At 68.7% G+C, this 113,874-nt stretch carries 101 protein-coding genes (2 of these 101 running past the window's edge); 63 read left to right on the plus strand and 38 right to left on the minus strand.

Annotated elements, in window-relative coordinates; translation table 11 throughout:
- The 11 genes from MYL53_RS11495 to MYL53_RS11545 all read left to right on the plus strand — a co-directional run.
- Positions 1-245, plus strand: partial view of a heme ABC transporter permease gene (locus tag MYL53_RS11495; protein WP_247854096.1) — the final stretch only. 496 nt of this gene lie to the left of the window's left edge; only the last 245 of its 741 coding nucleotides appear in the window; its start codon lies beyond the left edge, outside the window; the stop codon is at positions 243-245.
- The gene (ccmD, locus tag MYL53_RS11500) at positions 245-463 is read left to right on the plus strand and encodes a heme exporter protein CcmD (protein WP_247854097.1); all 219 of its coding nucleotides are present in this window, start codon (positions 245-247) and stop codon (positions 461-463) included. The genes MYL53_RS11495 and ccmD overlap by 1 nt, the downstream gene beginning before the upstream one ends.
- Complete coding sequence (gene ccmE, locus MYL53_RS11505; protein ID WP_247854098.1) at positions 460-948, plus strand: cytochrome c maturation protein CcmE; 489 nt, start codon at positions 460-462, stop codon at positions 946-948. Before ccmD ends, ccmE begins: the two co-directional genes overlap by 4 nt.
- Positions 949-960: 12 nt before the next feature.
- A complete protein-coding gene (locus MYL53_RS11510) occupies positions 961-2,952 on the plus strand; it encodes a heme lyase CcmF/NrfE family subunit (protein WP_282103514.1) in 1,992 nt (663 codons plus the stop codon).
- On the plus strand, positions 2,949-3,479 hold the full coding sequence (locus MYL53_RS11515; protein WP_247854099.1) for a DsbE family thiol:disulfide interchange protein: 531 nt from the start codon (positions 2,949-2,951) through the stop codon (positions 3,477-3,479). Before MYL53_RS11510 ends, MYL53_RS11515 begins: the two co-directional genes overlap by 4 nt.
- Positions 3,467-3,934, plus strand: coding sequence for a cytochrome c-type biogenesis protein (locus MYL53_RS11520; protein ID WP_247854100.1), 468 nt, complete (start codon positions 3,467-3,469; stop codon positions 3,932-3,934). Before MYL53_RS11515 ends, MYL53_RS11520 begins: the two co-directional genes overlap by 13 nt.
- Entirely contained in the window at positions 3,931-5,160 is a 1,230-nt protein-coding gene (gene ccmI / locus MYL53_RS11525) for a c-type cytochrome biogenesis protein CcmI (RefSeq protein WP_247854101.1), read from the plus strand. Before MYL53_RS11520 ends, ccmI begins: the two co-directional genes overlap by 4 nt.
- Before the next feature lie 3 nt (positions 5,161-5,163).
- Positions 5,164-8,658 (plus strand): chromosome segregation protein SMC, encoded by a 3,495-nt coding sequence (smc, locus tag MYL53_RS11530; protein WP_247854102.1) that lies wholly within the window; start codon positions 5,164-5,166, stop codon positions 8,656-8,658.
- A gap of 226 nt (positions 8,659-8,884) precedes the next feature.
- Positions 8,885-10,279 carry a cell division protein ZipA gene (gene zipA / locus MYL53_RS11535; RefSeq protein WP_247854103.1) on the plus strand — a complete coding sequence of 465 codons (1,395 nt, stop codon included), beginning with the start codon at positions 8,885-8,887 and terminating at the stop codon, positions 10,277-10,279.
- Between the two features lie 152 nt (positions 10,280-10,431).
- Positions 10,432-12,510, plus strand: coding sequence for an NAD-dependent DNA ligase LigA (gene ligA, locus MYL53_RS11540; RefSeq protein ID WP_247854104.1), 2,079 nt, complete (start codon positions 10,432-10,434; stop codon positions 12,508-12,510).
- Positions 12,507-12,779 carry a YheU family protein gene (locus tag MYL53_RS11545; RefSeq protein WP_247854105.1) on the plus strand — a complete coding sequence of 91 codons (273 nt, stop codon included), beginning with the start codon at positions 12,507-12,509 and terminating at the stop codon, positions 12,777-12,779. The genes ligA and MYL53_RS11545 overlap by 4 nt, the downstream gene beginning before the upstream one ends.
- Positions 12,780-12,850: 71 nt before the next feature.
- Here the strand turns inward: MYL53_RS11545 and MYL53_RS11550 are convergent, their stop codons facing one another.
- Positions 12,851-14,164 carry a 2-hydroxycarboxylate transporter family protein gene (locus MYL53_RS11550; RefSeq protein ID WP_247854106.1) on the minus strand — a complete coding sequence of 438 codons (1,314 nt, stop codon included), beginning with the start codon at positions 14,162-14,164 and terminating at the stop codon, positions 12,851-12,853.
- Positions 14,165-14,438: 274 nt separating this feature from the next.
- Here MYL53_RS11550 and dcuS point away from each other — a divergent pair, with 274 nt between their 5' ends.
- Entirely contained in the window at positions 14,439-16,073 is a 1,635-nt protein-coding gene (dcuS, locus tag MYL53_RS11555) for a DcuS/MalK family sensor histidine kinase (protein ID WP_247854107.1), read from the plus strand.
- 28 nt (positions 16,074-16,101) lie between these two features.
- Entirely contained in the window at positions 16,102-16,818 is a 717-nt protein-coding gene (locus MYL53_RS11560) for a response regulator (RefSeq protein ID WP_247854108.1), read from the plus strand.
- A gap of 4 nt (positions 16,819-16,822) precedes the next feature.
- Here MYL53_RS11560 and MYL53_RS11565 read toward each other — a convergent pair whose 3' ends face one another.
- Positions 16,823-17,461, minus strand: coding sequence for a TetR/AcrR family transcriptional regulator (locus MYL53_RS11565; RefSeq protein WP_247854109.1), 639 nt, complete (start codon positions 17,459-17,461; stop codon positions 16,823-16,825).
- Between the two features lie 125 nt (positions 17,462-17,586).
- On the opposite strand from MYL53_RS11565, the gene MYL53_RS11570 reads away from it, so the two are divergent.
- Both MYL53_RS11570 and MYL53_RS11575 read left to right on the plus strand, forming a co-directional pair.
- The gene (locus MYL53_RS11570; RefSeq protein ID WP_247854110.1) at positions 17,587-18,759 is read left to right on the plus strand and encodes an HlyD family secretion protein; all 1,173 of its coding nucleotides are present in this window, start codon (positions 17,587-17,589) and stop codon (positions 18,757-18,759) included.
- A complete protein-coding gene (locus MYL53_RS11575; protein WP_247854111.1) occupies positions 18,756-20,309 on the plus strand; it encodes a DHA2 family efflux MFS transporter permease subunit in 1,554 nt (517 codons plus the stop codon). Before MYL53_RS11570 ends, MYL53_RS11575 begins: the two co-directional genes overlap by 4 nt.
- On the opposite strand, the gene MYL53_RS11580 is transcribed toward MYL53_RS11575, so the two are convergent.
- The 5 genes from MYL53_RS11580 to MYL53_RS11600 all read right to left on the minus strand — a co-directional run bounded on the left by MYL53_RS11580 (position 20,306) and on the right by MYL53_RS11600 (position 26,014).
- Entirely contained in the window at positions 20,306-21,397 is a 1,092-nt protein-coding gene (locus tag MYL53_RS11580) for an ABC transporter permease (protein WP_247854112.1), read from the minus strand. The genes MYL53_RS11575 and MYL53_RS11580 overlap by 4 nt on opposite strands.
- A complete protein-coding gene (locus tag MYL53_RS11585) occupies positions 21,394-22,338 on the minus strand; it encodes an ABC transporter ATP-binding protein (RefSeq protein ID WP_247854113.1) in 945 nt (314 codons plus the stop codon). The genes MYL53_RS11580 and MYL53_RS11585 overlap by 4 nt, the downstream gene beginning before the upstream one ends.
- Positions 22,322-23,323, minus strand: a complete 1,002-nt coding sequence (locus tag MYL53_RS11590; RefSeq protein WP_247854114.1) for an HlyD family secretion protein — start codon at positions 23,321-23,323, stop codon at positions 22,322-22,324. The genes MYL53_RS11585 and MYL53_RS11590 overlap by 17 nt, the downstream gene beginning before the upstream one ends.
- Before the next feature lie 104 nt (positions 23,324-23,427).
- Positions 23,428-25,488 carry a bifunctional tRNA (5-methylaminomethyl-2-thiouridine)(34)-methyltransferase MnmC2/FAD-dependent 5-carboxymethylaminomethyl-2-thiouridine(34) oxidoreductase MnmC1 gene (gene mnmC, locus MYL53_RS11595; RefSeq protein ID WP_247854115.1) on the minus strand — a complete coding sequence of 687 codons (2,061 nt, stop codon included), beginning with the start codon at positions 25,486-25,488 and terminating at the stop codon, positions 23,428-23,430.
- 226 nt (positions 25,489-25,714) lie between these two features.
- Positions 25,715-26,014: a YciI family protein gene (locus MYL53_RS11600; protein WP_247854116.1), complete on the minus strand. Its 300-nt coding sequence runs from the start codon at positions 26,012-26,014 to the stop codon at positions 25,715-25,717.
- A 115-nt stretch (positions 26,015-26,129) separates the two neighbouring features.
- Here MYL53_RS11600 and MYL53_RS11605 point away from each other — a divergent pair, with 115 nt between their 5' ends.
- The 3 genes from MYL53_RS11605 (at position 26,130) to MYL53_RS11615 (ending at position 28,724) form a co-directional block, all read left to right on the plus strand.
- On the plus strand, positions 26,130-27,041 hold the full coding sequence (locus MYL53_RS11605; RefSeq protein ID WP_247854117.1) for a PHP domain-containing protein: 912 nt from the start codon (positions 26,130-26,132) through the stop codon (positions 27,039-27,041).
- Between the two features lie 50 nt (positions 27,042-27,091).
- Positions 27,092-27,715 carry an L-threonylcarbamoyladenylate synthase gene (locus MYL53_RS11610; RefSeq protein ID WP_247854118.1) on the plus strand — a complete coding sequence of 208 codons (624 nt, stop codon included), beginning with the start codon at positions 27,092-27,094 and terminating at the stop codon, positions 27,713-27,715.
- A gap of 232 nt (positions 27,716-27,947) precedes the next feature.
- Positions 27,948-28,724 (plus strand): 5'-nucleotidase, lipoprotein e(P4) family, encoded by a 777-nt coding sequence (locus tag MYL53_RS11615; RefSeq protein WP_247854119.1) that lies wholly within the window; start codon positions 27,948-27,950, stop codon positions 28,722-28,724.
- A 40-nt stretch (positions 28,725-28,764) separates the two neighbouring features.
- Here the strand turns inward: MYL53_RS11615 and MYL53_RS11620 are convergent, their stop codons facing one another.
- Both MYL53_RS11620 and MYL53_RS11625 read right to left on the minus strand, forming a co-directional pair.
- Positions 28,765-29,679 carry an ion transporter gene (locus tag MYL53_RS11620; protein ID WP_247854120.1) on the minus strand — a complete coding sequence of 305 codons (915 nt, stop codon included), beginning with the start codon at positions 29,677-29,679 and terminating at the stop codon, positions 28,765-28,767.
- A 53-nt stretch (positions 29,680-29,732) separates the two neighbouring features.
- A complete protein-coding gene (locus tag MYL53_RS11625) occupies positions 29,733-30,608 on the minus strand; it encodes a CYTH domain-containing protein (RefSeq protein WP_247854121.1) in 876 nt (291 codons plus the stop codon).
- A gap of 110 nt (positions 30,609-30,718) precedes the next feature.
- Here MYL53_RS11625 and MYL53_RS11630 point away from each other — a divergent pair, with 110 nt between their 5' ends.
- The 6 genes from MYL53_RS11630 (at position 30,719) to glrR (ending at position 38,471) form a co-directional block, all read left to right on the plus strand.
- Complete coding sequence (locus MYL53_RS11630) at positions 30,719-31,399, plus strand: TIGR00153 family protein (RefSeq protein ID WP_247854122.1); 681 nt, start codon at positions 30,719-30,721, stop codon at positions 31,397-31,399.
- A gap of 58 nt (positions 31,400-31,457) precedes the next feature.
- Positions 31,458-32,723 carry an inorganic phosphate transporter gene (locus MYL53_RS11635; protein WP_247854123.1) on the plus strand — a complete coding sequence of 422 codons (1,266 nt, stop codon included), beginning with the start codon at positions 31,458-31,460 and terminating at the stop codon, positions 32,721-32,723.
- A gap of 205 nt (positions 32,724-32,928) precedes the next feature.
- Positions 32,929-34,242, plus strand: a complete 1,314-nt coding sequence (argA, locus tag MYL53_RS11640) for an amino-acid N-acetyltransferase (RefSeq protein WP_247854124.1) — start codon at positions 32,929-32,931, stop codon at positions 34,240-34,242.
- 789 nt (positions 34,243-35,031) lie between these two features.
- Positions 35,032-36,522 (plus strand): ATP-binding protein, encoded by a 1,491-nt coding sequence (locus MYL53_RS11645; protein ID WP_247854125.1) that lies wholly within the window; start codon positions 35,032-35,034, stop codon positions 36,520-36,522.
- Positions 36,519-37,061: a hypothetical protein gene (locus MYL53_RS11650; protein WP_247854126.1), complete on the plus strand. Its 543-nt coding sequence runs from the start codon at positions 36,519-36,521 to the stop codon at positions 37,059-37,061. The genes MYL53_RS11645 and MYL53_RS11650 overlap by 4 nt, the downstream gene beginning before the upstream one ends.
- Before the next feature lie 15 nt (positions 37,062-37,076).
- Positions 37,077-38,471 (plus strand): two-component system response regulator GlrR, encoded by a 1,395-nt coding sequence (glrR, locus tag MYL53_RS11655; RefSeq protein ID WP_247854127.1) that lies wholly within the window; start codon positions 37,077-37,079, stop codon positions 38,469-38,471.
- Positions 38,472-38,482: 11 nt separating this feature from the next.
- Here the strand turns inward: glrR and xseA are convergent, their stop codons facing one another.
- The 5 genes from xseA to MYL53_RS11680 all read right to left on the minus strand — a co-directional run bounded on the left by xseA (position 38,483) and on the right by MYL53_RS11680 (position 43,978).
- Positions 38,483-39,829, minus strand: coding sequence for an exodeoxyribonuclease VII large subunit (gene xseA / locus MYL53_RS11660; RefSeq protein ID WP_247854128.1), 1,347 nt, complete (start codon positions 39,827-39,829; stop codon positions 38,483-38,485).
- A 75-nt stretch (positions 39,830-39,904) separates the two neighbouring features.
- A complete protein-coding gene (locus MYL53_RS11665) occupies positions 39,905-40,972 on the minus strand; it encodes an AbrB family transcriptional regulator (protein WP_247854129.1) in 1,068 nt (355 codons plus the stop codon).
- A 58-nt stretch (positions 40,973-41,030) separates the two neighbouring features.
- Entirely contained in the window at positions 41,031-42,539 is a 1,509-nt protein-coding gene (locus tag MYL53_RS11670; RefSeq protein ID WP_247854130.1) for a tripartite tricarboxylate transporter permease, read from the minus strand.
- Between the two features lie 12 nt (positions 42,540-42,551).
- Positions 42,552-43,001, minus strand: a complete 450-nt coding sequence (locus tag MYL53_RS11675) for a tripartite tricarboxylate transporter TctB family protein (RefSeq protein WP_247854131.1) — start codon at positions 42,999-43,001, stop codon at positions 42,552-42,554.
- The gene (locus tag MYL53_RS11680) at positions 42,998-43,978 is read right to left on the minus strand and encodes a Bug family tripartite tricarboxylate transporter substrate binding protein (RefSeq protein ID WP_247854132.1); all 981 of its coding nucleotides are present in this window, start codon (positions 43,976-43,978) and stop codon (positions 42,998-43,000) included. Before MYL53_RS11680 ends, MYL53_RS11675 begins: the two co-directional genes overlap by 4 nt.
- Positions 43,979-44,115: 137 nt before the next feature.
- Here MYL53_RS11680 and MYL53_RS11685 point away from each other — a divergent pair, with 137 nt between their 5' ends.
- The 9 genes from MYL53_RS11685 to MYL53_RS11725 all read left to right on the plus strand — a co-directional run bounded on the left by MYL53_RS11685 (position 44,116) and on the right by MYL53_RS11725 (position 55,267).
- Positions 44,116-44,784: a response regulator gene (locus MYL53_RS11685; RefSeq protein WP_247854133.1), complete on the plus strand. Its 669-nt coding sequence runs from the start codon at positions 44,116-44,118 to the stop codon at positions 44,782-44,784.
- Positions 44,781-46,193: a sensor histidine kinase gene (locus MYL53_RS11690; RefSeq protein ID WP_247854134.1), complete on the plus strand. Its 1,413-nt coding sequence runs from the start codon at positions 44,781-44,783 to the stop codon at positions 46,191-46,193. The genes MYL53_RS11685 and MYL53_RS11690 overlap by 4 nt, the downstream gene beginning before the upstream one ends.
- Before the next feature lie 17 nt (positions 46,194-46,210).
- The gene (locus tag MYL53_RS11695) at positions 46,211-47,242 is read left to right on the plus strand and encodes an ABC transporter substrate-binding protein (RefSeq protein ID WP_247854135.1); all 1,032 of its coding nucleotides are present in this window, start codon (positions 46,211-46,213) and stop codon (positions 47,240-47,242) included.
- A gap of 105 nt (positions 47,243-47,347) precedes the next feature.
- Positions 47,348-48,817 (plus strand): IMP dehydrogenase, encoded by a 1,470-nt coding sequence (gene guaB, locus MYL53_RS11700; protein WP_247854136.1) that lies wholly within the window; start codon positions 47,348-47,350, stop codon positions 48,815-48,817.
- A gap of 120 nt (positions 48,818-48,937) precedes the next feature.
- Positions 48,938-50,515: a glutamine-hydrolyzing GMP synthase gene (gene guaA, locus MYL53_RS11705; RefSeq protein ID WP_247854137.1), complete on the plus strand. Its 1,578-nt coding sequence runs from the start codon at positions 48,938-48,940 to the stop codon at positions 50,513-50,515.
- 586 nt (positions 50,516-51,101) lie between these two features.
- Positions 51,102-52,496, plus strand: a complete 1,395-nt coding sequence (locus MYL53_RS11710) for an HNH endonuclease (RefSeq protein ID WP_282103517.1) — start codon at positions 51,102-51,104, stop codon at positions 52,494-52,496.
- Between the two features lie 358 nt (positions 52,497-52,854).
- On the plus strand, positions 52,855-53,667 hold the full coding sequence (locus tag MYL53_RS11715) for a type 2 lanthipeptide synthetase LanM (protein WP_247854139.1): 813 nt from the start codon (positions 52,855-52,857) through the stop codon (positions 53,665-53,667).
- A 71-nt stretch (positions 53,668-53,738) separates the two neighbouring features.
- Entirely contained in the window at positions 53,739-54,449 is a 711-nt protein-coding gene (locus MYL53_RS11720; protein WP_247854140.1) for a hypothetical protein, read from the plus strand.
- A gap of 113 nt (positions 54,450-54,562) precedes the next feature.
- Positions 54,563-55,267: a hypothetical protein gene (locus tag MYL53_RS11725; RefSeq protein WP_247854141.1), complete on the plus strand. Its 705-nt coding sequence runs from the start codon at positions 54,563-54,565 to the stop codon at positions 55,265-55,267.
- 38 nt (positions 55,268-55,305) lie between these two features.
- On the opposite strand, the gene msrQ is transcribed toward MYL53_RS11725, so the two are convergent.
- On the minus strand, positions 55,306-55,929 hold the full coding sequence (msrQ, locus tag MYL53_RS11730) for a protein-methionine-sulfoxide reductase heme-binding subunit MsrQ (RefSeq protein ID WP_247854142.1): 624 nt from the start codon (positions 55,927-55,929) through the stop codon (positions 55,306-55,308).
- The gene (gene msrP, locus MYL53_RS11735) at positions 55,929-56,945 is read right to left on the minus strand and encodes a protein-methionine-sulfoxide reductase catalytic subunit MsrP (RefSeq protein WP_247854143.1); all 1,017 of its coding nucleotides are present in this window, start codon (positions 56,943-56,945) and stop codon (positions 55,929-55,931) included. The genes msrQ and msrP overlap by 1 nt, the downstream gene beginning before the upstream one ends.
- A gap of 572 nt (positions 56,946-57,517) precedes the next feature.
- Here msrP and bla point away from each other — a divergent pair.
- The 5 genes from bla (at position 57,518) to MYL53_RS11760 (ending at position 62,958) form a co-directional block, all read left to right on the plus strand.
- Positions 57,518-58,417: a class A beta-lactamase gene (gene bla / locus MYL53_RS11740; RefSeq protein ID WP_247854144.1), complete on the plus strand. Its 900-nt coding sequence runs from the start codon at positions 57,518-57,520 to the stop codon at positions 58,415-58,417.
- A 118-nt stretch (positions 58,418-58,535) separates the two neighbouring features.
- Positions 58,536-59,387, plus strand: a complete 852-nt coding sequence (locus MYL53_RS11745; RefSeq protein WP_247854145.1) for a putative RNA methyltransferase — start codon at positions 58,536-58,538, stop codon at positions 59,385-59,387.
- Between the two features lie 164 nt (positions 59,388-59,551).
- A complete protein-coding gene (gene hemB / locus MYL53_RS11750) occupies positions 59,552-60,538 on the plus strand; it encodes a porphobilinogen synthase (RefSeq protein ID WP_247854146.1) in 987 nt (328 codons plus the stop codon).
- 194 nt (positions 60,539-60,732) lie between these two features.
- Positions 60,733-61,602, plus strand: coding sequence for a glutathione-dependent disulfide-bond oxidoreductase (gene yghU / locus MYL53_RS11755; protein ID WP_247854147.1), 870 nt, complete (start codon positions 60,733-60,735; stop codon positions 61,600-61,602).
- Between the two features lie 72 nt (positions 61,603-61,674).
- Positions 61,675-62,958: a dicarboxylate/amino acid:cation symporter gene (locus tag MYL53_RS11760; RefSeq protein ID WP_247854148.1), complete on the plus strand. Its 1,284-nt coding sequence runs from the start codon at positions 61,675-61,677 to the stop codon at positions 62,956-62,958.
- Between the two features lie 190 nt (positions 62,959-63,148).
- Here MYL53_RS11760 and MYL53_RS11765 read toward each other — a convergent pair whose 3' ends face one another.
- A complete protein-coding gene (locus MYL53_RS11765; RefSeq protein ID WP_016853567.1) occupies positions 63,149-63,355 on the minus strand; it encodes a cold-shock protein in 207 nt (68 codons plus the stop codon).
- A gap of 227 nt (positions 63,356-63,582) precedes the next feature.
- A complete protein-coding gene (locus tag MYL53_RS11770; protein WP_247854149.1) occupies positions 63,583-64,470 on the minus strand; it encodes a S66 peptidase family protein in 888 nt (295 codons plus the stop codon).
- 217 nt (positions 64,471-64,687) lie between these two features.
- Here MYL53_RS11770 and MYL53_RS11775 point away from each other — a divergent pair, with 217 nt between their 5' ends.
- On the plus strand, positions 64,688-65,257 hold the full coding sequence (locus MYL53_RS11775; RefSeq protein WP_247854150.1) for a hypothetical protein: 570 nt from the start codon (positions 64,688-64,690) through the stop codon (positions 65,255-65,257).
- Between the two features lie 74 nt (positions 65,258-65,331).
- The gene (locus MYL53_RS11780; protein ID WP_247854151.1) at positions 65,332-66,207 is read left to right on the plus strand and encodes a PhzF family phenazine biosynthesis protein; all 876 of its coding nucleotides are present in this window, start codon (positions 65,332-65,334) and stop codon (positions 66,205-66,207) included.
- A gap of 253 nt (positions 66,208-66,460) precedes the next feature.
- Here the strand turns inward: MYL53_RS11780 and MYL53_RS11785 are convergent, their stop codons facing one another.
- Positions 66,461-66,781 (minus strand): hypothetical protein, encoded by a 321-nt coding sequence (locus tag MYL53_RS11785; protein WP_247854152.1) that lies wholly within the window; start codon positions 66,779-66,781, stop codon positions 66,461-66,463.
- A 98-nt stretch (positions 66,782-66,879) separates the two neighbouring features.
- Positions 66,880-67,749, minus strand: coding sequence for a LysR family transcriptional regulator ArgP (locus MYL53_RS11790; RefSeq protein ID WP_247854153.1), 870 nt, complete (start codon positions 67,747-67,749; stop codon positions 66,880-66,882).
- Positions 67,750-67,875: 126 nt separating this feature from the next.
- Here MYL53_RS11790 and MYL53_RS11795 point away from each other — a divergent pair, with 126 nt between their 5' ends.
- From MYL53_RS11795 to MYL53_RS11820, 6 genes are all read left to right on the plus strand, one after another.
- Entirely contained in the window at positions 67,876-68,493 is a 618-nt protein-coding gene (locus MYL53_RS11795) for a LysE/ArgO family amino acid transporter (protein ID WP_247854154.1), read from the plus strand.
- A 177-nt stretch (positions 68,494-68,670) separates the two neighbouring features.
- Positions 68,671-69,816 carry a substrate-binding domain-containing protein gene (locus MYL53_RS11800; RefSeq protein WP_247854155.1) on the plus strand — a complete coding sequence of 382 codons (1,146 nt, stop codon included), beginning with the start codon at positions 68,671-68,673 and terminating at the stop codon, positions 69,814-69,816.
- A 1-nt stretch (position 69,817) separates the two neighbouring features.
- Positions 69,818-72,853: a putative bifunctional diguanylate cyclase/phosphodiesterase gene (locus MYL53_RS11805; RefSeq protein WP_247854156.1), complete on the plus strand. Its 3,036-nt coding sequence runs from the start codon at positions 69,818-69,820 to the stop codon at positions 72,851-72,853.
- 131 nt (positions 72,854-72,984) lie between these two features.
- A complete protein-coding gene (locus tag MYL53_RS11810; protein WP_247854157.1) occupies positions 72,985-73,422 on the plus strand; it encodes a DUF4399 domain-containing protein in 438 nt (145 codons plus the stop codon).
- Between the two features lie 153 nt (positions 73,423-73,575).
- Positions 73,576-74,985 (plus strand): ATP-dependent RNA helicase DbpA, encoded by a 1,410-nt coding sequence (dbpA, locus tag MYL53_RS11815; RefSeq protein ID WP_247854158.1) that lies wholly within the window; start codon positions 73,576-73,578, stop codon positions 74,983-74,985.
- Between the two features lie 75 nt (positions 74,986-75,060).
- Positions 75,061-75,834 carry an META domain-containing protein gene (locus MYL53_RS11820; protein WP_247854159.1) on the plus strand — a complete coding sequence of 258 codons (774 nt, stop codon included), beginning with the start codon at positions 75,061-75,063 and terminating at the stop codon, positions 75,832-75,834.
- 81 nt (positions 75,835-75,915) lie between these two features.
- On the opposite strand, the gene MYL53_RS11825 is transcribed toward MYL53_RS11820, so the two are convergent.
- From MYL53_RS11825 to MYL53_RS11875, 11 genes are all read right to left on the minus strand, one after another.
- Positions 75,916-76,401, minus strand: coding sequence for a hydrogenase maturation protease (locus tag MYL53_RS11825; protein WP_247854160.1), 486 nt, complete (start codon positions 76,399-76,401; stop codon positions 75,916-75,918).
- The gene (locus MYL53_RS11830) at positions 76,394-77,695 is read right to left on the minus strand and encodes a Ni/Fe hydrogenase subunit alpha (protein WP_247854161.1); all 1,302 of its coding nucleotides are present in this window, start codon (positions 77,693-77,695) and stop codon (positions 76,394-76,396) included. The genes MYL53_RS11825 and MYL53_RS11830 overlap by 8 nt, the downstream gene beginning before the upstream one ends.
- Positions 77,692-78,510 carry an NADH-quinone oxidoreductase subunit B family protein gene (locus tag MYL53_RS11835; RefSeq protein ID WP_247854162.1) on the minus strand — a complete coding sequence of 273 codons (819 nt, stop codon included), beginning with the start codon at positions 78,508-78,510 and terminating at the stop codon, positions 77,692-77,694. Before MYL53_RS11835 ends, MYL53_RS11830 begins: the two co-directional genes overlap by 4 nt.
- A gap of 15 nt (positions 78,511-78,525) precedes the next feature.
- Positions 78,526-79,359 carry an FAD/NAD(P)-binding protein gene (locus MYL53_RS11840; protein WP_247854163.1) on the minus strand — a complete coding sequence of 278 codons (834 nt, stop codon included), beginning with the start codon at positions 79,357-79,359 and terminating at the stop codon, positions 78,526-78,528.
- A complete protein-coding gene (locus MYL53_RS11845; protein WP_247854164.1) occupies positions 79,352-80,566 on the minus strand; it encodes a 4Fe-4S dicluster domain-containing protein in 1,215 nt (404 codons plus the stop codon). Before MYL53_RS11845 ends, MYL53_RS11840 begins: the two co-directional genes overlap by 8 nt.
- 32 nt (positions 80,567-80,598) lie before the next feature.
- Positions 80,599-81,615, minus strand: a complete 1,017-nt coding sequence (gene hypE / locus MYL53_RS11850) for a hydrogenase expression/formation protein HypE (protein WP_247854165.1) — start codon at positions 81,613-81,615, stop codon at positions 80,599-80,601.
- Entirely contained in the window at positions 81,612-85,043 is a 3,432-nt protein-coding gene (gene hypF, locus MYL53_RS11855; RefSeq protein ID WP_247854166.1) for a carbamoyltransferase HypF, read from the minus strand. Before hypF ends, hypE begins: the two co-directional genes overlap by 4 nt.
- Before the next feature lie 3 nt (positions 85,044-85,046).
- Entirely contained in the window at positions 85,047-85,826 is a 780-nt protein-coding gene (gene hypB, locus MYL53_RS11860) for a hydrogenase nickel incorporation protein HypB (RefSeq protein WP_247854167.1), read from the minus strand.
- Positions 85,819-86,202 (minus strand): hydrogenase maturation nickel metallochaperone HypA/HybF, encoded by a 384-nt coding sequence (locus MYL53_RS11865; RefSeq protein ID WP_247854168.1) that lies wholly within the window; start codon positions 86,200-86,202, stop codon positions 85,819-85,821. Before MYL53_RS11865 ends, hypB begins: the two co-directional genes overlap by 8 nt.
- On the minus strand, positions 86,195-86,443 hold the full coding sequence (locus tag MYL53_RS11870) for a HypC/HybG/HupF family hydrogenase formation chaperone (protein ID WP_247854169.1): 249 nt from the start codon (positions 86,441-86,443) through the stop codon (positions 86,195-86,197). The genes MYL53_RS11865 and MYL53_RS11870 overlap by 8 nt, the downstream gene beginning before the upstream one ends.
- A 223-nt stretch (positions 86,444-86,666) precedes the next feature.
- Positions 86,667-87,386, minus strand: a complete 720-nt coding sequence (locus MYL53_RS11875) for a YebC/PmpR family DNA-binding transcriptional regulator (RefSeq protein ID WP_247854170.1) — start codon at positions 87,384-87,386, stop codon at positions 86,667-86,669.
- Between the two features lie 126 nt (positions 87,387-87,512).
- Between MYL53_RS11875 and MYL53_RS11880 the strand changes: the two genes are divergently transcribed.
- The 3 genes from MYL53_RS11880 (at position 87,513) to MYL53_RS11890 (ending at position 91,779) form a co-directional block, all read left to right on the plus strand.
- A complete protein-coding gene (locus MYL53_RS11880; RefSeq protein WP_247854171.1) occupies positions 87,513-88,712 on the plus strand; it encodes a M24 family metallopeptidase in 1,200 nt (399 codons plus the stop codon).
- A 64-nt stretch (positions 88,713-88,776) separates the two neighbouring features.
- Positions 88,777-89,784, plus strand: a complete 1,008-nt coding sequence (locus MYL53_RS11885) for a zinc-dependent alcohol dehydrogenase family protein (RefSeq protein ID WP_247854172.1) — start codon at positions 88,777-88,779, stop codon at positions 89,782-89,784.
- A 105-nt stretch (positions 89,785-89,889) separates the two neighbouring features.
- Entirely contained in the window at positions 89,890-91,779 is a 1,890-nt protein-coding gene (locus MYL53_RS11890) for an ABC transporter ATP-binding protein (protein ID WP_247854173.1), read from the plus strand.
- Between the two features lie 24 nt (positions 91,780-91,803).
- On the opposite strand, the gene MYL53_RS11895 is transcribed toward MYL53_RS11890, so the two are convergent.
- Both MYL53_RS11895 and MYL53_RS11900 read right to left on the minus strand, forming a co-directional pair.
- A complete protein-coding gene (locus MYL53_RS11895; RefSeq protein WP_247854174.1) occupies positions 91,804-92,568 on the minus strand; it encodes a GNAT family N-acetyltransferase in 765 nt (254 codons plus the stop codon).
- A complete protein-coding gene (locus MYL53_RS11900; protein WP_247854175.1) occupies positions 92,558-93,166 on the minus strand; it encodes an FMN-binding negative transcriptional regulator in 609 nt (202 codons plus the stop codon). The genes MYL53_RS11895 and MYL53_RS11900 overlap by 11 nt, the downstream gene beginning before the upstream one ends.
- A gap of 197 nt (positions 93,167-93,363) precedes the next feature.
- On the opposite strand from MYL53_RS11900, the gene pdxR reads away from it, so the two are divergent.
- Both pdxR and MYL53_RS11910 read left to right on the plus strand, forming a co-directional pair.
- Positions 93,364-94,866, plus strand: coding sequence for a MocR-like pyridoxine biosynthesis transcription factor PdxR (pdxR, locus tag MYL53_RS11905; protein WP_247854176.1), 1,503 nt, complete (start codon positions 93,364-93,366; stop codon positions 94,864-94,866).
- A gap of 101 nt (positions 94,867-94,967) precedes the next feature.
- A complete protein-coding gene (locus MYL53_RS11910) occupies positions 94,968-95,720 on the plus strand; it encodes a TIGR01458 family HAD-type hydrolase (protein ID WP_247854177.1) in 753 nt (250 codons plus the stop codon).
- A 6-nt stretch (positions 95,721-95,726) separates the two neighbouring features.
- Here MYL53_RS11910 and MYL53_RS11915 read toward each other — a convergent pair whose 3' ends face one another.
- The 3 genes from MYL53_RS11915 to MYL53_RS11925 form a co-directional block, all read right to left on the minus strand.
- Positions 95,727-97,007 (minus strand): MgtC/SapB family protein, encoded by a 1,281-nt coding sequence (locus tag MYL53_RS11915; RefSeq protein ID WP_247854178.1) that lies wholly within the window; start codon positions 97,005-97,007, stop codon positions 95,727-95,729.
- A gap of 121 nt (positions 97,008-97,128) precedes the next feature.
- The gene (locus MYL53_RS11920; protein ID WP_247854179.1) at positions 97,129-98,439 is read right to left on the minus strand and encodes a hypothetical protein; all 1,311 of its coding nucleotides are present in this window, start codon (positions 98,437-98,439) and stop codon (positions 97,129-97,131) included.
- A gap of 195 nt (positions 98,440-98,634) precedes the next feature.
- A complete protein-coding gene (locus tag MYL53_RS11925; RefSeq protein WP_247854180.1) occupies positions 98,635-101,022 on the minus strand; it encodes an outer membrane beta-barrel protein in 2,388 nt (795 codons plus the stop codon).
- A 304-nt stretch (positions 101,023-101,326) separates the two neighbouring features.
- Between MYL53_RS11925 and MYL53_RS11930 the strand changes: the two genes are divergently transcribed.
- The 3 genes from MYL53_RS11930 to MYL53_RS11940 all read left to right on the plus strand — a co-directional run bounded on the left by MYL53_RS11930 (position 101,327) and on the right by MYL53_RS11940 (position 103,607).
- Entirely contained in the window at positions 101,327-101,782 is a 456-nt protein-coding gene (locus MYL53_RS11930; RefSeq protein WP_247854181.1) for an aminoacyl-tRNA deacylase, read from the plus strand.
- 98 nt (positions 101,783-101,880) lie between these two features.
- Entirely contained in the window at positions 101,881-102,336 is a 456-nt protein-coding gene (locus MYL53_RS11935; RefSeq protein WP_247854182.1) for a LexA family protein, read from the plus strand.
- Positions 102,333-103,607 (plus strand): Y-family DNA polymerase, encoded by a 1,275-nt coding sequence (locus MYL53_RS11940; RefSeq protein ID WP_247854183.1) that lies wholly within the window; start codon positions 102,333-102,335, stop codon positions 103,605-103,607. The genes MYL53_RS11935 and MYL53_RS11940 overlap by 4 nt, the downstream gene beginning before the upstream one ends.
- A gap of 6 nt (positions 103,608-103,613) precedes the next feature.
- Here MYL53_RS11940 and MYL53_RS11945 read toward each other — a convergent pair whose 3' ends face one another.
- Positions 103,614-104,516, minus strand: a complete 903-nt coding sequence (locus MYL53_RS11945) for a LysR family transcriptional regulator (RefSeq protein WP_247854184.1) — start codon at positions 104,514-104,516, stop codon at positions 103,614-103,616.
- Between the two features lie 102 nt (positions 104,517-104,618).
- Here MYL53_RS11945 and MYL53_RS11950 point away from each other — a divergent pair, with 102 nt between their 5' ends.
- From MYL53_RS11950 to MYL53_RS11990, 9 genes are all read left to right on the plus strand, one after another.
- Complete coding sequence (locus MYL53_RS11950) at positions 104,619-105,743, plus strand: muconate cycloisomerase family protein (RefSeq protein WP_247854185.1); 1,125 nt, start codon at positions 104,619-104,621, stop codon at positions 105,741-105,743.
- Positions 105,744-105,793: 50 nt separating this feature from the next.
- Positions 105,794-106,084, plus strand: a complete 291-nt coding sequence (gene catC, locus MYL53_RS11955) for a muconolactone Delta-isomerase (protein ID WP_247854186.1) — start codon at positions 105,794-105,796, stop codon at positions 106,082-106,084.
- A 53-nt stretch (positions 106,085-106,137) separates the two neighbouring features.
- A complete protein-coding gene (catA, locus tag MYL53_RS11960) occupies positions 106,138-107,112 on the plus strand; it encodes a catechol 1,2-dioxygenase (protein ID WP_247854187.1) in 975 nt (324 codons plus the stop codon).
- 71 nt (positions 107,113-107,183) lie between these two features.
- Positions 107,184-108,569: a Rieske 2Fe-2S domain-containing protein gene (locus MYL53_RS11965; RefSeq protein ID WP_247854188.1), complete on the plus strand. Its 1,386-nt coding sequence runs from the start codon at positions 107,184-107,186 to the stop codon at positions 108,567-108,569.
- Entirely contained in the window at positions 108,566-109,051 is a 486-nt protein-coding gene (gene benB, locus MYL53_RS11970) for a benzoate 1,2-dioxygenase small subunit (RefSeq protein WP_247854189.1), read from the plus strand. Before MYL53_RS11965 ends, benB begins: the two co-directional genes overlap by 4 nt.
- Before the next feature lie 33 nt (positions 109,052-109,084).
- Positions 109,085-110,128, plus strand: coding sequence for a benzoate 1,2-dioxygenase electron transfer component BenC (benC, locus tag MYL53_RS11975; protein WP_247854190.1), 1,044 nt, complete (start codon positions 109,085-109,087; stop codon positions 110,126-110,128).
- The gene (gene benD, locus MYL53_RS11980) at positions 110,125-110,910 is read left to right on the plus strand and encodes a benzoate diol dehydrogenase BenD (protein ID WP_247854191.1); all 786 of its coding nucleotides are present in this window, start codon (positions 110,125-110,127) and stop codon (positions 110,908-110,910) included. Before benC ends, benD begins: the two co-directional genes overlap by 4 nt.
- Positions 110,911-111,022: 112 nt before the next feature.
- Positions 111,023-112,264 (plus strand): benzoate/H(+) symporter BenE family transporter, encoded by a 1,242-nt coding sequence (locus MYL53_RS11985; protein WP_247854192.1) that lies wholly within the window; start codon positions 111,023-111,025, stop codon positions 112,262-112,264.
- Positions 112,265-112,308: 44 nt separating this feature from the next.
- Positions 112,309-113,598 carry a benzoate/H(+) symporter BenE family transporter gene (locus MYL53_RS11990; RefSeq protein WP_282103553.1) on the plus strand — a complete coding sequence of 430 codons (1,290 nt, stop codon included), beginning with the start codon at positions 112,309-112,311 and terminating at the stop codon, positions 113,596-113,598.
- Positions 113,599-113,630: 32 nt separating this feature from the next.
- On the opposite strand, the gene MYL53_RS11995 is transcribed toward MYL53_RS11990, so the two are convergent.
- On the minus strand, positions 113,631-113,874 hold the final stretch of the coding sequence (locus MYL53_RS11995; RefSeq protein ID WP_247854194.1) for a LysR family transcriptional regulator. Its footprint extends 665 nt past the window's final position; the window shows 244 of its 909 coding nt (coding positions 666-909); its start codon lies off the right edge, out of view — the gene reads right to left on this strand; it ends in the stop codon at positions 113,631-113,633.

A 113,874-nucleotide genomic window follows, 5' to 3' on the forward strand; every position in this document is an offset into this window, starting at 1 on the left:
GCGTGATCAACATCCCGATCATCAAGTTCTCGGTGGACTGGTGGTACACCCTCCATCAGACGGCCAGCTTCTCGATTACCGAGAAGCCGGCCATGCCGGCCTCGATGTGGCTGCCGCTGCTGCTCATGGTGCTCGGCTTCTATGCCTTCTTCATCGCCGTGACCCTGACGCGCACCCGCAGCGAGATCCTGCGCCGGGAGTCGTCCAAGCGCTGGGTGCGCGAGCTGATCGAGGAGGGGCACTGATGGCCTTCGAGTCGCTGTCCGAGTTCCTCGCCATGGGGGGGCACGCCCCCTATGTCTGGAGCGCCTACGGCGCCACCGTCGCGCTGCTGCTGGGCGTGGGCTGGCATGCCCGGGCCGAGCGCCGGCGGGTGATGCGCGACCTCGCGCGCCGCGTCCGTCGCGAACGGCGTCAGGCCGAGGTGGCCGATGCTTCCCACGATGAGAGGGCGCCCCGATGAGAGCCAAACGCAAGCAGAAACTCTACGCGATCCTGGGATTGGTCACGCTGGCCGCCATGGCCGTGGGGCTGACGCTCTATGCCCTGCGCAGCAATATCAACCTGTTCTTCAGCCCGGTGCAGATCGCCGAGGGCAAGGCCCCGCTGGAGCGACAGATCCGCGCCGGGGGCATGGTCAAGAAGGGCAGCGTGGCCCGTGATCCTGACAGCCTGGCCGCCACCTTCACGGTCACCGACTACGTCGAGGACCTGGAAGTGCGCTACCGCGGCATCCTGCCCGACCTGTTCCGCGAGGGGCAGGGCGTGGTGGTAATGGGCGAGTTGCAGCCCGAGGGCTGGCTTCGTGCCGACAAGGTACTGGCCAAGCACGACGAGAACTACATGCCTCCCGAGGTCGCCCAGGCCCTGAAAGACGCCGGCTACTCGCCGGAGGACTACCAGGACAAGGCCGCCGAGGTGGGTGAACGGCCCGCGGCCGAGGACTGATCTGGAGATGCCATGCTGACCCCGATGATCCCCGAAATCGGCCACTTCGCGCTGATCATCGCGCTGCTGATGGCCGCGCTGCAGGCCACGGTGCCGCTGGCCGGCGCGGCCACCCGGCGGCCGCTGTGGATGGCCTATGCCCGGCCCATGGCCGCCGGGCAGTTCCTGTTCCTGATCGTTGCCTACGCCTGCCTGACCGCCAGCTTCCTGCTCGACGACTTCAGCGTGGCCACCGTGGCCGAGAATTCCAACTCGCTGCTGCCCTGGTACTACAAGGCCAGCGCGGTGTGGGGCAACCATGAGGGCTCGGTGCTGCTGTGGAGCCTGATCCTCGGCGCCTGGACCTTCGCCGTCAGCCGCTTCTCCCGCGAGCTGCCCCGCGACATGCTGGCCCGGGTGCTGGGCGTGATGGGGCTGGTGTCCACCGGGTTTTTGACCTTCGTGCTGATCACCTCCAACCCCTTCGCTCGGCTGCTGCCCAATCCGCCCGCCGACGGCGTCGACCTGAATCCGCTGCTGCAGGACGTCGGCCTGATCATTCACCCGCCGATGCTCTACATGGGTTACGTGGGGTTCTCGGTGGTGTTCGCCTTCGCCATCGCCGCGCTGCTCGGCGGCCGCCTGGACGCCGCCTGGACCCGCTGGGCGCGGTCCTGGACCAACGTCGCCTGGGCGTTTCTCTCGGTAGGCATCGCGCTGGGCAGCTGGTGGGCCTACTACGAGCTGGGCTGGGGCGGCTGGTGGTTCTGGGACCCGGTGGAGAACGCCTCGCTGCTGCCGTGGCTGGCCGGCACCGCGCTGATCCACTCGCTGGCGGTGACCGAGAAGCGCGGTGCCTTCAAGAGCTGGACGGTGCTGCTGGCGATCTCCACCTTTTCGCTGTCGCTGATGGGCACCTTCCTGGTGCGCTCCGGGGTGCTGACCTCGGTGCACGCCTTCGCCAACGACCCCTCCCGCGGGCTGTTCATCCTGGTGCTGCTGGGCATCACCGTGGGTGCCTCGCTGCTGCTGTTCGCCCTGCGCGCGCCGCGGGTCAGCCAGCGCGCCGGCTTCACCTGGCTGTCCCGCGACGCGCTGCTGCTGGTCAACAACATCCTGCTGGTGATCATGACGGTCACCGTGCTGCTCGGCACCGTCTATCCGCTGCTGCTCGACGCCCTGAACCTGGGCAAGATCAGCGTCGGCCCGCCCTATTTCAACACCCTGTTCGTGCCGCTGACGGTGATCCTGTGCCTGTTCATGGGGCTGGGCCCGCTGTCGAACTGGAAGCGCACCCGGGCCCGCGAGCTGGCCCGCCGGGTGTGGCTCGCCGGCGCCGCGGCGCTGGTCATCGGGCTGCTGGCGCCGCTGGTCTACGGCGGCGAGTGGAACCTCAAGGTCACGCTGGGGCTGGTGGCGGCGCTGTGGGTGGTGCTGCCGCTGGTACGCGACCTGTGGGACAAGAGCCGCCACAGTGAAGGACGCCTGGCCGGCCTGCGGCGGCTGTCGCTGGCCCACTGGGGCATGGTGCTGGGCCATCTGGGCCTGGCGGTGACCATCGTCGGCGTCACCGTGGTGTCGAACTATGCCGTGGAGCGCAACGTGCGCATGGCGGTGGGCGACAGCGTCGAAGTGGCCGGCTACACCTTCGCCATGACCGACCTCGGCCATCGCCGCGGGCCCAACTACGTCGCCGACGCCGCGCGCCTCGAGGTGCGGCGCGGCGACAGCGAGCGCAGCTTCGCCATGACCCCGGAGAAGCGCGTCTACCTCGCGCGTGGCATGCCGATGACCGATGTGGCGCTGCGTCCTGGGCTGTTCCGCGACCTCTACGTGGCCATGGGCGAGGACCTGGGTGACGGCAGCTGGGCGCTGCGCATCCAGGTCAAGCCCTTCGTGCGCTGGCTGTGGCTGGGCGCGCTGCTGATGGCGCTGGGCGGCGTGCTGGCGGTGATCGACCGCCGCTACCGGCGTGCCGCTACCGCGCCCGATCCCGAACGCCACGTCCGGGAGGTGAACGCATGAAGCGTCGTCTGTTGCTGCTGCTGCCGCTGGCCGGCTTCCTGGTGCTGACGGTGTTCCTCTACCGTGGGCTGTCGATCAATCCCGCCGAGCGTGACTCGGCGCTGGTCGAGCGGCCCTTTCCGGCGTTCTCGCTGACCACCCTGGGCGACCCCGGCCGCACCCTCGACGACTCGCTGATGCAGGGGCAGGTCACCCTGGTCAACGTCTGGGGCGAGTGGTGCCCGACCTGCAAGCAGGAGATGCCCCAGCTGCTCGAGCTCGCCGACCGCGGCGTGCGCCTGGTGGGCGTCGACTACAAGGACACCCGCGAGAAGGGCCGCGAGTTCCTGGCCGAGTTCGGCAACCCCTTCGAGGTCAGCCTGTTCGACCCCGAGGGCAGCCTGGGCTTCGATCTCGGCGTCTACGGCGCGCCGGAGAGCTTTCTGGTCGACGCCGAGGGCGTGATCCGCTATCACCACACCGGCTATATCTCTCCTCGGGATGTCGAGCAGGTGATCCTGCCGGAGGTGACGAAATGGCAGGACTGATCCGCGTGCTGCTGTTGCTGGCCCTGCTGGGGCCGGCGTTGGCGCAGGCCGCCATCGAGGTGCGCGACTTCGACGACCCGGTGATGCGCGATCGCTTCGCGTCGCTGACGTCGACCCTGCGCTGCCCCAAGTGCCAGAACCAGGCGATCGGTGATTCCGACTCGCCGATCGCCGGCGACATGCGCGAGCGCGTCTTTGAGCAGCTGCAGGCGGGACGTTCCGACAAGGAGATCGTCGACTTCATGGTGCGTCGCTTCGGCGACTACGTGCTCTATAACCCGCGCCTCGAGGGCCGCACCCTGCTGCTGTGGGGGCTGCCGGTGGCGCTGGTGCTCGGCGGCGGGCTGCTGGTGGCGCTGCTGGTGCGGGCGCGCCGGCGGGCCTCGGCCAGGGCGTTGAACGACGACGAGCGAGCCCGGCTGAATGCCCTGCTCGAGCGGGAGGACGATCGATGACGGCACTGTGGATCGCCTTCGCCCTGCTGCTGGTGCCGGCGCTGTGGCTGCTGGTGCTGCCGCTGCGCCGCGCCGGCGCCGTGGCCCGAGCGCTGTCCGACGACGAGGCCAGCGACCGTACCAATCGGCAGAACGTCGCCGTCTATCGGCGTCGGCTGGCCTCCCTGGCGGCGGCCCGCGAGCGCGGCGAGATCGACGACGCGCGCTTCGACGAGGATCGCCTCGAGCTCGAGCGCAGCCTGCTCGACGACACCGCGGCGGCGTCACGCTCGCCGCTCAAGCCGGCCCGCGCCGGGCGCTGGCTGGTGCCGCTGGCAATGGTCGTCCTGGTGGTGGCCAGCGCCGGCTGGTACCGCTGGGAGGGCGCCGAGGGCGACCTGGCGCTGTATCGTCTCCAGCAGCAGGCCATGGCCGATCCCGAGGCGTCGCTGCCGCAGCTGCTCCAGCGCCTGGAAACCGAGGCCGCGCGTCAGCCCGACAATCCCAACGTCTGGCGCTCGCTGTACCCGCTGTATCGCGACAGCGGGCGTGTCGACAAGGCCGACCACGCCCTGACCCGGCTGCTCGCGCTCGAGGGGCGTCGTCCCTGGCTGCTGGCCGAACTGGCCCAGTTGCGGTATTTTGCCGCCGGCCGTGAGCTGACGCCGGGCGTGCAGGCGCTGGTCGACGAGGCCCTGGCCGCCGATCCGGCCCAGCCGACGGTGCTCGGCCTGCTCGGCATCGAGGCCTTCGAGAACGCCGATTACGAGACCGCCATCGACCGCTGGCGCCGGGCCATCGCCGGCATGAACGACGCCGAGTCTGCCGAGGCGCTGCGCCAGGGCATCCGCACCGCCCAGCGCCGCCTGGAGCAGAAGCCGAACGCCGCCGAGGGCGCGAGCATCCGCGTGCGTGTGAGCCTGGCGCCCGAGCTGGTCGATCGTCTGGCCCCGGGCACCGCGGTGTTCGTGGTGGCCCGTGACACCGCCGGCGAACTGCCGCCGCTGGCGGTGGCGCGCACCACGCTGGGCGCGCTGCCGACCGTCCTGACCCTCGACGACGGCGACGCCATGGCGCCCATCGCCCGGCTGTCCCAGGTCGACGAGGCACGTCTGGTGGCACGGGTCTCGGCCAGCGGACAGGCCGACCCGCAGCCCGGTGACCTGGTCGGGCGCCACGCCGCGGTAGCGGTCGGCGCGAGCGACGGCGACCCGGTAGAACTGATCATCGACACCATCGTGGAATAACGCATGCGACTGAAGTCGATACGCCTGGTGGGCTTCAAGTCGTTCGTCGACCCCATCACCGTGCCCTTCGACGGCAACATGACCGCCATCGTCGGTCCCAACGGCTGTGGCAAGTCCAACATCATCGACGCCGTGCGCTGGGTCATGGGGGAATCCTCCGCCAAGACCCTGCGCGGCGAGTCGATGACCGACGTCATCTTCAACGGCTCCACCGGCCGCAAGCCGGTGGGCCAGGCCTCCATCGAGCTGCTGTTCGACAACCGCGACGGCACCATGGGCGGTCCCTACGCCCAGTACGCGGAGATCTCGGTCAAGCGCCAGGTCACCCGCGAGGCGCAGTCCACCTACTTCTTCAACGGCCAGAAGTGCCGCCGCCGGGACATCTCCGACCTGTTCCTCGGCACCGGCCTGGGGCCGCGCTCCTACGCCATCATCGGCCAGGGCATGATCTCGCGGCTGATCGAGTCGCGCCCCGAGGAGCTGCGCGCCACCCTCGAGGAAGCCGCCGGCATCTCCAAGTACAAGGAGCGCCGCCGCGAGACCGAGAACCGCATGCGCCGCACCCAGGAGAACCTGGAGCGTCTGGAGGACATCCGCGAGGAGCTCGACAAGCAGCTCGAGCGCCTCAAGCGCCAGGCCGACGCGGCGCGCCGCTACCAGACCCTCAAGCAGGAGGAGTACCGGCTCAAGGGCGAGCTGGCGCTGCTGCGTGGCCGCGCCCTGCGTGCCAGCCAGGGCGAGGAGGAGAGCCGCGTGCGCGAGCTCGAGACCTCGGTGGAGCGCGAGGTGCTGGGCCTCAGGCAGTGCGAGACGCGCCTCGAGGAGGCCCGCGCCGAGCACGACCGCCTGGCCTCCGAGCTCGAGGGCTACCAGAACCGCTTCCATGAGACCACCACCGCCATCGCCCGGCTGGAGCAGGACCTGGAGCACACCCGCTCCCGGGACCAGCAGCTGGCCCAGGACCTGGAGGCCGCCCGCCGCGAGCTCGCCGACCTCGACCGCCTCGGCGAGGACGACGGCGAGCGCCTGATGCGCCTCGACGAGCGCCTCGAGACCCTGGGCCCCGAGCAGGAAGAGGTCGCCGAGCGCCTGGCCGAGCTGGAGGCCGCCCTCGAGGAGGCCGAGCCGCTGGCCGAGCAGGCCGACGCCGACTGGGAAGCCTTCGGCGAGACCTGGCAGGTCGACAGCCGCGAGGCCGAGCGCGCCCAGGACCGCCTGCGCGAGCAGGAGGCGACCCTGGAGCGTCTCGAGGGCGACGCCCGCAAGCGCCGCCAGCAGCGCGAGGAGCTGCCCGACATCGCCGGCCTCGAGGCTCAGCGCGCCGAGGTCGCCGAGCGCCTGGCCGAGCTCGAGGAGCGTCTGGCCGAACGCGAGGAACGGCGCGAGCAGTGGCAGGCCGATCGCGACACCGCCCGTGAGTCGGTGCGCGAGGCCGAGGCCGCCCGCGAGACCGATCGCCAGCGTCGCAGCACCCTGCAGGGCGAGCTGGCCTCGCTCGAGGCGCTGATCCAGGCCGCACTGGCCGATCATGACGAGACCCTCGATGCGCACCTGGCGGCCCGGGGACTGGCCGAGGCGCCGCGCCTCGGCGAGCGCCTCGAGGTCGAGGGCGGCTGGGAGGACGTCGTGTCCTGGGTGCTGGCGCCCTGGCTGCGCGCTCGTCTGGCCTCGCTGTCCGAGGGCGACGGCGTGCTGCCCCTCGAGTTGGCCCCGGAGCTGGGGCTGCTCGAGGACGCCGAGCGCGAGGCCCCAACCGGCAGCCTGGCCGCCAAGGTGTCGGGCGCCGGCGCCGCGGCCCAGTGGCTCGCCGGGGTGCGCTGCGTGGACAGCCGCGAGCAGGCCTGGGCCGAGCGTGCCACCCTGGCCCCCGGCGAGAGCCTGATCACCGCCTGCGGGCTGTGGGTCGGCGACGGCTGGGCGCGTCACCGCGGCCATGACGAAGGCCCGGACGCGCTGCTGGTCAGCCGCCGTCGCGAGGCCGAGGTGCGCGAGGAGCTCGCCGCCGTGGAGGAGCGCCTCGAGGCCCAGGAAACACGCCTGGCCGAGGCCGGCGAGCGCGTCGAGAAGGCCGAGGAGAGCCTCGAGGCGGTGCGCCTCGAGGAGCGCGATCTCGAGCAGCAGCGCCAGCAGCTGGCGGTGCAGGACAGTGGCCTGGCCAGCCGGCTCGAGCACCTGCAGGGACGGGCCGGCGAGCTTGCCGAGGAGATCGAGGGGCTGGCCGAGTCGGCCGAGGAGACTCGGCTGGCGATCGAGGAGACCCGCGAGCACTGGCAGGCGGCCATGGAGCGCCTCGAACGCGGTGCCGAGACCCGCGAGCGCCTGGAGCGGGCGCGTCAGCAGGCCCGGGAGCGCCTGACCCAGCTGCGCAGTCAGCGCCAGCCGCTGGCCGAGCAGTCCCAGCGGCTGGCGCTGGAGCATCAGCGGCTGACCACAGAGCGTGCCGGCCTGGCCGAGCAGCAGGGGCGTGCCGGCGAGGCCCGGCAGCGTCTCGAGCTGCGCTGCGCCGAACTCGAGGAGGCCCGCGAGGGGCTGCACGAGCCGGACGAGGAGCGCCGCGAGCGCCTCGAGGAGCTGCTGCACCGCCGCGAGCGCGAGGAGCGCGAGCTCAACGCGGCGCGCTCACGGGCCGCCGAGCTGGTGGAGCGGCTGCGCGAGGACGAGCAGAGTCGCCAGGGCCACGAGCGCCAGCTCGAGGGCATCCGCGAGCGGCTGCAGGAAGCGCGCATGCAGGTCCAGGCGCTGGCGCTCAAGGCAGAGACCCAGGACGAGCAGCTCAAGGAACTGGGCCATGATGCCGATGCCCTGACCGAGGAGCTCGATCCCAACGCCACCGAGTCGGCCTGGCAGACCCGCCTCGAGGAGGTCGGCGAGCGCATTCGCCGGCTGGGCGCCATCAACCTGGCGGCCATCGAGGAGTACGACCAGCAGGCCGAGCGGCGCGACTATCTGGAGGCCCAGCACCGCGAGCTCAGCGAGGCGCTGGAGACCCTCGACCGGGCGATCCGTCGCATCGACCAGGAAACCCGGACCCGCTTCCGCGATACCTTCGAGCGAGTCAACGTCGGTCTGCAGACGCTTTTCCCCAAGGTCTTCGGCGGTGGGACCGCATGGTTGACGCTGACCGGCGACGATTTGCTGGAGACCGGTGTGGCGATCATGGCGCGTCCTCCCGGCAAGAAGAACAGCACCATTCATCTGCTCTCCGGGGGAGAAAAGGCGCTGACCGCGTTGTCCATGGTGTTCGCGATCTTCCAGCTCAATCCGGCACCCTTTTGCATGCTCGACGAGGTGGATGCTCCTCTCGATGATGCCAATGTCGGACGCTACGCCAAGCTGGTGAAGGAGATGTCGGACTCGGTGCAGTTCATCTACATCACCCACAACAAGATCGCCATGGAAGCCTCCGAGCGATTGATGGGGGTGACCATGCAAGAGCCCGGGGTGTCGCGCCTGGTGGCGGTGGGTGTCGAGGAAGCGGCAGCCCTGGCCGAGGCGTGATGGACTTGAACGCCGTGGGCAAACGGGTTAACAAGGAACAAAAGCGAGATAGCATCGCATGGTGACGAAGGGATTCTTGGAGGGCGATTGCGCAGGACCGATGCAAGTTCGGCCACAAAAAGGCGAGCTTGACAATCAAAATTATTGGTCCTTTTTCGGGCAATCGCGCTATGCTGTTCACGGAAACCATCAGGCATGGCGCCTTAGCAAAAAGGCATGACGACCCATGGAACTTAGAGAGTGGCTGATCATACTGGGACTGGCACTGGTGACGCTGATCGTCATCGACGGCGTGCGTCGCCTGCAGCGCCAGCGCCGCGTGCCGCGCCTCGACCAGGCCGGACACGACGCCTCGGACCTCGAGGGGGGCAACGAACGGGACCCCGACGAGGTGGCTCGCGAGGCGGAACTCAACTGGGAGCTGCCCAACGGAGGGGCGCGCGTCGTCAGGCCGGCGGAGGAGCAGGGCGTGAAGCCCAAACCCAAGCTTGAACGCCAGGACCATCCCGGCCCGTCCCGCGTGCTGTCGGAATTCCGCCGCCAGCAGGGCGAGGCGTCGCCGCCCGACCCGACGGAAGCGGTGTCTGCTTCTGCGCGCCGGCCCGAGCCGGCAGCGAGCGCCGAGCCAGAGCGCCGCGAGCCTTCCCTCGGCGACGCTGACCGGCAGGAAGCGGCCGCCGAGCCGCTGGTCGCAGACCCGGCCGACCACGACGGCTATTACGATGAGGAAGACTATCGTCTGGTCGACTTGGAAGGCATGGGCGATTCGCTGAAGAGCGGCTCGAAGAAGGTGGGCTCCTCCGTGCAGCGCTTCGGCGCCTCGCTGCAGAAGGGCATCGCCGAGCGCCGTGACCAGAAGAAGGCGCGTCGCGAGCAGGAGAAGGCCGAGAAAGCCGAAAAGGCCGAGCAGGCGCGCCGCGAACAGGCCGCCCGCCAGCAGCAGGAGGCCGAGGAAGCGGCCCGCCGCCAGCGCGAGGCCGAGGCGCTGGAGGCCGAACGTCGCCAGGCCACCGCGGCCGAGGACGACGATCCGCTGTTCGCGCCGCGTCGCGAGGCATCGATGGCCGAAGCCGGCGCCGAGGAGGCCCCCCGCGATGACGTGGTGCGTGCGCATCCGGTGCTCGAGAAGGCGCTGCGTCACGACGTTCAGGACGCTCATGCCCGCGATGCCCTCGGCGACGCCGAGGAGCTGATCGTGATCAGCGTGATGGCTCGTGACGAGGCCGGTTTCGCCGGCAGTACCCTGCTCGAGCTGATGATGGCCTGCGGCCTGCGCTATGGCCGAGACATGAACATCTTCCATCGCTTCGAGACCGAGGAGCCCGGCAGCGCGCTGCAGTTCTCGATGGTCAACGTGGTCAAGCCGGGGACTTTCCCGCTCGAGGCCATGGACGAGTTCTCCACGCCGGGTGTCACCCTGCTGATGCCGCTGCCGAGCGCCACCGACACCTCGGCGGCCTTCGAGGCGATGGTCGAGACCGCCATGGTCATCGTCCGCCACCTCGGCGGCGAGCTGAAGGACGAGAACATGAGCGTGATGACCGCCCAGACCGTCGAATTTGCCCGCCAGCGGGTGCAGGAGTTCGAGCGGCGTCATCGCCTGCATCGTCAGGTCAACTAGACGCTCGCCTGCCACACGGCACTCAGACGCCCCCCGACGCTATCCCGCCGGGGGGCGTCGCTTTGGTAAGCTAGGCGGCCATGCTGGCTTCGAGGTTCGAGGTTCGAGGTTCGAGGTTCGAAGCCATCGCTTTATATCGAGACACGGATGACATGACCCAGCCCGACCCTTCGATTCAGGACGAGGCGGCGCGTCTGCGCGCCGAGCTCGAGGACGCCAACTACCGCTACTACGTGCTCGATGAGCCGCGCATGACCGACGCCGACTATGATCGTCGGCTGCGCCGCCTGCAGGAGATCGAGGCCGAGTATCCCGAACTGGAGACGCCCGACTCGCCGACCCAGCGGGTCGGCGCCGCCCCGGCGGACGGCTTTCCCGAGATCCAGCACGCAGAGCCCATGCTGTCGCTGAACAACGCCTTCGATGAGGACGAGCTGGCGGCCTTCGCCAAACGGGTCGCCGACCGCCTGGAGGCCGATCCCGAGCATCTGGCCTTCTGCTGCGAGCCCAAACTCGACGGCGCCGCCGTGTCCCTGGTCTACGAGAACGGCGAGCTTTCCGCCGGCGTGACCCGGGGCGACGGCCGCACCGGCGAGGGCATCACCTCCAACCTGCGGACCCTGAAGTCGATCCCGCTGAAACTGCGCGGCAAGGAATGGCCCGATCGACTGGAGATCCGTGGCGAGGTCACCATGCGCCACGCCGAGTTCGAGGCCATGAACGAGCGGGCGCGCGCCGAGGACACCAAGGTCTTCGCCAACCCGCGCAACGCCGCCGCCGGCAGCCTGCGCCAGCTCGACCCGCGCGTCACCGCCACCCGACCGCTGGAATTTACCGCCTATCAACTGGTTGGCCAGGATATGGCGAGCCTCTCCAATATCGACACGCCGACTCATAGTCAGCAGATGGCGCTGCTTCGTGAGTGGGGCTTCCGGGTCAATGCCGAGCTCGAGGTCGTCCATGGTGCCAATGGCATCATCGACTACTGCCGCCGCCTCGGCGAGAGGCGCGACGGCTTGGGCTACGACATCGACGGCGCGGTGATCAAGATCGACGACCTGCGCCTGCAGCGGGAGCTGGGCTTCGTGGCCCGGGCGCCGCGCTGGGCGATCGCCTTCAAGTTCCCCGCCCAGGAGCAGATCACGCGGCTCAACGACGTCGAGTTCCAGGTCGGCCGCACCGGTGCCATCACCCCGGTGGCGCGGCTGGAGCCGGTCTCGGTGGCCGGCGTCACGGTCTCCAACGCCACCCTGCACAACGCCGACGAGATCGCGCGCCTCGGGGTGATGATCGGCGACACCGTGGCCGTGCGCCGGGCCGGCGACGTCATCCCCCAGGTGGTGCGCGTCCAGCTCGACGAGCGCCCCGAGGACGCTCGCGAGATCGTCTTCCCCGAGCGCTGCCCGGTGTGCGACTCGCAGATCGAGCGCCTCGAGGACGAGGCGGTGGCACGCTGCTCGGGCGGGCTCTACTGCGCCGCCCAGCGCAAGGAGGCGCTCAAGCACTTCGCCAGCCGCCGGGCGCTGGACATCGAGGGCCTCGGCGAGAAGCTGATCGATGGACTGGTCGAGCGCGACTGGGTGAAGACCCCGGCGGACCTGTTCGCCCTCGAGGCCGAGCGCCTGGCCACGCTGCCGCGCATGGGCGAGAAGTCCTCCGAGAATCTGGTGGCGGCGCTGGAGAAGGCCAAGGCGACGACGCTTTCGCGCTTTATCTACGCGCTGGGTATCCGCGAGGTGGGCGAGGCCACCGCCGCCAATCTGGCGCGCCACTTCGGCACCCTCGAGGCGCTGATGGACGCCGAGCGCGAGGCACTGGAGGCGGTGGACGACGTCGGCCCCATCGTCGCCGCCCACGTGCACACCTTCTTCCAGCAGCCGCACAACCGCGAGACGATCCAGGCGCTGCTCGACGCCGGGCTGCGCTGGGAGGAGGCCGAGGTCGAGGCCGGCCCCACACCGCTGGAAGGCCAGACCTGGGTGCTCACCGGCACCATGGAAAGCATGACCCGGGACCAGGGCAAGGCGCGTCTGCAGGCGCTGGGGGCCAAGGTCTCCGGCAGCGTGTCGAAGAAGACCGCCTGCCTGGTGGCCGGCGAGGCCGCCGGCAGCAAGCTGACCAAGGCCGAACAGGCCGGCGTCGAGGTGATCGACGAGGCGACCTTTATCGAGCGCCTCGCGAGCTGGGAAAGCGGCCAGACGCCACAGGAAACGCAGGAGGACGACGCATGAGCGGAGACCGTTTCGTCGAAGTGCCCTATCGCATGCTGCCGGGGGAGACCCTGGACGGACTGCTGGAGGCCTTCGTCACCCGCCAGGGCTACGACACCACCGACACCGGCGAGGGCATGAGCGGCTGGGTCGGCGAGCTGCGCCTCCAGCTGGAACGCGGCGAGCTGATCATCGCCCACGACCTGCGCACCGAGACCACCGAGGTGATGACCCTGGCCCAGTGGCGGGCCTTCGGACGGGATCTGGCCGACGACGAAGAGGAAGGTTGATCCCGCGAGTCGAGTGCTCGAACGCAAACGGCGCCCCGAGGGGCGCCGTTGTCGTTGGAATGAGGTTCGCCTCAGGCGAACAGCAGCGGTACCACCACGCTGGAGATCAGCAGGATCAGGGCGCCGCCGAGGCGCGAGGAGATCTGCGCGAAGGGCATCAGCGACATGCGACGCGCCGCGGACAGCACCGCCACGTCACCGGTGCCGCCCATGTTGGCCATGCACAGGCCGGCGGTGATGGCCGACTCGATCGGGTAGAAGCCCACCAGCTTGCCGACCAGGCCGGCGCCGAAGGCCGCGCCGGCGACCACGGCGAACACGATCAGCACGTAGGTCAGCGAGATGGCGTCGATCACCTGGCCGAGGTCGGTGTAGGCGATGCCGATGCCGAACAGCAGGGCGAAGGTCCAGTTGCGGGCGACGAACTGGAACCACTGGGCGGCAGACTCGGTGACCGACGCCGGCAGCACATCGCACACCTTGAGCGCCGCGACCAGCACGATCATCAGCGCATAGGGATGCAGCGGGATGAAGGTGCCGAGGATCTGGCCGGCGGTGAACAGGGTCAGTGCGGCGACGACGCCCACGCCCAGCTTGCCGAGGTCGAGGATGTGCTCGGGGTCCTCGACGTCGACGCCGGGCATCATCTGGCCGTCGCCGGTCAGCCCCGGGAAGCGCTTGCCCAGGCCGTTGAGCAGGCCGGCGATGATGATCGCGAAGACGTTGCCCAGCGCCAGGGCCGGCACCAGGATCGAGATGTAGTAGCTGGCCGGCTGGCCCAGCAGTTGCTCGTAGATCTGACTCATCGGCACCGCGCCGGCGCCCATGCCGCCGCCGAGGATCGGCATGGCGATCACCACCACCGCGTCCTGGACCGAGAATCCGAGCAGGGCGCCCACGATAACGGCGAACAGCGAGGCGCCGAGTACCGCACAGCACAGCGGCAGGGCGTAGCGCGAGCCGACCTTGACCAGCACCTTGGAATCCATGCCGAGGATGCTGCCGGTGATCAGCGCGGCGATATAGAAGTTGAGGAAGCCGCCGCCCTTCATGAAGGCGGTGACGTTATCGACCACCGGGGTCGGCAGCCAGCCGAGATAGACGAAGGTAGCCGCGCCGAAGATCGCCAGGATGGCGCCACCGCCGAGATAGGTCTTGACGATCGGCAGGCGGTCGCCGATGAAGCCCAGCAGCTCGCCGAGCAGCATCATCACCAGCAGGGCGCCGATCATGCCGGTGGGCAGGCTGTCGGTGGCGGTCGCCGCCACCATCACCGCCAGGGCGAGGGCGAAGAACGGCAGCGGCATGCCGAAGATGCGCTGGGCGAGCCAGCCGCTCGAGGTCGCGGACGGCGTCGCGACGGTGTCCGTCAGAGATTGACTCATGGCAGCTCTCCTTGGGGATGTCGGCCACGCGCAGAGCACGGGGCATCGTTGTTCGAAACTCGTCCGGAGGGGCTTGATCGCCACCGGGCGAAGGGCTGGCGTCGAGCATAGGCTTCCCACGAGCCGCGCCAAGATTGCGCAACTTGTTAAAGCGTTCCGAAACTATTGAAAATGGCGGCTCGCTTGACGGCACACCGCCGCCGTGTAGGGAATGCCACCAAGGTCGAATCCCGGCCAACAATCCCCTTTGCCCGATTCCGCTGGAGCCCTCGCCATGCCTCGTCCTCGCCTGCGCCTGAACACCTGGATCTCGCTGCTGGTCGCGGTGATGGTGGTGCTGTCGCTGGGGCTCGCGCTGTGGTTGTTCACGACTCAGCTGCGCGATGCCCTGGAGCAGGATCAGGCCACGCGGGTCACCGATCTGGCGCGGACGATTGCCGCCGAGCCGGAGGTTCAGGCGGCGCTGGTCGGGGGCGGGAACACGCCGTCCGCCGACGGTGCCCTCCAGGCGCGCCTCGATGGTCTGCGGCGCGCGCTGGGGGTCGACTTCATCGTGGTGATGGACGCGGCTGCGATCCGCCTGACGCACCCGGACCCCGAGCGTATCGGCCGGCACTTCCAGGGCGGCGACGAGGGACGAGCGCTGGCCGGCGAGACCTATCACTCCCGGGCCGAGGGCACCCTGGGCACCAGCATCCGCGGCTTCGCCCCGGTGCAGGCCGCGAACGGCGAGGTGGTCGGCGCGGTCTCGGTGGGCGTCACCCTGACCTCGCTGGCGCCGCTGCTGGCCGACAACCGGCGCGACGTGATCCTCGGCGTGCTGGCGCTGATGCTCATCGGCGGGCTGGCGGCGCGCGGGCTCGCGCGCACCATCAAGCGCGTGCTGCTGGGCCTCGAGCCGCATCAGATCGCGCGGCTGGTCGAGGAGCGCCAGGCGATGCTGGCCTCGGTGCACGAGGGCATTCTGGCGGTCGACCGCCAGGCGCGTATCACCCTGGCCAATCCGGCCGCCCGCCGACTGCTGGCCGAGGCCGGGCTGGGCGAGCCGACGACGGGGGCGCTGGTGGCCGATTACCTGCCGCACAGCGGCCTGCCCGAGATGCTGGACGGCGGGGAAGACGGCGAGAGCGAGCTCGATCGCGAACTCGACCTCAACGGCCAGCTGGTGCTGGCCAACCGGCTGCCGATCCATCATCGCGGCCGGGTGATCGGCGCCATCGCCACCTTCCGCGACAAGAGCGAGGTCAATGCCCTGGCCGAGCAGCTCACCGGGGTCAGCCGCTACGCCGAGGCGCTGCGCGCCGCCACCCACGAGTTCAAGAACCAGCGTCATGTGATGCTGGGCTTGGCGCAGATGGGCGATCTCGATAGTCTGCGCGGCTATCTGGGCGAACTGGACGATCATCGCCTGGCGCCGGGCATGGCCTTGGTGGAAGGCGTGGCCGATCCGGTGATCGCCGGCTTCCTGCTCGGCAAGCGCAGCGAGGCCCGTGAGCGCGGCGTGGAACTCGAGGTGCGTCTCGACACTCCGATGCCCGAGCTCGGCGAGGCGATGCTGGTCCACACCCTGGTCACGGTGCTCGGCAACCTGCTGGAGAACGCCTTCGATGCCGTCGAGGGGCGCGGCGAGCGGCGGGTGACGCTGACCGTGGAGGCGGACGAGGCGCTGGTCGCCCTGCACGTTCAGGACACCGGCGGCGGCATCGACCCGGGCATTCGCGAACGGCTGTTCGAGGCCGGCGTTTCCACCAAGGGCGAACGTCGCGGCCTGGGGCTCGCCGCGGTGCGCGAGCGGGTCGAGGCTTCCGGCGGCCGTCTGGCGGTCTACAGCGAGGCGGGGCGGGGCACCCTGTTCGAGGTCGAGCTTCCCCTCGAGCGGCAACACGAGAGCGATGCGGGAAGAGAATGATGGGCAACAGTGGTGAGGGAGAGAAACGATGCGCGTGCTGATCGTCGAGGATGACCCCATGGTCATGCGTCTCAACGTCGAGTACCTCAACCGGCTGGACGACATGCAGCTGGTCGCCCAGTGCGAGAGCGTGCCGGCAGCGCTGGAGGTGCTCGAGCGCGAAGACGTGGACCTGGTGCTGCTCGACGTCTATCTGCGCAACCGCAGCGGCCTGGAGGTGGCGCGCCACCTCCAGCGCAGCGGCCGCGACGTGGGCGTGGTGCTGATCACCGCCGCCTCGGAGCTCGACACGGTGCGCGAGGCCTGGCGGCTGGGCGTCAGCGACTACCTGGTCAAGCCATTCGCCTTCGAGCGTTTCCGCGACGCCGTGCTGGCCTGTCGCCAGGCCCGCGATGCGCTGGCCGAGCTGCCCGGCGAGGTGGAGCAGCGCGATATCGACCGGCTGTTCCAGCCCGTGACCCCGGCCACGCCGCGCCGCCGAGGCGACCTGCCCAAGGGCCTGACCGTGCCGACCCTGGCCCGGGTGGCTGCGGCGATCCTGGCCCTGGACGACGACGCCTTCAGCACCGAGGCGCTGCTGCCTGCCACCGCCATGTCGCGGGTTTCGGTGCGCAAGTATCTGAAGTATCTGGCCGAGGTCGAGCTGCTCGACGAGTCTTTCCACTACGGCCAGGTCGGCCGCCCCTCCTTCACCTACCGCTGCCTCGACCGGGGCGCGCTGCAGGCGCTGGCCGCCTCGGCCTGACGGCTCAGGCCGAGGTCCCCGCCAGGAAGACCTCCACGCACCGGCGCGCGCGGGCCTCGCACTGCGCGGCATCGAGCGTCATCGGCCGGCCGAGCAGAGCGTCGAAGTGCCACTCGCCGAGCAGCATGCCCATGAACAGGCCGGCCGCCTCGCGCGGGTCCTCGAGGGTCAGGCGGCCGCGCGCGACCTGGTCGGCCAGATAATCGGCCAGCGCCGCGCGGGTGCGGTCGGGGCCGCGGGTCAGGAACAGCTCGCCGAGCTCGGGCACCCGCTCGGCCTCGAACGCCAGCCCTCTCACCAGACGGATCACGCCCGGCTGCAGGACCAGCGCCAGCATGCGCCGGCCGAGCTCGAACAGCACTTCCTCCGGCGCCTGACGGTCGCGCTGCCCGGCCTCCAGTACCTCCCAGGCGGTGGCGATATGGCGCTCCATGGCCGCGGTGAACAGCCCCTCCTTGTTGCCGAACTGCTTGTACAGCGTGGCCAGCGAGCCGCCGGCCCGTGCCACCACCTCGTTGACGCTGGCCGCGGCGTAGCCCTGCTCGAGGAAAACGTCGCGGGCGGCGTCCAGCAGGCGTTCGCGACGGGCCACGCCGCGAGGGGTGAGGGAAGCATCGGCGCTGTCGGGAGCGTGGCGGGGCATCGGGACTCCTGGGGCGAGTGGCGGTGAGACTGGCGCATTGTATCGCGGCCGTGACGCACGGCGATGGTGGTCATGTAGTGTAGCATTCATTACACTTGTGATTTGCCCACCCATCAGGAGGCGTCATGGCAGGCGAGGACAAGCAGGTCGCGAACTCCCGCGAGAACAGCGTCGAGGGCGCCGGCGCGCGCCGCTCGCGGGGCCGGGTCGTGGCCGGGCTGGTGGCGCTCGTCGCGCTGGCGGCGCTGATCTGGTGGGGCATCGGCTGGTGGCAGGTCGGGCGCTTCGTCGAGGAGACCGACAACGCCTACGTGCGCACCGACAGCGTGGCGGTGCGCGCCGAGCTATCGGCGCGGGTCGCCGAGGTGCTGGTGGACGACAACCAGCGCGTCGAGCAGGGCGAGCTGCTGGTGCGCCTGGACGACGAGAGCTACCGGGATCAGGTGAATCAGGCCGAGGCCCAGCAGGCCGTGGCGGTGGCATCGCTGACCCAGGCCCATCGTCAGGTGGCGCTCAAGCAGGCGGCGATCGACCAGGCCGAGGCGCAGCGCGACGCCGCCCGCGCCGACCTCGACCAGGCCCGCCAGCACCTCGAGCGCTCCGACTCGCTGGCCGCGCGTAACTACGCCTCCCGCCAGCAGCGCGAGGACGATCAGGCCGCGCTGCGCGTCGCCCGCGCCAATCTCGCCGAGAGCGAGGCGGCGCTGGTGTCGGCGCAGCGCCAGCTGGCGGTGGCGCAGTCCGAGGTCGGCCAGGCCGAGGCCCAGCGCGACGCCGCGGCCGCCGATCTGGCCTACGCCCGCCATCAGCTCGACAAGACCCGCCTGCGCGCGCCCCGCGCCGGCGTGGTCGGCAACCTCACCGTGGAGGCCGGCACCCTGGCGCAGCCGTCGCTGACCCTGATGCAGCTGGTGCCGATCGAGTCGGCCTACGTGGTCGCCAACTTCAAGGAAACGCAGCTCGAGCGCATGCGCGTCGGCCAGCCGGTCGAGGTGAGCCTCGACGCCTACCCGGACGTCACCTACGAGGGCGTGGTCGACAGCCTGGCGCCGGCCACCGGCACCGAGTTCAGCCTGCTGCCCCAGGACAACGCCACCGGCAACTTCAACAAGATCGTCCAGCGGGTGCCGGTGAAGATCCGCGTCACCGGCCCCGAAGAGGCGCTGGGCCGGCTGCGCGCCGGCCTCTCGGCGGTGCCCGGGGTCGATACCCGCGACATCGATCCCGTTGCCGAGCATGAACGCGAGCCGCGGGTCGCCGAATCCCGCGAGGTGGCCGAGGCCGGGAGCGGCTCGTGAGCGACGCGACCGCGGCCGCTGCCGGCGCCCGGCCCGATGACATGCCGCCCTGGCCGCAGCGGCTCGGCTTCATCGCCGCGGTGTTCGGCATGTTCATGGCGATCCTCGACATCCAGATCGTCGCCAGCTCGCTCAACGAGATCCAGTCGGGGCTCTCGGCCAGCGAGGACCAGATCTCCTGGGTGCAGACGTCCTACCTGATCGCCGAGATTGTGATGATCCCGCTGTCGGGCCTGCTGATGCGCATCCTCTCGACCCGGGTCGCCTTCACGCTCTCCTGCGCCGGCTTCACCCTGGCGAGTCTCGGCTGCGCGCTGGCCGGCTCCATCGAGCAGCTGATCGTGCTGCGCGCCATCCAGGGCTTCGCCGGCGGGGCGATGATCCCGATCACCCAGGCGGTGAGCTTCTCGATCTTCCCGCGCCGGGTGATGGGCAGCGTGCAGGCGGTGATCGGCATGGTGGTGACCATGGCGCCCTCGGTCGGGCCCACGGTGGGGGGCTTCGTCACCGAGTCGCTGAGCTGGCACTGGCTGTTCCTGGCCAACGTGATTCCCGGCGTGCTGGTGTGCTGGGCGGCCTGGACCTTCCTCGACATCGACCGCCCCAATCACGCCCTGGCCAGGCGACTGGACCTGATCGGCCTGGTGCTGATCGCGGTGTTCCTGGGCTCGCTGGAGTTCGTGCTCGAGGAGGGCCCGGGCGACGACTGGTGGGCCAGCGACCTGATCCTGACCATGTCGCTGATCTGCGCCGCGGCCGGGGTGTGGTTCTTCGCCCGCACGCTGCGAAACGATCATCCGATCGTCGATCTGCGCGCCTTCGCCAACCGCAACTTCGCCATCGGCGCCGGCATGGGCTTCATTCTCGGCATCGCGCTCTACGGGCTGGTCTATCTGATGCCGCTGTTCTTCGGCTACGTACGCCACTTCTCGAGCCTGCAGATCGGCCAGGTGATGTTCGTCACCGGGATGACGATGTTCCTGTGCGCGCCGGTGGCCGGCCAGCTCTCCAACCACCTCGACCTGCGCGGGCTGCTGTTCCTCGGCCTGCTGCTGGTCGGCATCGGCACCATGATGAACGCCGACCTGACCGTGGAGTCGGGCTTCTGGCAGTTCTTCCTGCCCCAGGTGGTGCGCGGCATGGGGCTGATCCTGTGCATCATTCCGGCCTCGCGCATCGCGCTCGGCACCCTGCCGCCTGCCGAGGTGGGCAACGCCAGCGGGCTGTTCAACGTGATGCGCAACCTCGGCGGCGCCATCGGCCTGGCGTTGATCGACACCGTGCGCGATATGCGCGAGGACTATCACTGGAACCAGCTGATCCCGGCCATCGACACCGGCCGCGAGGTGGTGGTCGCCGAGATCGCCCGCTACGAGGCGATGCTGGCCGGCTCGGTGCCCGACGCCCACCAGGCGGCCATCGGCATGCTGTCCCAGCGGGTGATGGAGCAGGCTCAGGTGCTGGCCTTCAACGACATCTTCCTGTGGATGGGCGCGATCTACCTGCTCAGCGTGCCGCTGGTGTTCCTGCTGCGGCGGATCGAGGCTTAATCCAGCCGCTTGTGCATTCGGGAGACGGCCACGCCGAGCATCAGGGCGGTGAAGACCGCCAGGGCGGCCAGCGCCGGCCATAGCTCGAGCAGGGTCGCGTCGCGCAGCATGATGCCGCGTACCAGGCGCAGGAAGTGGGTCAGCGGCAGCAGCTCGGCGAACCCGCGTGCCGCCGCCGGCATACCGGCGAAGGGGAACATGAAGCCCGAGAGCAGGATCTGCGGCAGGAAGGTGAAGATCGCCATCTGCATGGCCTGGAACTGGCTGCGCGCCAGGGTCGAGAGGAAGATGCCCAGCGCCAGGCTGGCGAGGATGAACACCAGCGAGGCCAGGTACAGATCGAGGATCGAACCGCGCACCGGCACGTCGAACAGCACTTGGCCGAGCCCCAGCACCACCGTCACCTGCACCAGGCCGATGCCGACGAAGGGCAGCACCTTGCCGAGCGTCAGCTCCCAGGACGTCACCGGCGTGGCGATCAGCATCTCCAGGTTGCCGTTCTCGCGTTCCCGCACCAGGGCGATGGCGGTGAACATCACCAGCGTCATGGTCAGGATCACGCCGATCAGCCCCGGCACGGTGTTGAGCGGCGCGCGCCGCTCGGGATTGTAGAAGTTGACCGTCTCCACCGGCGAGACCCGATCGGTCCAGCCCTCGGCGTCCGGCACCGGGAAGCGTACCAGCTGGCGGGCCGCGGCCTGCACCGCCGGGTCGGCGCCATCGACGATCAGCTGCACCGCCGGGCGGTCGCCGCGCTCGAGCCGGGTCTCCAGATCGGCGGGCAGCACCAGCCCCAAGTCCACCGCGCCGCGGCGCAGCCGCGCTTCCACCTCGCCGGGGGTGGCCGCCCGTTCGGCCACGTCAATCACCTGGGTGGCCTCGAGCTGGGCGATCAGCTCCCGCGAGCGCGCCGTCTCGGCCTCGTTGACCACCACCGCCTGCAGGTGGCGTACGTCCACGTTGATGGCGTAGCCGAACAGCACCAGCTGCATCACCGGGATGCCGACGATCATGGCGAAGGTCAGCTTGTCGCGGCGCAGCTGGCGCAGCTCCTTGAGCACGATGGCCAGCAGCCGGCGTGCCTTCATGCCGTGGCCTCCCGCCGCCGGCGAGTGGCGGCCACGAAGACGTCCTCGAGGGTCGGTGCCTCCGGCGTGACCCGGGCCTCGACGCCGGCCTCGTGCAGCCGGGCGGCGATCGCCTCCGGTGAGGCGTCGTCGTCCACCAGCAGGCGCAGGGCGGCGCCGATCTGGGCGACCTCGCGCACCCCGCGCGTGCCCTCCAGCAGGCGGCGCGCCGCCCGCGGGCGCTCGACCTCGACCCGCAGCGGCCGGCCGGGCAGGGCGGCCATCAGCGCCCGGGGCGTGTCGTCGGCCACCAGCCGGCCGCGGTCGAGGATCGCCAGCCGGGTGCAGCGCTCCGCCTCGTCCATGTAGTGGGTCGAGACCAGCACGCTGGTGCCGGCGTCGGCGAGCTCGAACAGCGACTCCCAGAAGTCGCGCCGCGACTGCGGGTCCACGGCGCTGGTGGGTTCGTCCAGCAGCAGCAGGTCGGGGCGATGCAGCACCGCCCCGGCCAGTGCCAGGCGCTGGCGTTCGCCGCCGCTCAGGGTGCCCGCCAGGCGGTGGCGGAAGCGCTCCAGCCGGTAGCGGGCGAGCAATGCCTCGCGACGCTTGTGGGCCTCGCGCCGCGGCAGCTCGTGCACCGCGGCCAGGAAGGCCAGGTTCTCGGCCACGCTGAGGTCGCGATACAGCGAGAAGCTCTGGGTCATGTAGCCGAGCCGGCGCTTGAGCGCCTCGGCCTCGCCGGGCAGGCGATGGCCGAGCACCTCGATCTCGCCGGCGCTGGGTCGCAGCAGGCCGCACAGCATCCGCAGGGTGGTCGACTTGCCCGAGCCGTTGGGGCCGAGGAAGCCGTAGACCTCGCCGCGGGCCACGGCGAGCTCGAGCGAGTCGACCGCGAGGGTGTCGCCGAAGCGCTTGCTCAGCCCCCGGGTGCGGATCACCGTCGGCTCAGCGCTCGCCGTCATCGACGATCTCCACGCGCACCGGCAGCCCGGCCGGCAGCGTCCTGGCCCGCTCGCCCGATAGCCGTCCCTCGGCGCGATACACCAGGCGGCTGGCGTCCTCGCCGCTGAGCGCATAGAAGGGCGTGAAGGCGGGCTCGCGGCGGATGTGCTCCAGCACGGCGTCGAAGGGCTCGGCGATGCCCTCGACGTGCACGCGCAGGGCGTCGCCGACATCGAGACTCGCCCGCCGGCCGGCGGGCACGAAGAAGCGCGCGTAGGGCGCCTCGCCGACCAGCAGGCTGACCAGGGTGGCACCGGCGGGCGGCTGGTCGCCGGGGCGGAAGGGCAGGGCATCGACTCGGCCAGGCCGCGGGGCACGCACGATCAGGCGCTCGCGGCTCACCGTCAGGGATTCCAGCCGATGACGGGCCGCGGCCGCCGCTGCCTCGGCCTGATCCAGGCGTTCGGCGCGGGTGCCGGCTTCGAGCTCGGCGAGATGCGCGGCGGCTTCGGCGGCCTCGGCGCGGCGCCGGTCGCGCTCGGCCAGGGCGGCGTCCCGGGCGTCCTCGGCCGCCGCGCGGCGTTCGAACAGCGCCTGCTGGCGGCGCAGCGACAGCTCGGCCAGATGGGCCTCGGCCCGGGCGCGATCGAGTTCGGCCCGGGCCGCCGCGAGGGTCTCGGTGCGCGGGCCATGGCGCAGTTCGGCGAGAAGGGCCTCGGCCTCGTCGACCTGGCTCTTGGCGGCCTCCCGCTCGGCCTCGAGCCGCCGGCCGTCGAGTTCCAGCAGCAGCTGGCCCGCGGCGACGCGCTCGCCCTTGTGCACGGTCCAGCGGCGCACCGGCTCGGAGGCCTCGGCGGGCAGCGCCAGGCGGTCCCATTCCAGGCTGCCCGGCAGGCCGGCAGGCGCGTCGTCGCAGCCGCCGAGCAGCGCCAGCAGCATGAAGCACGGGGCGAGCCCGCCGGCTCGTTGCCATCGCAGCCATTCCCGCCAAGGCCTGCCTCGCATCCCCGGTCTCCCCGCCGGCTTTCCTGATATCAGCCTATCAGCAAGCCGTCATATGAGCCCGGTGCCAGATCAAGCCGGCGGTTGAAGGCGCGCGGTTCTCCGTCTCAATGGCCGCGGATCAGATCGCGGATCACGCGCCGCCCGGGATGCAGGTGATCGGCCAGCGGTGCCTCCAGCGGCAGCGGCTCGTCGCAGATCCGCGAGGCGATCAGCTCGGCGCACAGGGGGGCGCTGGCGAGCCCGCGGGAGCCGTGGGCGGCGCTGATCCACAGCCCCGGGTGATGGCGGCCGGGCGTCGCCGGGATCAGGGTGGCGTCCTTGGCCAGGGCGGCATAGTCGCGGCGCCAGGCCTCGGCGTCGGGCACCGGACCGGCATAGGGCGACTTGTCGGGGCTGGCGGCGCGCACCGCGGTGCGGCCGTCCAGCGCCGCCGGCGAGAGCTCGGCGCCGGCCTCAGTCAGCGCGGCGGCGTAGCCGGGCAGGGTGCGCTCGAGCTCCTCGAGGTTGAAGGTGTGATCGGCCTCGCGGGTCGCCGCGTCGGCGTCGTTCGGCGCGAAGCTGGCGCCGAAGGTCAGGGTGGCGTCGATCGGCGGCATGACGTAGCCGCCGGCGCACACCACCCGCGCCGGTGCGGGGGCGCCTTGCGGCAGCGTCAGCCGCGAGATCTGCCCGCGCACCGGCTGCAGGGGCAGGGCGGCGGTCTGGGCGAAGCGGTTGGAGCCGTTGGCCGCGGCGATCACCACCTGATCGACCTCAAGAGTGTTCTCTCCGTTTTTGCCCCCGCCCCCGCCGTCGCCGCCGCTCAGCGTCAGCCGCCAGCCGCCGTCCTCGTCGTCTCCCGCGATGGGCGAGAGCTCGCGCACCTCGCCCCGGTAAGCGCTCACTCCGTCGCTCGCCGCCAGCCGGCGGCACAGCGCATCCGGGCGCACCCAGCCCGCCAGGGGATAATCCAGCCCGCCGTGAGGCAGGTCGAGCCCGGCGAGCCGGCCGGCCTCCTCGGCGTCGACGCCGCGCACCACGCGCTCCGGCAGCGGATGGTTGGCGAGGAAGCGGGCCTGGCGGCGCGCCTCGCGCGCGGTGGTCGCGAGCTGCAGCACGCCGCCGGGCGACCACAGCGCCTGGTCGGGGTCCAGCGCCGCGAGCCAGCGCCGGCTGTGCAGCAGCCCGGCGAGATAACATCGGCTCTGCAGGTTGGTGTCGGCGGCGAGCTTCACGTAGAGCGCGCCCTGGGCGTTGCCCGAGGCGCCGGCGCCGGGGCCCTCGCGGTCGATCAGCGTCACCGCCACGCCGCGACGGGCCAGGGCGGCGGCCACGGTGGTGCCGGCGAGCCCGGCGCCGATCACCGCCACGCGGCGGGCTGTTTGTACCGCGGGAGGTGTGAGCCAGGGGGTGGCGCGGCGACGTTCGTCCGCCGGGGGCGTCTCGATCTCGCCGGCCAGCATCTCGCGCTTGCGGCCGAAGCCCGGCACTTTGCGCCAGGCGAAGCCGGCGGCCCTGAGGCCGCGCTTGACCACCCCGGCGCAGGTGAAGGTGGCGAAGGTGGCGCCCGGGCGCGAGCGAGCGGCCATGGCGGCGAACAGCGCGTCGTGCCACATCTCGGGGTTCTTGGAGGGGGCGAAGCCGTCCAGGAACCAGGCGTCCACGGCGCCGTCGAGCAGTTGGAGCCGCTCGGTGGTGTCGCCGAAGTGCAGGTCCAGGGTCACGCGGTCGTCGAGCCACAGGCGATGCACGCCGGCCACCGGCTCCGGCCACTGCGCGACCAGCGCGGCGGCGCGCTCGGCCAGGTCCGGCCAGGCCGTCAGCGCCCGGGCCAGGTCATCGCGGGCGAGCGGAAACTTCTCGGTGGAGACCAGGTGCAGCCGGGCGCCTGCCGGGGCGTGGGCGTCGAAGCAGGCCCAGGCGCAGAGCATGTTGAGACCGGTGCCGAAGCCGGTCTCGCCGATGACGAAGGGGCGCGGCGCCTGCCAGTCGCGGAAGCGCTCGGGCAGGCGGTTGGCGGCGAGGAAGACGTGTTCGGTCTCGGCGCGGCCGTCGTGGCGCGAGAAATAGACGTCGTCGAAGGCGCTGGAATGCGGGGCGCTCTCGCCGCTGTCGTCCTGGCGCCAGTCCAGGCGGGCGTTCTCCAGGCCGGCCAGCGGCGGCAGATGATCGGGGGCGGCGGTCAAGGTCGGCTCCGGCGGTGAATCGGCTGGTCAAAAAGTGATCGATATCGCCGCGGCGCCATGATAACCGGGCTGGCGCCAGGACTCCGCGGCGTTTCAACAATGTTATCCACAGAAGCTGTGGGGAAAACCCCTGTTGACAAGTTGCTTCGCGGCCGTTTTCGAGGGACGCAAAAAGCGAGCCGGCGACAGCTGCCGCCGGCTCGCTTCGTGGTAAAGGCGGTTCGGCCTAGGGCAGGGCTTTCTTGAAGGGCTTCACCGTCACTTGGGCATAGACGCCGGCGATGATGTAGGGATCGGCATCGGCCCAGGCCTGGGCGCTTTCCAGGTCGTCGAACTCGGCGACCACCAGGCTGCCGCTGAAGCCGGCCTCGCCCGGGTCTTCGCTGTCCACGGCGGGATGGGGGCCGGCCAGTACCAGGCGACCCTCGTCGCGCAGCTGCTCGAGGCGGGCCAGGTGGTCGGGGCGGGCGGCCAGGCGCCGTTCCAGGCTGTCTTTCACATCTTCACTGATGATGGCGTAGAGCATCTCGGGATATCCTCGGCTGAGCGGCGAGGGCCGCGGGAGCGAGTGGCTCGGTTGACCGGGGTGGGTCGGGCGAGCACCATGGGTGTCTATTCTGTCAAAGACACCTGCCCGCGTCATGCCAAACCCCGCACTTCCCGCGCGCTTCGAGGGAAGCGATGCCCTCTCCGTCGATCTGCACATGCATTCCACCGCCTCGGACGGCGCCCTGTCGCCCACCGATCTGGTGACGCTGTGCGTCGAGCGCGGCCTCACCCATATTGCCCTGACCGACCACGATACCGTGGCCGGCGTGGACGAGGCGGTGAGTGCCGGCGCGGACGCGGGACTGGCCGTGCTGCCGGCCACCGAGCTCTCGACCCAATGGCGCGGCATCAACCTGCACGTGGTGGGGCTGCTGCCCGAGGGCGCCAGCGGCGCGCTGGCCGACGGTCTCGTCGCCCAGGCCGAGGCCCGCGAGCGGCGCGCGGTGACCATCGCCGAGCGCATGGAGAAGATCGGCCTCGACGATGCCCTTGCCCGGGCCCGCGAACAGGCCGGTTCCGACCGCCCGCTGGGCCGCCCGGACTTCGCCAAGGCCCTGGTCGCGGCGGGGCTGGTGCCGGACATGTCCACTGCCTTTGCCAAGCATCTGGGCAACGGCAAGGCCGGGGACATCAAGGCGCTGTGGCCGCATCTCGCCGAGGGCGTGCGCTGGATCCTCGAGTCCGGCGGGGTGGCGGTGCTGGCGCATCCGCTGCGTCACAAGCTGACGCGGCGCAAGCGCGGCCTGCTGCTGGATGACTTCCGCGAGGCCGGCGGCCGCGCCGCCGAGCTGATCAGCGGCTTCCAGAACGCCGACCTCACCCGCGACCTGGCCCGCCAGCTGCACGAGCGCGAGCTGATGGCCTCGCTGGGCAGCGACTTCCACTTTCCCGGCGGCCATCTGTCCCCGGGCAGCATGAGCCCGACGCCGCGCACCTCGGTGGCGCCGGTCTGGACCCATCCGCGGCTGGCGGCCTGGATCGACCGAGCGGCGGTCGCCGCCTGATCCACCAGCGCCGTTTCGCCGTCCGATTTCCACGAGAACAGGGAGTGCCCATGAGCCAGTTCTTCCAGGTCCACCCGGACAACCCGCAGAAGCGCCTCATCGACCAGGCGGTCGACATCATCCGCAAGGGCGGCGTGATCGCCTATCCGACCGATTCCGGCTACGCCCTGGGCTGCCACCTGGGTGACAAGAAGGCCATCGAGCGCATCAAGTGGCTGCGCTCGCTGGACGACAAGCACAACTTCACCCTGGTGTGCTCCGACCTCTCCGAGATCGGCACCTATGCCAAGGTCGACAACGCCGTGTTCCGGCTGCTCAAGGCGCATACGCCGGGGGCCTACACCTTCATCCTCAACGCCACCACCGAGGTGCCGCGCCTGCTGCTGCATCCCAAGCGGCGCTCGATCGGGGTGCGGGTGCCCGATCACCACATCACCCGGGCGCTGCTCGATGCCCTCGGCGAGCCGCTGATGAGCGTGACGCTGATCCCCGAGGGCGAGGAACTGCCGATGACCGACGCCGAGGAGATCCGCGACCGCTTCGGTGCGCACCTGTCGCTGGTGATCGACGGCGGTGCCTGCCACCTGGAGCCGACCAGCGTGATCGACCTGCGCGAACTGCCGCCCACCGTGGTGCGCGAGGGCCGCGGCGACGTCGCTCCCTTCCAGGACTGACCTTCCAGGACAGAGCAAGCCTTTCTTCCGCTTTCGTACCGGCTCGGCCTTCTGGTCGAGCCGGTTTTTTATGGCAGCCGGCGCTCGGGCCGGGGCGGCAGTGGCGCCCTTTAGTGTTATTTGAACAGTTGATTAAAATAAAATATGATCGAATCGATTTTCTTCAATAACAAGGCGTAATCGGATGCGAGTCGATGTCGTGTCCGAGCGCGCCGATCACAAGGAGAACACCATGCCGATGTCCGCTTACCGTCGTGCCGGCGGTGCCGCCGCCTTGGCCGGCCTGATGACCCTGCCGCTGGCCGCGCCGGCTGTCGCCGATGATTCCATGGTCTGCGCCCAGGCTGCCTATGCGATGGGCCTGCGCTACCAGCAGCAGTCCGCCGAGGTGGCGGCGCTGCAGCGCCAGGGCTTCGCGCTCGCCCGCTATCGGCTCGAGGATCGCCTCGAGACGCTGGGCGAGGATGCCGCCCCGGCGATCATCACCGATCTCGACGAGACGGTGCTGGACAACAGCGCGCTGCTGGCCCGTGACATGTCCGAGTGCCACGACTACACCACCTGGGACACCTGGAAGCACTGGGAACGTGAGGGCGAGCCGCGTCTGATCCCCGGCGCCAAGGCCTTCCTGGATTACGCCGACGAGCACGGCGTGGCCATCTACTACGTCTCCGACCGCTACCAGGAGAACGAGGCCGACACCATCACCACCCTGGAGACCCTGGACCTGCCGCAGGTGTCCGAGGACAGTGTCATGCTGCTGGGCCCGCCCAAGGCCGAGCGCCGCGCCAAGGTGGAAGAGGGCCACACCCTGGTGATGCAGCTCGGGGACTCGCTGCACGACTTTTCCGGCGAGTTCGCCGATGCCGATCTCGCCGGTCAGCACGCTCTCGTCGAGCAGAACGCCGAGCGTTTCGGCCAGGACTGGATCGTGTTCCCCAACGCCGGTTACGGCGACTGGAGCGAGGCCGAACTGGAGACCTGGGACGCGCCGCTCGAGACCGAGTGAGTCGGCCGCTTCGATAACGCGCCCGCGAGACGCCCCGGGATCACTCCCGGGGCGTTTTTTCGTCCGGGGTATCGTCGTCCGAGGGTTCGTCGTGGGAGCCCTCGCGCGGGTCGGGGGTGTTCTCGTCGAGCCAGGTGCCGCACTTGAGGCAGTAGCGGGCCTTCTTCTCGTGGCGGTCGTAGCCGCAGCCGGGGCAGGCCTCGTCGGAGTAGCGGTCGGCGCGGATCGAGCGGATCACCTCGGCCGAGAACACCCCGGTGGGCACGGCGATGATCGCGTAGCCGATCAGCATCACCATCACCGAGATGGCCTGGCCCAGTGGCGTCACCGGGGTGATGTCGCCGTAGCCCACCGTGGTCAGGGTGACCACGGCCCAGTAGATGGCGGTGGGAATGCTGGTGAAGCCGGCCTCGGGCGGCTCGATCAGATACATCAGCGAGGCGAAGATGGTCACCAGCATCAGCACGGTGAACAGGAACAGGAAGATCTGGTGGCTGCTGCGCACCAGGGCGCCGATCAGCAGCCGCCCCTCGCCGACGAACTCCATCAGCCGCAGCACCCGGAAGATGCGCAGGGTCCGCAGCAGGCGCACCACCACCAGCGACTGGGCACCGGGTATCGCCAGCGCCAGCCAGGTGGGCAGGATGGCGATCAGGTCGATGACGCCGTAGAAGCTCCGCAGATAGTGCCAGGGGCGTTCGAGGCAGTAGAGGCGGATGATCAGCTCGGCGGTGAACAGCAGCGTGAAGCCCCACTCGAAGCGCCGGAACCAGTCGCCGTAGGCGGCTTCCAGATGGGTCACGCTCTCCAGCATCACCACCAGCACGCTGGCCAGGATAATGCCGATCAGTACGATGTCGAAGCCCTTGGCCAGCGGCGTGTCGGACTCGAAAATGACCTGGAAGACCCGGGTGCGCAGGCCGCCGGCGGCGGGCTTGAAGCGGTCGTGATTCACGGCGTTCCCTCGTGCTGTTCACCCGTGGCGGGCGTCGTCCCTGCTGGTGCAGCTCAACCCAGCTCGACCGCGTCGGGCAGGCGCCGCGACAGGGCGAGCAGCTGTGTGCCGGCGTCCGTGGTCAGCCAGTTGTCCTGGGCCAGTGCCGCGGCGAGATGGCTGGCCAGCCGGCCTTCCTCGCGTGCGTCGCCGAGCCCTTCGGCCAGCCGCTGGAAGGCCTCGCGGGCGGCCTCGCGGAAGACGACGTCGCCGGTGTCGGCATGGGCGTCCAGGGCGACCACGGCGCGGTGCAGCCAGGCCGGGGCCGAGCCGCCTTCGGGCAGCGTCCAGCCGCCGGCAAGCAGGGCGCCGCCTCGCGCGGCCTTGCTGGTGTCGGAGGGGCGCAGCGGCACGCTCTCGGCCAGCGCCTCGGCGAGCTCGAGCAGGGCCGCCGGATCGCCGTCCTTGAGCTCGAGTTCCAGCTCGCGGATCGGCGCCGCGCGATCGTCGCTGCGGACCTCGCCAAGGTCGAGGGCGATCTCGACGCTGTTGCCGTCATGCTCCCACCACCAGGTCTCGCGCGCGAAGTCGGTGGCGAAGCGCGGCTCGAGCCGTCCCAGCACGCCGTCTCCCAGCGCCAGCATGGGCGGCAGGTCGGCGAGCCGGGCGAGGTCGAGCCCCGGTCCCATCACTTCCCATTCCCACTCGCCGCGGCTCGAGAGGCCGCCGCTGCCCTGGCCGCTGGTTTTCAGCGTCTGCAGCACGCGGCCGTCGGCGTGACGCAGGCGCAGCGCCATGCGCTCGGCTTCCAGGCGGCCATCGGGGGTGTCGAAGTAGGTGTTTCCCAGCCGGGTGGTGCGGGATTCGAGGCCGGCCAGCCGCGGATGCCGGCGCAGCGCCTCGGGGCCCGCGGGGGCCAGCGCCAGCTTGAGTTCGATCTCGTTTGCCATGGAGGAGCCGCCTTGCTTTGCATGTTCGTGAAGATTAGGTGATTTTCTCATGACGTCGGCCTGGGCAGTCACTATACTGACGCCGCCATTTCCAAGTGCCTAGATGCCCCATGGTGACATCCAATCCCTTCTCCGCGATGTTCGGTCGCTCGCCATTCCAGCCGCTGCTGGCTCATATCGTCAAGGTCAGCGACTGTGCGGAAGCCCTGCTGCCGTTCTTCGAGGCCACCCTCAAGGGGGACTGGCAGGAAGCCGCCCGACAGCGCGAGTCGATCACTCGACTCGAGCATGAGGCCGACGAGCTCAAGACCGAGCTGCGCCTCAATCTGCCCAATACCATGTTCCTGCCGGTGTCGCGTTCCGACCTGCTGGACCTGATCAGCGTGCAGGACAAGATCGCCAACAAGGCGCGTGACATCACCGGCATCATGCTGGGTCGCAGCATGCAGATGCCCGAGGTGCTCGCCCAGCCGATGCGCGATTACATCCGCACCTCGGTGGCCTGCGTGGCCCAGGCTCGCGAGGCGCTGGAAGAGCTCAAGGACCTGCTCGAATCCGGCTTCGGTCGCAACGCCTCCGAGGTGATGCAGACGCTGATTCGCGAGCTGCACACCCTGGAGCAGCAGACCGACGAGCAGCAGGTTGCCATCCGCCGTCAGCTGTTCGCCCTCGAGGGCGAGCTGCCGCCGGTGGACGTGATGTTCCTCTACAAGATCATCGACTGGGTCGGTGAGCTGTCCGATCGCGCCGAGCGCGTCGGCAGCCGCCTTCAGATCATGACGGCCAACTGAGCGGGTTCTCCCGCAGCGATAACCGCCACCTTCTGACCCGATACAAGGTTTCCGTCCTATGTCGATCATCGCGCAATACGGCGACATCTTCATCATCCTCGCCTGTGCCTTCGGTTTCTTCATGGCCTGGGGCGTCGGTGCCAACGACGTGGCCAACGCCATGGGCACCTCCGTCGGCTCCCGGGCCATCACCATCAAGCAGGCGATCATCATCGCCGTGATCTTCGAGTTCCTCGGCGCCTGGCTGGCCGGCGGCGAGGTCACCGAGACCATCCGCAAGGGCATCATCGATCCGTCGCTGCTCGAGGGCGATCCGCAGCTGCTGGTCTACGGCATGCTGGCCTCGCTGCTGGCGGCCGCCACCTGGCTGCTGATCGCCTCCATGCGCGGCTGGCCGGTCTCCACCACCCACTCCATCGTCGGCGCCATCGTCGGCTTTGCCATGGCCGGTCTCGGCATGGACGCGGTGGGCTGGGGCAAGGTCGGCCAGATCGCCGCCAGCTGGGTGGTCTCGCCGCTGATGTCCGGCTCGATCGCCTTCATGCTGTTCAAGTCCGTGCAGCATCTGATCTTCGAGAACCGCGATCCCTTCGCCGCGGCCAAGCGCTACGTGCCGATGTACGTGTTCCTGGTCGGCTTCATCGTCGCCATGGTGACCCTGACCAAGGGCCTCAAGCACGTCGGCCTCGATCTCGGCTTCGGCGAGAGTCTCTTCTATGCCGTGCTGCTGGGCCTCGGCGTGATGGTGCTCGGCGGCCTGCTCGAGCGCCGCGTGGGCGGCGAGAAGCGCAAGGGCGACGCCTTCGGCTTCGACGGCGTGGAGCGGGTGTTCGGCGTGCTGATGCTGTTCACCGCCTGCGCCATGGCCTTCGCCCACGGCTCCAATGACGTGGCCAACGCCGTCGGCCCGCTGGCCGCGGTGATCGGCGTGATCTACAGCGACGGCGTGATCGGCGGCGACTCGCTGATTCCCTGGTGGGTGCTGGTGCTCGGCGGCGGCGGTATCGTCGTCGGCCTGGTGACCTATGGCCACAAGGTGATCGCTACCGTCGGCACCGGCATCACCGAGCTGACGCCGAGCCGCGGCTTCGCCGCCACGCTCGCGGCCGCCACCACCGTGGTGCTGGCCTCCGGCACCGGCCTGCCGATCTCCACCACCCACACCCTGGTCGGTGCGGTGCTGGGCGTGGGCCTGGCCCGCGGCATGGCGGCGCTCAACCTGCGCGTGATCGGCACTATCGTGATGTCGTGGCTGATCACCCTGCCGGCCGGCGCCATCCTGGCGATCATGTTCTTCTTCATGTTCAAGGGAATGTTCGGCTGACGCGGTAAGGCGCCGGGGGTAAGGAGTGAGGCGTCGCCTCCTCACTGCCTCCGGCGTCTCTTTCCTTGCTCCATCCCCGTTGCTCCTCACCTCTTTCTCCTCACCCCTCACGCCTTCCACCTCACTCACCACAGTGCCGCCGTTTTTTCGCGTCTGGTATAGTCGAAGCCCTCACTTCCCTTCACCTGCTGCCGGAGCGCGGCCCTTGGACACTCGTTTTCCCTTCGTCGACTGGTTTCGCAATTCCTCGCCGTATATCAATGCGCACCGAGGATGCACCTTCGTCATCCTGATCGAGGGCGAAGCCGTGGCCGAGGGCCGAGGCGAGCAGCTGATCCAGGACCTGGCGCTGCTGCATACCCTGGGCGTGCGCCTGGTGGTGGTGCTGGGCATCCGGCCCCAGGTCACGCGAGCCCTGAGCGACGACGGCATCACGCCGATACGCCATCGCGGGCGCTGGGTGGCCGACGAGGCGATCATGACCCGGGTCGAGCGGGTGGCCGCCGAGCAGCGGCTGTGGCTTGAGTCGCGGCTGTCGCTGGGGCTGCCCAACACGCCGCTGCACGGCGTGGAGATGACGGTGGTCTCGGGCAATCTGGTGATGGCCAAGCCGCTGGGCGTGCGCGACGGCATCGACTTCGAGCGCAGCGGTGAGGTGCGCCGGGTGCGCGACGAGGCGATCCGCGGCCTGCTGGACCAGCGCTCGCTGGTGCTGCTGCCGCCGCTGGGCTATTCCAGCACCGGCGAGGTCTTCGACCTGGACGCTGCCGACGTCGCGCGCCATACCGCCACGGCGCTGTCCGCCGACAAGCTGATCCTGCTCGGCGAGGCCAGCGGCCTGTACGACGATGCCGGCCATCTGCGTCGCCAGCTAACGCCGGACGAGGCTCAGCCGCCGCTGGCCGCGGCCGAGGAGGGCGACGAGCTGGCCCGCCACCTGGGCGCGGCCATCGGGGCCGCCCGCCATGGCGTCGCGCGCACGCACCTGCTGTCGTGGCAGGATCACGACGCCCTGCTGGGCGAGCTGTTCACCCGCGACGGCGTGGGGACCATGATCACCCAGCATCGCTACGAGCAGCTGCGCCGCGCCGAGAGCGACGACATCGGCGGCCTGCTGGAGCTGCTCGAGCCGCTGGAGCGGCGCGGCATGCTGGTGCCTCGCTCGCGGGAGCGCCTGGAGTATGAGATCGACGACTATGTCGTCATCGAGCGCGATGGCATGGTGATCGGCTGCGCCGCCCTGCATGCCTTTCCCGACGCCCGCATGGGCGAACTGGCCTGCGTCGCCGTGCACGGCGACTATCGCGGCGGCGCCCGAGGCGACCTGCTGCTCGGCGAGGTGGAGCGCCTGGCCCGCTCGCGCGGCCTCACGGCGCTGTTCGCGCTGACCACCCACACCGCCCACTGGTTCTTCGAGCACGGCTTCGCCCTCGCCGGCATCGACGATCTTCCTCCCCTCAAGCGCGATGCCTACAACCAGGCGCGCCAGTCCAAGATCCTGATCAAGCCCCTCGATTGAGCGCTTATCGTCCCTTGGTGTCGCTCCTCGCCATCACGTCTGAGATCAGATGTCGCCAATTTGAGACGATATAGTGCCCTGTTTATAAAGGGGTTTTTATTTTTCTCGAGATTGATGTCTCCAGATGGCGACGAAAAAGCGGTCTCGATCCCGCGTTTGTCGGGCGGACCAGGGCGTGCCAATTTTTTTCTGTGTGTAAGTTTTTGATTTTAAATGGTTGTGGCGATTCCTGGCACGAGAATGGCAAAAGATTAGGTGAGCAAGCGGAAAGCGGTTCAAACGGCTCGAACCGTTTTCCGGTCGCCGGGAGGCAGATGACGACACTGCCCTGTGCCCCTGGCCTCACGGCGACCAACGTCTGCTCCAGCGATGTGTGACTTTAGGTTGCGATGAGACGGTACCGACGACTTCGTCAAGGACGGGTACCGATAGGGCAAGGATGCCCTGGCATGGATGCCTCTCCCCCGTGAGGGGGATGAATTGCACGGCCACGCCCCGGCGGGGCCGTCAGAGGAAGCGAGGCGATGCGTCGTCTCAGGAGTCTCACCCTAGCTGAGGCGGGATTCCGGTGCTTCATGGGCCTTCGGGCTCAGGGAAACCGATCGAGCGACGGACCGAGTCTTCGGTCGAGCGGTTTTCCACCCCTTCAGTTCCCTGCGTATTGGGCCGGCTATGCCGGCCTTTTTTTTGCCTGTTCGGCCGCGATGTGGCGCGGGTGACGGGCCGAATTCTGGTATCCTCGGGTAGACGATAGTGGTTGCCGACTCACTCCTTTTCCGAACGCTGGCCATGACATCTGCTGTTTCTCGCCGCTGGCGGCCGCGCTCGCTGCTGCAGCTGGTGCTGCTCGCCTTCCTGATGGTAATGCTGCCCCTGGCCGTGCTGATGTTCCAGGCCGGTCAGGCGCTGTCCGAACTCTCGCGCCTGGCCGACCATAGCGCCCGTCAGGCCGTAGAGGAGACGCGCCGTGCCCGCACGCTGGGTGCCCTGGCGCTGGAGATGGAGCGCGGCGCGCGCCAGTACGCGGTGGTCGAGCAGGAGAGCCTGCTCGACATCTATGACGAGCGCCTGGCGGAGTACCGTCGCCTGCTCGCCAAGCAGCGCGAACTGCTGCCGGACGACCCGGACGTCAAGGCGCTGTCCGGCCAGCTCGACCGGCTCGCCGAGCTGCCCGGGCTGCCGATGGAGGAGTTCAAGAATCGGCTCACCGACTTCCTGCCCTTCGCCGAGCACACCGAGGCCATGCGCCACGCCACCAACCAGCGCATCGACGGGCGCCTGGACGTGATCCGCCAGCGCGCCGAGACCGTTCAGCATCGCCTTTGGTGGCAGACCGCCGCGCTGGTCTCGGCCAGCCTGATCCTGATGCTGCTGTTCACCCGGCTGATCGTGCGTCCGGTGCGCCAGCTCGAGCGGCGCATCCTGGGCATCGGCAACACCGGCAAGAGCACGCAGCCGGTGCCGGTGCAGGGGCCGGCCGAACTGGTCAGCCTCGATGAGCGGCTCGACTGGCTGTCCTCGCGGCTCGACGAGCTGGAGGAGCAGAAGCAGCAGTTCCTGCGCCACATGTCCCATGAACTCAAGACACCGCTCGCCAGCGTGCGCGAGGGCTCGGCGCTGCTGGCCGACGGCGTGGCCGGCGAGGTGACCGACCACCAGCGCGAGATCCTGGATCTGATCGACGCCAGCGGCAGCGAGCTGCAGCAGCTGATCGAGCAGCTGCTCGACTACAACCTGCTGCAGCACAGCCAGCGTCTGGAGACCGAACGCCTGGATGTCGCCACCGTGGTCAAGGAGGTGCTGGCCAAGCACCACCTGGCGCTGCAGCAGAAGGGCATGGCGGTGCACTGCTTCGACGGGCCGCGAACCTGGCAGCTCGATCGCACGGCCACGGCCCGCATCCTCGACAACCTGATCTCCAACGCCATCGCCTACGGCGAGGACGGCGGCGAGCTGGAGATCCGCGCGCGCACGACCCAGGACTGGCTGATCGTCGAGGTGGCCAACAGTGGCGAACCGATTCCCGAAGAAGATCGGTCGCGGCTGTTCGAGGCCTTCTATCAAGGGCGCATTCGCCGCAAGGGAGCGCTCAAGGGTTCCGGCATCGGGCTGTCGGTGGCCGCCGACTGTGCCCGCCTGCAGCACGGCCAGCTGACCCTGGTGGAGGACGACCGCCTGGCGGTGTGCTTTCGCCTGTCGCTGCCGAGCTCGATGCCGCAAGCCGACCATCAGACATCGCTGCCCGCTCCGGCGGCAGCCGACGCAAGGAACGATTCATGACATTTTCACGCCCCCTGCTGCTGTGCCTGCTGTCGGTCGGCCTGACCGGCTGCCAGTGGCTGCCTGAGAAGCTGACCGGGAAGCCCCAGGAACCGGTGGTCGAGGAACATGCCGGCTGCTACGCCGACATTCCCGATTTCGGCGAGCCGGCCTGCCTGCTGCAGGAATGGGTGGCCTTCGGCCTCGCCTCTCAGCGGGGCGACCGCGACTGGCGTGACCTCACGCTCCAGCGCGTCTCCGGCGACACGCACGACCAGCGCCTGGCGCGGGCCGTGGTGCTGTCCTGGGGCAGCGAGAGCGAGTGGAATCGCGCCTCCGAACTCTACAAGGCCGACCTCAGCGCCGCGCCGGCGCGGCTGCAGCCGCTGCTGCGCTACTGGCTCAACGAGCTGGAAGGGCGGCGCGCCCTGGGGCAGCGGCTGAACGAAAGCCGACAGGCCCAGCAGACGCTGGCGGACGAAAAGGCCGCGCTGGACGAGAAGCTGGACGCTCTCACCGATATCGAGCGCAACATCAACTCGCGACAGCAGACCGAGTAAGCGGGAGACACGAACATGATGCCAAGCGGAAGCCCTCAAGCCCCGAATCAGGGGGCCAACATTCTCCTGGTGGACGACGACCCCAGCCTCCTCAAGCTGCTGGGCATGCGCCTGGAAAGCCGCGGCTATCGGGTGACCACCGCCGAGAGCGGACGCGCGGCCCTCAAGCACCTGGACGCCGGCAACCCGGACCTGGTGCTGTCCGACATGCGCATGGACGAGATGGACGGCCTGGCGCTGTTCCAGGAGATCCAGCGCCGCCTGCCGGGTCTGCCGGTGATCATCCTCACCGCCCACGGCTCGATTCCCGATGCCGTGAGCGCCACCCGTCAGGGCGTGTTCGGCTTCCTGACCAAGCCGGTGGATCGCGAGGAGCTGTTCACCACCATCGACGAGGCCCTGAGCCATTCCAGCGCCGCCGGCGGCAGCGACGGAGACGATCGCTGGCGCGAGGCGATCATCACCCGCAGCCCCGAGATGGAACGCCTGCTCGAGCAGGCGCGGATGGTGGCCACCTCCGACGTCAGCGTGCTGGTCACCGGGCCCTCCGGCTCGGGCAAGGAGCTGATGGCCGAGGCGATCCACAAAGCCAGCCCCCGCGCCGACAAGCCGTTCGTCGCCATCAACTGCGGTGCGCTGCCGGAGCAGCTGCTGGAAAGCGAGCTGTTCGGTCATGCCAAGGGCGCCTTCACCGGTGCGATCAGCGAGCACAAGGGCCTGTTCCAGGCCGCCGACGGCGGCACCCTGTTCCTCGACGAGATCGGCGACATGCCGCTGCCGCTGCAGGTCAAGTTGCTGCGCGCGCTGCAGGAGCGCCAGATCCGCCCGCTGGGCTCCACCACCTCGGTGCCGATCGACGTGCGGCTGATCTCGGCCACCCACCGCGACCTGGGCCAGGCGATGCACGACGGCGAGTTCCGCGAGGACCTCTTCTATCGCCTCAACGTGGTCAATCTCAAGCTGCCGCCGCTCAAGGAGCGCGCCGAGGACGTGCCGCTGCTGGCCAAGCACCTGGTGGCCCAGGCCGCGGAGCGCCACAAGCCGTTCGTGAAGGGCTTCTCGCGCGAGGCGCTCAACCTGCTGGCGGGCTGCGCCTGGCCGGGCAACGTGCGCCAGCTGGTCAACGTGGTCGAGCAGTGTGTGGCGCTGACCAGCGCGCCGATGATCCCCGAGGCGCTGGTCGCCCAGGCGCTGGCCGCCGAGGAAAACGCGCTACCGACCTTCAGCGACGCCCGCGCCGGCTTCGAGCGCAGCTACCTGATCAAGGTGCTGAAGATCACCGAGGGCAACGTGACCCAGGCCGCGCGTATCGCCGGGCGTAACCGCACCGACTTCTACAAGCTGCTGGCCCGCCACGAGCTGGAGCCCTCGACCTTCAAGCCGGGCACCGCGCACAGCGAGGCGTCCTGACGGGCTGAAGCTCAGTTGGCGGGCGGCTCGGGCAGTACCTCCAGTGCCAGCCGGCCCTCGCCGAGCCGCGCCGCCAGGCGCTCCCCGGGCCGGGTATCCGTCGCATGGCGGATCACCCGGCCTTCGTCGTTCTCGAGGATCGCATAGCCTCGGCCCAGCACCGCCAGCGGGCTGACCGCCTGCAGCTCGCGGGTGACGGCGGCCAGCCGCTCGCGCTGATGGGTCAGTGCGCGGGGCATGGCCTGGTGCAGGCGCTGACGGGCCAGCGTCAGGCGTCGGGTCTCCTGCTCGAGGCGGCGCTCGGGCGAGCGCAGCGCCAGGCGACGCCCGAGCTCCGCTTCGCGGCGGCGGGCCGTCTCCAGCCGGGCCTGCATGGCCCGCTGCAGTCTTCCTTCCAGCTGCTCCAGCTGGCGTCGGCGGAAGGCCAACACCTCGCCGGGATGTCGCAGCCGCGCGCGCAGGTGGTCGAGGCGCTGGCCCTCGGTATCGAGCCGTGCACGCTGGGCACGGACCAGCCGTTCCTCCAGGGCCGTCAGGCGCTGCGTCAGCTCACGGCGGTCCGGCACCAGCTGCTCCGCCGCCGCCGAGGGCGTGGGCGCGCGGCGGTCGGCGGCGAAGTCGGCCAGCGTCACGTCCACCTCGTGACCCACCGCCGACATCACCGGCAGCCGCGAATGGAAGATCGCCCGGGCCAGATGCTCGTCGTTGAAGGCCCACAGGTCCTCCAGGCTGCCGCCGCCGCGGGTGATCAGGATGGCATCGCGGGCCGGGTCCAGCGCCGACTGGCGATTGAGCAGGCCCAGCGCAGCGATCATCGCCGGCGCCGCCTCGCGGCCCTGCACCGGCACCGGAATCAGCGTCACCTGGGCAAGCGGCCAGCGCGCCGCCAGCACCGCCAGCACGTCGCGGATCGCCGCGCCGCTGGGCGAGGAGAGCACCAGCAGGTGACGCGGCGGGTAGGGGAGGGCGCGGACATTGGCGAACACGCCCTCGGCGTCGAGCTTGGCCTTGAGCCGCTCATAGGCCGCCAACAGCTCGCCTTCGCCCGCCGCCTGCACTGCCTCGGCGATCAGCTGGTAGTCGCCGCGCGGCTCGAACAGCGACACCCGCCCGCGCACCTTGACCCGATCGCCGTCGCGCATCGGCGCGGCGACGAAGCGCGCGCGGGTGCGGAACAGCGCGCAGCGCAGCTGGGCGCGCTCGTCCTTGAGGGTGAAGTAGACGTGGCCCGACGACGGCCGCGAGACGCCGGACAGCTCGCCCTCCACCCAGACATCGCCGACGTCCTGCTCCAGCGCCTGGCGGGCGCGGCGGTTGAGCTCGCTGACGGAGAGGGCGGTATCGTCGCTGGGGGGCATGGGCATCCTCGGCGGGGGAGAGTCGGTGGCAGAGCGCCGGCGCCCCGTACTGTAGCGGATGCCCGAGTCTCGCCGCTAGGCGACCGTCTGGCCGAGGCGCTTTAGCAGTAGCGGCAGGCACAGCACCAGCAGGGTGATGCGCAGCAGGTGGTGGGCGGTGACGAAGGCCGGGTCGATACCCAGCGACAGCGCCACCAGGCTCAGCTCCGGGGCGCCGCCGGGCATGTAGGCGAGCAGCGCGGCGGCCATCGAGATGTCGGCCAACTGCTGGGCGCCCCAGGCGGCGAGGCCTGCAATGACCAATAGCCCCAAGGCCTGAATCACCGCCATCGCCAGAGTGTGGCCGACCTTGGCAAGCGAGGTGCCGGTAAAGCGAACGCCCACCGACACGCCGATCAGCACCTGGGCTAGGGCGATCAGCGTGGGCGGTACCGCAGCATCGCTGCCCCCGGAAAGGTGCAGCGCGGCCGAGGCCAGCGCCGGGCCGAACAGCAGGGCGTTGGGTAGTCGCAGGCGCTTGCCCAGCCAGGCGCCGACAAGCCCCGCCGCGACCAGCCAGGCCGTATCGGTCGCGTTAGGCAGCCACAGCCAGTGCGCAATATCCGTGCGATTCTCCGGCATGCTGACATGGCCGAATAGCGGCAGTGCCAGGGGAATGGCCAGCAGCAGGATCAGGATGCGCACCGCATGGGTCATGCCGACCACTCGCAAATCGGCACCGGATTCCAATGCCATCAGGGTGACCGCCGATACACCTCCCGGCACCCCGGCATAGAGGGATGTTTCCACCGAGTAGCCGCCGACCTTTCGCGAGAACCACACCGAGAAGACCATCATGACGGCGGTTGCCAGCAGCATGATGGCGAGACTCGCGCTCCAGGCCGCCACATCGATCTTGAGTCCCTGATGAAAGGCCGAGCCCAGCATCACCCCGATCACCACCAGCACGCCCTTGCGTCCGCGCCCCGGCGAGCGCAGCCGTGCGCCGCCAAGACTGGCGATGGTGGTCGCGATCATGGCGCCCAGCAGCCAGGGCAGCGGCAGGTTGACGGCGAAGGCCAGCGCCCCACCGGCGGTGCCGAGAAGCAGGGTGGGCAGGAAGCGCAGCAGCGGCAGCAGAGGAAAGGAAGCGAGGGTAGGCAAGGCGAGGTGTCTCCATTCACAACGCATCGGGCCCGCCGAAGCGGGCCCGAGTCGAGGATCAGCCGGCGTGGCGGCGACTGCGACCGGCGAGCAGCTTTGGCAGTAGCCAGGGGAGTACCAGCAGCGCGGCGGCGGCGATCCACAGCCCCAGCGAGATGCCGGACTGCCACAGGATACCCGCGTCGCCTCCGCTGATCGACAGCGCCCGGCGCAGGTTCTGCTCCATCAGCCCGCCCAGCACGTAGCCGAGGATCACCGGCGCCAGCGAGAAGCCGAGCTTGCGCAGCAGGTAGCCGAACACGCCGATGATCAGCATCAGGTAGATGGCGGTCAGGTCGGAGTGCAGCTGGTAGACGCCGACGAAGGCCAGGATGGCGATGGCCGGCACCAGCACCCAGCGCGGGATGGTCAGCACCCGGGCGAACACGCCGGCCAGCGGCAGGTTCAGCGCCAGCAGCACGATGTTGCCGATGTACAGCGAGGCGATCAGGCCGCCGGCCACCTCGGGGCGCTCGGTGAACATCATCGGGCCCGGGGTGATGTTGTAGAGCATCAGTGCGCCGAGCAGCACCGCGGTGGTGCCGGAGCCGGGAATGCCCAGCGTCAGCATCGGCACGAAGGAGCCCGCCGCCGAGGCGTTGTTGGCCGCCTCCGGCGCCGCCAGGCCGCGCATGTCGCCCTTGCCGAAAGTGCCTTCCTTGTCGGACAGGCGCTTCTCGGTGGTGTAGGACACCGCGCCGGCCACCGAGGCGCCGGTGCCCGGCAGCACGCCGATGATGAAGCCGAGCAGGCCCGAGCGCCACATGGCGCCCTTGCAGTAGAGCACTTCCTTGAGGCTGACGAACACGCGGCCCAGCGGCGGCATGTCGTCCTCGCCGCTGCGGCGATGGGCGTGCTCCAGCATCAGCAGGATCTCGCTGATGGCGAACAGGCCGATGATCATCACCACGAAGTCGATGCCGTCGTAGAGCTCGGGCATGCCGAAGGTGAAGCGCATCACGCCGGTGCCGCCGTCGACGCCCACGGTGGCGATCAGCACGCCCAGCACCGCGCCGATGGCGGTCTTGATCGGGTCCTTGCCCATCATCACCGCCATCGACGAGAAGGCGAACACCATCAGCGCGAAGAATTCGGCCGGGCCGAACATCACCGCCACTCGGGCCAGCAGCGGGGCGAACAGCGTCAAGCCGATGATGGCGATGGTCGCGCCGACGAAGGAGCTGACCGCCGACAGGCCCAGCGCCGGGCCGGCCAGGCCCTGCTTGGCCAGCGGGTGGCCGTCCAGGGTGGTCATCACCGCGCCGGCGTCGCCGGGCACGTTGAGCAGGATGCTGGACATGCGGCCGCCGTACTCGGCGCCGGTGTAGATGCCGGCCAGCAGGATCAGCGCCGACTCGGCGGGCAGGCCCAGGGTGTAGGCCAGCGGCATCAGGATGGCGATGCCGTTGATCGGACCGATGCCCGGCAGCGCGCCGAACAGGGTGCCCAGCAGGGCGCCGAGGAAGGCCAGCCCCAGGTTCAGGGGGCTCAGCGCGACGCCGAACCCCTCGATCAGGAAATCGAACATCTCGCAGCTCCGTTAGAGGATATCGGCCAGCCAGGTGCCGCCGGGCAGACCGATGTCGAGCCCGGCGGTGAACAGCACGTCGCTGCCCGCGGCCAGCAGCACGCCGGTGACCAGGGCCTTGGGCCAGCTGGCGCCGAACAGCCGCGCCAGGGCCGCCACCACCAGGAAGGACGAGGGCATGAAGCCCAGGCGGGTGAACAGCAGGGCGTAGGCCAGCAGCAGGCCGAGCACGCCCAGCAGTCGCAGCGCCAGGGCGGGAGCCGGCCACTCGCCGTCCTCGCCGGGCTTGAACACCAGCACCAGCGACAGGACGGCGAGCAGGGCCGCCAGTCCCAGCGGGAAGGCTTTCGGCCCCACGGGCTCGTAGCTGAAGGGAACCTGCAGCTGAAGGGACTGGACGGCGATGAACGCCGCCAGACCGATCAGGGCGAGGCCCAGCAGTCGGTCGGCGGCGATTCTCATTTCAGACCCACTTCTTCGGCCAGTGACTTGAAGTCGGCGACCTGGTCCTTCACGTAGGCGTCGAAGTCGTCACCGAAGCGGGCCATCGGGAACAGGCCGCGCTCCTCGCGCATCTCGGCGAAGCCGGGGTTGTCGGCCAGTTCCTTGAAGCGCTCGACCCAGGCCTGGTAGGCCTCGTCGCTGACGTCCGGGCCCATGTAGTAGCCGCGCCAGATCGGCCATTCGACGTCGTAGCCCTGCTCGGCGGCGGTGGGGATGTCGGCGTAGGGGCCGCCCATGCGCTCCTCGGAGAGCGAAGCCAGCACGCGGACCTTGCCGCTCTCGAGCTGGGACTGCAGCTCGGACAGGTCGCCGGTGAACACCTGGATGTGGTCGCCGAGCAGCGCGGCCAGCGCCTCGCCGCCGCCCTCGAAGGCCACGTAGCGCAGGTCGCGCGGGTCGACGTCGCCGGCCTTGGCGGTCAGCGCGGCCTTCATCCAGTCCTGGCTGCCCACGGTGCCGCCGGCGCCGAAGGCGATCGAGCCCGGGTTCTCCTGCAGGTCGGCCATCAGCTCGTCGAGGGTCTGCCAGGGCGCGTCGGCACCGACCACGATGGCGCCGTAGTCGACGCCCAGGGCGCCCAGCCAGCGCACTTCGCTGGCGTCGTACTGGCCGAACTTGCCCAGCGCCAGGTTGACCGCGGCGCCGGTGCTGGCGGCGACGATCAGGTCGTCGTCATCGCTGCGCACGCCGTTGACGTGGTTGTAGGCCACTGCGCCGATGCCGCCGGGCATGTAGGTCACCATCATCGGCTCGTCGATGAGGTTGGCGGCCAGCAGGCCGTTGGCCGCCAGGCGGCAGGTCAGATCGTAGCCGCCGCCGGGCTTGGCGGGGGCGATGCACTCGGTGCCGTCGGCGGCCTGGGCCTGGCCGGCGAGCAGGGCGCCGCCCAGCAGGGCAATGCCGGAGGCGTGGCGGATGGCCGTGTTGATCTTCATGGCGAACTCCTGTTCTCTTGTTATGCGGCGCGAGGCGCTGCCTCGAGAGCCATCTCTGTGATGGCCCGAGCGATGCTAGGCCCGTCACCTTTCATCAACCTGTCATCCCGCCCGTTACCGTCTGAGACATTGGTCGAATGCGCCTGCTGGTCATCGAGGACGATCCACTGATCGCCCGCTCCCTGGAACACGCCCTGGCCCCGCTGGGCAACACCATCGACGTCTTTGCCACCTGCGCCGAGGCCCGGGCCGCGCTGCGCCACGACCGCTTCGACCTGATCCTGCTCGACCTCGGCCTGCCCGACGGCGACGGCCTCGAGCTGCTGGCCGAGCTGCGCGGCCGCGGCGACACCACCCCGGTGCTGATCCTCACCGCCCGCGACGCCATCGACGATCGTGTCTCCGGCCTCGACCTGGGCGCCGACGATTACCTGGCCAAGCCGTTCTCGCTGGCCGAGCTGGAGGCCCGGGTGCGGGCCCTGCTGCGGCGCAGCCAGCAGCGCAGCGACAACCGCCTGCGCCTCGGCCGGCTGGCCTTCGATCCCGAGACCGGCAGCGCCAGCCTCGACGAGGCGCCGCTGGAGCTGCCGCGCCGCGAGCTGCTGCTGCTCGAGGGCCTGCTGCTGCACGCCGGCAGCATCACCCCGCGGGAGATCCTGGAGCGGCGGCTGTTCGGCTTCGACGAGGTGGGCACCAACGCCCTGGAGGTCTACGTCAGCCGGCTGCGCAAGCGGCTCAAGGACAGCGGCCTGCGTATCCGCACCTTCCGCGGGCTGGGCTATCGGCTGGAGGACGACGCCGGGTGATCGAGGTCAGCGGCTCGCTCAAGCGCCGCCTGGCGGTATGGCTGCTGGTCACCGTGACCGGGCTCGGCGCGCTGCTGATGGTCGAGGCCTGGTGGAGCAGCCGGCGCGCCGCCGAGCGCGCCTTCGACAGCCAGCTCGAGGCCGCCGCCCTGACCATCGCCGAAGCCGTGCAGTGGCAGCACGGCGATCCGGTGGTGACGATTCCCGCCGCGGCGCTGCAGATACTCGCCACCCGCCACCAGGAGCGGGTCTTCTACGCCGTGCTCGACGCCGAGGGCGACGCGGTCTCGACCAACCTGCCGTTCATCATCGCCCCGGCCTGGCAGGCGCATGCCGCCCGCGCCCCCTGGGCCCTGACCACCACCTTCGACGGCACCTCCTGGCGGCTCTACGGCCGGGAATACGACTCGGCCGGCTGGGTCTCCCAGGAGCCGGTGCAGATCTGGGTCGGCCACACCCGCGAGGGGCGGGTGGCGCTGGCCGACGAGCTGTTCGAGCGCAGCGTCAGCCGCTTCGTGGCCATGGTGCTGCTGGCCGGCGTCTTGATGGCCATGGCGCTGCGCGTCGCCCTCGGCCCCATGCGCCGGCTGCGCCGCCAGCTGCGCCTGCGCGAGGCCGACGACACCCGGCCGCTCGACGCCCGGGTGCCCGAGGAGATGCGGGAGCTGGCCCAGACCCTCGACCACCTGTTCGCCCGCCAGCGCGAGAGCCGCGAGGCGCTCTTGCGCTTCACCGCTGACGCCAGCCACCAGCTCAAGACGCCGCTGGCGGGGCTGCAGAGCGTCAGCGAGCTGGCGCTGAAGAGCCCCGAGCCGGCCGACTGGCACGCCGCCCTGGGCGCGGTGCACGACGGCGCCGAGCGCACCAGCCGGCTGGCCGGCCAGCTCTTGAGCCTGGCGCGGCTGCGCCACGTGGCCGAGGCGGGGGAGGTCGCCCCGCTGGACCTGGCCGCGCTGCTGCGCGAGACGCTGCTCGACTGGGCCGGGCGCGAGGCCGCCCGCGACCACGACCTGGGGCTCGACGAGCTGCCGCCCGGGCCCTGCCTCGTGCGCGCCGAGGCCTGGGCGCTGCGCGAGCTGCTCGGCAACCTGATCGACAACGCCCTGCGCTATACGCCGCCCGGCAGCACCATCACCCTGGGGCTCGCGTGCGAGGCCGAGGCGGTCGAGCTCTACGTGGAGGACGACGGCCCCGGCGTGCCGGCCGAGGCCCGCGAGCGGCTGTTGCGGCCCTTCGAGCGCGGCGGGCGCCAGGACACCGACGGCTCCGGGCTGGGACTCGCCATCGTCGACTCCATCGCCCGGCGCCTCGACGGCCGGCTGAGCCTTGCCGAGCGCGATCCCCACGGCCTGATCGTGCGCCTGCGGCTGCCGCGCTGCAGCGACGACGAGACAGGGAGGAACGTATGAGATCAGGGCGGCGTGTCGTGAAGTGGTTCGTGGGTGGCCTGCTGGCGCTGTCGCTGGGCCTGGGAGGCGTAGCCTCGGCCCAGACCGCCACGCCGCTGGTGGTGGAGGCGGCGCTGGACCGTTCGGTGGTCGAGCCGCTGCTCGACGCCTTCCGCGACGCCCATCCCGAGATCGCGCTGGATTTCCGCGACCGCTCGACGCTGGAGGTCGACGATCTGGTGGCATCGGCCGACCCGCCGCCGGACGTGGTGATCAGCTCGGCGATGCCGTGGCAGATGGCGCGGATCAACGAGGGCCGGGCGCGGCGGCTGGACTCCGCCGAGGCGCGTCAATGGCCGGACTGGGCCAAGTGGCGCGACGAGGTGTTCGGCTTCACCTTCGAGCCGATCGTCATGGCCTACCGGCTCGACCTCTCGCGGCGCATGCTGCCGCCGCAGACCCACGCCGATCTGCACACCCTGCTGACCACCGAACGCGAGGCGCTCGCCGGCAAGGTGACCACCTACTCGCCGCTGGGCAGCGGCGTCGGCTACACGCTGTTCCAGCAGGACGCCCGCTACACGCCGCGCTTCTGGGACCTGGTGGCCGGCATGGGGCGGGTCGACGCCCACCTGGAGAACAGCACCCGTGCCATGCTCGAGGGCCTGAGCGACGGGCGCTACTGGCTCGGCTACAACCTGCTCGGCTCCTACGCCATGGTCTGGGCCCAGGACCACCCCGAGGTGATCGTCCAGGTGCCCCAGGACTACGCCCTGGTGCTGATGCGCATGGCCTTCGTGCATCGCGACGCCCCGCATCCCGCCGCCGCCGAGGCGTTCCTCGACTTCCTGCTCAGCCACGCCGGGCAGCGGGTGCTGGCCGGCGACACGCCGCTGTTCAGCGTGCGCCCCGACGTGATCGGCCCCTACACCGCCCAGCGCCTGCGCGACCAGGTCGGCGAGCGGCTCTATCCGATCCCGCTCAACGCCTCGCTGCTGGCCTTCGTCGACCCCCAGCGCCGCGACGCCTTCCTGGCCCGCTGGCGGCGCGAATTCCGGCGCGACGACTGAGGCCGCGAATCGCTCCCCGGATTGCCGGAAAGCGGCCCCCGGCGTTATAATGGTTGATTAACTTCTCCGCCCTCCCTCCCACCAGCGCACTGGGTGTTGCCGACTATGCTACGTATGGCCCAAGAAGCTCTTACGTTCGATGACGTATTACTCGTTCCCGGCTATTCGGAGGTCCTGCCCAAGGACGTCAGCCTCCGGACACGCCTGACCCGCGACCTATACCTCAACATCCCGCTCCTCTCCGCCGCCATGGACACCGTGACCGAGGCCCGCCTGGCCATCGCGATGGCGCAGGAAGGGGGCATCGGCATCATCCACAAGAGCATGACCATCGCCCAGCAGGCGGCCGAGGTGCGCAAGGTCAAGAAGCACGAGAGCGTGATCGTGAAGGACCCGGTCACCGTCGGCGCCAAGGCCAAGCTGGCCGATCTGCTGGCCATGGCCCGCGAGCACGGCTTCTCCGGCTTCCCGGTGGTGGAGGGCGAGACCCTGGTGGGCATCGTCACCGAGCGTGACATGCGCTTCCAGCCCAACCACGGCGACAGCGTGGCCGACATCATGACCCCGCGCGAGAAGCTGGTGACCGTGGCCGAGGGCACCGGCCTCGACGTGATCAAGGGCAAGATGCAGGAGCACCGCGTCGAGAAGATGCTGGTGGTGGACGACGAGTTCCGCCTGCGCGGCCTGGTCACCTTCCAGGACATCGAGAAGGCCCGCACCTTCCCGAACGCCGCCAAGGACAGCGACGGCCGCCTGCTGGTCGGCGCCGCCGTCGGCACCGGCCCCGAGACCCCTGACCGCATCGCCGCCCTGGCCGAAGCCGGCGTCGACGCCATCATCGTCGACACCGCCCACGGCCACTCCCGCGGCGTGATCGAGCGCGTGGCCTGGGTCAAGGAGCACTTCCCGCAGATCCAGGTGATCGGCGGCAACATCGCCACCGCCGAGGCCGCCAAGGCGCTGGCCGAGGCCGGCGCCGACGGCGTCAAGGTCGGCATCGGCCCCGGCTCCATCTGCACCACCCGCGTCGTCGCCGGCGTCGGCGTGCCGCAGATCACCGCCGTCTCCAACGTCGCCGCGGCGCTCAAGCCCTACGACATCCCGCTGATCGCCGACGGTGGCGTGCGCTTCTCCGGCGACCTGGCCAAGGCCATCGCGGCCGGCGCCAGCGCTGTGATGGTCGGCGGCCTGCTGGCCGGCACCGAGGAAGCCCCGGGCGAGGTCGAGCTCTACCAGGGCCGCACCTACAAGGCCTACCGTGGCATGGGCTCCATGGGCGCCATGTCCCAGACCCAGGGCTCCAGCGACCGCTACTTCCAGGACAAGGAAGCCGGCGTCGAGAAGCTGGTGCCGGAAGGCATCGAAGGCCGCGTGCCCTACAAGGGCGTGATGGGTGCCATCGTCCACCAGATGATGGGCGGCCTGCGCGCCTCCATGGGCTACACCGGCTGCGCCAACATCGACGAGATGCGCACCAAGCCGGAGTTCGTGAAGATCACCGGCGCCGGCTTCAACGAGTCCCACGTCCACGACGTGCAGATCACCAAGGAAGCCCCGAACTATCGTGCCGGCTGATGCCCGCCTGACGCCGTAGAACGATGAGCTGGAAGCGCGCCGCCGGGCGGCTTCCAGCTTTTCGCTTCCGGCCCGCGAAATTCGCTCCCCGTTTTGCCCGCCTCGTATAGGAATGGCCAGATGACCGACATTCACGCCCACAAGATCCTGATCCTCGACTTCGGCTCCCAGTACACCCAGCTGATCGCCCGCCGCGTCCGCGAGATCGGCGTCTACTCCGAGATCCGCGCCTTCGACATCACCGAGGAAGAGATCCGCGAGTACGCCCCCAACGGCATCATCCTCGCCGGCGGCCCGGAATCCGTCACCGAGCTGGGCTCGCCCCGCGCCCCGCAGTGCGTGTTCGAGATGGGCCTGCCGGTGCTCGGCATCTGCTACGGCATGCAGACCATGGCCGAGCAGCTCGGCGGCGCCGTGGAAGGCTCCCACAAGCGCGAGTTCGGCTACGCCCAGGTGCGCCTCGACGTCGAGACCGCGCTGTTCAAGGACATCTCCGACCACATCGATTCCGAGACCGGCAAGAGCCTGCTCGACGTGTGGATGAGCCACGGTGACAAGGTCGCCCAGGTGCCGGCCGAGTTCAGCGTGACCGCCTCCACCCCGAGCTGCCCGATCGCCGCCATGGCCTGGGAAGAGAAGCGCTTCTTCGGCGTGCAGTTCCACCCCGAGGTGACCCACACCCTGCAGGGCCAGCGCATCCTCGAGCACTTCGTGCTGGATATCTGCCAGAGCGAGCGCAACTGGACCCCGGCCCAGATCATCGAGGACCAGATCGCCCGCGTGCGCGAGCAGGTCGGCGACCGTCACGTGCTGCTCGGCCTCTCCGGCGGCGTGGATTCCTCCGTGGTCGCGGCGCTGCTGCACAAGGCCATAGGCGACCAGCTGACCTGCGTGTTCGTCGACAACGGTCTGCTGCGCAAGGACGAAGGCAACCAGGTGATGGAAACCTTCTCCCAGCACATGGGCGTGCGAGTGATCCGCTCCGACGCCGAAGACCTGTTCCTCGGCAAGCTCGAGGGCGTGGCCGACCCGGAAGAGAAGCGCAAGATCATCGGCAACACCTTCATCGACGTGTTCGACGAGCAGGCCGCCAAGATCGAAGGCGTGGACTTCCTCGCCCAGGGGACCATCTACCCGGACGTGATCGAGTCCGCCGCCAGCAAGACCGGCAAGGCCCACGTCATCAAGTCGCACCACAACGTTGGCGGCCTGCCCGAGACCATGAAGCTCAAGCTGGTCGAGCCGCTGCGCGAGCTGTTCAAGGACGAGGTGCGCAAGCTCGGCGTCGAGCTCGGCCTGCCCTACGACATGGTCTACCGCCACCCCTTCCCGGGGCCGGGCCTGGGCGTGCGCATCCTCGGCGAGGTGAAGAAGGAATACGCCGACATCCTGCGCGAGGCCGACGCCATCTTCATCGAGGAGCTGCACAACGCCGGCTGGTACCACAAGACCAGCCAGGCCTTCGCCGTCTTCCTGCCGGTGAAGTCCGTGGGCGTGGTCGGCGACGGCCGCCGCTACGAGTGGGTCATCGCCCTGCGCGCCGTGGAGACCATCGACTTCATGACCGCCCGCTGGGCGCACCTGCCCTACGAGCTGCTGGAGAAGGTCTCCAACCGCATCATCAACGAGCTCTCCGGCGTCTCCCGCGTGACCTACGACGTGAGCAGCAAGCCGCCCGCCACCATCGAGTGGGAGTGATCGCCAGGGCAGGGCGGATGAGCGCCGCATAGCCTCGCCGCATCTCCCGCGTCATACGAAAGCCTGCCGTTATCGGCAGGCTTTTTTGTTGCCTAATGTAATCTGGCTAAGGTTAACTAGGCTTCAGCGGCCTAGGCTGTGGCCGATAGACCGGAGCAGGAGAGCACAACGCGAAAGGAGTCGCAGGGAAAGGATGTGATCCCAGGGCGGTAGCGTGTCTTTCTGCTTGACCTCTCGGTCACTCTCGGAAATGGTCTGGTTTAGGGTCGCTCTGACAGTCGGAAGGTAATGTTGGATTGAGTCGCAAAATTATAGGATCTTCGAGATGGAAACAGCGGTTAACTGCAAGCCCAAAGTGGCCTGCGATATGCTTCTTGTATGGTTCTACCCGTGTTATGGCACTGGCACAATGATTAATGTTATGACGCCTATGTAGGATTATTTTTCAGTCAAACCAGAATGCTGGACCTGCCATAGAGTGTGACGTGATACGAATGGACACTCCGGATTTTTCGGCGGATGAAAATTTATAATATATAGTATTTTTTATTCTCATTTTTATATAGATTGGCAGTGAAGTTGAGTTATGGATAAGTGTTACTTGTGTGGAAATCATTTCAATGAATCTGATGTTATGAAACATGATGAACACATCATACAACAGGCTATCGGTGGGGTGCTAAAAAGTAATAATATTCTTTGTGAAACGTGTGGTGAGATTTTGGGGAGAGCTGTAGACGCACCTTTCAGCATGATGTTTGACAGTATTTGTACTCGTCTAGATATAAAAAAAGATAGGGGTAATAACAAGGGAACTGCAAAAGGAGTTGTGTTTAGCAACAGAGATGCTTATGGCAATGACCTGAGTGGAGTTGAGGTTTTTTGGAAAGATTCTAAAGTTACTCCAGTCAAGCCAATCCATAAGTATTCTCCTGATAACTCAAAAGTGGTTGTTTATGCCAGTGCAAAACAGTTAAAAAGTTATAAAGAAAGGGTTAGGAAGGAAGTTGATGAAAGGTATGATGATGGTTGTAAACCTGAGATTGTTGTTTGTGATGATTTGTCTGGCGTTATAACCTACCCTCTTGAACTGGATGATGAGGCTTTTAAAAAAGGCTTTGCTAAAATTGCGATTGGGTTTGCTTCCAGAGTTGGTGTTGATAGAGATGTTCTTAACTTAGTTCTTGATGTTGAGCAGAATAAGATAAAGGATAATGTCAGCCTACTTCCGTTTTATCCAAAAGGTGTTTTTGATGACATTGTTGAAAGGGATAAAAAAAATATTAGACACTACCCCTCTCACACATTAATTCTATTTACGGCCGCTTCAAGAACTAATCTTTTGGTTTGCTATGTTGAGCTTTTTTCGACTTTTCAGTTTTATGTAATATTGAGTGACCAGTATGATGGAAAGCCAATTTATGAAGGTTATCAACAGCGTCTTGATAAAAGAGAAAGCTACATTTTTAAGCCTGATAGAAGGTACTATAAAGAACGTGGAATGATCTTGTCCTCTCTCGGTATTGATCAGCAGAGGATAGACAATGCGTATGAAAAGCAAAAAGAGTTTTCTAATGCCAAAACTGCCGAAGAAATTGAGTATAAAATAATTCAAGACGAGTATATGAAACAAAAGTACTATGTGGATTTTGATGAAGAGGTAAAAATTGCAATTGACTATGCATCTATGAAACTAATAGAGCCATTGGATCAACTGTCATTAAAAAATGTGACGGATACATTGAGTAATGCTCGACTTTTTTATCGTTCTGATGAAAATGATGAGGAGTTTTTTGATGTGTCTAGCTATAGAAGGTGTTTTTTTAGCGGAGGGGAGTGTCATGACTATGTGTTCTATTTAAAGGATTTTTATGAAACTTGTGAAGGTCGCAAGAAGAGAAAAGAATATGGCCATAATAAACTCTATATGCTTTCTGGTCATATGGAGATAAAAAACATAAAAGAAAAATTAGAGGCTTAGGTTATTATCTGAGTGTAATGGTGTGTCGCAATTTATTTTGTGATTCTACACAATTACGCTTTACAATATTTAGTGCTGGTTCTTGGTGGTGAAGTTTGATGCTATGTTGAGCTAATGTGGATGTATGTTAAATAATAATCGTCATTACTACTTGTTGTGGTGCTGGCCTCTGGAGGTTTTAAAGTTCTTCAGCGAATTTTTAAAAAGGACTCGGGAGTCTTCTGGGTTATCTGTGAAACCAGTGCCATCAAGTAGACGGGCGATGTTATTAACTTTTAATGATTTGAGTGACAGTTATAAAGTTTCTGTTCTTTGGCTTTTGTGATCAAGTGTGGAAAAATTACTAAGAGAAAAAGATATGAATTTTAGTGAAGGCACTCTCTTGGCAGGAATGGAGCTATCCAAGCTGTCTTCAACTTGGGGTATTTATAAGGGAGATGTGGAAAGAGGAGATGGCGAGATAGTCAGTGTTTATATTAAGCCATCTCTTCCTCCAAGGTTTGCTTTTAGGGAGTTTTTTGCGGCTTTCTTGGCAAAAAAAATCAATGTTTCAACGCCTGATCCTTACTTGGTTTTTATTCCTGAAGTTAATAATTTATACGCCAGTGAGAAAGCTTTCTCCAGTAGGTATTGCTTCGCTATGGAGATTAAGCAGTATCCTGATATGAGTCGTAATTTTTCTGGAGGTTTTTTTTCATGCCATGAGGTGGCGGAGGAGTTCTTAAAGAAAAGCGATGTTGCCTTGATGGGGATTTTTGATGAGATTATTTTTAATCAAGATAGGCATCATGAGAATATTTTGTATGATGGTGAAAACATATGTTTGATTGATCATGAAAATATTTTGTGTGATCAAGACGTGGATGTTCCGCTTAGTGATGATAATTGGATGTGGGGGCTTGCTAAAAATGCAAGTGAAATTAGCTTTAGGAGAGTAGAGAGGAAGGTTTTTCAACTTTTATCATCGGGAGACTATGAAAACATTCCTGATTGTGCTTATAGAGTGTTTTGGGAAGATCTTGTGGCAATATATGAAAAACTGGGTGTTGGTGGAAAGCGTAAGCTTAAACTGGATGCGCTCACGTATTGCTACCGATCTAGAAATATATTGAGTTTGTCTAGAAGAACGTGCGATAGTCACAAAACAAACCAAATAGGCTTGGCAGTATGAATAGCTCATTTATTATCAATTGGTGGCCGATATATTTGGAGTTGATCCTTGATTCTGGGGAGAAAGTGTGTGTGGGTATCTGCTATCAAGATTCCAACGGCAAGGTTTTTTACAAAAGCTCGCTGAGGAAAGAACTCTCTGAAACTCTTTTTAGAGACCGGAAGGATGCAGTCGGTAATTTAGCCAAGCATGCTTGTGAGTACGCAGCCCGTCTTATAAAAGGAAGCCCAAGAATTAGTGATGAAGAAATAGCGCCGGGTATATATTTAGGCGATAAGAAGATAGTTGAAGGTTATGATTTAAATGAGATGCACTCTAGAGTGTTGAGGAAGGTTTCATTTTTCAGTTATTTAGATTTTTACAAAAAAGCATCTGAGCATATAGAAGATAAGAAGGGTTTTTCAGAATTTGTAAAAGATAGGTTGCTAGAGCGAAAGTCAAATTTGGTTGGTCTTTTTGATAAGCAGTTCCGCGTTCTTGGTGCAATGAAAAACTTTGATTTTGCTGACAATAATGGTGGCTTTGCAGCTAATTTTTATGTTTTCCAAAAGAATAGTAGGATATACAAGGCTGAAGTGTCTTGTCTCGATCTTAGTATGATAAAAGAACACTATAAAAAAGTGTCGCTAGTTGTGATGGTGGATTTTGGTTATAATTCAAAGTCTAAGAGGTTAAGGGGGTATAAGGAAGTGGAAGGTGTGGCTAATCATTTGGATGTTGCTTTTAAAGTGGTCGAAAGTACGGATGAAGCTGCCGATTATCTACAGGAGAATGTAGCCTAGTTTGATTGCTGGATTTCTAATGTGTGGAAGACCCCAATTAATGCGCACAATGCCAAGGCGTAGACGCCGCCGGTGTTTGAAATGTTAGGGCTAGATATGCACCAGGAGAAAGATTGGATCTGATAATTGCAGCTTTTAAGCTCTTCGTGTATGCCTATATTCCTGTTCGAGCAATCGTGAATAAGGAGCCAACGAAGTCCTTTTTCGATAGAATTGATTTTCGAGCAAATTACTTTCTTCACTCACTAAAAGATGAGCAAACGAGAAATGTGCTTAGGTATGTTCAAGCATATTTATTCAAGGTCAATGTCGCGATTGTAATTGTGGTGGGTGTTGCTATTTTTGGCTTTCCTCATGCAAGTCAGAGTCTATTGCAGTTTCTAGGGCCTTTCTTTGTTTTTTTGGCAATAACCATCTTTTGTATTGGCTGGAATATGAACCATCGGGAGGTGGTGAGGAAGTTTTTCTTTGAAAGTCCTCTTGTTTTAGTGCCAGTTGCGCCACTGGCCGCGGCGGCTCTTGAGACCTGGTCAGGTGTTCCTATTGTTACTGGTAACTCAGAGTTAAGGCAGTATATGGGTTATAGTGGGCTTGGCTTGTGGTCATTTAGTGGCGTGATGGCCCTATTAGCCTTTGTAGGCTATGTTGTTTTCCCTTACTTATTGTTTTGGTTGGTTTTGGCTCCGCTTTTTTATATCTATATGGTGTCAATATATGGATTTCAGTCTGTTTTGAGGTTGCTTGACAAATACGCTACTCAAAACTTGATGGATGCCATGGTATTCATCCTTGGGGGGGTGATAGTTTTTTATTTTTGAATCCTCTGCTGAAAGAACCAATCGGGGACAGACCCCAATTAACGGATGTCTGCGAGTCGCTGACGAAACCGGGGCAGGCGTCGTGCCACCGGCGGCAGGCGGGTCGCCATGATTAGGGCCGACGCCGTGGCGTAAAGGGTCCACTCCCCGAGGTCGGCGCGTACCCCCCAGAAGAAGTGCAGGAGGATCAGCCCCAGGATGGGGTAGGCCAGCTTGTGCAGTGGCTTCCAGCGCTTGCCGAGCTTTCGCATCGCCCAGCGGTTCGAGGTCGCGCCCAAGGCCACCAAGCCGATCAGGGCGAGCAGGCCGACGATGATGTAGGGGCGCTTGACCAGCTCGCTGCCGAGCATCGCCCAGTCGAGCCCGAGGATGAACAGGGCGTAGCTGAGCAGGTGCAGGCTGGCGTAGGCCAGCGTCCAGAGGCCGAGCTGCCGCCGGATCAGCGTAAACCCCTTCCAGCGGGTAAGCCGGGTGAGCGGCGTCAGGCTCAGGGTGAGCAGCAGCATCCACAGCCCGCCGAGGCCGCTATTCAGCAGCAGATAGCGGCCCGGCTCGGGGCCGGCGGCGTTCTGGGCGACCTGCCAGCCCCACAGCAGCAGGGGCGCCAGCGCCGCCAGGAACACGCCGCCGCGCCACAGTCGCCATTTGCCCTGCGCCGTCATCAGAAGTGCTCCCGCAGGTCCATGCCCGCGTACAGCTCGGCCACCTCGTCGGCGTAGCCGTTGAACATCCGCGTATCGATGGTGTTGGGATTGAACAGGCTGTTGGGCAGGCGACGCTCGGTGGCCTGGCTCCAGCGCGGGTGGTCGACCTGCGGATTGACGTTGGCGTAGAAGCCGTACTCCTCGGGGGCGATCCGCTGCCAGGAATTGACCGGCTGCTCCTCCACCAGCGAGATACGCACGATCGACTTGATGCTCTTGAAGCCATATTTCCACGGCACCACCAGCCGCAGCGGCGCCCCGTTCTGGTTGGGCAGCTCGCGGCCGTACATGCCGAGGGCCAGCAGCGTCAGCGGGTGCATGGCCTCGTCCAGGCGCAGCCCCTCCACGTAGGGCCAGTCGATCAGCGCGAACGAGGAGCGCTGCCCGGGCATCTGCTCGGGGTCGACCAGGGTCTCGAAGCGCACGAAGCGGGCCTTGCCGGTGGGCTCGGCGCGCTTGATGACCTCGGCCAGGGGAATGCCCAGCCACGGAATCACCATCGACCACGCCTCAACGCAGCGCAGGCGATAGATGCGCTCCTCGAAGCGGGAGGGGCGGGCGAGGTCCTCCAGGTCGAAGCGGCCGCCGTTGTTCACCTCACCGTCGATCACCACGCTCCACGGCTGAGTCTCGAGGTCGCCGGCGCGGCGGGCCGGGTCGGACTTGCCGGTGCCGAACTCGTAGAAGTTGTTGTAGCCGCTGGCGTCGTCGAACGGGGCGATCGCGTCCTGCTCGGTGTCGTCCGGGACGATGGCGCGCCGACGGGAGGCCTCGAGCTTTTCCTTGAGCCAGGCGGGCGCATCGCCGCTGGGCACGTCCGAATAGTCGGCGCTGGCCCCGGCCCGGCCGGACAGGGCGAGCCCCGCTCCCAGGCCGGCCATGCCGCCCATGAAGCGGCGCCGCGAGAGATAGACGGATTCCGGTGTCACATCGGATTCGCGCAGATCGCTGGGCTTGGCGATGTTGATCAGCATGATGATGCCTCCACTGGCGGGGACGTGGGCACGACGAGTCTAGCCATCGTGACACCTCGGCCCCGTGAAAACCCTGACGGCAAGATGACAATCTTGTCATGTGGAGGGCGGCACGGCCCCGGATGTTCCCCGATCGATGGCTGACTGTCGGATAACCATGCCAATCATGGGCGCTGTGCCTGCTACGCTAGGCATCCAGTGTGCTGTCGACGGCGGAGGAGACGATGGCCTTCCACAATCCCGATCCGAAGATGCGAGCGTTAGAGCAGCGCAATGCCCGCTTGCGGGCCGAGCTGTTCGCCAAGCTCTTTGGCGGTGCGTGGCGTGGGCTTCGCCGGGGTGCCGAGCGGCTGTCGAAAGGGCGATTCCGCCGACGTCCCCCTCGGCCGCGGCCCTGACCAACGGCCTGCCCCTGCAACTGCGCATGGTGTGAAATGAGGGACGTGAAATGAGGGGCCGCCCCTGACGGTCCCACAGGAATCCGTCCAGCGGCGGGTGTTTTTTGCGTCGCGCCTGACCGCCCGGCTACTCTGCTCTATCCGATTCTGCTTATCTTGCCCAGGAGCCCCACCATGCCGACCCTCTCACGCCGCCAGGTCCTCGGAACGATAAGCGCCGCCGGCGCCATGATCGCGGCGGGCCAGCCGGCGTTCGCCGCCTCGTCCAGCACGTCCGCCGGTGTGGCTGATCTCGAGCGGCAGTTGGGTGAGCTGGAGCGTTCGGCCGACGACCGCGTAGGCGTGGCGCTGATGAACGTGGCCACCGGCGCGGTGGCGAGCCATCGCGGCCATGAGCGGTTCCTGTTCAACAGCACCTGCAAGTGCTTAATCGCCGCGGCGGTGCTGGCCCGAGTGGACGAGGGCCGCGAGACGCTGGATCGCCGCATCGTGATCGAGGAGGGCGATCTCGTCGGTTGGACGCCGATCACCGAGCAGCGGCTGGGCGAGCCCGGACTCACTCTTGCCGAGCTGTGCCAGGCGGCGATCGCCTGGAGCGACAACGCGGCGGCCAACGCGCTGATCGAGAGCGTCGGCGGGCCCGAGGCGGTCACCGCCTTCCTGCGCGAAATCGGCGACGACACCACGCGGCTGGACCGCGTCGAGCCCGCGCTGAACACCCACGACCACGCGGGCGACGAGCGCGACACCACCACGCCGCTGGCGATGATGACGACGCTTCGCTCCCTGCTGCTGGGCGATGCCCTGTCGCCGTCGTCGCGGCACCAGCTCGCGTCCTGGATGATCGAGGGCAAGACCGGCGACGCCCGGCTGCGCGCCGGCATGCCGTCGTCGTGGCTGGTCGCGGAGAAGACCGGCACCAATGGCGAGGGCAATGCCAACGACATCGGCATCGCTTGGCCGGGCGATCGCGGCGCGGTGATCGCCGTCGCCTATACCCTGATGCCCAGCGCGACCGCCGAGCAGCGCGACGAGACCATCGCCGCCGTCGGACGGCTGGCCGCCCGCGTATAATGTCGCTCCACAGCGCGCCATCGGGCGGGCCCCGATGGCGCCACCGTGAACACAGCAGCGGCTTGAGCGCGTCATGCCGCGCGCAATGAACGCAGCAAAGGAAGGGGATGGGCGACCCATGAGCACCACATCGTTCGAGGCGCTGGCCTGCCCGCTGGACGGCGACCCGCTGGAGCGCCGCGACGGCGCCTGGCGCTGCCCGGCCGGGCACAGCTTCGATATCGCCCGCCAGGGCTACGTGCACCTGCTGCCGGTGCAGAACAAGCGCTCCCGCGATCCCGGCGACAGCAAGGAAATGGTGGCGGCGCGGCGGCGCTTCCTCGAGGCCGGCCACTATCGGCCCATCGCCGAGGCGGTCAGCCGCGCCGTGCTGGCCGAAGCGCCCGCCGGCGGCACGCTGCACTGCCTGGACGCCGGCTGCGGCGAGGGCTTCTATCTGCGCGAGCTTTCCAGGATGGTGGAAGAGCAGGGCGGGGCGGCCACGCTCTCGCTGCTGGGCGTGGATATCTCCAAGTGGGCGGTGCTGGCCGCCGCCAAGCGCGAGAAGGCCGCCACCTGGGTGGTGGGCACCAACGCCCATTTGCCGGTGCAGGCGCAGAGCCTGGACCGCGTGCTGTGCCTGTTCGGCTTTCCCGTCTATCCGGAGTTCGCCCGGGTGCTGAAGCCGGGCGGCGAGCTGCTGCTGGTCGAGGCCGGGCCGGATCACCTGCGCGAGCTGCGCGAGGTCATCTACCCCAGCCTGAAGCCGTCCCGCGAGGACGATGCGGCCGCGCCCGAGGGCTTCACGCGGCGGCCCGCCGAGGCGCTGCGCTATACCATCGAGCTTGAGGGCGCCGAGCCCATCGCCGATCTGCTGGCGATGACGCCGCACCTGCACCGCGCCAGCGCCGAGGGGCGCGAGAAGGCCGCGGCGCTGACCTCGCTCACCCTCACCGTGGATGTGCGGCTGACGCGGCTGGTGCGAGAATAGGGCGATCCGGCCACCGAGCAGCGTTTTTCCGGGTGAGGCGAAGCGTCGCAGTTGATAGGGCGCTAACGGGGCGCCATGTTAGCGTAGATGCCTGACCCCACATTTCCAGGCCCTGCCGCGGCGCCGAGGCGCGCCGCGAGGGGCCGACAAGCGGAACCATGCACATGAGCCAACTCGAAGTGTCACCCCTGCGTCGTCCCCGCCGGCTGCGGCAGTCGCCGGCCATTCGTGATCTGGTCCGGGAGCACGACTTCTCCCTCAACGACCTGGTGCATCCGATCTTCATCGAGGAAGGCATCGACGAGCCCAAGGACGTGTCCGCCATGCCGGGCATCGTCCGCTACCCGGAGGCCATGGTCGAGGCCGAGATCAAGGAACTCGCCGCGCTGGGCGTGCGCTACGTGATGCCGTTCGGCATCTCCCGCCACAAGGACGAGCTGGGCAGCGACACCTGGAACGACGAGGGCCTGCTGGCCCGCATGATCCGCACCATCAAGCGGGCCTGCCCGGAGATGGTGGTCATCCCTGACATCTGCTTCTGCGAATATACCAGCCACGGCCACTGCGGCGTGGTCGAGGACGGCCACGTCTGCAACGACGCCACGGTGGAGAACCTGGTGAAGCAGAGCGTCGCCGCGGCCCGCGCCGGCGCCGACATGCTCGCGCCCTCGGCGATGATGGACGGCCAGGTGCGCGCCATCCGCGAGGGCCTGGACGCCGCCGGCTTCGAGCAGGTGTCGATCCTCGCGCATTCCGCCAAGTTCTCCTCGGCGTTCTACGGCCCCTTCCGCACCGCGGTGGACAGCGAGCTCAAGGGCGACCGCAAGGGCTACCAGCTGGACATCGCCAACGGCCGCCAGGCGCTGGTCGAGACGCTGCTGGACGAGGACGAGGGCGCCGACATCCTGATGGTCAAGCCGGGCACGCCCTACCTCGATGTGCTGGCCAACCTGCGCCAGCGCACCGATCTGCCGCTGGCCTCCTACCAGGTCGGTGGCGAATACGCCGGCATCAAGTACGCCGCCCTGGCCGGCGCGCTGGACGAGCAGCAGGTGGTGTTCGAGACCCTGGTGGGCTTCAAGCGCGCCGGCGCCGACTTGATCGTCAGCTACTACACCAAGCAGGTCGCGGAGTGGCTGGCGGGGAAATAAGCTCCGACCAACGCCGCGTTCAGCCGCCGAGACGATGACAGCCACCGCCCGAGAGGGCGGTGGTTTTTTTTGTGCGTGATGACGCGGCCATCGCCTCGCGGGCGATCGATAGATGCGCGCTAACGGGTTGATAGGATGCTAACGTGATCCCACGTGTTAGTCTGACGACCATCATCCGATAGCCAGGAGGTCCCATGAGCCAAGGTAACGAGTACGTTCCGCCGAAGGTATGGAGCTGGGAGAAGGCCAGCGGCGGTACCTTCGCCAGCGTCAATCGCCCCATCGCCGGGCCGACCCACGACAAGGCGCTGCCGGTCGGGAAGCATCCGTTCCAGCTCTACTCCATGGGCACACCCAACGGGGTGAAGGTCACGGTGCTGTTCGAGGAGCTGCTCGAGCTGGGCTATCAGGACGCCGAGTACGACGCCTGGCTGATCCGAATCGGCGACGGCGACCAGTTCGGCAGCGGCTTCGTCGAGGCCAACCCGAACTCGAAGATCCCGGCGCTGGTCGATCATGGCCCGGCCGAGCCGATCCGGGTGTTCGAGTCCGGTTCGATCATGCTCTACCTGGCCGAGCGCTTCGGCGAGTTCCTGCCGGGCGACCTCAAAGGACGCACCGAGACCATGAACTGGCTGTTCTGGCAGATGGGCAGCGCGCCCTTCCTCGGCGGCGGTTTCGGCCACTTCTACGCCTACGCGCCGGAGAAGCTGGAGTACCCGATCGACCGCTACGCCATGGAGACCAAGCGCCAGCTCGACGTGCTGAACCGCCGCCTGGCCGAGTCGCCCTATCTGGCTGGCGACGAGTACACCATCGCCGACATGGCCGTCTGGTCGTGGTACGGCCAGCTGGTGCTGGGCCGCCTGTACGACGCCGCCGAGTTCCTGAGCGTGCACGAGTACGAGCACGTGGTGCGCTGGGCCAAGGAGATCGATGCCCGCCCGGCGGTGCAGCGCGGCCGCATGGTCAACCGCACCTTCGGCGAGCCGGAGACGCAGCTGCACGAGCGCCACGACGCCAGCGACTTCCAGCACAAGACGCAGGACGTTATAAGCTCCTAACCATCTGGTCTTTGCACACAGAGCGCCGTGGGCCTAAGGTCCGCGGCGCTTATCGTTTCCGAAGAGGTCAAGATGTCCACTTTCCTGTCTCCCCTGTGGCGCGGCTATTGCGACAGCTCGCTGATCCTGCGCGTCACCCTCGCGCTGGTGCTGGGCGCCGCGGTTGGCCTGATCGGCGGCCCGGCCGTCGGCCAGGCGCTGGCCCCGCTCGGCGAGCTGCTGATGCGGCTGTTGAAGTTCATCATCCTGCCGATCGTGCTGTTCACCCTGATGTCCGGCGTCAACCAGGGCCGCGACGGCAGCCTGGGGCGCATCGGGCGCAAGGTGTTTCTCTACTATCTGGTGACCTCGGCGCTGGCGATCGTCGTCGGCCTGGCCGTGGCCAGCCTGCTGTCGCCGGGCGAGGGCATGACGCTCGAGGGCGCCGGTTCGGTGTCGGTGCCGGAGAATCCCGGCATCCTCTCGGTGCTGCTGGGGATCGTGCCGACTAATATCGTCGAGGCCTTCGCCGACCAGAACCTGCTGGGCATCATCTTCACCGCCCTGGTGTTCGGCCTGGCGGTGGCCAAGCTGCGCCAGTCCGAGACCCACGCCGAGCTGGGCGAGCGCCTGCACGGCCTGATCGAGGCGCTCAACGCCGCCACGCTCAAGGTGATGAGCGGCATCCTGCACGTGGTGCCGATCGGCGTGTTCGCCATCGTCGCCGGCACCGTGGCGAAGCAGGGCGTGGGCACGCTGCTGTCGCTCGGCGACATGGTGGTGGTGCTCTACGTGGCGCTGGGCGTGCAGCTGCTGGTCTATCTCGGGCTGCTCAAGGGCTTCGGGGTGAAGGCGCGCCACTTCTTCCGCGAGGCGCGCACGCCGATGGCCACCGCCTTCGCCACCCAGAGCAGTTCCGGCACGCTGCCGCTGACCCTGGACGCCGCGCGCCGCCTGGGGCTGTCCCGCGGGCTCTACGGCTTCAGCCTGCCGCTGGGCGCGACGCTGAACATGGACGGCGCGGCGATCCGCATCGCCATCTCGGCGGTGTTCGCCGCCAACGTGGCCGGCGCGCCGCTGGATCTGGCCAGCATGGCGCAGATCGTGGTGGTCGGCACGCTGATCTCGGTGGGCACCGCCGGGGTGCCGGGGGCGGGCATCGTGATGATCGCCACGGTGTTCTCCCAGGTCGGCCTGCCGATCGAGGCCGTGGCGCTGCTGACCGCCATCGACGCCCTGGTCGGCATGGGCTGCACGGCGCTGAACGTCACCGGCGACCTGGTCGGTACCGCCGTGATCGGCCGCAGCGAGGGCGAGCGCCTGAGCGAGCGGCCCGTCGACGACAGCGAGACCGCCGCGCAGGGCGCCCGCGCCTGAGCGAGATGCGGCCGCCTGCCGAGACGCAAAAACCCGCCAGTCGGCGGGTTTTTTTGCGTTCTGCGTCCGGCGTAGGTCATTGCCCCGAGGGTGGCAGCGGGGAGGCTGAGCCGGAACGCAAAAGGGCCCGCCGAAGCGGGCCCTTTCTCGGCGAGCCGGGGAGGCTCGCCGGGTCATCGCGATCCGAGGATCAGTCGATGGCCTTGATGTTGGAGGCCTGGAGGCCCTTCTTGCCCTGAGTCACGTCGAAGGAGACCTGCTGGCCTTCCTGCAGGGACTTGAAGCCTTCAGCCTGAATTTCGGAGAAGTGGGCGAACACGTCATCGCTGCCGTCGGACGGAGAAATGAAGCCGAAACCCTTGGAATCGTTGAACCACTTGACGGTACCAGTAGCCATGAAAATATCCTCTTCGCGCAAAGCGCCTTGTAAAGTTTCTGGTATTACCCAGGATCAGTAGCGGGTACAACAAGAAATACAATTACAGGCGGTCGAAAAGAATCGAATGCTTCTGGAACCATGCTGCTTGTTCACCAACTGGCGACACAGTGTCACGCCGGCCCGTCCGGGTCAAAGACTTTTTGGTACTAATTTTCTGAATCCTCTGCCGACGGCCTCGTCAGGGCTCATGCCGGGATGGTCAGGCGGCCGCCCTCGATGCGCCCGGCGGCGCCGTAGCGCCAGGGGCGGTTGTGCAGGCCGTGGCCGCTGGGCAGGCCGGTGTAGAGCGGCAGCCCGAGCGGCGCCAGGGTCTCGGCGACGATGGCCTCGAGCGGCGTGTCGCCGTAGGGCCGGCAGCCCTCGAAGGTGCCCAGGCACACGGCGGCGGCCCGGTCCAGGGCGCCGCCGTGCACCAGCTGCCATAGGGCGCGTTCCAGGCGGTAGTAGGGCTCGCCCACGTCCTCGAGGATCACCAGCGAGCCGGGCGGGGCGCGAAAGCCGGCGGGGGTGCCGATCAGGCTGGCGAGGGTGGCGAGGTTGCCGCCGGTGACCGGGCCCTCGAGGCGGGGCGGGGCGTCCGCCCAGGGCGCGATGGGATAGTCGAGGGTGGTCGGCCCGGCGATCAGCGCCAGGGTCTCCTCGAACTGGCGGCGCACGATGTCCCGCTCGTCGCCCCCGCCGTCGAGCGCGCCGGCCGCCGCCTTGGCCACCGGGCCGTGGATCGCCGGCACGCCGTGGCGGTGGCAGTGGTCGAGCAGCACGGTCACGTCGGAGTAGCCGATCAGCGGCTTGTTCGACCGCGCCAGGCGCGCCCAGTCGATGCCGTCGATCAGCTGGGCGGCGCCGTAGCCGCCGCGCACCGCCCATACCGCCCGGGTCTCGGGGGCGTCGAAGGCGGCGTGCAGTCGGGCCAGGCGATGCGCACGGCTGCCGGCCAGGTAGCGCTCGGGCGCCTGCAGCGGCTCCTCGACGCGCACCTCCACGCCCAGCGCCTCCAGGCCGCGAATGCCGGCGTCGATGGCCTCGGGCGCGGTGAAGGAAGAGGGGGCGATGAGGCTGACGGCGAGCGGCATGGACGACTCCACGTGAACGAAGGGCGCAGCCCGGCATTGTCGGCGGGATGCGGCCGGCTGTCACGCGGTGGCGATGGCGCGCGTCATGCCTTCGATTGATATGGCCCATCCGTCGCGGCGGGGGCGTCTCAGGTGGCTCGCCGCAGCGCCCTTGGCTTGACTGAGAAGGCAGCGAAGCACGCTGCGCGTTCGGTTCAGCGGAGGGGAGGATAAGCGGATGACGACGGCAATATCGAAGCGCGCGTGGATGGCGCTGGCCGTGGCGGGCGTGGCTGCCGCCGCCAGCGTCGTGTCGGCCGAGGAAGGAGCCTCGATGAGCCAGCGGGAGGATGCCCTGAGCGCCGCCTGGCCGGGCATGGTCGAAGGCGCCACCGTGATCGACTGGGAGGGCAAGGGGCTGCAGGAGGGCGACAACGGCTATACCTGCCTGCCGTCGCCCCAGGACATGGCCGGCAATGCCCCCATGTGCCTGGATGAAGTCTGGATGGCCTGGGCCAAGGCCTGGCAGAACAAGGAGCCTTTCACGGCGGATCGCCTGGGCATCGCCTACATGCTGGCGGGCGATGCGGGGGCCAGCAATCTCGACCCCTTCGCCATGGAAGCCACCGATGACAATCAGTGGGTGGTCGAAGGGCCGCACCTGATGATCGTCGCGCCGCCGGGGCTGCTGGACGCCTTCCCCACCGACCCCGACAGCGGAGGGCCCTATCTGATGTGGAAGGGCACCGACTATCAGCACCTGATGGTGCCGATGGGGGCGCGGCCGGTGGAACAGGGCATGGAATAGCATCGCTGCCAGCGCTGGCATCGGGCATCACGGACGATGCCCGCTTCGGCCCCTTTCACAGGAGATGACGTCCCATGACCGGTACCCTCTATCGCCTTTCCGCCTTCACGACCGATCCACATGGCGGCAATCCCGCCGGTGTCTGGATGGGTGAGTCGCTGCCCGATCCGGCCACCATGCAGCGCATTGCCACCGAGGTCGGCTACTCCGAGACCGCCTTCGTCGCGCCGCTCTCGGGGGCACATCGCACCGTGCGCTACTACAGCCCGCGGGTCGAGATCGATTTCTGCGGCCACGCCACCATCGCCGCCGGCGTCATGCTGGGGCGTCTGGGCGGGGCGGGCACTTACACGCTGGAAACGGCGATCGGCGAGGTGCCGGTCACGGTGTCGCAGCAGGATGGCGAGTGGCACGCCGCCTTGAGGTCGGTGACGCCCGAGCAGCGCCCCGCGGAAGCGGCCCTGGTCAACGAGGTGCTCGACTGCCTCGGCTGGGACGCCGCGGAGCTGGACGTCTCGCTGCCGCCGATGCTGGCCTATGCCGGGGTCTGGCATCTGGTGCTGGCGGCGGCAGAGCCGTCGCGCCTCGATCGGCTCGACTACGACTTCCCCGCGCTTCGGGCGCTGATGCAGGAGCGAGGGCTCACGACCCTGCAGCTGGTGTGGCGGGAGAGCCCGACGCGTTATCACGCTCGAGACCCGTTTCCGGTGGGAGGCGTGGTGGAGGATCCGGCCACCGGCGCTGCGGCGGCGGCATTGGGCGGCTATCTGCGCGATGCCGGGCTGCTCGCGGCGCCCGCGCGCCTGACCCTCCTGCAGGGCGAGGCCATGGGGCGCCCGAGCCGCCTCGAGGTGGCGATTCCAGCCACCGGGGGCATCGAGGTGAGCGGCACCGCCGTCGACCTCGCACCGGCACAGGTCGCCGGCATGGGCGTGACAGCGGGTTGGTGAGCGCTTACGAGGGAGGGCGGCGACGAAGACGTCAGCCGAGATAGGCCGCGATGGCCTCCAGGGCAAGCGTCCGGTGGCGGGCGGCCTCGGCCCAGCACTTCAGCACGTAGCGGTCGAAGATCACGTTGGTGGACGGCATCTCGGCGCTCCTCTCGGGGGAGATACCGTCAGTGTAGTGCGTTTTGTTGCAATGCAGCACGATAATTCGATGACCGCTCGCCATCCCGCCGGGCAGCGGGATGGCGAGGCGCGGTCAGGGCTTGGGGCCGGCGGCCTCTTGCTCGAACAGTTCCGCCTTGGCATCGCGCATGATGTCCTCGCAGGCGGCCTGGTGAGTGAGCTCGGTCAACAGTCCCTGGGCCATGAGAAAGCCCTTGCCGAGGCAGTCGTCGATGTCTTCCCGCGCCACCCTGGGCTCGGTATGACAGTGGAGCTTGATCGTTCTTCCACCGCCGTCCAGGCGGTCGGCCAGCCGGCGGATTCGCCAGGCGAGGCGGGTCTTCCAGCTGGCCGATGCTTCCGCGCCTTCGGTCACGCTCAGGGTGCAGCGCCATTCGGGCTTGTAGACCTTCATGCGAACCTCCTTATCGGCTTGGAATGAATGATCGATCGTGGGGCAGGCTCCGTCGGTGGGGAAACACGGCGGCCGGCTCGAGGCCGGGCACCGTCTGCTCAGGTTAGTTGCACCTTGCCCAGTGCGCTCGTCAGTCGTTCCAGCAGCGCCCCGCTGTGGCGCCAGAAGTGCCAGTAGAGCGGCACCTCGAGGCAGTGCGACGGCGCCAGGCTGGCCAGGCGGCCGGCGTCCTCCAGCTCGGCCACCTGGCGCCGCGGCATCATGCCGTAGCCGATGCCGGCGCTGGTCATGCGCACGAACCCCTCCGACGACGGGCAGAGGTGGTGGGGGAAGGGGCCGTGATAGCCACACTGGGCCAGGAAGCGGTGCTGCAGCTGATCGTGGGGGCCGTAGACGATCGCCGGGGCGTGGCGGAAGGCCGTCTCGTTGGGGCCGTTGGGGAAGTGGCGCTCGATGTAGGCCGGCGTGGCGTAGGGGTGATAGACCATGGTGCCCAGCGGCACGCAGCGGGCGCCGGCGATGGGCTGGTCGCTGGCGCACAGGCAGGCCGCCACCTCGCCGTCGCGCAGCCGCTTGAGGCCCACGTCCTGGTCCTCGATGACCAGATCGAGCAGCAGCCCTTCCTCGCGGCACAGCGCGGCGACGGTCTCGGCCCACCAGGTGGCCAGGCTGTCGGCGTTGATGGCGATGCGCAGCCGCGGCGAGGCGGCATCCAGGGTCGGCAGGGCGGTGCGCAGGTCGCGCTCTAGCAGCTGCACCTGCTGGTAGTGGTTGAGCAGCCGCCGGCCCGCCGGGGTGGGCGCGAGCTGCGGATGGCGGATCAGCACCGGCTGGCCGAGGCGGATCTCCAGCGCCTTGATGCGCTGCGAGACCGCCGACTGGGACAGCCCCAGCGCCTCGCCGGCGCGCTCGAAGCCGCCGGTCTCGATCACCGTGGCCAGCGCCTCGAGCAGCTTGTAGTCGATCATAAGCAGAACTGATGCAGCATTAGGAAGATGATTTTTCAGTATAGCGATCCGCGGCTAGTCTGGCGCTCTCGACGGCCCGGGATCGCCCGGTGCCGTGCCATGTACCGGGGACGATCGGGAGGATCGATGCTGGAGAGCTATCTGGCCGGGCTGGTGGTGTGCGGCGGGATCATCGTCGCCATCGGCGCACAAAACGCCTACGTGCTGGGGCTGGCCGTACGGCGTCGCTATCACTGGTGGTCGGCGGGGCTGTGCATGAGCACCGACCTGCTGCTGCTGACCGCGGGCATGTTCGGCATGAGCGCGCTGCTGCTGGCGTTTCCCGGCACCCTGGCGGCGCTGCGCTGGCTGGGCGTGGCCTTCCTCGGCTGGCTGGCCGCCCAGGCGCTGTATCGCGCCGTCGCCGGTCGCGCCGGCCTGGCGGCGGATCAGGCCCGTGACACCGGCCTCGTCCGGGTGCTGCTGGCGACGCTGGCGGTGACGGTGCTCAATCCCCAGGTCTATCTCGACACCCTGCTGCTGATTCCCTCCATCGGCGCCCAGCAGGACAGTGCCGCAGCCTTCGTGGTTGGCGCCGGCAGCGCCTCGATCCTGTGGTTCAGCCTGCTGGCCTGGGGCGGGGCGCTGCTCTCGCCGTGGCTGTCGCGGCCGCTGGCCTGGCGCGGCATCGACGGCGCCATCGGCCTGATGATGGGCGCCATCGCCCTGCAGCTGGCCGTGGCGCCGCCGGGCGCCATGGCCTGACGCCAACCACGCGCTCCATCATTGAATTAGAGATATCTTAAAAGCATAAGGCGACCGGTTCGGCGACGTTGCGCATCCCTGGTGCGTCGCCACCGCCCCGCGTCATGCGCTACAGTGACCAGCTGGTGGCCCGATCGGGAACGCGGGCGAGGGCGGTAATACAACAAGGGATCGAAGATGGCCGGATGCCAATCGATCGTCCGGTTCGCCGGGCTGCTGGTCGTGCTGCTAGGGATGGCCACTGCGTCGGGCGCGGCCGCAGGGACGTCGCACGATACTATCCTCGTCGATGACTACATCGACCGACACCCGGAACAGCAGGCGCTGATGGCGGACTTCATGGGGCGGGTCCAGGCGCCGGCCCTGCCGCTGACGTCCCCGCCGCGCAGCACGATTCGCATCGCCGTCATCTATCCCGCCCTGCAGGCGTCCGACTACTGGCAGCGCAGCCTGGATGCCCTGGAGGCGCGGCTGCGTGCGCTGGGCCTGCCGTACCGGCTGAAGGTCTATCTCTCGCGGCCCACGGTGGACGTGGACCTGCAGGCCCGGCAGCTGGCCATGGCCCTGCAGTGGCGGCCGGACTATCTGGTCTTCACCCTGGATAGCGTGCCCCAGCTGCACATGATCGAGCGGGTACTGGCGCTGGGTCGCCCGCGCCTGATCCTGCAGAACATCACCACGCCGCTGGCCGACTGGGAGAGCGACCCGCCCTTTCTCTATGTCGGCTTCGATCACGTGCAGGGCACGCGCCTGATCGCCGACTGGATGCTCGAACGGGCCGGCTATCGAGGCAAGTACATGACGCTGCACTTCTCGTCCGGCTACGTCAGCCGCATGCGCGGCGGTACCTTCTCGCGCATGGCAGCGCGCTACCCCGAGCTGGAGGAGGTCGCCAGCTACCACACCGATGGCGACCCGGAGCAGGCCTATCGGGCCACCCTGCAGACCCTGGAAGCGCACCCCGACCTGAAGATGATCTTCGCCGGCTCCACCGATGTGGCGCTGGCGGCGCTGCGGGCGCTGCGCGAGACCGATCGCATGGACGTGCTGCTCAACGGCTGGGGCGGCGGCGCGGCCGAGCTCGCGGCGCTGAAGGACGGTGGCCTGGACGTGACCGCCATGCGCATCAACGACGACAACGGCGTGGCCATGGCCGAGGCGATGCGCATGGTGCTGCTCGGTCAGGCGTCCCGGGTGCCGAGGATCTTTGCCGGCGATATCGCCCTGGTCACCCGCGACACGCCGGCGGAGGAGATCGCCGAACTGGAGCGGCGTGCCTTCCGGCTGAGCGGCGTTCCGGACGCGGAAAGGGAGGAACCATGAGGTGGGCACCTGGCGCTTCTCGCGGTGGCTGCTGCTCCTGCTGCTGGCGCTGCTGACGGCGGTGGCCGTGACCCTGCTGGGCACGGCCTATGTCGGCGCCCGCGAGGCCCTGCGCGGGAGCGCCGACCAGTGGCATGCCCAGCATCAGCGGATCCTCGACCGGATGATCTCGGTGCGCTTCGAGGACCTGAGCCGCTATGTCCACGCCCTGGCCGAGACGCCGGCACTGCTCGAGGCGCTGGAAGCGGGCGATGATGCGCGCCTGGTGGCGATGCTCGAGCGCGGGCTGGCCGACGCCCGGGGCGAACATCTCGATGCCTTGAAGATCGAGCGGCAGGGCGTCGGCGAGCCCATCGGGGCGAGCCGGCTGGCACCGGCGTTGCCGCTGGCGGCGCTGAGCCATGCCGCCACGCCCGTGGAAACCTGGGCCAGCCTGGAGACGCGCTGGGAGGGCGTGCCTTACAGCCTGCTGCGTCTGACCCTGCCGATTCTCGAGCCCTCGCTGGGGCGAGTGGTCGGCCGCCTGAGCGCGTATGTGCTGCTCGACGATGGCGTCTGGATCACCGACGAGCTGCACCGGCTGTTCGGCGCCCGGGCGACCCTGCTGTATCACGATCGGCGGCTGCTGGATGCCCGCCCGTCGGGCGCCCCGACGACGGCGTCGGCGGTCGCGATGAGTGCGACGCAGCAGCCGGCCGCCCTCTCCGCCGAGGGCACCTGGCATGCGCATCGTTTCCGGGTCGGCGGCAGCGACGCCTATCGGGTCGGATTGCTGCTGCCCGACGACGGGCTGCTGGCGCTGCGCGACAGCTTCATCAGGGCGCTGCTCTTCGCGGCACTGCTGGTGGCGGCGGTCGGCGTCGGCCTGATGCTGCTGCTGCGGCGGCTGACCATGCGCTCCCTCGACGAGCTGGTGCGCTACGCCGAGGCGGTGCCGGAGAGCGGCACGCCGATGCCGTTCCGGGGCGGGCGTTTCGAGGAGTTCAATCGCGTGGGGCAGGCCTTCGAGGCCATGCTCCAGCGCATCCGCGAGCGCGACAAGTATCTGGACGGGATCATCCAGCACGCCCCGGACCTGATCTTCGTCCGCGACCTGGAAGGGCGCTACGAGCTGGTTAACGAGCGCTATGCCTGGGCGCTGCACGCGACGCCGGCGACGGTCGTCGGAAAGTGCGTCACCGACTGTCTGGACGCGGCGACGAGCGCTCGGGCGCGAGAGACGGACCGGCGCCTGATCGCGACCGATGCGCCGATCAAGCATCACATGACGCTCGTGACGCCGGAAGGCGTGCGCCACTATCAGGTCACCAAGTTCCCGATCCGCGACGACCGAGGGCGGATCTATCTGATCGGTGGCGTGGCCGCGGACGTGACCGACCTGCGCCATACCCAGGAGCAGCTGCTGCTGTCCCAGCAGGTGTTCGCCGAGACGGGGGTGGCGATCGTGGTGCTCGACGCCCAGCGGCGCGCGCTGCTCTCCAATCGCGCCTTCGCCGAGATGAGCGGTCGGCCGCCGGTGCGCGCCAGCATCGTGATCCGCGAGTTCCTGCAGCGCTACCCGGAGGCCGAACGCGCGCTGGCCGACGGAGAGCGCTGGCAGGGCCAGTGCGAGTTCGAGCGCGCCGACGGTGCCCGCCTGCCGGTGCTGGTGTCGGCCGCGCCGCTGCCGTCCGGCGAGGAGGGGCGGCGGCAGATGCTGCTGTTCAGCGATATCTCCTCGCTCAAGGTGGCCGAGCAGCGCCTCGAGCGGCTGGCCTGGTATGACGCCCTGACCGGGCTGGCCAATCGCAGCCTGTTCACGCTGGAGCTCGACGAGGCCCTGCAGGAGGAGGTCTCGGTCGCGGTGCTGTTCATCGATCTGGACCGCTTCAAGGACGTCAACGACCGCTACGGGCATTCGATCGGCGATGAGCTGCTTCGTCAGGCGGCGAAGCGCCTGTGTTCCTGCGTGCAGGCGCGCGATACGGTGGCCCGCTTCGGCGGCGACGAGTTCTCGGTGCTGGTGCGTGGCATCAGCCAGGAGGGCGCGGCCCGGGCGATCGCCCAGCGAATCATTGGCGCGTTGAGCGCCCCCTACGAGCTGGGGGTGGCGCGCTGCTTCTCCAACGCCAGCGTGGGCATCACCCTGGCCGGTCGGCATGGCCACACCTCCGAGATGCTGATTCGCAACGCCGACCAGGCGATGTACGAGGCCAAGGCCCAGGGGCGCCAGCAGGCGGTGCTCTTCGAGACGGCCATCGACGAGCGTCACCAGCAGCGGCTGCGGCTCGAGACCGGGCTGCGCCAGGCGCGGCTCAACGGCGAGCTGCGGGTGCACTATCAGCCGCGCTTCGACATCGCCGGGCGCCGCATGGTGGGGGCGGAGGCGCTGCTGCGCTGGCACAGCCCGTTGCACGGTGAGGTGTCGCCCGGGGTGTTCATTCCGCTCGCCGAACACTCCGAACTGATCGTCGAGCTGGGGCATTTCGTGCTCGTCGAGGCGTGCCGCGAGGCGGCGACCTGGGCCGCCAGCGGGTCGGCGATGCCGGTGTCGGTCAATCTCTCGCCGCGCCAGCTGCACGCGGCCGAGCTGATCCGTGACATCCACGACGCCCTCCAGGATGCCGGGCTGCCCCCGCGATTGCTGGAGCTGGAACTCACCGAGACCCACGTCATGGACAACATCGACCGGGTGCTGCCGGTGCTCCATCAGATCCGCGCCATGGGCGTGCGGCTGGCGATCGACGACTTCGGCACCGGCTACTCCTCGCTGACCTACCTCAAGCGGCTGCCGGTGGAGTTGCTCAAGATCGACCGCTGCTTCCTCGCCGACGTGCCCGGCGACGAGGATGACGAGACCCTGCTGACGGCGATCATCGACATGGCCCATGCGCTCGGCTTCCGGGTGCTGGCCGAGGGCGTCGAGACCGAGGCCCAGCGGCGCTTCCTGGCGCAGCGCGGCTGCGACGAGCTGCAGGGCTTCCTGCTCGGCCGTCCCCAGGCGCCGGAACGGCTGCGCGAGGCGCTGGGCGGCGGGGATTTTGCCCCACGTTCGTGATTGCGGGCCGGTGACGAGGGATTGCTACACTGAAGCCGTCACGCTCGCGGATGGCCGTGCCCGGCAGGCATCGGGCGAAGGACCGTCCCGACACTCCATTCCTTCTGTCTTTCTTCTATCGAGGTATCGTCATGCGTCATTTGCTTGCCGGATGTGCCGTCTCGCTGGCCATCGTTGCGTCACCGGCCATCGCCCAGGACGCGATGGAGCCCATCGCCGCGCCCTCGGATGTCGAGGTCTACTTCATCACGCCTGAAGACGGCGCCACCGTCAGCGGCCCCGTCACCGTGCGCATGGGGCTCAAGGGCATGGGGGTGGCCCCGGCGGGCACCGAGGGCGAGAACACCGGCCATCACCACCTGCTGATCGACACGCCCCTCGACGAGGTGGATCTCTCCGCGCCGCTGCCTTCCACCGAGCAGACCCGCCACTTCGGCGGCGGCCAGACTCAGGCCACCCTGGGGCTGCCCCCCGGCGACCATACCCTGCAGCTGCTGTTCCTCGACTATCGCCACCTGAGCTTCGAACCGGTCGTGGCCTCGAAGCCCATCACCGTTCACGTGGAGTAGACGGCGGCGAGGGCGCGCGACGCGCTTTTCACTTGCCCCGGGGCCGGCAACTTTCCGCTGGCCCCGACGCCGGCACTTTTCTGCTTGCCCCGACGCCGGCAACTGCGTAGCGTCGCCCTCCCGCTTCCATGCCGTTCCAGACAGGTTCACCCCGTGACTGATGCCCACTCTCCTGAAGTCGCCGCCGGCGCCTTCTCCCGCCTGCCGCTGTCCGCCGAGCTGCTCGCCAACCTCGACTCGCTGGGCTACCGGCAGATGACGCCGATCCAGGCCGAGAGCCTGCCGACGATGCTCGATGGAGGCGATGTGATCGCCCAGGCCAGGACCGGCTCGGGCAAGACCGCGGCCTTCGGGCTGGGGCTGCTGTCGAGGCTGGTGCCGGCCAGCTTCAGGGTGCAGGGGCTGGTGCTGTGCCCGACCCGGGAGCTCGCCGATCAGGTCGCCGAGGAGCTACGCCGGCTGGCGCGCGGCCTGCCGAACATCAAGGTGCTGACGCTGTGCGGTGGCGCGCCCCTGGGGCCGCAGCTGGCCTCGCTGGCCCACGGCGCTCATTTCGTCGTCGGCACCCCGGGGCGGGTCGAGGAGCACCTGCGCAAGGGCAGCCTGGCGCTGTCCGAGCTCGACACCCTGGTGCTGGACGAGGCCGACCGCATGCTCGACATGGGCTTCCAGGAGACCCTGGAGGCGATCATCGCCGCGACCCCCGAGCACCGCCGGACCTGGCTGTTCAGCGCCACCTACGGCGACAGCGTGCGCCCGTTGGCCGAGGCGCGCACCCGCGACCCGGTCACGGTCTCGATCGACGAGCCCCACGACGAGGACAGCATCCGCGAACACTTCTACCGAGTGGCGGACGACGCGGCGCGCTTCGAGGCCCTGCGCCTGCTGCTGTTGCACCGGCGCCCGACCGCAAGCGTGGTGTTCTGCAACACCAGGCAGGAGACCCGCGAGCTCGCCGACGCCCTGGACGCGGCGGGCATCAGCGCGCTGGCGCTGCACGGCGACCTGGAGCAGAAGGACCGCGACCGGCTGCTGGTGCTGTTCGCCAACCGCAGCGCCTCGGTGCTGGTGGCCACCGATGTGGCGGCCCGGGGGCTGGATATCGCGGCGCTCGACGCGGTGTTCAACTACCGCATCGCCCGGGAGCTCGAGGTGCACGTGCATCGCGTCGGGCGCACCGGCCGGGCCGGCCACCAGGGCGTGGCCTTCACCCTGGTCGGTGAGAACGAAACGCATCGACTGGAACGGCTCGGGGACTTCCTCGGCCAGGCTCTCGAGACCGAGGCGCTGCCGCGCCTGAAGGGCGAGCCGGCGCCGCTGCGTGCGCCCATGGCGACGCTGCAGCTGGGTGCCGGCAAGCAGCAGAAGATTCGCCCCGGTGACATCCTCGGGGCGCTCACCGGGGAGGGCGGCCTTGACGGGGCGCGGATCGGCAAGATCAAGGTGCTCGCCCGCAGCACCTACGTTGCCGTCGAGCGCGAGCTGGCCGAGTCCGCCCTGGCGCAGCTGAACGGCGGTCGCCTGAAGGGGCGCACCTTCCGCGCCCGTCGCATCAGCGGTTGACGGTCTGACGGCGAACGTTGGGTCATCACGCTGGTCGAAAGCACGCTTTTTGACTCATCAACAGGACGATGGCCCATGAAACGACTCTTTCAGTTTTCCTATTTCCTGGTGTTGGCGCTGTGGCTGGCAGGATGCGCCGCCGTTGAACGTTCCCCCGACGCCGAAGCGGCACTCGGCGAACTGCCGGCCAGCTACCGCGGCGAGCTGCCCTGCGCCGACTGCGCGGGCATTCACTATCAGATCTCGCTGTTCCCCGATGGCGTCTACACGCTGTCGGCGGTCTACCTCGGTACCGATGAGCCGCGTCGCCTTCACGAGCAGGGGGAGTGGGCGCTGAACGCCGGCGGCGACATCCTGACGCTGGCGGGCGGCGACCAGGGACCGCGCCAGTGGCGGATCGTCGACGAGGGCAACGGCCTTGAGATGCTCGATCTCGAGGGCCACGCCATCGACTCCTCGCTGAACTACCGCGTGCAGCGCACCGGCCAGTTCGTCTCCGAGCCGCTGGAAAACCGCTACTGGAAGCTGATCGAGCTGGGCGGCGAGCCCGTCGACATGACCGAGGGCACGCGCGAGCCGCACCTGGTCTTCCACGGCGAGCAGGGGCGGCTGGCGGGCTTCGGCGGCTGCAACCGGCTGACCGGGGAGTACCGGCGCGAGGGCGATAGCCTGAGCATCGGCAACGTGGCGAGCACGCTCATGGCCTGCGTCCCGGGCAACGATCTCGAACCGCGTTTCCAGGCCATGCTCGAGAACGTGGCCGGCTATCGGGTGCGGGCCGACCGGCTGGAGCTGCTCGACGCTGGGGGCGAGGTGCTGGCGCGGTTCGAGGTGCGTCATCTGACCTGAAGGGGCTAGCGGCCGTCGGCGAGGTGCTGGCGGCTCTTTCCACGTTCCATGCCCAGCGGTTTCGCCCTCCGCTCCGAGGCCCTATTGGTCGACGGGGGACCCGGCGGGCGCCGCAAGCCAGCGGCGGACCTCCTCGCGCAGTCGCTCGATAGCGGTCTCGCCCAGCTCGGCGCCGGCCGGCGCCATCTCGATGCCGAGGATCCGGATGCCGGCCCGGCACAGGCCCAGCGCCTCGACCAGTGCCAGGGCCTCGGCCAAACCGATGCCGTGGGACGACACGCTCCCGACCTCCACGGGGAGCTCCTCGGGCGAGAAGGCCATGACCGTGCCGGGCGGCCCCTGGCCGCGCATGGCATCCAGCAGCAGCAGGCGGTCGCCCGCCGTCAGGGGGTGGAGGAACAGGTCGCTGGGCTGGCCGAGGCGGTCCACCGTCACATCGCGCCGGGCAGCCAGCTCGGTGGAGAGCCGCTCGGCGGCGAGCCAGCCGAGGCGGTCGGGGCCCCTGGGCGAGCCGAGCCCGAACAGGTAGGCCTGGCCCACGGCACCGGACGCTCGCGGCTCATCCACGATCGGCACGGAAGTCGAGGAAGTGGGTGGCGCAGGAAATGCAGGGGTCGTAGTTGCGGATCACCATCTCCCCGTGGAGCCGCAGGGCGTCGTCGTCGCGGTCGAGACCGAAGCGGGTCAGCGCCGCGGCCAGGTCCTCCTCCATGCGGGCCTGGTTCTGGCTGGTCGGCGGCACGATGCGGGCGCTCTCGACCAGGCCTCGCGCGTCGAGCGCGTAGCGATGCCAGAGGATGCCCCGCGGCGCCTCGGTGCAGCCGACCCCGGTGCCGGCACGGGGCGTGGTCTCGGCATGGGGCGCCGCGGCGGGGGCGTAGTCCTCGATGAGCCGCAGCGCCTCGTCCAGGGCGAGGTGCATCTCCACCGCCCGGGCGACGATGCTGTGGAACATGTTGCGGCTGGGGAAGCGGATCCCGTTCGCCGCGAGCCGCTCGCGCAGCGCGTCCGGCAGCCGGTCGAGGTTGTTGTTGAGCCGGGCCAGCGGCCCCACCAGGTAGGGTCGCCCGTCGAGCAGGGCGTGCAGGGCCGTGGAGTGGGGCACCTGGAACTCCTTCACGTGTCGCTCGAAGGCCTCCACGGGAATGTCCAGCCCGCGGTCCGAGACGATCCGTCCCGCGGTGATGGGGTAGTCCCCCGGGTGGCGCAGCGAGACCGAGGCGAAGTCCTGGTCGTCCTCGGGCAGCGGCAGGCCGGCCACCCAGTCGATCAGCGCCAGGGACTCGGCCCGACTCGCCTCGAGCCGGGCCCGCAGCGCGGCGATGGCGGCGGCGTCGGGGGCGCGGAAGAAGCCCCCGGGGCAGACGCCGACCGGGTGCACCGAGCGGCCGCCGAAGGTCTGCATGATGGCGTTGCCGAGCCCCTGCAGGCGCAGGCCGCGGCGCACCTCGTCGGGATAGCGGGTGGCCATGGCCGGGGCGCTGTCGAAGCCCAGGAAGTCCGGGGCGGCCAGCAGGTGGATGTGCAGGGCGTGGCTCTGCAGCCACTCGCCGCAGTACATCACCCGCCGCATGCGCGTCACCCAGGGAGAGGGGGTGATGCCGAGGATCGCCTCGAGCGCGGCCACGGCGGTCATCTGGTAGGCCACCGGGCAGATGCCGCAGATGCGCGCCACGCCGTCGATCACCTCCTGGGCGCCGCGCCCCTCCAGCAGCTTCTCGAACAGCCGCGGTGGCTCGAAGATGCGCAGCTTGAGGGTCTCGAGGCGCCCCTCGCGGACGCGGATCTCCAGCCCGCCTTCGCCCTCGACCCGGGCCAGGACCGGCACATGGATCTCCCCGCTGCGCTTGTCGTCGTTCATGGCGTCTCCTCGTCGCCGCTGCGCTGGATCACCCGGGCCTGCCAGTCCCGGCCGGCATCATGGAAGGCGGGCGCCTGGTTGTTGATGAACAGCAGACGGCGGGCGATCTCGTCGGGCGGCATGCCGCTGTCCGCCAGGTAGCTGGCGAGGGCCGCGGCATTGGCCTGGACGGCGGGGCCGTAGCAGGCGTAGCAGCCGCGCTGCCAGCGCGGGCAGAGCGCCCCGCAGCCGGTGCCGGTGACCGGCCCCAGGCAGGGCGTGCCCTGGGCGACCATCACGCAGACCGCCTGGCGGCGCTTGCACTCGGTGCACACCGCGGCGTGATCCACGTAGGGAAGGTGGCCGGCCAGCAGCGCCTGGGCCGCGCCGAGCACCTGCTCGCCGTTGACCGGGCAGCCCCACAGCTCCAGGTCGACCCGCACGGTCCTGGCGATGGGGGTGGAGTCGGCCATCAGGTCGATGTCCTCGGGGCTGGCGTAGACGCCCTCGATCCAGGCCTGGCCGTCGGCGAGGTTGCGCAGCGCCTGCAGCCCGCCGGCGGTGGCGCAGGCGCCGATGGTGACCAGGTAGCGGCTGCGCTCGCGGATGCCGCGCAGCCGGGCGGCGTCCGTGGAGGTGGCGACGCTGCCCTCGATGAAGGCGATGTCGGCCTCGGCCGACTCGTCCACCGGGCCGGCCTCGGCGAAGTGCAGGATGTCGACGTGCTCGGCCAGGGCCAGCAGCGGCTCGCCCAGGTTGAGGAAGGCGAGCTGGCAGCCGTCGCAGGAGCTGAACTTGTGTACGGCGATGCGCGGGCGTCGGTGCGGCGTGATCATCGGCAAGCCTCCCGGTCAGATGCCTCGGTGGGCCAGGTAGGGGGCGACCTCGGCCCAGGAGAACACCGGCCCGTCGCGGCAGACGAACTTGGGGCCCAGCTGGCAGCGCCCGCAGGCGCCCAGGGCGCAGTGCATGTTGCGCTCCATGCTCAGCCAGATCCGCCGGGCCGGCACGCGGCGCCGGTCCATCTCCCGCACCACGGCCTTCATCATGCCCTCCGGCCCGCACAGGAACACCGTGCAACGCGCGGGATCGATGTCGATGCGGTCGAAGAACTGGGTCACCGGACCGACATGGAAGGGCCAGAGGCTGTCGCCGGTGTCGGCGGTCAGATAGACCTCGACGTCGGGATGCCGGCGCCAGGTGTCGTAGCGCTCCCGCCAGAGCAGGTCGTGGGCATGCTTGACGCCCTGCACGATGTAGAGGCGCCCGTAGCGGGCGCGGCGGCGCAGGGCGAACTCGATCAGCGAGACCGCGGGCGCGCAGCCGAGCCCGCCGGTGACGATCACCAGGTCGGTGCCCTCGGCCGATTCCGCCGGCCAGCCGCGGCCGTAGGGGCCGCGCAGGCCCAGCCGGTCGCCGACCTCGAGGCGCCCCAGGTTGCGGGTCAGCGAGCCGAGCTGACGGATGGTGTGGTCGATGGTCTGCCGGTCCTCGGGATCGGAGACGATGGAGATCGGCGCCTCGCCCATGCCGGGCAGGCAGAGCATGTTGAACTGGCCCAGCGCGAAGCGGTAGCCGGCCTGCACCGCGGGGTCGGTGAAGCGCAGCCGCAGGCTGAACATCTCGGGGGTCTCGTCCTTGCGGTCGACAACCACGGCCTCGCGGGGCAGCAGGGCGCTAGTCATCCTTGCCCTCCCGGCGGTTGGGGGCGGGCGCCTGGCCTTGTGCCTTACTCGGCACGGTCCCGGGCACCCGGCCCGGCGTGGGGGCGGGCGCCTCGTCCGGCGCGTTGGTGGGCGCCTGAGAGAGCGCGGCCAGCTCCTCTGTGACGTCGATGCCCACCGGGCACCAGGCGATGCAGCGGCCGCAGCCCACGCAGCCGCTGCGCCCGTACTGCGCCACCCAGGTGCCGAACTTGTGGGTCAGCCACTGGCGATAGCGCTGGGGCCGTTCGGCGCGGATGACGGTGCCGTGGATGTAGCTGTGGTCGGGGTTGAAGCAGGTCTCCCACTGCCGGACGTGGCTGGCCTCGCGGCCGTCCAGCGAGATGGCGTCGACGTGGGTCTGGCAGAAGCAGGTGGGGCACACCGCGGTGCAGTTGCCGCAGGTCAGGCAGCGGTCGTCCAGGTCCTGCCAGTGCGGGTGCGCCACCGCTGCCTGCAGCTGCTCGGGCAGCGAGCCGGCAGGCAGGCGGCGGTGCTGCTGGTCGGCGGCGCGTGCGAGGCCGGCCTCGACCTCGGCGAGCGCCTCGGCGGTGGCCTCGCTGGTGTCCAGGGTGGCGAGCAGTTCCCGGCCGCGGTCGGTATGGGCCTCCACCACGAAGCCGTCGTCGAGCTCCCCCAGCGCCAGGTCGTGGCCATGGGTCACCCTCGGCCCGTCGCCGGTGGCGGTGCAGAAGCAGGTGGCCGCCGAGCGCGCGCAGTTCACGGCGACCAGGAACAGGTTCTCGCGCCGGGCCCGATAGTGGGGGTCGGGGGCGGCGCCATGCAGGAAGTGGCGATCGTGGATCGCCAGGGCCGCCAGGTCGCAGGCCCGCACGCCGATCACCGCGGTGGGGCGCGCCTCGGGGAGCCGCTCGCGGAACACCAGGGTGCCGTCGTCCCGGGTCTCGCTGGTCCACAGGGTTTCCCGCGGCGCGAAGGTCAGCGGCTTGAGTGCCTGGGGGCCGGTGGCCCAGTCGAAGTAGCGGTCCGAGGACGAGGCCGCGAGCCGGTAGCGGCCGGGGGCCTGGTCGTCAGTGATCCCGCGGGGCAGGGCCTCGACGGAGGCCAGGGCGTCGAAGACGATGGCGTGGTCGCGGACCTGGGGGCCGATGACGTCATAGCCCGCCTCCTCGAGCCGCGCGAGCAGCGACGGGAAGCGGTCCCGGGCGAGAAAGCGCTGTACCTTCATGGATCCTCCTGCGGCGGCCTCGATCGGTCCGCCTAGCAGATCCGCGGCAGCGGATCGTCCTCCAGCTCCAGCAGGGGCCGCTCCCCGCCCCAGTCGTTGACCAGCAGCACCCGGTCGTGGTCCGCCACGAGGGTGCCGATGCGCGCCGCCGAGCGTCCCTTGGGCAGGGCCCGCCAGCGGTCCAGGGCCTCCGCGGCCGCCTCGGCGGCGACGATCGCCACCACCCGACCCTCGCAGGGCAGGTAGAGGGGATCGAAGCCGAGCATCTCGCACACGCTGCGCACGCCGCCGCGGATCGGGATCCGCTCCTCTTCGAGACGGATGCCCAGGCCGGTGGCCCGCCGCACCTCGTGCAGCACCGTGGCCAGCCCGCCGCGGGTGGGGTCGCGCATGAAGCGCAGTCCCGCCAGGGGCAGCAGCGTTCGGGTCAGGGGCAGCACGCTGGCGCTGTCCGATTCGATATCCCCGCTCAGGCCGAATGCCTCCCGGGCCAGCATCACCGCGACGCCGTGGTCACCCACCGGCCCGCTGACCAGCACGGCGTCGCCGGCCCGGATGGCCGAGGGGCCGAGGGCGAGGTGGCGCGGCCGTATGCCGATTCCCGAGACACCGAAGTAGAGCCCGTCGCACAGCCCCCGGGGCAGGACCTTGGTGTCGCCGGCCGCCACCTGCACGCCGCAGGCCCGCGCGGCCTCGGCCAGGCTAGCGACGACCCGCTCCAGCGTCGCCAGGGACAGGCCTTCCTCTAGGAAGGCGTTGACGGTCAGGTAGCGGGCCGTCGCCCCGGCGACGGCCAGGTCGTTGACCGTGCCGTGGACCGCCAGCCGGCCGATGTCGCCGCCGGGAAAGCACAGCGGCTGCACCGTGACCCCGTCGCTGCTCACGGCCAGCGCCTCGTCGTCGGCCAGGCGGTCGGGCAGCCAGGCGGCGTCGGCGAGCGGGGCCAGGCAGGGATTGCCCAGATGGCGAACGAAGACCGCGTCGATCAGCTCGCGCATGCGCCGGCCGCCGTTGCCGTGGGCGAGGGTGATGGTGTCGGGCGTCGTCACTCACTGCTCCTCATCATGGGATGTCCGGGCGCTGTCGTCCGACCGATATGCTCGATGACCTGGCCGACGCTGACGGCGGCGTCGTTGCAGGGCAGGCGCTCGTGGAGCAGTACCTCGAAGCCGTCGGCCGCCAGGCCGGCGGCGGCGAGCTCGGTCAGGCGGCGGTTCTGGAACACCCCGCCGCTCAGGCCGACCGTGGCGATCCCGCTGGCCTCGCGGGCCGCCCGGGCCTGGTGGCGCAGGCTCTCTGCCAGGGTCGAATGCAGGTCCGCGGCGCGCTCGGCCGGCGAGCGGCGGGCGTCGGCGAGGTGGCGCACCAGCGGGCGCCAGTCGACGCGCAGCACCCCGCTGTCGTCGCGGGCCAGGGGCAGGGCCAGCGCCCGTCCTTCCCCCTCGGCCAGGGCCTCGACCTGCATGGCCGCCTGGGCCTCGAAGCTCGCGTGGTTAAGCCCCAGCAGCAGGGCGGCGGCGGCATCGAACAGCCGGCCCACCGCGCTGCAGGACGGGCTGTTGAGCCGCCGCCGCCAGGCCTGGTGGAGCAGCGCGAGCTCGTCTTCGGCGACGCCCTCGGGGCGCCAGTCGAGGCCGGCCTGCCAGCCGAGCAGGGCCGCCAGGCGCCAGGGCGCGCGGATGGCCGCCTCCCCGCCGGTCAGGGCGAAGGGCAACAGCGAGGCATGGCGTCGCCACCGGCCCGGCCGCCCCAGCAGGGCCTCGCCGCCCCACAGGGTGCCGTCGTCGCCCAGCCCGGTGCCGTCCCAGGTGAACACCAGCAGCGTCTCGTCGAGGCGGCCATGCTCGCCGCACAGGGCGGCGGCATGGGCGTGGTGATGGGCCACGCCGTGGCGGGGCAGGCCGCTGTCCCGTGCCCAGCGGGTGCCGTGGTAGTCGGGGTGCCGGTCGTGAAGGACGGCCTCGGGGCGTACGCCGTAGGACGCGCCAAGGCGCTCGGCCATGTCCGCGAAGGCCTGCTGGGCGCGCAGGCCGTCCAGATCGCCAAGGTGCGGCGACAGCACCAGGCGCTGCCCCCAGGCCAGGGCGAGGGTGGCCTTCTGGTGGGCGCCCGTGGCCAGCACCGGGGCCGACAGCGGCGCGGGAAGGGTAAGTTCCAGCGGCGTCGCGCCGCGGCCGAGGCGCAGCGGCCGCGCCCGGTCGGCGATCACCCGGCGGACGCCGTCATCGACGGCGTGCCGAATCTCGCGATCGTGATGCAGGAAGGCGTCGGCGATCTTGCCGAGGTGTGCCTCGGCGGTGGCGGCGTCGGTGACGATCGGGTCGCCGCCTGGATTGGCGGAGGTGGCGACCAGGGGGCGGTCCAGCGCCTGCAGCAACAGGTGATGGAGCGGCGCATAGGGCAGCAGGGCGCCGACCTCGCCGAGGCTTGGGGCGATGCCTGCCGCGAGGCTATGCTTCTCGCACAGCGCCACCAGCACGATGGGGCGCTCGTCGCTCGTCAGGGCCCGGGCGGCGACCGGCTCGACGACCGCGTGGCGTCGCACCGCGTCCAGGCCGTCGGCGCCGGTCCATGGAAACATCACCGCGAATGGCTTGTCCGGGCGATGCTTGCGGGCGCGCAGGCGCGCCACCGCCTCGGGACGGCCGGCATCGGCCATCAGGTGATAGCCGCCCACGCCCTTGACGGCGACGATCCGGCCCTCGGCCAGGGCGGCGACGGCCGCCGCCAGGGCCGCTTCGTTGCCCGGGATCTCCCGGTCGCCGCCCACCCAGCGCAGCCGCGGCCCGCAGTCGGGACAGCCGATGGACTGGGCATGGAAGCGGCGATCCTCGGGATCCTCGTATTCCCGCCGGCAGGCGGCGCACAGCGGGAAGGCCGCCAGGCTGGTGCGGGCTCGATCGTAGGGCAGCGCCTCGATCACGCTGTAGCGCGGTCCGCACTGGTCGCAGTGGGTGAAGGGATAGCGGTGGCGGCGATCGGCGGGGTCGGCCATCTCCGCGAGGCAGGCCGCGCAGACCGGCAGGTCCCGCGGCAGCGGGCCGGGGGCGTCGCCGTCGCTTGCCAGGATCGTGAAGGGGCGCGACAGCTCGGCGGTGATATCCCGGCTCTCGGTGATGCGCGGAGCGGCGCGGGGCGGGGCCTCGTCGACCAGGGCGCGGGCGAAGCGCGCCAGGTGCGCCGGCGGCCCCTGGGCCTCGACCACCACCCGGCCGCCCTGATTGCGGACCCGTCCCGCCAGGTCCAGGCGGTGGGCCAGGCGATGGACGAAGGGCCGGAAGCCGACGCCCTGGACGCCCCCCTCGAGCACCCAGCGGCGCGCCGCCTCGGGGCCCTCCACGGTCAGGGGCACGGCCGGCGGCGACGCGTCCGGCGGCTCCGGATCGGTGACGCCGCCGCTCCACCAGAGGCGACAGGCGCCCTCCTCGGAAACCATGCAGGGCCCCACCGGGCTCTCCGGGCGGCAGGCGCGGCCGTATAGCCGGCACTGCGGTGGCCGGATCCGGCCCAGCACGACCCCCGCGCAGTCGCATCCCGGTGGCATCTCGCCGCGCCGTCGATAGGCGGCCTCGAGCGCCTCCGGGAAGCGGCGCCGGGCGTCGCGCTCGGCCAGGGCATCGCCGCAGGCATAGCCCGAGCCGGGCAGGACGCCAATGCCGCGCCACTGCGCCGGGCCGACCGCGAAGCGCTCGGCCAGCAGCGCACGGGCTCGTGGGTTGCCGGCGGCGCCGACGCACTGCGGGTAGGCGTTGTCGAGCCGCGCTTGCCCCTCGGCGACCTGGACCAGCACCGCATGCAGGCCGGCCAGGATCAGCGCCGGCGTGAAGCCGGCCACCGCGGTGGGCAGGCCGTGGTCCTCGGGGACGAAGCGCCACTGGTCGGCGCCCATCAGGGTGGCGACGTGGCCGGGGGCGATCAGGGCGTCGAAGTCGGGACGCTCGCCGTCGAGCAGATGGGCTACCGCCGGCCAGGTCTGGCGGGCGCTGAGCAGCAGCAGCAGGTTGTCGGGCAGGTCCGGGCGGGAGAACAGGGCGGCGACCGGGGCCGTGGTGGTCTCGAAGCCGGCAACGAAGAACACCACCCGGGCCTCGGGATGCCGGCGGGCCAGCGCCAGCGCCTCGGCTGGCGAGGCCACCGGCTGGACCCGGCCACCGCGGGCGCGCGCCACCTGCAGCGAGCGGGGCTCGCGGCGGGGGGCGTTGCAGGGCACCCTCACCATGTCGCCGAAGGTGGCGACGATCACGCCCTCGGTCAGGCTGAGGGCAATGGCGGTGTGAATGTCCTCTTCGGGGCAGACGCAGACCGGGCAGCCCGGCCCGGGAATCAGCTCCAGGTAGTCGGGCAGCACCTTGCGCAGGCCGGACTGGGTGATGGTGCGCTCATGGCCGCCGCAGACGTTCATCACCCGCAGCCGCCCCGAGGCGGGCCGCGGCAGGGCGCGCAGGCGCGCGAGCCAGTCGCCGGGTGACGCCGCCATGGGTCAGGCCGGGCTCCGGGGCCGGGTCAGGAGGTCGCCGCCCGCGTGGGCGGCGACCGGGTGGAAGACGGAGCGGCGCCGTTCGGCCAGGCGGGCCTCGAGCCACGCGAGCCAGCCGTCGATCCGACCGGCACTGGCGCTGACCTCGAGCACGGGGGCGGGGCAGGCGAGGCGCCGCACATGCGCTGCCACGGCCTCGACGGCGAAGTCGTCGAGCACCGCCAACAGGTCGCACTTGGTGACCAGCACCAGATCGCTGGCGCGGAACATGACCGGATACTTCAGCGGCTTGTCGTCGCCCTCCGGGGTCGAGAGCAGGGTGACGCTGGCATGCTGGCCGAGATCGAAGCTCGCCGGGCAGACCAGGTTGCCGACGTTCTCGATGAACAGCAGGTCCAGCGCCTCGAGGGACAGCGCGTGCAGGGCATCGTGGATCATCGCCGCGTCGAGGTGGCAGGCGCTGCCGGTGGTGATCTGCACCGCCGGCACCCCCTTGGCGCGGATGCGGCGGGCGTCGTTCTCGGTCTCCAGGTCGCCCTCGATCACCGCCAGGCGGTGCCGGTCCCCCAGCGCCTCGATGGTGGCCTCCAGCAGGCGGGTCTTGCCGGCGCCGGGCGAGGACATCAGGTTGACCACCAGCACGCCGGCGGCATCGAAGTGCGCGCGGTTGTGGTGCGCGAGGCGGTCGTTGCGGGTCTTCAGGCTCGCCAGCACCTCGACGGTCCGGTCGTCGCGTGCGGGGCCGTGGCGGTCGGGCAGGGCGCAGCCGCAGGTCTCACACATGAGGCGCCTCCTGGTCATGCCGCGGTGACGGATCGGCCGCAAGCCCCACGCTCTCCAGCAGCAGTTCGTCGCCGGCGATCAGGCGGGTCCGCCACTCGCCGCAGCGGGGGCAGCCGAGGTCGGTGGCGAGCGCTTCGCTATCCCGGCCACAGGCGGGGCAGTGCACGCGCACGGGGCAGGGGATCAGCTCGAGGCGGGCCCCTTCGGCGAGGGTGTGGCGGGCGGCGAACGGGAAGGCCGTTTCCATCAGCGCGGGCTCGGCGCCGGAGAGGGGGCCGAGGCGCAGGCTGACTCGCCGGACCCGGGGGGCGCCATGCCGCTCGGCGACCCGACAGGCCTGGTCGACGAGCGACCGGCACAGGCTCAGCTCATGCATGGCCCGCCCCTTCGCCGCTCGCGGCGGCGTCCGCCTCGTCGAGCAGCCGCCAGGTGGCCAGGGCCTCCTGCGGGTCGAGGCGCTGGAACGCATAGCCGACGTGCACGATGACGTAGTCGCCCACCGCGAGGGGCTGGTCCTGGACCAGCATCAGGTCGATGTCGCGCTCGATGCCGCGGCAGGCGGCACGGGCGACGGCACCCTCGATCCGGGTGATGCGCATGGGGATGGCCAGGCACATGGTGGCCCCTCGCTGTCTTCCCAGTCGCCGGCCGTGAGGCGTCGGGATGCCCCGACGGGGACGGCGACCTACTGAGAAGCACTATAGAAGAGGGGGAAGGAGACCGAAACGCAGCGCGGTCCACGGTGCGGCAGGCGCCAACGACAGCGGCCGGCTCCCTCGGGAGCCGGCCGCTTTCTTGCGTGCCTCTGGCTGGAGCGGGCGGCGTCGCGCGCCGCCGGGCTCAGGGCAGTTCGGCGCTGTGATAGACGTTCTGCACGTCGTCCGCGTCGTTGAGCATGTCCAGCAGCTTCTCGAACAGCGCCACGTCGTCGCCTTCCACCGGGGTGGTGGCCTGGGGCAGGAACTGGATCTCGTCGGTCTCGAAGTCCAGCTCGCCGAAGGCATCGATCAGCGCCTGCTTGGCCTTGGCGTACTCGGTGTGCGGGGCGAAGACGGTGATGTGGCCGTCCTCGTTCTCGATGTCGGTGACGTCGACGTCGGCCTCCATCAGCGCCTCGAGCACGGCTTCCTCATCGCTGCCCTGGAAGGCCAGGATGGCGCAGTGGTCGAACATGTGGCTGACGCTGCCCGGCGTGCCCAGCTTGCCCTTGGACTTGTTGAAGCAGGTGCGCACGTCGCCGATGGTGCGGTTCGGGTTGTCGGTCAGGCACTCGACGATGACCATGGCGTTGCCCGGGCCGAAGCCCTCGTAGCGCGCCGGCTCGTAGTCTTCGCCGCCGACGCCGGTGGCCTTGTCCAGCGCCTTCTCGATCACGTGGGACGGCACCTGATCCTTCTTGGCGCGCTCGATCAGGCCGCGCAGCGCCAGGTTGCCGTTGGGGTCGGCACCGCCCTGCTTGGCGCAGACGTAGATCTCGCGGCCATACTTGCTGTAGACCTTGGTCTTGGCGGCGGCCGTCTTGGCCATGGATTCCTTGCGGTTCTGGAAGGCCCTGCCCATTGCATTTTCCTGTTGCGACTGTTCTCGGCCATGGATTCTACGAGACAGCGGGCGCCGGTGACAGCCCTGATTTTTCCCGCCGCCGGCGTCTACACTGGCCTCAGGCCAACCGCTGGAGTCCGTCGCATGGATCATCACGCCTATCGCCAGGCCCTCGCCGAACGCCTGGCCGGCAGCGAGCTGCCGGTGCCCGAGGCCGAGCTCGACGCCCGCTGCCGGCGCCTGCGCGAGGCCATGGCCGAGGCCGGCCTGGACGCGCTGCTGCTCACCGATCCCGCCGATCTCTACTATCTCACCGGCTATCACACCTTCGAGGTCTCGGTGCACGCCTGTCTGGTGGTCGACGCCGCGCGCCTGGTGCTGCAGGTGCCGTCCATCGAGACCGGCCCGGCGGTGGTCACCGCCCGGGTCGACGAGGTGCTCGGCTATCGCTGGGAGAGTCCGGAGGAGGTGATCGCGCCGCTGGCCGAGACCCTGGCGGCGCATCGCGCCATCGGCCTCGACCCCATGAGCGCCGGGCTGCGTCACGGCGTGCTGGCGCCGCTTCAGGCGCGGCTCGGCGCCGAGCGTTTCCGCGACGACGGCGGGGCCCTGGTCGATGCGCTGCGGCTGGTGAAGAGCCCGCTGGAGCTCGACTGCCTGCGCGAGAGCGCCCGAATCACCGGGCTCGGCATCCGCGCCGCCCGTGAGGTCATCGCGCCCGGCGTCACCGACGACGCGGTGGCCGCCGAGGGCGCCCGGGCGATGCTGACGGCGGGCAGCGAGTTCATGAGCCTGCAGCCCATCGTCACCGTGGGGCCGCGCTCCGGCACCATCCACCTCAACCACAAGCGGCGCACCATTGGCGCCGGCGAGCCGGTGTTCCTGGAGTTCGGCTCGGCCTGGGAGCGCTATACGGCGCCGATGATGAGCACCGTCGTGGCCGGCCGCGCCGACGACGAGATGCGCCGGCTGCACGACGCCTGCCGGGCCGCCTTCGAGGCCCTGTGCGCGGCGATGCGGCCGGGCAATACCTTCGATGACGCGGCCCGGGCCGGCGAGGCGGCCATCGCCGGCATGGGCGAAGGAATCGCCGAGCGGGCCTTCTTCTCCGGCGTCTTCGGCTACTCGGTGGGCGCCCAGTTTCCGCCCAGCTGGGTCGAGGGCACGGGATATATCGCCCGCGGCCAGGCGCGGGAGCTCGAGGCGGACATGGTCTTCCACCTGCCGCTGTGCCTGCGCCTGCCGGGGCGCTTCGGCATGGGGGTGAGCGACACCGTGCGCGTCACCCCGAATGGCGGGGAGCCGCTCACCGACAACGACTGGCAGTTGCACGAGCGGCCTTGAAGCGCGCGCGAGTGCCCCCATTGTGGTTTAAGTTAGCAAGCTATTCATTGAATCTGGAGGTAGCATGCAGGTCGTCACTCTCAAGGCTCCGGGCGGGCTCGATCATCTCGAACTCGGCGAACAGGCGGCACCCGGCGATCCCGGCCCCGGCGAGATTCGCTTGCGCCTGCACGCCAGCTCGCTCAACTTCCACGACTACGGCGTGGTGGCCGGTGCGATGCCCACCGAGGACGGGCGCATCCCGATGTCGGACGGCGCCGGCGAGGTCGAGGCGGTCGGCGAGGGCGTGACCGAGTTCGCCGTCGGCGATGCGGTGGTCTCCACCTTCTTCCCCGAGTGGCTGGACGGCCCGGCGCGCCACGGCGACTTCACCACCGTGCCGGGCGACGGCGTCGACGGCTACGCCCGCGAGGCGGTGGTGCGCCCGGCGACCTGCTTCACCCGCCAGCCGGCGGGCTGGTCCCATGCCCAGTCGGCGACCCTGACCACCGCCGGGCTGACCGCCTGGCGGGCGCTGGTGGGCGACGGCGGCCTCAAGGCCGGCGATACCGTGCTGGTGCTGGGCACCGGCGGCGTGTCGATCTTCGCCCTGCAGTTCGCCCGCATGATGGGCGCGCGGGTGATCGCCACCTCGTCGTCCGAGGCCAAGCTCGAGAAGCTGCGCGAGATGGGCGCCGAGCACGTCATCAACTACCGCGAGGAGCCCGAGTGGGGCCGCAAGGTGAAGGAGTTGACCGGCGGCCGGGGCGTCGACCACGTGGTCGAGGTGGGCGGCCCGGGCACCCTGGCGCAGTCCATCGAGGCGGTACGCATCGGCGGCCATATCTCGCTGATCGGCGTGCTGACCGGCCGCGGCGGCGAGGTGCCCACGGCCAAGCTGATGGCCAAGCAGGCGCGTCTGCAGGGGCTGATCGTCGGCAGCCGCACCCAGCAGCAGGAAATGATCCGCGCCGTCGAGGCCAACGGCATGGTGCCGGTGATCGATCGCGAGTTCCCGCTCGGCGAGATCGCCGACGCCTTCCGCCACCAGGAAGCCGGCCGCCACTTCGGCAAGATCTGCCTGACCTGGTAACTTCGCCCGCCTGACATCGCGGGTAATCCCCATGCGCCGCCGCGCCCTTGCCGGGTGTCGGCGGCGCGCGCATTCTGGGGGCATGCCCGCTGTCCTGAGGTGCCGATGTTCCGCTTCTTCGAGACCCTGGTCGATCCCTATCCCGAGCGCGAGATGGGCGTGCCGCCGCGCGGGCTGTTCGCCTTCATCCGCTTCTATTCGCGCCCGGTGGCGGGGCTGCTGGTGGCCATGTCGGTGGTCGCGGGGCTGGTCTCGGCGGTGGAACTGGTGTTCTTCCACAGCATGGGCCAGCTGGTCGACTGGCTCTCCAGCGCCGAGCGCGAGGGCTTCTTCGCCGCCCACGGCTGGCGCCTGGCGGGGCTGGCGGCGCTGGTGCTGTTGGGCCTGCCGTTGCTGGTGCTGCTGCGCTCGCTGCTGACCCACCAGGGCATCTTCGGCAACTATCCGATGCTCGGCCGCTGGCTGTCGCACCGCCAGATGCTGGCCCAGAGCATGGCCTTCTTTCAGGATGAGTTCGCCGGCCGCGTGTCCCAGAAGGTGATGCAGACGGCGCTGGCGATCCGCGAGACGGTCATGAAGCTGATGGATCTGCTGGTCTACGTGGTCGTCTACTTCGTCGGCGCCATGTGGCTGCTGGGCAGCGCCGAGCCCTGGCTGGTGGCGCCGCTGGTGCTGTGGCTGGCCGGCTATATCGCCCTGATGCGGTTCTTCGTGCCGCGGCTGCGCGCGGTGTCCATGGCCCAGGCCGACGCCCGGGCGCACATGACCGGGCGCATCGTCGACAGCTACAGCAACATCCAGACCATCAAGCTGTTCGCCGACCGCCGCCGCGAGGAGGCCTACGCCCGCGACGCCATGGAAGGTTTCATGACCACGGTTCACGGCCAGATGCGCCTGGCCACCTGGCTGTCGGTGTCGCTGACCGCGCTCAACTCGCTGCTGCTGGCCTCGGTGGCGACGCTGGCCATCGGCGCCTGGTACCTGGAGATGGTGTCGCTGGGGGTGATCGCGGTGGCCATCGCCCTGGTGATGCGCATCCGCTTCATGTCCGACTGGATCCTGTGGGAGGTGGCGAGCCTGTTCGAGAACATCGGCACCGTGCAGGACGGCATCAACACCATCGCCCGGGAGCCGGCGGTGCAGGACGCGCCGGACGCGGGCGAGCTTTCCGTGAGCCGCGGCGAGATCCGCTTCGAGGCGCTGCGCTTCGGCTACGAGCGCCCCGGGACGGCGCTGGAACGACCGGTGTTCGACGGCTTCGACCTGACCATCGCCCCGGGCGAGAAGGTCGGGCTGATCGGCCGCTCCGGGGCCGGCAAGTCGACGCTCGCCCACCTGCTGCTGCGCTTCTACGACCTGCAGGGCGGGCGCATCCTGATCGACGGCCAGGACATCGCCGGCGTCACCCAGGAGTCGCTGCGCCGCCACATCGGCATGGTCACCCAGGACACCTCGCTGCTGCACCGCTCGGTGCGCGACAACATCCGCTATGGCAGCCCCGAGGCCGACGACGAGGCGATCATGCGGGTGGTGCGCCAGGCCCATGCCGACGGCTTCCTCGACGAGCTGGTCGACCCCAAGGGGCGGCGCGGCCTGGACGCCCACGTCGGCGAGCGCGGCGTGAAGCTCTCCGGCGGCCAGCGCCAGCGCATCGCCATCGCCCGGGTGCTGCTCAAGAACGCGCCGCTGCTGGTGCTCGATGAGGCCACCTCGGCGTTGGACTCGGAGGTCGAGGCGGCCATCCAGGAGCAGCTCTACGCGCTGATGGCGGGCAAGACGGTGATTGCCATCGCCCACCGGCTGTCGACCATCGCCATGCTCGACCGGCTGGTGGTGGTCGACGAGGGGCGCATCGTCGAGGTCGGCAGCCACCGCGAGCTGCTGGCCCGCGACGGCCTCTACGCGGCGCTGTGGCGGCGCCAGTCCGGCGGCTTCCTGGGGCTCGAGTGCGACGAGGCCGAGGCCACTCGCGCCGAATCCGCCGCGGAGCGCTGAGCGTCTCCTCGACGGGCGACTGCTTCACCCCGCGTCGGGCGAGCGTGCCATCAGGGCCGACAGCGAGCACCGCTGGCGCCCGTCGGCATCGAAGTTGTCCGGCGACAGCCAGTGCCGGAGGTTCGTCTCGATGGCCGGCCATTCGGCGTCGAGCATCGAGAACCAGGCGGTATCCCGATTGTGCCCGAGCACTACGCGGTGCTGGCGAAAGATGCCCTCGAAGCGAAAGCCCAGCCGCGTGGCGGCCCGCCGGGAAGGGGCATTGAGGGCGTCGCACTTCCACTCGCAGCGGCGGTAGCCCAAGGCGAAGGCGTGTCGCATCATCAGCGCCATGGCCTCGGTGGCGGCCGGCGTACGCTGCAGACGCGGCGAGAAATGGAGATGGCCGATCTCGATGCTGCCGTGTTCGGGCACGATGTGCAGATAGGCGGCCACTCCCACCGCTCGCCCGCTGTCCCGCTCGACGATGGCATGGAAACGCGGGTCGCGGTGATCGGCCTGGGCGGCGAGCCAGGCATCGAACCCCGTCCTGTCCTCGTAGGGCATGCCGCCGAGATAGGTCCAGCGCGCCTCGGGAGCGTCCCGGGGCCCCTTGCCAGACTCGCCGAGCGCAGCATACAGGGTGCCGCCGTGACGATCCGGATCCAGCGGCTCGACGCGCACCCGATCACCGCTAAGGGTGTCGCTCGCAATGGGTGTTGCGCCTTGCCATCCGTGGACCGCCTCGCCGATGGGCTGGCCGAAGGGCGTGTGCGGGCGCGTCGATGTCCCGAGTGTCTCAGTGCTCATTGTCACTCTCCGTGTCGAACAGGGTCTGGTCATAGCGTTCGGTATAACGCCCCAGTTGCCGGGCCAGAGGATCGTCGCTGGCGCCCAGCCCGGCCAGCACGCTGGCTCGATCATCCCTGGATCGGTGTTGGCCCAGCTTGGCGGTTCCCTGCAGTTCATCCAGCCGAATCCGGAAACCGACCACGCCGGCGAGCAGTCGACACCGATAGGCCTCGCTCATGAGCGTGGCGTCGTCCAGCAGGTCGGGCTCGTACCGGGCCACCAGCGCGTCCAGGGACGCCAGGGTGGCGGCATCGTCGAGGCATTCGACGATGCCGCGAGCGTGCACGACCGCATAGTGCCAGGTCGGCACCGCCGGCCCGGCAGCATACCAGTGCGGCGACACGTAGCCGTGGGGCCCGTTGAAGACCGCCAGTACCCGTCGGCCCTCCAGCTCGTGCCCGTGCGGATTGGCGCGGGCGAGGTGGCCGTAGAGGGTGCCGAGCTCGCCCTCGTCGCGCGCGAGCACCAGCGGCAGGTGGCTGACCCGCAGGCGGTCGTCGGTGAGCGTGGCGAAGCCGTGGGCGTCGATCAGCGCCCGTGCCTGCGCCAGGGGCATGCGAGTGTCGCGAGGGCGATAACCGGGGCGTGCCGGTGCCGTGTCATGCGCCGGGGGTGCCGTGTCATGCGCCGGGGAAGTCGCTGTCCTCGTGCCTTGCATGGTGATCTCCTTGGACTGAGTGGCGATGGGCGATGACAGTCTCGGAGTCTGTGGGCATAGTGGTTCCCTGATAAGAACCACTATTGGAGAAAACGATGGAACCGGTTGTTGCCGCGCGGGCCGACTGGCTCGGCGAGGCACTGGGCATGGCACTGAGCGAGGCGTCCTCGCTGCCGCTGACGCGCCGCCTGTATCGGTCGCTGCGCGACTGGGTGCAGTCTGGGCGCCTGGCCAGCGGTGCTCGGCTGCCGTCCTCCCGCCGCCTGGCGCGGGAGCTGGGCGTAGGGCGCAACACCGTGCTGGATGCCCTCGACCAGCTGGTCGCCGAGGGCTTCCTGGAGGCTCGACCCGGTGCCGGCACCTATGTGGCCGACCTGCCGTTCGGCCGTGATGAACCGATGTCGGAGATGCCGGCGGGTGACGTTGCGCCGGCGGCGTCGCTGTCAGGGCGGGGCGAGCGCCTGCTGCGACTGAGCGGCGCCTCGGCCGGGCATCACGAGGCCTTCCCGCCGGGCGTGCCGGCCCTCGACCGTTTCCCCGACGAGCTCTGGCAGCGCCTGCTTCGGCGCCACCAGCGGCGAGCCCCCGAGGCCTGGGGGGACTATCGTACCGAGGGCGGCGTGCCGGCGCTGCGCGAGGCGCTGTGCGACTACCTGCGGCTGTCGCGCTCTGTGCGCTGCCGCCCGGAGCAGGTGCTGGTGGTGCAGGGGGCCCAGCAGGGCTTCGAGCTGATCGCGCGGATGCTTGCCGATCCCGGTGAGGCGGTGTGGATGGAGGAGCCCGGCTACGGCGGCGCCCGGGCCTGCTTCGAGGCCTCCGGCCTTTCGCTGGTGCCGGCTCCGGTGGATGACGAGGGCATGAACCCGGTGCGGATGCCGGACGGCCACGGCGACCCGCGTCTGATCTACCTCACACCCTCCCATCAGTATCCCTGCGGCGTGACCATGAGCCTTGCGCGGCGACTGGCGCTGATCGAGGCGGCCGAGCAGCACGGCGCCTGGATCGTGGAGGACGACTACGACAGCGAATTCCGCTACGGCCAGCGGCCCGTCGCCGCCCTCCAGGGGCTCACCGAGGCGGCGCGGGTGATCTACGTCGGCACCCTCAGCAAGGTGCTCTATCCTGGGCTCCGGCTCGGCTATCTGGTGCTGCCGGAACCGCTGGTGGAGCCCTTCCGCCGCGCCAACGCGCGGCTGCATCGCGAGGCGCAGTATCCGGTGCAAGCGGCGCTGGGCGAGTTCATCGCCGCCGGGCATTTCTCGCGGCACGTGCGCCGCATGCGCGAGTGCTACCGCCAGCGCCAGGCGCTGCTGCGCAAGGCGCTGGCGCCCGCCGTGGCGCGGGGGCTGGTGCTGTCGGAGGGGCAGGCCGGCATGCATCTGGTGGCCTGGCTCGACGATCACGATCTCGAAGCGGCCTTGGTCGAGCGCGGAGAGGCGGCCGGCATCACCCTGGCGCCGCTGTCCGGTTTCTATCAGCGGGCGCCGGGGCGGCCGGGTCTGGTGCTGGGCTACGCCGGCACCCGCGACGCCGAGATCGAGCGCGCCGGACGCTGGCTGGCCGAGGCCTGGCTGGCGCTGATCGACGGAACTGGTTGATGGAGACGGCCGAGCCCCCGACGCCGGGCTCCACTATCCTCTGACGGGAGGCGGCCGGCTCCGAGGGACGGCGGTCGCGCGGGTCTCGAGAGGAGGGCGACATGCTCAAGGCGGTGCTGCTCGACATCAGCGGCGTGCTGCACGAGGACGGTCGGTCGCTACCCGGCGCGGTGGAGGCGGTAGCCCGGCTGCAGGCGCGAGACCTGGCGCTGCGCTTCGTCACCAACACCTCGCGCAAGACGAGTGAGCGGGTCCACGCCGAGCTGCGCGAGCTCGGTTTCGCGGTGGCGCCCGAGCAGGTCTTCACCGCGCCGGCGGCGATCCGGGCCCATCTGCTTCACCACGCACTGCGGCCCTACCTGCTGATCCATCCCGATCTCGAGCCCGAGTTCGACGGCCTCGACACCACCGATCCCGACGCCGTGGTGCTCGGCGATGCCGCGGAGAGGCTCGACTACCGCCATCTGGACGCCGCCTTCGGGCTAGTGCAGCGCGGCGCGCCGCTGATCGCCGTGGGCACCAATCGCTACTTCCGCCAGTGCGGCGAGCTGCACCTGGACGCGGGCCCCTTCGTGCGCGCCCTGGAGTACGCCGCCGACATCGAGGCCATCGTGCTCGGCAAGCCGGCCGCGGGCTTCTTCCGCGCCGCGCTGGAAGACGCCGGCGTAGCGCCGGAGGAGGCGCTGATGGTCGGCGATGACGTCGAATGCGACGTGGCGGCGGCGCTCGACCTGGGCCTCGAGGCCTGCCTGGTGCGCAGCGGCAAGTATCGCGAGGGCGACGAGGCGCGGGCGCCCGGGGCGGCCTGCGAGGACGACCTGGTGGCACTGGTGGCGCACCGGTTTCCCGAGTGAGCGGCGTCACTGCCACCAGGCCACGCCCAGCCCGACCAGCAGCGACAGCAGCATCGGCAGGGCGACCCGCTTGCCGAGCGCCGCGCTGCCGAGCCCGGCGGCCATGCCGGCCTTGATCACGTTGTTGACCGAGGCGGCCAGAATGATGCCGAGCACCGCCGTCGAGGGCGGGATGGCGTCCCGCGAGAGGCGGGTCAGCGACAGGGTGATGGCATCCACGTCGGCCACGCCGGAGGCCGCCGCCAGCAGGTAGATGCCGGCATCGCCGAGCCAGGTCTGGAGCCACTGGCCGAGCAGCATGATCGCCGCCAGCAGCACGCCGAACAGCAGCGCCATGCGCAGCTCCAGCGGGTTCTGGTGGCGCTCGGGGCGCTCGATGCGCGCCCCCTGGCGATGGCGGCGCCACAGCAGCAGGGCCGGCAGATAGAGCAGCAGCGTCATCAGTGCCACCGGCAGCAGCAGGCGCGGCAGCAGCGCCGGATTGATCACCAGACAGTAGAGCAGGATGCGCGGGAACATGGTGCCGCAGGCGATCAGCACGCCGGCCGCCAGCAGCGGCGCGAGGGTCGCCTGCTGACGCGACAGGCGGCTGAAGTGCAGGGTCAGGGCGGTGGAGGAGCTGAGCCCGGCGAACAGGCTGGTGAACAGGATGCCCTTGGCGGCGCCGCCGAGGCGCATGGCGAAGTAGCCGATGAAGGAGATGCCGGCGATCATCACCACCATCCACCACAGTTCGCGCGGGTTGAGCGCCTCGCCGGGGCCCAGGCCGCGGTCGGGCAGCAGCGGCAGCATCACCACCGTGATCAGCAACAGCTTCAGCCCGGCGTCCAGCTCGTGGGCCTGCAGGCGGTTCAGCAGGCCGTGGATCTCGCGCTTGTTGTCGAGGATCAGCGCGGTCACCACCGCGCAGGCCGCGGCCAGGGTCAGGTCCACGGCCACCGCCACGGCGCCGAAGCAGAAGGTCAGCAGCAGGCCGATCAGGCCGGTGATGCTGTAGTCGTGGCTCTGCGGCAGCCGCGCGCGATAGGCGCTGCCGGCCAGCGCGGCGACGACCAGCAGCAGCAGCGGAAAGGCCCATTCGGTGATGGCCTCGGAGAGCAGGGCGGCGAGGCCGCCGAGCAGGCCGACCAGGGCATGGGTGCGGATGCCGGCGATGCGCTCGCCGGCCTTCTGCTCGCGCGCCACCCAGCCGCGCTCGATGCCGATCAGGGCGCCGAGCAGCAGGGCCACGGTCAGCCGGATGGCGGTGTCGTGCCCGGCGAGAAACTGCTGGGTGACTTCTTCCATGAGACGCTCCCTGCGCGATGCCTCCCCGTTGCTTCAGCATAGGTCTTACCGACGATCGCGCCTCCAACGAGAGACGGCCCCGTGCGGGGCCGTCTGGATGGCGGATGAAGGCGCTGCCGGGTCAGTCGATGGCGTAGTCGTGCACGAACTCCAGCACCTGCACGGCGTCGTCGGCCTGCTGGGTGAAGGTGTCGATGCCGTTGCCGTCGTCGTCGATGCTGGGCACGTCGTTGAAGGACACGGCCTCGTAGAGGTTCACGTCCGCCGTGGTGTAGACGAGGGCATTGCTGGTGATCTCGCCGTCGCCGTTGATGTCCTCGCCGCCGATCGTCTCGTCGACGGTGCTCTCCTGCAGCACCGTCACCATGACGCCGTCGTAGAGGGCGGCGCGGTCATAGCTGTAGTCCGAGGAGTCGACCAGCGACGACAGCGCGCCGTCGAGCTCGACGAAGCCGGTGATGCCCATGATCTCGTCGACGGTGAGGTCGCCGGTCTTGTCTGAAGCGGCGGCGAAGGCGGCCGCGGCCAGGGTTGGCACCAGGTCGGCGGAGACCGTCATCGAGAAGCTTTCCGGAGGCTCGTCGCCGTGGGGATCGGTCGACACCGAGAGGGTGTAGCTGCTGGCGTCCGGATCGGCCTCGACCGCCTCGAGCAGGGCGACGTAGAGCGCGAAGTTTTCCAGCGGCGAGTCGATGGTGTTGCCGTCGGCGTCGATCAGCCGGCCCGAGGCGTCGGTGCCGGCGATCAGCTGCTCGAGGGAGTCGATGGAGGTGCCGTCGAACTTGGCGAGCAGCTCGGCCAGCGAGTGCTCGATCACGCTGTCCGGCGAGCGGGCCACGTTGAGGCGGCCGAACTCGACCGGAATGACGCCGTCGGGCAGCTCGAAATCGCCTTCCTCGCTCTCCACCAGCTGGGTATAGGTGGTTGGATCGTCTTCGGTGCAGCCGGCCACCAGGCAGGGCTGGATGTTGCCGTTCTCGTCGAGAATGGGATTGCCGGCGTCGTCGCGCAGCACGATCACGATATCGCCGTAGTCACCGCCCTTGCCGCCGCCACCGCTGCCCTGGCCGCCGCCGCTCTGGCCCTGGCTTTGTCCCTGACCTTGCCCCTGACCCTGTCCCATGCCTCGCTCGCCGCCGTCGTCACGGAAGATGCCGGACTCCAGCGAGCCGCCCATGTGGCCCTGCCCCTGACCACCCGCGCCCTGACCTTGACCGCGCAGGTTCAGCAGGCTGTCGTGACCGCCGCCCTGGCCGTGTCCCTGCCCACCTCCCTGGCCGTGTCCTTCCTGCGCCTGGGCCGAGGAAACGAGGAAACCGCTGTCCGGGACGATCGCCGCCCCGATGGCCGCCGCCCCCAGCACGGGCAGGAAGGTGGCGCCGAACAGGAGGCCGAGGCGAGACGGTGCGAACGTTTTCCGAGCTGAAGACATGACGAACCCTCGTGAAGGTAGGTGATATCGCCGGCTGTCGTGTTCGGCATTGTCCGGCGGTCATCGTCAACCTAGCAGCGGGCCGGAGTGCGCCCCTTGATCTGCATCAGAAGAAAAATTGAATAAACTTATTCTTATTTATTATTTAAGGCGCACTGCTGCGGGATCCAGAGCGGGGCGCTCATCACTGGGCGCTCAGAATCGATAGCTGAGCCCCATCCTTACTGCGCTGTCCTCGCTGTCGAGGCGATCCTCGCCGACCTCGATGGCGTCATAACGCGTCTGCGTATAGTCCATGCGCAGGTGCAGCGATTGCTGGATCGGCACCTCGAGGCCACCGCCGAGCTGCCAGCCTCGCTCGGTATCGTCCTGGTGAATCCGGTGATGGCCGCGTTCGTAGCGGGTCTCGAAGTCGGTCCAGGTCGGTCCGCCGCGGAGGTAGAGCAGGGCGCCGCTGTCGATCACGTAGCCGGCGCGCAGCGCCACGCCGAGGCTGCTCTCTCGGTCCACCGAGTAGCTGCGGCCGCTGGGCTCACGCTGGTGGTTCCAGGTCATGTCGCTGAATTCGCCGTGGACCTCGGCGGCCAGGTAGAGGCGATCCCAGGTGGCGCCGACCCCGGCGAAGGCACCGGCCAGGGAGCCGGCATCGCCGAACCCGGCCTCGAGTTCGGACGAGGCGTCGCGCGGGCCGTCGAGATCGGTGAGCAGGTCGCCGTATCCGGCGTGGACGCCGACATAGGGGCCGGCGTAGGCCTCCGGTCCGTTGGGCGCGGTCTCGGGAGCGTCACGCCCGGGATGCCAGATCAGGCCGAGGCGCATCAGCGACTCCTCGATGGCGAAGTCGTCGGCGGGATCGGTGCCGACGTCGAGGTCGTCGTAGTGGGTGACGGTGTAGTCCATGCGCAGGCCGAGCGCCGTGGCCAGCGGCACCTCGAGGCCGCCGCCGATGCGCCGGCCGTCCAGCCATTCCTCGCGTCGGTCGTCGCCGTCGTGGGCGTAGTCGGTCTCGAAGCGGCCGCGCGCCAGGCCGGCCCGGCCGTAGACCTCGTGGCCGCCGGCGAGGCGATGGCCGAGCCGCATGGCCAGGCCGATATCGCGCTGCTTCTCGACCGCGAAGTCCCGGCCCTCGGCATCCGAGCGGTCGTGCTGCCAGTCGGACCGGGCCTCGTCGGTCTCCAGCTCCAGGCCCAGCCGCCAGTCGTCCAGCGCCAGGGCATAGCCGCCGAACAGGCCGGCCTGGCTGCCGGCGTCGCGGAAGTCCGCCAGCAGGCTGCCGCCGGCGCCCCGCGGGCCCGCCTGGGACGTGCCCAGGGTGGCGAGGCCGCCCTGGGCACCCAGATAGAACCCCTGGCCGAGGCGGTTCCGGCCGGCCGCCGCCAGCAGGGCGCTCTCGTCATAGCCGCGGGCGAACTGGGCGCCGAGGCTCAGGTCGATGCGGTGCCGGTCGAAGTCCTCGGATTCCAGGCTGGAGTCGCGCTGCAGGAAGTCGTAGTCGACGCCGACGTAGAGGTAGGGATTGAGGTAGTGGCGCAGCCCCATGCCCAGGCTCAGCAGGTGGTCGTTGCGCGATACGCCCTGATAGTCGTGGTCGCTGTAGCCGGTGGCGGTGGTCAGCGTCAGGTCGGGGCGCACGGCGCTGGTCAGGCTGGCCTCGAGGGCGGTGCGCAGGCTGGCCGAGGCGCCGCGCTCGGTGGTTTCCTCGACGCTGCGGTCCAGCCGCACGGCGACGCGCGAGGGCGAGCCCGGCGCCTGCCAGGTGAGCTCGCCGCCGACGTCGAGGGCGTCGACGTCGTCCAGCGCCGGGTCGTCGTAGTCCTGGGTGAGCCAGCCGGCCAGCAGCTCCGCCTTGAGGCCCGGCGAGGGGCGGTAGATCAGTCCCAGTGCCGCGTTGCCGCCCAGCGAGTCGCGATCATATCCGGCGTCGTCGCGGGCCTGATCGTATTCGCGCAGGTCGGCGGCGGCCTGGACGAAGGGCTCCAGCCGCTCGCTCAGCGCATAGCCGACGCGCCCGCCCAGGGTGCTCTGGTCGCGATCGCGGTCGTCGTTGTCGAGGGTGACGCCGTCGAGGCCGGGCACATCGTCGAAGTCCAGCGACGACCAGGTGCCGCCGAGCCGCGTCGTCAGCCTGCCGAAGGACTGGTTCACGCCGATCAGTGCGCTGTCGCGGAGGTAGAGGGTCGGCTCGCGGCCGTTGACCGCATCCGCCGAGCTCCGTGCCTCGTGTTCGCGGGCGTGCTCGAGGCTGCCGAACACGCTGCCGGTGGCGCTGTAGGCGAGGCGCCCCTCGGCGCCGAGCCGCCAGTCGGTGTAGTTCTCGCTGTCGAACTCGTGATAGCGGCCGCGCTCGGCGCCGCCGTAGAAGCGCAGCCGATGGCGCGCGCTCTCGCCGACCAGCTCGGCGAAGGGCGAGACCACGGTGACGAGGTCGTCGCGGCGGCGCTCGCGCTGGGCGAACACGTTGTCGTCGTAGCGCTGGCCGACCGTCACGCCGGCATCGGGCGTCCAGCTGGTCGCGGCCATGGCCGGCGTCGCCAGCGAGACCGCCAGGGCCAGCGGCAAGAGCGTCGAGGGGGGATGAGGCATGTCGTCCTCCTTGGCATATCACGGGCCCGGGGCGCGGCGAGACGCGGCCCCGCATGATTCCTGCAATGCAATGGAGAAGGCGGCGATGACGGCCGCACGAACCGTTACCGCCCGGGTGTCAGTATGTGCGCCGCGGGCGCGCGTACACCTGCATCAGATCAAGGATTGCCGTCATTCGTGGCGCATGGGGCTGCTAGTCTGAGGATTGAGACGGCCGGGCCGAGGCGCCGCCGTGATCCATCCCGATACGCGGCGTCGATCCGGCGTCTCCAGACCCTTTCACGACACAGGGGAGGGGCTTCCCATGCCCATGGAGCGCGTCAAACGCTTTCTCGACGAGAACGGCGTCAAATATGTCATCCAGCAGCACTCGCCGGCCTATACCGCCCAGGAAGTCGCCGAAGCGGCCCACGTGCCCGGCCGCCACTTCGCCAAGAGCGTGATGGTCGAGATCGACGGTCGGCTGGCGCTGGCGGTGCTGCCGGCCACCGACCGGGTCGACCTGCAGCGCTTCGCCCAGGCCGTCGGCGCCGGCCGCGTCGAGCTGGCCAGGGAAGCGGACTTCCAGGACCGTTTTCCCGACTGCGAGCCGGGGGCGATGCCGCCCTTCGGCAACCTCTTCGAGCTGGAGGTGTTCGTCTCGCCGCATTTGGCCGAGGCCGATCTGATCGCCTTCAGCGCCGGCAGCCACCACGAGGTGATGCAGCTGGCCTTCGGCGTGTTCGAGGACCTGGTGAAGCCGGCCGAGGTGACCATGTAGGCCAGATCGAGATGTAGGCCAGACCGAACGGAGAGACTTGCCAGTCGGCCATCGCTCTCGGATACTGTATATAAATACACTATTCGAGGGAGGTGGCCATGGCGTCGCCGATTCCCGGCGCCGCGGGCGGGCGAGCCGCGGCGCCGTCCTCTTCGGGGGCCGTCCAGCCGCTGCTGGGGGCGCGGGTGCGGGCGGGCTTCCCGAGCCCCGCCGACGATCACCTGGACGTGGAGCTCGACCTTCACGCCCACGTGGTGCGTCGTCCGGCGTCGACCTACTTCGTGCGCGCCGAGGGCGATTCGATGCTCGGCGACGGCATTCATGACCGCGACCTGCTGGTGGTGGACCGCAGCCTGGAGCCGCTGCCCGGGCGGGTGGTGATCATCGCCGTGGACGGCGAGCCCACGGTCAAGCGGCTGGTCCGGCGCGGCGACGCCCTGGTGCTGGAAGCCAGCAACCCGCGCTATGCGCCGATTCCGCTGGCCGGCCGCGAGTGCCACGTGTGGGGCGTGGTGACCCATGTGCTGCACGCCCTGCCGGGGGCGGCGCCGTGATCGCCCTGGTCGACAGCAATAACTTCTACGTCAGCTGCGAGCGGGTCTTCGATCCGCGCCTCGAGGGCCGGGCGGTGGGCGTGCTCTCCAACAACGACGGCTGCGTGGTGGCGCGCTCGGCGGAGCTCAAGGCGCTGGGCGTGGTGATGGGCATGCCAGCGCACCGGATTCCGCCCGCGCAGCGCCGCCGGATGACGCTGCTGTCCAGCAACTACGCCCTCTACGGCGACATGAGCCGGCGCGTGAACCGGGTGCTGGGTGAGTTTTCGCCGGACGTGGAGGCCTATTCCATCGACGAGAGTTTCGTCGGCCTCGACGGGCATGAGGCCGACGACCTCGAGGCCTGGGGGCATCGGCTGCGCGGGCGGGTGCTGCGCGATACCGGCATTCCGACCTGCGTGGGGCTGGCGCCGACCCGAGTGCTGGCCAAGACCGCCAATCGCGTCGCCAAGTCGCGTCCCGAGCTGGGCGGCGTCTGCCGGCTGGCGGCCGAGTCGCCCGAGACCCGGCGCGTGCTCGAGGCGCTGCCGGTGCACGAGCTGTGGGGCATCGCCCGGCGCAGCGCCGAGCGGCTGGCGCTGCAGGACATCCACACCGCCTGGCAGCTTCGCCAGGCCGACCCCAAGCAGATCCGTCGCACCTTCTCGGTGGTGATGGAGCGGCTGGTCTGGGAGCTGCGCGGGCGGCCGGCCATCGCCCTGGAAGACGTCACCGAGCCGCGCCAGCGGATCATGGTGTCTCGCTCCTTCGGCCGGCTGACCGGCGAGCAAGCCGAGCTGCGGGCGGCGATTCGCCAGCATGGCGCCCGGGCCGCCGAGAAGCTGCGCCGCCAGGGCAGCCGGGCCTGCGCGGTGCTGGTGTTCGTGCGCAGCGATCCGCACCGGCTCGGCGAGCGCCAGTACCGCAACAGCCAGGTGGTGGCGCTGCCCGGTCCCTGCGACGACACCCGCGCGCTGATCGCCGCCGCCCAGCGCGGCCTGGCAGCGATCTTTCTCGACGGCGTGCGCTATCAGAAGTGCGGGGTGATGCTGCTCGACCTGGTCGATGTCGAACGCGAGCAGCTCTCGCTGCTGCCGGCCGGTGACGGCCCCGAGCGCCGGCGCGGCGAGGCGCTGATGGCCACCCTGGACCGCCTCAACGGCCGCATGGGCCGCGACACCGTGCGCTTCGGCGTGCCCGGAAAGCACGCCGCCTGGCCGCTGCGCTGCGAGCATCGCAGCGACCGCTACACCACCCGCTGGGGCGAGCTGATGAGGGTCAAGGCGCGCTGACGCGCCTCACGGATAGCGGCCGCTGCGGCGGTTCTCCACCAGTACATCGAGAATGGCATTGGCCTCGCGCATCACCGGCGAGGGCGGCTCGTCGCGGCGCCGGCTGCACAGGATCGGGATGGTGATGTGCGATTCGGCCAGGTAGACGAAGCTGATGCCGTCGCGCTGGACGCGCTTGACCTGCTCCGGCACCAGGGTGATGCCCATCTCCGAGGCCACCAGGCCCAGCGCGGTCTGCACCTCGTTGGCCTCCTGGGAGACCGTGATCTTGAGCCCTCGGCGCCGGAACATGCCGAGTACGGTGTCCGCCATGCTTGGCCGCGGCGTGGCCGGGAACAGGATCAGCGGGTACTCGGCCAGCTGCGCCATGGTCGGCGTGGTGCCCTCCAGCGGATGCCCCTTGGGCAGTGCCGCCATCAGCGGTTCCTCGAACAGCACCTCTTGCTCGATCTCCGGATCATCGAGCCGCAGCCGGCCGAAGCCGATATCGATGCGACCCGCCTTGAGGGCCTGGATCTGCTGCACCGTGGTCAGCTCGACCAGCGTCAGCTCCACGTCATCCTTTTGTCGCAATTCGCGCACCAGCAGCGGCAGCTGGCCGTAGAACACCGACGGCACGAAGCCGACGCTGAACAGCTGGCGATGGCTGCGGGCAATGCGACGGGTATCGGTGACCGTGGTGTCGACCTTCTCCAGTATCTGCAGGGTATGTTCATAGAAGAAGTGACCCGCCGTCGTCAGGGCCAGGCCTCGAGGTCCTCGGTCGAACAGTCTGACTCCGATTTCATTCTCCAAGTTATTGATTTGTCTTGTTAGTGGCGGTTGTGCCATATGCAGTTTTGCGGCCGCACGGGTCATGTTCAGCTCCCTGGCGGCGACGCAGAAGTAACGAAGATGGCGCAGCTCCATGATACCTCCAGGGTATGGCTACGGACTCAAACCATATTGGTTGGGGCTCACCGGGGCAAGCACACTGCCAACACTTTCTCAGTGCGTAGTCCAGGAGCCTTCATGTCCGCCGTGATCGAGTCCATCGAGACGCTGCTGGTCGATCTGCCGACCATCCGTCCCCACAAGCTTTCCATGGCCACCATGGCCTGCCAGACGATGGTCATCGTGCGCATGCGCCACAGCGACGGCATCGAGGGGCTGGGCGAGGGCACCACCATCGGCGGCCTCGCCTACGGCCCGGAGAGCCCGGAGAGCATCAAGCGCAACATCGACGCCTACCTGGCGCCGCTGCTGGTCGGCCAGCCCTCGAGCAACCTCAACGCCCTGATGGCGCGGCTGAATCGTCACGTGCGCGGCAACCCGATCGCCAAGTCGGCGCTGGAGACCGCGCTGCTGGACGCCCAGGGCAAGCGCCTGGGGCTGTCGGTGGCCGAGCTGCTGGGCGGCGCCCGCCAGGCCCATCTGCCGGTGCTGTGGACCCTGGCCTCCGGCGATACCCAGAAGGACATCGACGAGGCCTTCCAGCGCCTCGACGACGGCCGCCACCGCGACTTCAAGCTCAAGATCGGTGCCAACGCCCTGGACGATGACGTGCGCCACGTGGCCGACATCAAGGCCGCGCTGGGCGATCGCGCCAGCGTGCGCGTCGACGTCAACCAGGCCTGGGACGAGGCCACCGCGGTGCGCGGCATCGCCGCGCTGCAGGACGCCGGCATCGCGCTGATCGAGCAGGCCATCCCGGCCCGCGAGCAGGGTGGACTGATCCGCCTGGCCGATCGCTTCCGGGTGCCGATGCTGGCCGACGAGGCGGTGGCCGACGCCCGCGACGGCCTGGACCTGGTCGGCGGCGGCTTCAGCGGCGCCTTCGCGCTGAAGATCGCCAAGGCCGGCGGGCCGCGTCCGGCGCTCGAGCTGGCGGCGCTGGCCCAGACCGCCGGTGTCGGCCTGTACGGCGGCACCATGCTCGAGGGCACCATCGGCACCGCCGCCTCGCTGCACGCCTGGGCGACCCTGCCCGAGATGGCCTGGGGCACCGAGATGTTCGGCCCGCTGCTGCTCAAGGACGACATCGTCGCCGAGCCGCTGCGCTACCACGACTTCGGCGTCGACCTGCCGGCCGGCCCCGGCCTCGGCGTGAGCCTCGATGAAGACAGGCTCAAGCACTACTCGCGCAAGTCACCCTAGGTCGCGCAAGTCATTCCGGCGCAGACACGTTCCAGAGAAAGGAGATTCCCATGCTGTTCCAGGTAGAAATGACCGTGAAACTGCCGCCGGAGATGCCGGCCGAGCAGGCCGCCGAGATCAAGGCCACCGAGAAGGCCTACTCCCAGGAGCTGCAGCGCGCCGGCAAGTGGCGCCATCTGTGGCGGGTGGCCGGCAGCTACTCCAACGTCAGCATCTTCGACGTCGAGGACAACGCCGAGCTGCAGGAGCTGGTTTCCCACCTGCCGCTGTTCCCCTACATGGAGATCGCCGTCAAGCCGCTGTGCCGCCACCCCTCCTCCGTGCGTGACGACGACAGCTGATCCCGCCGTTCATCGAAGACGACGCGATATAACAACGACATGAGGACGCCAGCATGACCGTGAAGATTTTCGACACTCCCGAGGTTCAGGACTTTCTCAAGGCCGTCAGCGGCTTCGACCAGGAAGGCGGCGACGAGCGCGCCAAGCAGATCCTGCATCGCCTGCTTTCCGATCTGTACCGGCTGATCGACGACTACGACGTCACCCCCGAGGAATTCTGGTCCTCCGTGAGCGTGCTCAACGCGCTCGGCCAGGGCACCCAGTTCGGCCTGTTGGCCCCGGGGCTCGGCTTCGATCACTACCTCGACATGCGCATGGACGCGGCCGACGCCGAGGCCGGACGCACCGGCGGCACGCCGCGCACCATCGAGGGTCCGCTGTATGTGGCCGGCGCCCCGGAGCTCCAGGGCAGCGGGCGGATGGACGACGGCACCGACACCGACGGCGAGGCGATGTGGCTGACCGGACAGGTGCGCGACACCGACGGCCAGCCGATCGCCGGGGCCAGGGTCGAGGTGTGGCACGCCGACTCCAAGGGCGGCTATTCCTTCTTCGATCCGTCCCAGGCCGAGTACAACCTGCGCCGCTCGATCATCACCGACGCCGACGGCCGCTACGCGGTGCGCAGCATCATTCCTTCCGGCTACGGCTGCCCGCCGGACAGCCCGACCCAGCAGGTGCTCGATCTGCTCGGCCGCCACGGCCAGCGTCCGGCGCACATCCACTACTTTGTCTCCGCCCCTGGGCACCAGCACCTGACCACCCAGATCAACCTGGCCGGCGACCCCTACACCTTCGACGACTTCGCCTTCGCCACCCGCGAGGATCTGGTGGTCGAGGGGCATCGGATCGAGGATGCCGCCGCCATCGAGGCACGCGGCTTCGAGGGACCCTTCACCGAGGTGGTGTTCGACGTCGCGCTGTCGCCGACCGATGCCGCCGAGCTTCAGGTGCGCCACAAGCGTCCGCGGGCCAAGGAAGACGAGCAGGACCAGGCCAGCCAGCAGGCGGGCGCCGCCCGGGTCTGAGCCCTGGCGAGCGCTGAGCGCCGGCGAGTCCCTTCTTCCCCGACCCTTTACCATCCGTGAGGAGCCTGATCATGACCAGCAAGCTTGATCGTCTCGAACAACGCGTCCGCGGTGCCGTCGTCGACGACGCCGAGGCCGGTACCTTCCGCGTGCATCGCAGCATCTTCACCGACCCCGAGTTCTTCGAGCTCGAGATGAAGCACGTCTTCGAGGGCAACTGGCTGTTCCTGGCCCACGAGAGCCAGATCGCCGAGCCCGGTGACTACATGACCGTCACCATGGGTCGCCAGCCGGTGGTCATCACCCGCGACAAGCAGGGCGAGCTGCATGCCCTGATCAACGCCTGCGCCCACCGCGGCGCCACCCTGTGTCGCAAGAAACGCGGCAACAAGGGCACCTTCACCTGCCCGTTCCATGGCTGGACCTTCAAGAACGACGGCAAGCTGCTCAAGGCCAAGAACGAGAAGACCGGCGCCTACCCGGACGCCTTCAAGAGCGAGGGCTCCCACGACCTCACGCGGGTGCCGGTGTTCGAGAACTACAAGGGCTTCCTGTTCGGCAGCCTGAGCACCGACGTGATGCCGCTCGAGGAGTACCTGGGCGAGACCACCAAGATCATCGACAACATCGTCGACCAGGCGCCGGAAGGCCTGGAGATCCTGCGCGGCACCTCGTCGTACACCTTCAACGGCAACTGGAAGCTGGGCGCGGAGAACGGCGCCGACGGCTACCACGTCGGCACCGTGCACTGGAACTACGCCTCGACCATGGACCGCCGCAACTACGACGCCGGCGGCACCAAGGCGGTGGACGCCGACGGCTGGTCGAAGAGCCAGGGCGGCTTCTACTCCTTTGATCACGGCCACATGATGCTGTGGACCCGGCTGCTCAACCCCGAGGTGCGTCCGGTCTATACCCGCAAGGACGAGATCGAGGCCGAGCTGGGCGAGGCCCGGGCCGACTCCATCGTCAACCAGACCCGCAACCTCTGCCTGTACCCCAACGTCTACCTGATGGACCAGTTCTCGACCCAGATCCGGGTGATCCGTCCGCTGTCCGTGGACAAGAGCGAGGTGACCATCTACTGCTTCGCGCCCAAGGGCGAGTCGGCCGAGAACCGCGCACTGCGCATCCGCCAGTACGAGGACTTCTTCAACGTCTCGGGCATGGGCACGCCGGACGACCTGGAAGAGTTCCGCGCCTGCCAGACCGGCTATGCCGGCGAGGACGCCGAGTGGAACGACCTCAGTCGCGGCGCCAAGCAGTGGATCGAGGGCGCCGATGACAACGCCCGGGCGATCGACATGAAGCCGCTGCTGAGCGGGGCATCGCCGGAAGACGAGGGGCTCTACGTGCTGCACCACCAGCACTGGGTCGAGGAGATGCTGCGCGCCATCGACAAGGAACGCAGCCAGTTTATCGCCACCGTCGGCGCCAACGAGGAGGCTTCCGCATGAACTATCTCGATATTCAGGCCTTCGTGCATCGCGAGGCGCGGCTGCTCGACGACCGCCAGTGGGACGAGTGGCTGACCTGCTACCGCCAGGACGCGGAGTTCTGGATGCCGGCCTGGGACGACGACGACGAGTTGACCGTGGACCCGCAGTCCGAGATCTCGCTGATCTACTACCCCAGCCGCGAGGGGCTGGAGGACCGGGTCTATCGCATCAAGACCGAGCGCAGCGGCGCGACCAGCATTCCCGAGCCGCGCACCACCCACCTGATCAGCAACCTCGAGGTGCTGAAGCAGGACGGCGACACGGTGGAGCTGCGCTTCAACTGGCACACCCTGAGCCACCGCTACCAGCAGACCAACCAGTTCTTCGGTACCTCCTTCTACACCCTGGACGTGTCGGGCGAGGCGCCGCTGATCACCCGCAAGAAGGTGATCCTGAACAACGACTACATCCACCAGGTCATCGACGTCTATCACATCTGATCGCGTCGCCCGGACCGGGTGAGGAGAACGACCATGAGTTATACCATCGCGCTCAACTTCGAAGACGGGGTCACCCGCTTCATCGGCTGCAAGGAAGGCGAGACCGTGCTCGACGCCGCCTACCGGCAGAAGGTCAACCTGCCCATGGACTGCTCCGACGGCGTCTGCGGCACCTGCAAGGGCCACTGCGAGCAGGGCACCTTCGACCTGGGCGACGAGTACCTGGACGAGGCGCTGTCCGACGAGGAGGCCGCCGAGGGCCAGGTGCTGACCTGCCAGATGGTGCCGTCGACCGACTGCGTCATCCAGGTGCCGGTGGCCTCGACCCTGTGCAAGACCGCGGTCGGCAAGCTCGAGGGCACCGTAGCCGAGGTCGAGCAGCTCTCCGAGGACAGCATCGAGCTGGCCATCGATCTGGATGACGGCGCCGAGCTGGCCTTCCTGCCCGGCCAGTACCTCCATATCGGCGTGCCGGGCACCGACGCGCATCGCTCCTACTCCTTCAGCTCCAGGCCGGGCGAGACGCGGACCACCTTCCTGATCCGCAACGTGCCGGGCGGGCTGATGAGCGGCTACCTCACCGATCGGTGCAAGCCGGGCGAGCGCCTCGAGCTGACCGGGCCGATGGGCAGCTTCTACCTGCGCGAGATCACCCGCCCGGTGCTGATGCTGGCCGGCGGCACCGGCCTGGCGCCGTTCCTCTCCATGCTCGAGCAGCTGGCCCAGAAGCAGGAGGACGGGCAGGGCTGCGCTCAGCCGATCCATCTGATCTACGGCGTCAACAAGGACGACCATCTGGTCAAGACCGATGCTCTGGACGCGATCCAGCAGCGGTTGCCGAGCTTCACCTACGCCACCGTGGTGGTGGACGAGGCCAGCGAGCATCCGCGCAAGGGCTACGTCACCCATCACATGGAGGCCGAGGTGCTGCACGACGGCGACGTCGACGTCTACCTGTGCGGGCCGCCGCCGATGGTCGACGCCGTGCTCAAGCACTTCGACGAGCAGGGCATCGCGCCGCAGAGCTTCCACTACGAGAAGTTCACGCCCAACCAGGCGCCCGGGGAGGCCGCATGAGCCGAAAACGCTTCCAGGGCCGGGTGATGGTGATCACCGGCGCCGCCCAGGGCATCGGTCGGCGCGTCGCCGAGCAGGCGGCCGCCGAGGGCGCCCGGCTGGCGCTGGTCGATCGCGCCGAGATCGTCCGTGACGTGGCCGCCGAGCTGACCGAGCAGGGCCTCGACGCCATCGCCCTGCTGGCCGACCTGGAGACCTTCGAGGGGGCCGAGGGCGCCATGCGCGGGGCCCTGGCGCACTTCGGCCGCATCGACATCCTGATCAACAACGTGGGCGGGGCGATCAACTTCAAGCCGTTCACCGAGTTCAGCGCCGACGAGATATCGGCCGAGATCACCCGCTCGCTGATGCCGACGCTGTGGTGCTGCCGGGCGGTGCTGCCGGCCATGTTGGAGCAGGGCGGCGGCGTGATCGTCAACGTCTCCTCGGCGGCGACCCGCGGCATTCATCGCATTCCGTACTCGGCGGCCAAGGGCGGGGTCAACGCCATGACCGCGTCGCTGGCCTTCGAGGTCGCCGAGCACGGCATCCGCGTGGTGGCCACGGCGCCCGGCGGCACCGAGGCGCCGCCGCGGCGCATCTCGCGCGGCACCCCGGAACCGCGCAACGAGACCGAGCAGGCCTGGTTCCAGGCCCATATCGACCAGACCCGGCAGAGCTGCCTGTTCGGCCGCTACGGCACCCTGGACGAGATGGCCGCGCCGATCCTGTTCATGGCCTCCGACGAGGCCAGCTATATCACTGGCAGCGTACTGCCGGTGGCCGGGGGAGACCTCGGGTAGCGCCAACAAACAGTTAACGCCATAGCGCCAGCAACGCGAAACGCCGCCCCGCCAGGGGCGGCCTCCGACGGCCAGCCCCTGATACCAATGACAACAAACTTCGGAGCACAGCATGAAACATCTCGAGAAAGGCGTCAGCCTGCGGCATGCGCCGGCTGACTTCATCCGCGATCTCAACGTCGACAACGTCAGCGCCGGGATCGTGGCCGGGCTCTTCGGCATCAGCGCCAGCGTGATTCACGTCGGCGCCGGCACCGCCGCCGGGCTCGATCCGCAGTTCATCATGCTCTGGGTTATCGCCTACCTGATGATCAACGGCCTGTTCGGGCTGCTCATGCCGGCCTACTACCGGCTGCCGCTGCCGATGGCCAATTCGATCCCCGGCGCGCTGCTGTTCGCCGCCATCATCCCGGTGGTCGGGGTGGAAGCGGCGCTCGGCGCCTCGCTGATCGCCGGGGCCATCGCGCTGGTGGCCGGGCTCGCCGGGGTGATGGGCATCGTCATGAAGCTGATTCCCATGCCGATCGTGATGGGCATGGTCGGCGGCGTGCTGCTCAAGTTCGGCCTCAACATGGTCGCGCCGCTGGAACACGCCATCGTGCCGGCGGCGATCATGATCCTGGCCTTCTTCCTGTCGGCGCGCTTCCTGCGCCGGGTGCCGCCGCTGATCGTGGCCATGCTGGCCGGCATCGCCTACATGGCCTTCACCGGAATCGATTTCTCCGGCGTGGAATTCTCGGTGACCTTCCCCGAGTTCATCCGGCCGACCTTCACCCTGGAGGCCTTCCTGGCCTACGGCCTGCCGCTGGCGCTGATCCTGGTCGGCATGGAAACGCCGGCCGGCGTGGGGCTGGTCAAGGGCATGGGCTACAAGGAAGTGCCGGCCAACGCCATCACCGCGGTGGGCGGCTTCGCGACCATGATCTCGTCCTTCTTCAACCTGCACAGCACCTGCATCGCGGCACCGATGACCGGCATCTGCTCCTCGCCGGAGGCCGGCAAGCCGGACAAGCGCTGGGTGGCGGCGGTGATCGCCGGGGCCATCTTCGTGGTGGGAGCGCCGTTCTACGGCTACGTGATCAGCCTGATCGAGGCGATGCCGTCCTACTTCGTCGCCATCGTCGCCGGCCTGGCGCTGCTCAAGGTGATCACCTCGGCGATGTACATGACCTTCGCCGGCGGCAAGCACGAGATGGGCGGGCTGTTCGCCTTCCTGATCGCCGCCTCGGGGCTGCAGATCCTCGGCATCGGCGCCTCCTTCTGGGCCCTGGTGCTGGGCGTGTTCATCTCGCTGGTGTTCGAGACCAAGGACTTCGAGTTCATTCGTCGGGCCGCCCACGAGCCCAGCGCCTGACACCGGGCCCGCTTCGCGATACCGTCTTCTCCGTTGGCCCGTGGCTGCCTGGCAGCGCACGGGCCTTTTTTCTCTCGTGGCGGCGCCCTCGGCGCTGCCGCCCGGATCTTGCCAAGGAACTCGCCATGCGACGCTTCAAGGACTGGTCGATTCCCGCCGTCACCGCCGGCTTCGTGGCGGTACTGATCTCCTACGCAGGCCCGCTGGCCATCTTCTTCCAGGCCGCCCAGAGCGCCGATATCTCCCCGGCCATGATGACCTCCTGGGTGTGGGCGATCTCGATCGGCGCCGCCGTGTCCGGCATCGGGCTCAGCCTGTGGCTCAAGGTGCCGGTGGTGACCGCCTGGTCGGCGCCCGGCACGGCGCTGCTGGTCACGCTGTTTCCCGAGCTCTCGCTCAACGAGGCGGTGGGGGCCTATCTCACCGCCGCGGCGGTGATGCTCGCGATCGGCGTGAGCGGCTCCTTCGACCGCATCATCCGGCTGATTCCGCCCGGCATCGCCAGCGCCATGATGGCCGGCATCCTGTTCCAGTTCGGGGTCGGCGTGTTCGAGTCGCTGGCCACGGTGCCGGCGCTGATGATCGGCATGCTGCTGGCCTATCTGGTGTTCAAGCGCCTGACGCCGCGCTATTGCCTGGTGTGGCTGCTGATCGTCGGGGTCGGCCTGGCCGTGGCCCTGGAGGGCGCGAGCCTGGACGGCGTCAGCGTGCAGCTGGCCTCGCCGACCTTCATCGCTCCGGAGTGGACCTGGCAGGGCACCCTCGGCCTGGCGATCCCGCTGGTGCTGGTCAGCCTGACCGGGCAGTTCCTGCCGGGCATGGCCATCCTGCGCACCTCCGGCTACAACACGCCGGCCAGGCCGATCGTCACCGTGGCCAGCCTGACGTCGCTGGCCACCGCCTGCTTCGGCGGCATCACCACGGTGATCGCGGCGATCACCGCGGCGATCTGCACCGGCGAGGAGGCGCACCCGGACCGCGACAGGCGCTACGTGGCGGGGGTCGCCAACGGCCTCTTCTACCTGATCGGCGGCACCTTCGCCGGCACCATCGTGCTGCTGTTCACCTCGCTGCCCGGCGAGTTCGTAGCGGTGCTGGCTGGGCTGGCGCTGATCGGCGCTATCGCCAGCAACGTCAGCGCCTTCGCCGCGCGCAAGGAGCATCTCGAGGCCTCGGTGATCACCTTCCTGGCCACGGCCTCCGGCGTCAGCTTCCTGGGCCTCGGCTCGGCCTTCTGGGGCGTGGTGATCGGCGCCGTTGCCTATAACGTGCTGCATCGTCGCTTTACCGGCCGGCGGGAGGAAGCGGAGCGGGCGTCCGACAGCGCGAACTGAACGCGAACAGAGCGGCCGGCGGCCGCCGCGCCTCAATCCTCGGCGAACATCTCGTGGATCAGGCGGCGCAGCCAGCGGTTGCCGGCATCCTGGTGGAAGCGGCGGTGCCAGAACAGGTTGATCGGCACCTCGGGCAGCGCCAGTGGGTGGGGCATGGCGCGCAGGCCGAAGCGATCGGCGGTAGCTTCGGCCAGCTTGTCGGTCACGGTCACCACCAGGTCGGTGTCGCTGACGATGTAGGGCATGGCCACGAAGTGCGGCAGCCGCAGCCGCACC

It is taken from the genome of Halomonas getboli (genome assembly GCF_023094245.1).
Classification (GTDB): Bacteria; Pseudomonadota; Gammaproteobacteria; order Pseudomonadales; family Halomonadaceae; genus Halomonas; species Halomonas getboli.

Bases quoted from the DNA above. Each gene is read 5' to 3' on its own strand.
- ccmD (WP_247854097.1), top strand. From the start codon at position 245: ATGGCCTTCGAGTCGCTGTCCGAGTTCCTCGCCATGGGGGGGCACGCC.
- ccmE (WP_247854098.1), top strand. From the start codon at position 460: ATGAGAGCCAAACGCAAGCAGAAACTCTACGCGATCCTGGGATTGGTC.
- MYL53_RS11510 (WP_282103514.1), top strand. From the start codon at position 961: ATGCTGACCCCGATGATCCCCGAAATCGGCCACTTCGCGCTGATCATC.
- MYL53_RS11515 (WP_247854099.1), top strand. From the start codon at position 2,949: ATGAAGCGTCGTCTGTTGCTGCTGCTGCCGCTGGCCGGCTTCCTGGTG.
- MYL53_RS11520 (WP_247854100.1), top strand. From the start codon at position 3,467: ATGGCAGGACTGATCCGCGTGCTGCTGTTGCTGGCCCTGCTGGGGCCG.
- ccmI (WP_247854101.1), top strand. From the start codon at position 3,931: ATGACGGCACTGTGGATCGCCTTCGCCCTGCTGCTGGTGCCGGCGCTG.
- smc (WP_247854102.1), top strand. From the start codon at position 5,164: ATGCGACTGAAGTCGATACGCCTGGTGGGCTTCAAGTCGTTCGTCGAC.
- zipA (WP_247854103.1), top strand. From the start codon at position 8,885: ATGGAACTTAGAGAGTGGCTGATCATACTGGGACTGGCACTGGTGACG.
- ligA (WP_247854104.1), top strand. From the start codon at position 10,432: ATGACCCAGCCCGACCCTTCGATTCAGGACGAGGCGGCGCGTCTGCGC.
- MYL53_RS11545 (WP_247854105.1), top strand. From the start codon at position 12,507: ATGAGCGGAGACCGTTTCGTCGAAGTGCCCTATCGCATGCTGCCGGGG.
- MYL53_RS11550 (WP_247854106.1), bottom strand. From the start codon at position 14,164: ATGAGTCAATCTCTGACGGACACCGTCGCGACGCCGTCCGCGACCTCG.
- dcuS (WP_247854107.1), top strand. From the start codon at position 14,439: ATGCCTCGTCCTCGCCTGCGCCTGAACACCTGGATCTCGCTGCTGGTC.
- MYL53_RS11560 (WP_247854108.1), top strand. From the start codon at position 16,102: ATGCGCGTGCTGATCGTCGAGGATGACCCCATGGTCATGCGTCTCAAC.
- MYL53_RS11565 (WP_247854109.1), bottom strand. From the start codon at position 17,461: ATGCCCCGCCACGCTCCCGACAGCGCCGATGCTTCCCTCACCCCTCGC.
- MYL53_RS11570 (WP_247854110.1), top strand. From the start codon at position 17,587: ATGGCAGGCGAGGACAAGCAGGTCGCGAACTCCCGCGAGAACAGCGTC.
- MYL53_RS11580 (WP_247854112.1), bottom strand. From the start codon at position 21,397: ATGAAGGCACGCCGGCTGCTGGCCATCGTGCTCAAGGAGCTGCGCCAG.
- MYL53_RS11585 (WP_247854113.1), bottom strand. From the start codon at position 22,338: ATGACGGCGAGCGCTGAGCCGACGGTGATCCGCACCCGGGGGCTGAGC.
- MYL53_RS11590 (WP_247854114.1), bottom strand. From the start codon at position 23,323: ATGCGAGGCAGGCCTTGGCGGGAATGGCTGCGATGGCAACGAGCCGGC.
- MYL53_RS11600 (WP_247854116.1), bottom strand. From the start codon at position 26,014: ATGCTCTACGCCATCATCAGTGAAGATGTGAAAGACAGCCTGGAACGG.
- MYL53_RS11605 (WP_247854117.1), top strand. From the start codon at position 26,130: ATGCCAAACCCCGCACTTCCCGCGCGCTTCGAGGGAAGCGATGCCCTC.
- MYL53_RS11610 (WP_247854118.1), top strand. From the start codon at position 27,092: ATGAGCCAGTTCTTCCAGGTCCACCCGGACAACCCGCAGAAGCGCCTC.
- MYL53_RS11615 (WP_247854119.1), top strand. From the start codon at position 27,948: ATGCCGATGTCCGCTTACCGTCGTGCCGGCGGTGCCGCCGCCTTGGCC.
- MYL53_RS11625 (WP_247854121.1), bottom strand. From the start codon at position 30,608: ATGGCAAACGAGATCGAACTCAAGCTGGCGCTGGCCCCCGCGGGCCCC.
- MYL53_RS11630 (WP_247854122.1), top strand. From the start codon at position 30,719: ATGGTGACATCCAATCCCTTCTCCGCGATGTTCGGTCGCTCGCCATTC.
- MYL53_RS11635 (WP_247854123.1), top strand. From the start codon at position 31,458: ATGTCGATCATCGCGCAATACGGCGACATCTTCATCATCCTCGCCTGT.
- MYL53_RS11645 (WP_247854125.1), top strand. From the start codon at position 35,032: ATGACATCTGCTGTTTCTCGCCGCTGGCGGCCGCGCTCGCTGCTGCAG.
- MYL53_RS11650 (WP_247854126.1), top strand. From the start codon at position 36,519: ATGACATTTTCACGCCCCCTGCTGCTGTGCCTGCTGTCGGTCGGCCTG.
- glrR (WP_247854127.1), top strand. From the start codon at position 37,077: ATGATGCCAAGCGGAAGCCCTCAAGCCCCGAATCAGGGGGCCAACATT.
- xseA (WP_247854128.1), bottom strand. From the start codon at position 39,829: ATGCCCCCCAGCGACGATACCGCCCTCTCCGTCAGCGAGCTCAACCGC.
- MYL53_RS11670 (WP_247854130.1), bottom strand. From the start codon at position 42,539: ATGTTCGATTTCCTGATCGAGGGGTTCGGCGTCGCGCTGAGCCCCCTG.
- MYL53_RS11675 (WP_247854131.1), bottom strand. From the start codon at position 43,001: ATGAGAATCGCCGCCGACCGACTGCTGGGCCTCGCCCTGATCGGTCTG.
- MYL53_RS11680 (WP_247854132.1), bottom strand. From the start codon at position 43,978: ATGAAGATCAACACGGCCATCCGCCACGCCTCCGGCATTGCCCTGCTG.
- MYL53_RS11685 (WP_247854133.1), top strand. From the start codon at position 44,116: ATGCGCCTGCTGGTCATCGAGGACGATCCACTGATCGCCCGCTCCCTG.
- guaB (WP_247854136.1), top strand. From the start codon at position 47,348: ATGCTACGTATGGCCCAAGAAGCTCTTACGTTCGATGACGTATTACTC.
- guaA (WP_247854137.1), top strand. From the start codon at position 48,938: ATGACCGACATTCACGCCCACAAGATCCTGATCCTCGACTTCGGCTCC.
- MYL53_RS11710 (WP_282103517.1), top strand. From the start codon at position 51,102: ATGGATAAGTGTTACTTGTGTGGAAATCATTTCAATGAATCTGATGTT.
- MYL53_RS11715 (WP_247854139.1), top strand. From the start codon at position 52,855: ATGAATTTTAGTGAAGGCACTCTCTTGGCAGGAATGGAGCTATCCAAG.
- msrQ (WP_247854142.1), bottom strand. From the start codon at position 55,929: ATGACGGCGCAGGGCAAATGGCGACTGTGGCGCGGCGGCGTGTTCCTG.
- msrP (WP_247854143.1), bottom strand. From the start codon at position 56,945: ATGCTGATCAACATCGCCAAGCCCAGCGATCTGCGCGAATCCGATGTG.
- bla (WP_247854144.1), top strand. From the start codon at position 57,518: ATGCCGACCCTCTCACGCCGCCAGGTCCTCGGAACGATAAGCGCCGCC.
- MYL53_RS11745 (WP_247854145.1), top strand. From the start codon at position 58,536: ATGAGCACCACATCGTTCGAGGCGCTGGCCTGCCCGCTGGACGGCGAC.
- hemB (WP_247854146.1), top strand. From the start codon at position 59,552: ATGAGCCAACTCGAAGTGTCACCCCTGCGTCGTCCCCGCCGGCTGCGG.
- yghU (WP_247854147.1), top strand. From the start codon at position 60,733: ATGAGCCAAGGTAACGAGTACGTTCCGCCGAAGGTATGGAGCTGGGAG.
- MYL53_RS11760 (WP_247854148.1), top strand. From the start codon at position 61,675: ATGTCCACTTTCCTGTCTCCCCTGTGGCGCGGCTATTGCGACAGCTCG.
- MYL53_RS11765 (WP_016853567.1), bottom strand. From the start codon at position 63,355: ATGGCTACTGGTACCGTCAAGTGGTTCAACGATTCCAAGGGTTTCGGC.
- MYL53_RS11770 (WP_247854149.1), bottom strand. From the start codon at position 64,470: ATGCCGCTCGCCGTCAGCCTCATCGCCCCCTCTTCCTTCACCGCGCCC.
- MYL53_RS11775 (WP_247854150.1), top strand. From the start codon at position 64,688: ATGACGACGGCAATATCGAAGCGCGCGTGGATGGCGCTGGCCGTGGCG.
- MYL53_RS11780 (WP_247854151.1), top strand. From the start codon at position 65,332: ATGACCGGTACCCTCTATCGCCTTTCCGCCTTCACGACCGATCCACAT.
- MYL53_RS11785 (WP_247854152.1), bottom strand. From the start codon at position 66,781: ATGAAGGTCTACAAGCCCGAATGGCGCTGCACCCTGAGCGTGACCGAA.
- MYL53_RS11790 (WP_247854153.1), bottom strand. From the start codon at position 67,749: ATGATCGACTACAAGCTGCTCGAGGCGCTGGCCACGGTGATCGAGACC.
- MYL53_RS11795 (WP_247854154.1), top strand. From the start codon at position 67,876: ATGCTGGAGAGCTATCTGGCCGGGCTGGTGGTGTGCGGCGGGATCATC.
- MYL53_RS11800 (WP_247854155.1), top strand. From the start codon at position 68,671: ATGGCCGGATGCCAATCGATCGTCCGGTTCGCCGGGCTGCTGGTCGTG.
- MYL53_RS11810 (WP_247854157.1), top strand. From the start codon at position 72,985: ATGCGTCATTTGCTTGCCGGATGTGCCGTCTCGCTGGCCATCGTTGCG.
- MYL53_RS11820 (WP_247854159.1), top strand. From the start codon at position 75,061: ATGAAACGACTCTTTCAGTTTTCCTATTTCCTGGTGTTGGCGCTGTGG.
- MYL53_RS11830 (WP_247854161.1), bottom strand. From the start codon at position 77,695: ATGAACGACGACAAGCGCAGCGGGGAGATCCATGTGCCGGTCCTGGCC.
- MYL53_RS11835 (WP_247854162.1), bottom strand. From the start codon at position 78,510: ATGATCACGCCGCACCGACGCCCGCGCATCGCCGTACACAAGTTCAGC.
- MYL53_RS11840 (WP_247854163.1), bottom strand. From the start codon at position 79,359: ATGACTAGCGCCCTGCTGCCCCGCGAGGCCGTGGTTGTCGACCGCAAG.
- MYL53_RS11845 (WP_247854164.1), bottom strand. From the start codon at position 80,566: ATGAAGGTACAGCGCTTTCTCGCCCGGGACCGCTTCCCGTCGCTGCTC.
- hypF (WP_247854166.1), bottom strand. From the start codon at position 85,043: ATGGCGGCGTCACCCGGCGACTGGCTCGCGCGCCTGCGCGCCCTGCCG.
- hypB (WP_247854167.1), bottom strand. From the start codon at position 85,826: ATGTGTGAGACCTGCGGCTGCGCCCTGCCCGACCGCCACGGCCCCGCA.
- MYL53_RS11865 (WP_247854168.1), bottom strand. From the start codon at position 86,202: ATGCATGAGCTGAGCCTGTGCCGGTCGCTCGTCGACCAGGCCTGTCGG.
- MYL53_RS11870 (WP_247854169.1), bottom strand. From the start codon at position 86,443: ATGTGCCTGGCCATCCCCATGCGCATCACCCGGATCGAGGGTGCCGTC.
- MYL53_RS11875 (WP_247854170.1), bottom strand. From the start codon at position 87,386: ATGGGCAGGGCCTTCCAGAACCGCAAGGAATCCATGGCCAAGACGGCC.
- MYL53_RS11880 (WP_247854171.1), top strand. From the start codon at position 87,513: ATGGATCATCACGCCTATCGCCAGGCCCTCGCCGAACGCCTGGCCGGC.
- MYL53_RS11885 (WP_247854172.1), top strand. From the start codon at position 88,777: ATGCAGGTCGTCACTCTCAAGGCTCCGGGCGGGCTCGATCATCTCGAA.
- MYL53_RS11890 (WP_247854173.1), top strand. From the start codon at position 89,890: ATGTTCCGCTTCTTCGAGACCCTGGTCGATCCCTATCCCGAGCGCGAG.
- MYL53_RS11895 (WP_247854174.1), bottom strand. From the start codon at position 92,568: ATGAGCACTGAGACACTCGGGACATCGACGCGCCCGCACACGCCCTTC.
- MYL53_RS11900 (WP_247854175.1), bottom strand. From the start codon at position 93,166: ATGCCCCTGGCGCAGGCACGGGCGCTGATCGACGCCCACGGCTTCGCC.
- pdxR (WP_247854176.1), top strand. From the start codon at position 93,364: ATGGAACCGGTTGTTGCCGCGCGGGCCGACTGGCTCGGCGAGGCACTG.
- MYL53_RS11910 (WP_247854177.1), top strand. From the start codon at position 94,968: ATGCTCAAGGCGGTGCTGCTCGACATCAGCGGCGTGCTGCACGAGGAC.
- MYL53_RS11915 (WP_247854178.1), bottom strand. From the start codon at position 97,007: ATGGAAGAAGTCACCCAGCAGTTTCTCGCCGGGCACGACACCGCCATC.
- MYL53_RS11920 (WP_247854179.1), bottom strand. From the start codon at position 98,439: ATGTCTTCAGCTCGGAAAACGTTCGCACCGTCTCGCCTCGGCCTCCTG.
- MYL53_RS11925 (WP_247854180.1), bottom strand. From the start codon at position 101,022: ATGCCTCATCCCCCCTCGACGCTCTTGCCGCTGGCCCTGGCGGTCTCG.
- MYL53_RS11930 (WP_247854181.1), top strand. From the start codon at position 101,327: ATGCCCATGGAGCGCGTCAAACGCTTTCTCGACGAGAACGGCGTCAAA.
- MYL53_RS11935 (WP_247854182.1), top strand. From the start codon at position 101,881: ATGGCGTCGCCGATTCCCGGCGCCGCGGGCGGGCGAGCCGCGGCGCCG.
- MYL53_RS11945 (WP_247854184.1), bottom strand. From the start codon at position 104,516: ATGGAGCTGCGCCATCTTCGTTACTTCTGCGTCGCCGCCAGGGAGCTG.
- MYL53_RS11950 (WP_247854185.1), top strand. From the start codon at position 104,619: ATGTCCGCCGTGATCGAGTCCATCGAGACGCTGCTGGTCGATCTGCCG.
- catC (WP_247854186.1), top strand. From the start codon at position 105,794: ATGCTGTTCCAGGTAGAAATGACCGTGAAACTGCCGCCGGAGATGCCG.
- catA (WP_247854187.1), top strand. From the start codon at position 106,138: ATGACCGTGAAGATTTTCGACACTCCCGAGGTTCAGGACTTTCTCAAG.
- MYL53_RS11965 (WP_247854188.1), top strand. From the start codon at position 107,184: ATGACCAGCAAGCTTGATCGTCTCGAACAACGCGTCCGCGGTGCCGTC.
- benB (WP_247854189.1), top strand. From the start codon at position 108,566: ATGAACTATCTCGATATTCAGGCCTTCGTGCATCGCGAGGCGCGGCTG.
- benC (WP_247854190.1), top strand. From the start codon at position 109,085: ATGAGTTATACCATCGCGCTCAACTTCGAAGACGGGGTCACCCGCTTC.
- benD (WP_247854191.1), top strand. From the start codon at position 110,125: ATGAGCCGAAAACGCTTCCAGGGCCGGGTGATGGTGATCACCGGCGCC.
- MYL53_RS11985 (WP_247854192.1), top strand. From the start codon at position 111,023: ATGAAACATCTCGAGAAAGGCGTCAGCCTGCGGCATGCGCCGGCTGAC.